This is a genomic window from Achromobacter sp. SD115, assembly GCF_017355315.1.
GTDB lineage: Bacteria > Pseudomonadota > Gammaproteobacteria > Burkholderiales > Burkholderiaceae_B > Achromobacter > Achromobacter xylosoxidans_B.
Genome location: NZ_JADIJM010000001.1, coordinates 1 through 115,343, shown reverse-complemented (window position 1 = coordinate 115,343; position 115,343 = coordinate 1). Strand labels below are relative to the sequence as shown.

Below are 115,343 nucleotides of genomic sequence, written 5' to 3'. Positions count from 1 at the left end.
TCATCTGGCGGAGTTCGAAACGCTGGTCCGACACCAGCTTCCCGTGGTGGTCATCGTCAACGACGATCGCGCGCTGGGCGCGGAAATGTCGTCGCACATGCAGCATGTCGGCCATGCCATCGAGGCCACGTTCAGCCCTGTCAGATACGATCAGATCGCGCGCGCCATGGGAGGGCATGGCGAGTACGTCCAGGAAGCGCAGGAGATCGTTCCGGCCGTCCAGCGCGCCTTCTCCGCCGGAAAGCCCGCGTTGGTGCAGGTCGTCACCGACCAGAAAGTCAGCTACATGGACGCTCCGCCCTACGCGGACGCCTTGGCCGGATGGCTGGGGAACGACGCCTTGTCGCCGTCCGGACTTTTCTGATCAAGGGCCCCGACCATGACCACAACCATGGAACACGAACTGTCCGAGGCGTTGGGCAGGCAGAGAAGGTCGTTCTTGAACGCGGGCTATCCGGCTCTCGATGTCCGGCTCGACCGTCTCAGGCGGCTGGCCAACGTGCTGGATCGGAACCGGAAGGAGATCGTGGAAGCGGAGGCGGCCGATTTTGGCGGACGCAGCCGTTTTCTCAGCCATTCCGCGGACATCCTGGGGGGACTGGAAATCATCCGCCACACGTCGGGCCAACTCGGCGATTGGATGAAAACGCAGCCACTGGACGTCGGCGACCCGGATGTCGACGTGCAGCTCAGCTTCGCACCGCTTGGGGTGGTGGGAGCCATGACCCCTTGGAATGGACCGGTCCTCATCAGCTATCTCGCCCTGGTGGGGATATTGGCAGCGGGCAACCGCGCAATGATCAAACTGCCGGAATTGGCTCCCGCGACCTCCAGTCTGCTTGCCAGGGAACTGGGCAGGGAGTTCGACGCCGCTGAAGTCCTGGCTGTACAGGGCGGGGCCGACGTCGCGGCGGCCTTCAGCCGTTTGCAGTTCGACCATCTGCTTTTCACGGGGTCGACTGAAACCGGCAGGAAAGTCATGATGGAAGCGGCGAGGAACCTGGTGCCGGTCACCCTGGAGCTGGGAGGAAAGTGCCCGGTCTTCGTCGGCAGGAGCGCGGACATCGACGTGACTGCCGCGCGCCTGGCGCACGGGAAATTGCTGTTTGCGGGGCAGGTATGCGTGACGCCGGACTATGTGCTGGCGCCGCGGCAGGTGGCGGAGCGCCTGGCCGAAGGGATACTCTCGCACGCGCAACAGCTATATCCCTCGATTGCCGGCAATGACGACTACTCCGCCATAATCAGCGACAGGCATTGCGTCCGCTTGCAGACCCTGGTGGACGATGCCGTGGCGAAAGGCGCGAGCGCGAGGATGCTGCATAGCGCACAAGCGCGCCTGGCGGGATCCCGCCAGTTCCCGTTGACGCTGCTCTTGGAGACGAGCGCCTCGATGGCGGTCATGCGCGAAGAAATCTTCGGCCCCATTCTGCCCGTCATCGGCTGCGACTCCTTCGAGGAGGCGGCCCGATATGCCCGGTCGCTGACGCGTCCTCTCGCGTCCTACTATTTTGGCGATGACCCGGAGGAAATACGCTGGCTGCGGGAGAACTTCCAGGCCGGGTCGCTCACCCTCAACGACGTCGTGTCCCAGCTTTTTCACGAGCAGATTCCGTTCGGCGGGGTCGGCGCCAGCGGCATGGGCCGATATCGTGGGGTTGCTGGATTCAGGACGTTCAGCAACCTGATGCCCGTCGTCACGCAGAATGCCGCGGAAGCCAAGCTTGAGAAGTTCAGGCCGCCGTATCCCGCCGGTTGATGGTCTGGGGCGGAAAGCGGCACCGGGGAATCCGGTGAGCCGCTGTGCACCTCTGGCCCGCGTGCGCCGCCTTGCCGCAACGGTCGCGCTCAAGAAGCGTTACCGGCCTGCCACCAACGTACGCTCCACGCGCGTTTTTCGCCCTAGATAAGGCAACAAACTGAGCAATCCCAGCATGGCCAATGCGGCTCCAACCCACAGCGGCGAACGCACCCCATAACCCGCCGCGATGCCCAGGCCGCCGATCCACGCGCCAACCCCCAGCCCGATATTGATCACCGAAGTATGGACGGTATTGACCAACGCGCCCGGATGCGCAGTCTGCATGACGCGCGCAATCATCGCGGGATTCATGGGTACGCCGACCAGGCCGATCACGATCAACGCACCCAGGCTGAGAATCTGGTTGCCAGCAAACACCGCGAACAACGCCAAGGTTGCGCCCAGCACGATCAAGCCGCCAGCCATGATGGGCATGGCGTGTTTGTCCGCATAGCGCCCGACGACCATATTTCCCAGCACGTTGGCCGCGCCGTAGACGCCCAGCAGCCAGGGAATTGAGGATGCGGCGAAGCCCGTCACCTCGGTCAGGATCGGGGCGAAGTAGCTGAAGGCTGCAAACGTCGCACCGATGATCAAGCCGCTGGTGGCGAAAGCCGCCCACAGGTGCCGGTTTTTGAACTCAGCCAGTTCCGCGGCCAGGCTGGCCGTTGCCGATGCCTTGGCAGACGGCACCAGGATCGTGATCACCCCTGCACACAGCACGGCAAGCGCAACCACCAGCCAAAAACTGGCGCGCCAACCCAGATGCTGGTCGATGACCGTGGCGATGGGAACACCCAGTACCGTTGCCAGCATCAAGCCTCCGATCACGATGGACGCCGCCCGGCCGCGCGACTGCATGGCCACGATCTCGGCGCAGATCGCCAGCGATACCCCAAAGCACGCGGAGCCTGCTACCCCCGTGGCGACCCGGGCGAACGCCATGACTTCGTAGCTGGTCGCGGATGCGGCGACCGACTGCGCGATTGCGTAGAAGCCCAGCAACCAGAGCAAGGCCTTCTTGTTGGGTACGCGCAGCTTGATCAGGCCTACCGTGAGCAAGGGGCCGCCGACGACCATGCCGATGGCATACAGCGAGATGAGGTAGCCAATCTGCGTCACCGAAACGCCGAAGGCCTGCGTCAGCGACGCCATCATGCCCGCCACCATGAACTCGGAGGTGGTCAGCGAGAAGATCGTTAATCCCAGGATGTAAACCGCTAAAGGCATGGGGAAACTCCTAAAAGTTTATTGATCAGTACATAATTGACCCAAAAGAACCGGCCAGGGGCCGGTGATTATTTTTGGGGTAGCCGGCGGCTCGTTGGGTTCAGCAGCGGGACGATGGGAACACGATCCCGCGTGCGTGCGCCGTCATCGGGTAGGGGACTCGGCGCCAATCGCGCGGTTGAGCGGTGCAAAGGCCACCGCCTTGATCTCTACCAGCCCGCCATCGGGGTTCAAATCAGCAACTTCCAGTTCCACTGCGGCAGGATACGGAGCGAAGAAGAACTCATCGCGGACCCGTCCGATGGCGGCCAACTGGCCAGCCTTGTCCAGTTCCAGGCGGCCGCTGCCGAATACATGGAACATCTGCAGCTCGATCACATCTTCCATCTGCGCGTCGCAAGCCAAGAGCAGGCGCTCGATCTGTCTGAACACGTCGCGCAGTTCATCGCAAAACGCAGTTGCGCTCATTGGCTCGGTTGTTCTATTGCAAGCCACAATGCCCGAGAGGTACACAAAGTCGCCTGCGCGGCGCGCGGGTGCATAGTGAAACTGCGCAACGTCTGACTCCAGGGAGGCGGGAATCACGACTGCTCCCGTTTTGGTTGCTACGAGCCGGACGTCTGTGCTTGCAGGGTGGTTCATATAGGCGATTCCAGGTTAATAGTGTACTGATCAGTAAACAAAAGAGGGAAAAAAATAGGCCTGAGCCTGTGGTTCGTGGTGATTCAAAGGAGGGGATCTATCGCGCTTTGGCGCTGTTGTTCACAGGCCTGCCAAGGTACCTTCCAGCACATCCTGCAGAAACGCCCGATCCGGCATCGATTGCCCCAGGATGCGCAGTCCGTAGTAGCTGGCAAGGAACGCGCGCGTCATTTCCAACGCGAGCCGGTCACCAGACAGTTCGCCATTACGTTGGCCGACGGCGATGACGTGGCAGATTGTCGCTTCCAGCTTGTTGACATAGCTTCGGTTGATCCGGTCGATGACCGGGTCTTTGCTGCTGCGCTCCATGACCGAAAAAAGCGCCATGCAACTACGGCGCTGGCTTGGGTCCAGATCGCCGTCAACGCCCCATTGCAGCAGCGCCCGCAATCTATCCTTGGCGCTGCCAGGGCCGTTGAGGATTTCCGTTTGCGCCTGGAGTCCCAGCTCCTGATAGCGGCGCAGGGCTTGTTCATAGAGGTTCTGTTTGCTGCCGAAGGCATGGTAGAGGCTGCCGCGCCCCAAGCCTGTGCGCTCGCATAACTCCTGCGTTGAGCTGGCCTCGTATCCATTGGTCCAGAAAACGTCCATGGCGGCGTCTATGACGGCAGTGTCGTCGTACTCCTTGGGCCTTCCACTCATGATCGTTGTCCTTCGCCGCTGTTCACGCGTCGGATTATAGGTATTATTTTACTGAATGGTAAACAACTATTTTTTTATCTCCGGACGACGAGCAGCAGGACGGCAAGTCCTTGGCCATCGCTTGGCGCCTGCAATTTCGTTCAAGACGGAGCGGTGCTGGACTCGGTAAAAAGCATCTCCGCCAGTGGCAAGGACATCCATCTGAAATGGCTCACTCCAATCGTTCCCGAACTGCCCGATCGCCTTTCGTTCATCTCCCGGTTGCCGAGCTGACAAACGCCTTTGTGGCGTTCCTGTTCGCTGCCTCGGCGCCGGTGACGATTATCATGAGCGCGGGCGCGAAAGGGGGGCTCAGTCAATCCGACATCGCGTCATGGATCTTCGCGGCCTTCTCCATCAACGGCATCTTGACCGTGGCCATGTCTGCGATCTACCGGCAGCCCCTGGCGTTTTTCTGGACGATCCCTGGCACCGTGCTGGTCGCCAGCGCGCTCCAGCACCTGACTTTCGCCGAGGTCATCGGCGCCTACCTCATTACGGCCATCCTGATCCTTGCCCTGGGGCTGACCGGATGGGTCAAGCTTGTGATGGATCGTCTGCCATTGCCTATCATCATGGGCATGGTCGCCGGCGTGTTCCTGAACTTCGGTCTGGACTGGATACGGTCGTTTGCCTCGGACCCGTGGCTTGCCGCGGCCATGACGGTGACTTTCTTCGTGCTTTCGGCTTTTCCTGCCGTTCAGAAGCGGTTCCCGCCCATGGTCGGGGTATTGATCGTTGGCATTGTGTCGCTGGCGATTGCGGGCGAGGCGCCGAGCATTGAAGGCGTGACGGTGGCCAATGCGCTGGCGCAGCCCAATCTCTATGTGCCCGCCTTCTCCTGGCCCGCGATTCTCGAATTGGTCGTGCCGCTTACGGTGACCGTGGTGGCGGTCTACACACCACAAGGCGTGTCCCTGCTGAGAAATGCGGGTCATAGCCCGCCCGTCAATGCGATTACCAATGCCTGCGGCATTTTCTCGGCCATCACCGCGCTTTTCGGTTGCGTATCGACATGCCTGACCGGGCCCTCGAGCGCCATCCTCGCATCGGGCGAATGCAGAAGCCGTCACTGGCTCGCGGGCATCTTCCTGGGGATCCTGGCGATTCTGTTCGGAGCGTTTTCCCCGATTGTGACCCAGGCCATGCTGGCTACGCCCACGACGTTTCTTGCTTCGCTTGCCGGCCTTGCGCTGTTGCGCATCTTGCAGGGGGCCTTCCAAACATCCTTTAGCCAGAAATTCTCGCTTGGGGCATTGGTCGCATTTCTGGTGACGCTGGGCAGCCCCGCACTGTTTGGTATCGGCGCGCCGTTCTGGGGGATCGTCTTTGGCGTCATCGCAAGCTTGATGCTGGAGCGCCCGGACTGGGCCCGCTCTTGAAACGGTTGCGCGGGCGTCGCGCGATCCTGTCCGATGGACAAGTACAACAATGGAGAAACTATGGGCGATATTGACGCAGCTTTGGCAGACGCGAGCACGCTTTATCCTGGCGCCGTTGTGGCGCGCTTCAGCGGGAAGTCGCCAAGCCGCATTGCCGTGGCCGGGCACGTCGATATGGAGCGTTCAGCTGCGCTGGCGCCTGATGCCATTTTCCGTATTTCGTCCATGACCAAGCCGATCACGGCGGTCGCGCTCATGATGTTGATCGAAAGACTCGATATCGAGCTGACCGAGCCCGTGGCCAAGTGGTTGCCCGAGCTCGGCAAGCCCAAGGTACTGGTCGATTTGCATGGCGACCTGGATCGAACGGTCCCGGCGAAGCGCGAGATCACCATCGAGGACATCCTGACGTCCCGGCTCGGTACCGGCATCGTGCCCGCCGCTCCGGGCAGCACGCCGATCCAGCGGGAAATCGCGCGCCAACAACTGGTGGGCTTTGATGCCCCCCGGCCTGCCTCGGCCATGGGGCCGGATGAGTGGCTTCGCAGGCTCGGCGCCTTGCCGCTATTGGCCCATCCCGGCGACCAGTGGTTTTACTCGGTCGCGTCCAATGTGCAGGGAGTGCTGATCGCCCGGCTCTCAGGCATGGCATTGTCTGAGTTCCTGAGTGCGCAGGTGTTCGAACCCTTGGATATGAAGGACACCGGCTTTTACGTCCAACCCGGGCAGTTGCCCCGCCTCACGCCCGCCTATTCCAGCGACCTCCGGCTTGCCGACGGACCGAGAGAGGGGAGCGCTTGGGCGCAGCCCCCCGCATTTGAAGGCGGCGAAGGCGGTTTGGTGTCAACGGCGGCCGACTACCTGGCCTTTGTACGCATGCTGCATGCCGAGGGGGAAACGCCCAAAGGCCGGCTGCTGGGCAAGACTTGGATCAGGCGTATGCTGACCGACCAGCTTACTGCCGGACAGCGCGCCGGCGCAGCCGGGTTTCTCGATGGCCGCGGCTGGGGTTACGGCGTTTCGGTCGACGCAGGGCGGTCCCTCACGGACGGCTTGCAAGGAACCGCGGGCTGGTCAGGCGGGCTCGGCACCTCGTGGCTCAGCGACCTTTCCCGCGATCGGGCGGTAGTGGTCATGTGCGCGAGGGCGCTTGATGCGCCTGCGGTCTATGCGGATCATCAGGCGCTTCAGCAGGCAGCGCTTCGCTAGGGTCCGCGATGCATTCCTACTGGCTCCAGCCCCGCCCGAGGGTTGGGCCGGGAAAATGCTTGCATCACTTCGATTCATGAGGCGTCGACCTCGTCAAAATCGATAGCAACAACGCAGCCGCTGCCAGGGCCGCGGCAATAAAGCCCAGATTGATCGCCCCGATCCATTCGATTCCAAGCCCGCCGATCGATCCGGACAGTGCAATGGCGAGATAGAGGATGGCCTGGTTGAGCGAGATGAGGACGGCCGCGGCATCGGGTTTGAGCGAGATCAAGCGATGCTGTTGCGGCGCCGTGATGGCAAAGGCTGCGATTCCATAGAACGCAATCATTGCGAACGCCGCGGGCAGGCTTTGCGTCGCCAGCGGCAAGACCAGCATGGCGGCAATCAACCAAAGCAGGGCAAGGGTTACCACTTTCGGGCCGCCTATGCGGTCCGCAAGCATCCCGGCGCCCAGGTTTCCGATCGTCCCTACAATGCCCAGGGTAGTCATGAGCCCCGCCAGGTAGAAGCTGTTCGCCTGGGTAGCCGATTCAAAGATGATGCCGATGTAGGTGTACGGCATGTAGATCGCGGTGAACGCCAAGAGCGTTACGCCGAGCACGGCAAGAATCTGGGGCTCCAACAGGAGCCGGAATTGCTGGCGCAGTCCATGGACGGCGGTAACGGCCAGCGTTGCCGGAATGGCGCGGAAGACGCCGATGACGCCGATCGCGGCCAGGCCCGTTGCCAGCCACATGGTCGATCGCCAGCCGAACACCCCGCCGAAGGCGGTACCCAAGGGCGCGCCCAATGCGGTCGCCGCGGTAAAGCCGCTGACCACCAGCGCGATGGCCTTGCCCCGATGCTCCGGCGAGACCATGGCGGCGGCGGTCACGGTGGCTGTGGGAACGAACATGCCCACGCCCAGCGCGGCCACGACCTGCCCAAGCAGGACTTGCAGGTAAGAGGGCGCCAGCGCCGTCCAGGCACTGCCCAGGAGATACACCGCCGATGCGGCAACCAGGACTGTCCTGCGTTGCCAGCGCACCGTCGCGGTCGTCAGGATCGGGCCTGCGATCGCGCAGGTCAGCGCGAAAATCGTGATGACCTGGCCGGCGACGGAGGGGGAGATTTCAAGCGAGCGACTGAGCAGCGGCAGCAGACCCGCCAGCACGAACTCGCCGGTTCCGACGACAAAAACGCCGAAGGCGAGCATGGAAACGGCGAGCCACTGGTTTCTTGCCGCCGAACCGCGAGTCCCGCCTGAGGACGGTAATGTGGAGTTGAGCATGACTAGTCCTTCTGGCGCTGCGACGTGGGCGCCGCGCCAAGTTTGTGATTTCTTGTGTGGGTTGTAGCGAAGCGCCGGGCTGGTAGCGGGGCGGCTCCGGTGGTCTTGTTCCCGTCTGTTGTCGGCGGTTTCCGCACCGACCCGCAGTTGAGTTCCGGCTTGCCTTAAATATATACGGTCGTACGTATATATGTCAAAGCCCGATGCACGGTACAGCTCCAGTGCTTTGGCTCACTCAAGGTTCTGACCACGGAGAAGGCGGAGGCCAAGGATCCAGCCTTGTGCTGCCCGCCTGGGCTGGCGCACGGCGCTGCGGCCACATCCCTGATGCCGGCAAGGATGCAACTCGGATGTAGTTCTGGTCCGCTAAATAGATAATGGTTATCATTACCGATTATTGTCCGAGTCAACATTGCGGGAGACGTCCATGTCCGGCGTAGCGGGGTTACGAGAGCGCACAGCGGTACTGTATGCCGAGCACCATTCGTGGCTCGCGCGCTGGCTGCGCTATCGCACCGCGAACGCCGACTGCGCCGCCGACCTGGCACACGATACGTTCATGCGGGTGCTGGCCGCCAAGGAAATCCCGCCGTTGGCCGAGCCGCGTGCCTTTCTTGCCACCATTGCCCGCCGGCTGCTGTCCAACCACCATCGGCGCGAAATCATCGAACGCGCCTATCTCGATGCCTTGGCCAATTTGCCCGAGCGCGTCGAACCCAGCCCTGAGTCGCGCCACATCGTCATTGAAACCCTGCTGGCCATCGATCGCGCGCTCGATACCTTGCCCGCGAAGGTGCGCGAGGCGTTCCTGCTGGCGCAGCTCGAGGGGCTCAGGCATGAGGATATTGCGGCGCGGCTGGGGGTGACGACCCGCACCGTGAGCAACTACATGGTGCGCGCGGTCCAGACCTGCTTCTTCGCCCAGGACGGTCTTGCGTGAAGCGGGCGAGCGCTACGCCCGTTGCCTACGCTGGGGGACTGCCGCTAGCGCCACACGTGGCCGAGCAGGCGTCGCGCTGGTACGTGCTGTTGACGAGCGGCGCCGAGACCGCGCAAGACAGGCAGGCCTGGGAACGCTGGCGCCAGGCCGATCCCGATCATGAGCGGGCCTGGGTGCATTTGATGCGCGCCGACGGCCGGATGCGCGAACTGGGGGGCAGTCCCGCCTATCAGGCGCTGACGGGCGACCGCCGCAAGGGCCGCCGCGCGCTCATCGCCATGCTGGGGCTGGTCACCTGTACCGGCGGCCTGGTCTGGACGGCCGACCGCAAGCGCTGGGTACGGATCTCGCCCGACTACGTGGCGGGAGTAGGGGAGCAGCGCACGGTCATGCTGGACGATGGCACCGAGGTCCTGCTCAATACCGACAGTGCGATCGACGTGCGGTATGACGGACGGACGCGCCGCCTGCGCCTGCGCCGTGGCGAAATCCAGATCCGCACCGGGCATGCGGCCGGCTATGCCGGCATGCCGTTCCGCGTCGACACGCCCGCTGGAGGCGTGCGCGCGCTGGGAACGCGCTTCATGGTGCGCCTGGATGGCGAGCAGACCCGCGTGGCGCTGCTCGAAGGGCACGTGGAGATCGAGCCGGCGGCGGGCGGCAGCCGGCTGCTGTTGCAACCGGGACAGGCCACCCGCTACGGCGCCAGCAGTATCGAGCCCGTCCGTCCGGTGGCGCTGGCCGACACGGCGTGGATCAATGCCGAACTGGCGGCCGATGACATGCCGCTGGACCGGTTCCTGGCCGAACTGAGCCGCTACCGGCACGGGTTGATTTCCTGTGATGCGCCGGCGGCGAAGTTGCGGATCTCTGGATTGTTTCCCTTGAACGACACCGACAGGGCGCTACAGGCGGTGGCCCGCCTGCTGCCTGTCACGGTGACCCGGCGTAGCCCTTATTGGGTGCGCGTTTCGGCTCGGTAACAGCTCAACTTCTCCATTTTCCCGGATCCCGGGAGAATTTTTTCGTCGATAACTTTCCGGTTTCCGGCTTTGGCGTGTCCTTTCAATCAAGAGGACTCAATTGCACGGGAAACAACTGGAATCCATGGTTATCGGAGCAGCCGATCGACGTCGCGTACGCGCGCCCCACGCCATGGCGGGGCGGCAGCTGTGCGCGCGGATGATGCTCCTGGGCGCGCTCATGGCCATGCCGTTGGCCGGGGCGCAGTCCGACCAGCAGGCGGCCGCCACGCGCAGCTTTCACGTTGCGCCGGGGCCGCTGACCCAGGTGCTCCAGCAGATTGCCAGCCAGGCGCGCGTGCTGGTCTATTTCGATCCCGCTGTCACGCGCGACCTGAGCAGCAACGGCCTGGATGGCACCTACGCGCCTGCGGTTGCCTTCGAGGCGGTATTGAGCGGCCACGGCCTGGAAGTCTACGAAGACCTGCCGGGAAGTTTCCGCGTCCGTCGGATCTGGATGCCCGCGGTGTCGATCCTGCCGGTCACACAGGTCGAGGGCACGGTCCGGAGCTTCACGCAGCTCGAGGATCGCGCCGCCACCAAGACGCTGGCGCCTCTGGTCTCGGTGCCGCAGTCGGTGTCGGTGGTGACTTCCGCCGAGATGCAGGCGCGAGGGGTCCGTTCGGTCACGCAGGCGCTGCAATACACGCCGGGCGTGCAGATCGACAACTACGGCGGTACCGAGGTCCGCAACGACTGGGTCGTGCTGCGCGGCTTCGATGCCAAGCTGACCGGGGATTATCGCGACGGCCTGAGCCAGATGCCCTACGACCAGATCCGGGCGCGGGTGCCGGCCTATGCGCTGGAACAGATCGAGGTCGTGCGCGGGCCGGTGTCGGCGCTGTATGGACAGACCGCTCCGGGCGGTATCGTCAACCGCGTCACCAAACGTCCTGCCGAGACGCCGTTGCGCGAAGCGGCGCTGCAGTTCGGGTCATTCGAGCACAAACAGGCCTACCTGGACCTGGGCGGCCCTTTCAACGAGGGCCGACAGGCCCGCTTCCGTCTGACCGCGACAGCCAGGGAATCAGGTACGCAGGACAAGTACGACAGCGGCCATCGTTACCGGGACAACCTCGCCTACGTGGCTCCTGCCTTTGGCTGGCGCGACGCGGACACCTCGTTCACCTTGCTGATGCACTACCAGCATGATCGCAACGACGGCGAATCGCGCGCCTACTACCCTACGCGGGTGTTGGTGGGCGACTACGGCTACGACCGCAACGACCGCGATTTCTTCAGTCTGGGATACCAGCTCGAGCATCGCCTCAACGCCCGTTGGCGGATACGCCAGAATGCGCGCTACCAGCGCGGTGACATGCTGCTGCGCAATCTATACGCCGGAGCGCTCGCCAGCGACGGCCGTACGCTGGCGCGCGCGCAACTCCAGGCACGGGAGCGCGCCGAAGGGCTGGCGTTGGACAGCCAGATCGAAGGCGACCTCGAAGGGGGCGGGCTGCGCCATACGGTGCTGGCCGGGCTGGATGTCAGGCGCTTGTCGGGCCGTCAGCATTATCAGCAGGCGGCCGCGCCCAGTCTGGACCTGCTGGACCCGCGCTATGGGCAGGACATCGCGCTGCCGCCCGGCGCGCGGTCGATCATCAAGGTGCGGCAGGTCAGCGAGCAGTGGGGACTCTATCTCCAGGACCTGATGCAGGCGGGGGACTGGACCGTACTGCTTGGCCTGCGGCGGGACGGCTATCGCGACGTGACCGATAACCGGCTTGCCGAGACTCGCACGCGTGGCAGCGGCGATGTCTACACATGGCGGGCGGGTGCGTCGTATGCGGCGGGGGCGGGTCTCGCACCCTACGTGGGGTATGCGACCTCGTTCGTGCCGCAGGCGGGCGCCTCCTACGACGGCAAGCCATTCGATCCGTCCCGCGCCGAGCAGTTCGAAGTGGGCGTGAAGTTCCAGCCGCCGCAATCGCAAAGCCTGTACACGCTGGCCTTGTTCGACCTGCGGCAGCGCAACGTGCTGAGCGCCGATCCCGATCCGGCGCATCCTGGCTTCAGCGTCACGACCGGCCGCGTGCGCGCGCGCGGCGTCGAATTCGAGGCCAAGGTCAATCTGGCGCGAGGCTGGGATGCGCTGGCCGCCTACACCTTCAACGATGTGAAGAATCTGCAGGCCGACGACGGCACGGCGGGAAGGATGCCTATCGTGACGCCGCGCCAGATGGCGTCCCTCTGGCTGAACCATTCGCTTGATGGATGGTGGGCGGGATGGAGCGCGGGCGTTGGAGTGCGCCATATCGGCTCTACCTACGTGGACGCCGCCAATACGATGAAGAACCACGCCGCCACCCTTGTGGACGCCGCGCTCGCGTACGACGCAGGCGCGTGGCGCCTGTCGCTGGATGCCAGCAATGTGTTCAACCGGCAGACCGTGGTCTGTCGGGGAGATCGCAGCAATTGCCGCTATGGCGTGGACCGCACGGTATTCGCCACAGTCACTTACCGATATTGATGCCGCTCCATCACGGGGCGGTGTCGGACTATGACCTGGGCGCCTGGCGCTCGAGGAGGTACACATGGTTACGGGCACTGCGCCGACGATGGAAAAGCTGACCGCACTGTATGTGGCGAACCGGCGCCAGCTGGTGCGCGCGGCGCTGCGTATTCTGGATTCGCAGGAACTGGCTGAGGACGTGGTGCAGGATGCCTATGTCAAGCTGCTCGAAGGCGCGGTGCCGCAAGGCGTGTGCGAGCCGGCGGCCTACCTGTACCAGACCGTGCGGCATCTGGCGATCGATTGCCATCGGCGCCGTGCGTTGGAGCAACGGCTTTTCGCGGACGAGGAAGCCGGTCGCCACGCGGTGTCGGCTTCGGTGGCCGAAGATGCCGCGGTGAGCGGCCAGGCGCTCAGGATGGCGAGCGTCGCGCTGACGCAGATGTCGGCACGTACCCGTCGTGCCTTCGAACTACACCGGTTCGAAGGCTGCACGCAGCGTGACGTGGCGCGTGAGCTGGGGGTCTCCACAGCGTTGGTCAATTTCATGATCCGCGACGCCCATCTGGCGCTGAGTTCCTGCCACGAATGCCTGCAGCCGGATTGACGGGGCGGCGTCGTAGCGGAGCGGGGGCGGTGCCGGCCCGCCCCGCGTATGAGCTGGCCGCCGCTGACGGCGGCCAGTTCCATGAGCCCGGCCAGACCGGGATCCACCTGGCCGTCTACCAGCGGTACGCCACGCTGGCGATGAAGGTCCGCTCCAGGCCGTACCGGCAGTTGGTCTGGTTGTTGCGGCACACGATGGTCTCGCGGTTGAAGAGGTTGGTGGCGTCGAGCGCGAAACGCCATTTGTCGAGCTGGTAATGCAGACCGGCGTCGACCATGAACGATGAGCCGTTCTCCATGGTGTTGGCGACGTTGACATAGGTCTTGCCGATATAGCGCACGCCGACGCCCATGCCCAATCCGCGCAGCGCGGTGTCGGACAAGGTGTAGTTGACCCAGGCCGAGGCCATGTGCCGCGGCGTCACGATGGGCGTGTTGTCCTTTTCGAGCGGGTTGTTGCTCTGGGTCACGGTGACATCGTTGAGAGTGTACGAGGCCAGCACGTCCAGGCTGCGGGTCAGGTTGGCCTTGCCTTCGAGTTCGATTCCGCGCGAGCGGATCTCGCCGGTCTGGACGCTGAAGTTGGTATTGCGGGGGTCGGGGGTGAGCGCGTTGCGTTGCGTCAGGTCGAAGAACGACGCGGCCACCATGCTCCTGGAACCCGGAGGCTGGTACTTGATTCCGAACTCGTATTGCTCGCCTTTGGTCGGCTTGAACGGGGTTGAGTCCATCGACACGCCCGATTGCGGGTTGAAAGAGGTCGAATAGCTGACATAAGGCGTGACGCCGGAATCGAACAGGTAGGCCAGCCCCAGGCGACCCGTCAGAGCGGTATCGTTCTGGCGGGTTGTCGTGCTGGTCATGCGGTTGCGGCTGTCGGACCTGGCCCAATCGTGGCGCAGACCGGCCGTCACCACCACGCGATCGATCTTGATCTGGTCCTGCAGGTACAGGCCATACTGCCGGTTGACGTCCTTCTGGTCGATGATGGTATTGGCGGCGCCGGGATACGGAATATTCTGGTCGTAGACCGGATTGTCCAGGTCCAGATCGGGGGCGAGGCCTTGCCGATACCATTGCTGGCCATCCTGGAAGCGATAGTCGAAGCCCACGAGCAGCGTATGGGCGGCGCGGCCGGCATTGAAGCGGAACTCTCCTTGCGTGTCCACGACCACGCCGTCGGCGCTTTCCTTGGATACCAGCGCGTAGCGGCGCAATGTGTGGCCGTCGGGCCGCAGCCCCAGGCTGTAGAGGTCGCGCTGGTCAAGCTTGCCGTGCTGGTAGCGGGCGTTCTGGCGCAGCATGATGCTGTCGTTGAAGCGGTGCTCGAATACATAGCCGATCGCATATTGCTTGCGGTCGTACCGGTTGAAACCATAGTCGCCCACGGGGACGTGGGTCGGGAAGACCGGGCGCGATTCGCCATCGGTCTCGTCGTGCTGGTAGTGGGTCAGCAGTGTGAACGAGGTATCCGAATTCGGGCGCCAGGTGAAGGCCGGCGCAATGTATCCGAGGTCATCCGGGTAGCGGTGGTCGCCGTCATATTCCACCTGGGTGCCGGCATCGCGCAGGACGCCGGTCAGGCGGTACAGGTATTTGCGGTCTTCATCTATCGGGCCGCCGATATCGAACGCGGCCTGGCGCCGGTCGAAATTGCCGGCTTGCAGCACGATCTCGCCGAAAGGATCCAGCGTCGGGCGCTTGGTGATGCGATTGACCAGGCCGCCGGGCGCCACCTGCCCGTACAGCACCGAGGAGGGGCCACGGATCACCTCGACGCGCTCGAGCGCGTAAGGGTCGGTGCGCGCCCGGATCTGGTCATACGGCAGTTGGTTCAGGCCATCGCGGTAGTCCCCGGTGATCTTGGCGTCGAAGCCGCGCAGCACGATCCAGTCGTTGCGCACTTCGGCGCCGCCGAAGTTGGTGACCTGCACGCCCGGCACATACTGAATCGCCTGCGACACGCTTTGCACGCCGCGATCGCGCATTTCCTCCGCGCCTACCACCGAGACGGATTGCGGAATCTCGCGCAACGGCGTGTCGGTCTTGCTGCCCGATGTGGTGTCTTCTGCCACGTAGCCCTGCACCGGACCAGTGCCGGTATCGGCCGTGCCGCTGACGGTGACGCTGGGTAATGTGCTGATGGTTTCCCCTGCAGTCTGCTGTGCAAGCACCGGCGCGGCGGCGACCAGACCCAATAGCGTCAATGCGTGTTGCGGGCGTAGCGTAAAGACTGTGCGTGATGTGTTTTTTTGGTCTTTCATGATGTCTTCAGAGTATCGGGCGCGCCTGGTTCCAGGCTGGCCTTTGAGGGAGCCTCAAGCTGCCTGAGCGGCCGCCGTCGACTACAACGGCGCGCGCGCATTCGGCGTGCTCCGGGCAATGGAGGCTGCGTCCAGTGAAGGAGAAAACCGGGCAGGCCCGGCGTACAAAGCGCTCTTCCTAAATAGACGAATGAGAATCGCCGTCGTTCAGCGTGCCGCCGTATCGACGTCGGCGCATGGCACGGGCGCGCTTCGTGTGGTGTGGCGCGGTTGGACGGTGCCATCGCGTCGTATCTGCCGGAACCTCATGCGCAAAACACGGGGATGATGGACGCGCTGCGCCGGACCGTGTCCTCGTATGCGGAAGGTGGCTATCTCGACGTTCTCGATGGCAGCATCGATCCATGGCTCCCGTCTGTGTTCGAGGAGTTGGCCGTTGCTGCCTGCCACGTCGTCTTGAGGCCCTCCGTGGACGTGGACATTGTGCGGTGTCCGCAACGCGGAGGGGGTGTGCTAGCCGATCCCGCTTGAGCGCCTGGTTGCGGCTGTCAACGCCGGCATCTGCGCCTTGCCTCGTTCGCTGAAGACGGGCCAATAGAAAGCCGGCGCATGCCTGAGCTGCGGGAGCATGCGGACCCTTTCGATCTTCAACTATCGTGAAGCGGCACAAGTCCGTTCAATCGCGCCGCGCGCGTGGACGATGAACGCCGCTGTTTCGGCCTGATGCCGTTGCGCCAGATTGTCTTCCTCTTGCCCCAGATAGATCGCCCGTGCCTTGCCGAGGACGGCCCGATAGGGCGGTTCCAGCCTTTCCAGCAACCACGTCGCCGCCAGTTCCTTGGAGGCGATGCCGCCGGATACGGCCGTGTACCAGATGCGGGCCAGCGCGAGGATGATGTGTTTTTCATCGCCGGCCCAGTCTTCGGGCGCGTTCCACTGCGCAACGGTGTCGAGCAGCGCCCGCCTCAGATCCTCCTGGGGCACGGCCTCGAAAATCTGGTCGGCCTGCGGGCCCATGATGGGGATGCTGTGGCCGCGGGCCTTGGTGAGCAGGATGGCCAGGTCGGGGTCCATCATGGGCGGCTCCACGACGCCTGCCTCCAGTTCGGCGCGCAACCATTCTCCGAACTGGAGTTCGCGCCTGGCCGGGTGGCGCCAGGGCACGAGGTGTGCACGCGCCAGCACGGTGACTTCCAGCGCGCGCAAACTGGGCGAGGAGCCCGGCGGGGCGGATACGGCCAGCAAGGCCATGGCCAGGGCGCGGAGCGCGGTTTCGCCGGGCGGCTGGGCCACGCTGACGAGCAGGTCGATATCGCTGTGGGGTTGCAGCCCGCCGTCCACGGCGGAGCCGAACAGATGGATGGCGACAAGTTCAGCGCCGAGATGCCGTTCGATCAGGCTTCTGGCTTGCGCGATCTGCGGGACGATGGAGGGAGGGACGAGTAGGGTCATGCGTCGATAGTAGCCAAGATTTCGCGCAGCCAGCGGACCGGTGGCTGTAGTGCTGAACAGCTCGTTCCCGGAGGCCACGACCGCGGGGCTGGCGCTGGTACTATGCCGACGCTGGGCCCCAGTCCCATGATCCCCATGAGCCCAAGACAGGCACCGAGATGATCCGTTTACTGTTCCGAGCAGGCGCCCTGGCCGCAGGCGTCCTGATGGCGATGGCCAGCCAGGCGCAATCGCCGGCGCAACCCGCCAATATCGGCGGCTGGCGCCAGGTGTCGGATAGCCAGTTCAACCGCCAATTCCATTTCTCGATGCTGCCCGGCGTGGCGGCCATCGGCAGCAATTGGGCGGTCTACGACTCCCGCGCGGGGAAGGTGGTGTGCTGCCTGGTCGTGGAGGGGCCGGAAGTTTCCGAGGAGCAGTTGAGTAGCGTCTACGACATTCCTGGCTCCTGGATCACCGATTTGACCAATGGTTGGAACCTGGACGCGGCGCCTTACCGGCCGCGCGTGCAGTTGCTGCGGGCCGATGGGGAGTTGCGCGATTACGAGTTCGCCGATGCAGGCGACGGGGTGGGCGGATTGCTGGTGCCCGACCATGCCGATGCCGTCGCCGCCCGTACGCTGGAGATCGATGGTCGGCGCTATGCCGTGGAGCGCAAGGATACGGCGCTTGCCGACGATGATGGCGGCGTTTACACGTATAGCCTGCGCCCAGCCAATGGCGACGCGCCGCTGAAGATCGAGGTTCCCATCGGAACCTATTGAGCAAGGGAGGCAGCGATCAGCGCATGAACCAGACCCTGCAAGTCGAGGACGCCCCGCTTACTGACGACGACATCCTGCTGCTGCGCAAATGCAGTCGCGGGAGACTGCTGATGGCCGGGTTCGGCGTCTTCGTGGTGCTGCTGCTGGCGCTTGCCGTGTTGACCTTTATCGCGCTTGGCCTGTCCGAGTGGCGCACGCTGGACTTCGGCGTGGGCGCGATATTGCTGGCGGCCATCACCGTGATGGGAGCGCTGGCGGTGTTTTTCGGGCGCAAGCTGCTGCGCATGCCGCGAGGCTGGCGCAGCCTCGACCGGGCGCTCAAGGGACGGCTGGCCAAGCAGATCGTTTCAGGCCGGCTGACCTCATTCGGTCCGGGCGGCTCGACGCCGGGCGTGTGCTACGGATTCGGCGAGCAGCGCGTGGAGGCAGCCTTGCCGTTCTGGAACGAGATCGCCAGCGACACCCGTAGCGGGCACGGGCCGGTGACGGCCGTGGGCTTGACGGATCTGCCCGTGCGCCTGCACCTGCTGACCCTGCAGCCAGACGCGCCTGCCGTGCTGTTGCGGGCGGAGTACCCCATGAGCGCGGAGTCGCTGGTCGCTGTCGAGGAAATCAGCGATGCCGACCGTGCGGCCGTGCGCAGGGAAGAGTTGGACGCGCGCAAGTTCATGCTGATCTTTGCCCTTGTGCCGCTGGTGGGAGGGCTGTTTTTGCCCCCACTGCTGTTCGTAGCGGCGATCTTTGCGATCCTGGGGATGCTGTTCGGCATGCGCAGTCGCAAACTGCAGCGGGGGCTATACAAACATGGTGTGCGGGGAGTGGTCGAAGAGGCCGTGGTCTATCGGTTGCGCAGCCCCAACTCCTCGATCGTCTCGTTGGTCCACAACTACCGTATCGGCGGCGTGATGTATCGGGTCGAATACCTGGGCGACGTAGTCGAACCGGGCAGGCGCGTCGAGTTCGAATTCCTGGATGGCGGCCTGAAGGGGCAGACTGCACTGTTCTTCCGCGTGGACGGCGAGCCTGCGTAGGCGTCAATGAATCGGCGGGATTGTCATCAGTGGATTCCGCCAAGCAAAAGGAGAGTAGTGTGTCCGTACCCATAGACGTGTCCGGCGAGCCCGCAGGCTCGGTGAGCGAGGCAGGGCATTATCAGGTGAGCCTGACCGCGGCGGGCAGCCATGTCTTCGCACGCGAAGCAGGGCGCGGCAATCTGATCATCGGCCCGGCCAGCATGGGCAAGAAGGCTGATCTGCACGTGGCTGGCGACGAGGCCATCAACTGGGCTGCATTTGAACCGTTCTCCACGCCTGCCGGCTCGCCGTGGCCGCGGCATATCGATTATTACGGCAGCGACAGCGGTTTCTTCGGTTGGTCGCAGGATCGTGAAATCGAGCAGTTCAGCTGGGCGCCGGCATACTCAGGCAGGCGCGTCATCGACGCAGGCGCAGCAAGAATCGAGACGCTGCGCATCCGGCTGGACCAGGTGTCGGGGCATCTTGAAGCCAGGTTGCCTCAGGTCCGTGACCTGGAACTGTTTGGCGACCTGACGCGCGTTGCCGTGGCGGGCGAACTGCCCGACATGTTGTTGCTGCGGCCGGCACTGGGGCGCCGGACTGGCGCGGAGCCTTACGCCTTGCCCGACCTCGGCCCGCTGCAGGAAGTGCGCGCGCTGGCGCTGCACGGCGCGCCGCTGGGGCAGCCCATTTCGCTGCAGGGAATCGATCGCTTTCCGGCGTTGGAGAGTCTGTCGCTCTGGGGCGGCTTCAGCGGCTGGGAGGCGCTTGCCCGCCTGCCGCGCCTGACGAGTCTGGAGATCCGGTTCACGCCCGATCTGGACGGCTTGCCGGAACTGGCCAGTTGGCCCGCGCTGGATAGGTTCATCGCCTACAACGTCGACGAAGCCGCGGGCAAGCGCTTGAAGGCGCAGATGAAGGCGCGGGAGAAGGTCCGCGCATGGGGCGGTTACAACTCCGTCTCCCAACTGCGCAAGCGGGAGTGGTGGCAAAGCGAATACGGCCGGCCTTTCTCGGGCTGGAACAGCCGCATGGCGAAATCGGCGAATACCGCCTACGACACGGCCCGGTCGGCGCTGGAAAGCGCAAGCAATGCCGCCGAGGTGCAAGCCGCAATCTCCGCCTTCGCCAGCCACTTCAACGGCATGAAGGGCATCGAGACCGCGGAGCGCGAAGACATAGGCGAGGCGGTGTGGCAGTTCAGCCAGCTTGCTCAGGTCGAACGGCTGGGCGTAAGCGATGCGCAGACGCAGCGCTGGTTCGACGAGGCGAGGGACTACTGAGGCTTTGCTTCCCGCCCCGCGCTGTGGCCGGCGGGCGTGGATTGCTTCGCACAGGCTATTTATGGAGGCTACGCGGGCTACTTCATGGATCCGGACGGACATTTGTGGGAAGTGGTCTACAACCCTCAGATGCTGCCTTAGGAATAGTTGCGTATCGCTCTGTTACGGTGGTGCGAGGCCGCTTCCTTTAAGCTGCGCCGGTCTCAATTCTGATGGAGCTGGCGCATGTTCAAGCCCTTGATTTCCGTGGCGTCGATGGTTGCATTGCTGGGGGCGGGCGGCATGGTCCGGGCCCAGGACCTGGTCCTGCCTTCCATTCCCGAAGCGACGGATGCGATCGTCGACATGCTGGCGGGCTCGGGCATGTCGCGGCCGTCCAAGGTCAAACTGGGCACCTGCATCCCGGCGGTGGAGGCCACGTATCCGGGCCAGGTCGCCTGCACGGTCGCGGTGACCCTTGGGGCCGCGGTCAGCGAGAACCAGATGGATTTCTACAAGCAGGACGGAAAGTGGAAAGTGCAGCCCAGCGTTTCCCAGGATAAGCTGCCGTTTCCTGATCCCAAGCTGGATTGAGAACGACCTCCGGCGTGGCGACGGGCACAGGCACTTCAACCAGGAGAAAGTCATGCCGTTCGTCAGTATCCGCATTACCCGCGATGGCGTTACCGCCGAGCAAAAGGCGCAGGTCATCCGCGAAGTCACCGAGACGCTAGAACGCGTGCTGCACAAGCCGCCGGAGTGGACGCATGTCGTGATCGAGGAAATCGATACGGACAACTGGGGCTTCGGGGGAGTGACGACCACCGAGATGCGGGCGGGCAGGGCGCCGACGCCGGGCGTCAAACCGCAAGGCAGGGGCTAGGAATGCCGGCCCGGGCTGCAAGGCTCTGCCATGCAGGAACCCGGGCACCGCAAGCGCGTCTGATTACCCTTGCCGGCTCATGATGCTCATGGCCACCGCCTCGGCGATCTTGATGCCATCCACGCCCGCCGACAGGATGCCGCCAGCGTAGCCCGCGCCTTCGCCCGCCGGGAACAGGCCCTCGGTGTTGATGCTCTGCAGGGTTTCGTTGTCGCGCTTGATGCGGATCGGCGAGGAAGTGCGGGTTTCGACACCCGTGAGCACGGCGTCGTGCATGCCGAAACCCTTGATGGTCTTGTCGAAGACCGGCAGCGCCTCGCGGATGGCAGTGATGGCGTATTCGGGCAAGGCGGTCGCCAGGTCGGTGAGATGCACGCCCGGCGTGTAAGACGGCTGCACGGAGCCGAATTCGGTCGAGGCCTTGCCCGCGATGAAATCGCCGACCAACTGACCAGGCGCGCTGTAGTCGCGGCCGCCCAGTTCGAACGCCTGGGATTCCCATTGGCGCTGGAAGTCCACGCCCGCCAGCACATGCTCGGGATAATCGACTTCGGGCGAGATGCCGACCACGATGCCCGCGTTGGCGTTGCGTTCGTTGCGCGAGTACTGGCTCATGCCATTGGTGACCACGCGGTTGGGTTCGGAGGTGGCGGCCACCACGGTGCCTCCCGGGCACATACAGAAGCTGTACACCGAGCGTCCGTTGTTGGCGTGGTGCACCAGCTTGTAATCCGCCGCGCCCAGGATCGGATGGCCGGCGTTGGGGCCAAAGCGGGCGCGGTCGATCAGCGATTGCGGATGCTCGATGCGGAAGCCGATGGAGAACGGCTTGGCTTCCATGAACACGCCCTGGTCATGCAGCATCTGGAAAGTGTCGCGCGCGCTGTGGCCGATGGCCAGCACGACGTGGTCGGCCTCGATATGTTCGCCGCCGGCCAGGGTTACGCCGGTGATCCGGCCGTTTTCCCGCTGCACGGTTTCGACCTTGCTGGAAAAGCGGACCTCGCCGCCCAGCTTGGTGATGGTGTCGCGCATGACTTCGACCATGCCGACCAGGCGGAACGTGCCGATGTGCGGCTTGCTCACGTAAAGGATTTCTTCCGGCGCGCCGGCCAGCACGAATTCCTTGAGTACTTTTTCGCCGTAATGCTTGGGGTCCTTGATCTGGCTGTACAGCTTGCCGTCGGAGAAAGTGCCGGCGCCGCCTTCGCCGAACTGCACGTTCGACTCCGGGTTCAGTACCCGCTTGCGCCACAGGCCCCAGGTGTCCTTGGTGCGTTCGCGCACGGCCTTGCCGCGTTCCAGGATGATGGGCTTGAAACCCATCTGCGCCAGGACCAGCCCCGCGAACAGGCCACAGGGCCCGGTGCCGATGACGATGGGGCGCTTGTCCAGGCTGGCAGGCGCCTGGGCGACGAACTTGTATTCGGTGTCGGGCGTGGGCTTGACGTTGCGGTCGTCGTGAAAACGCTGGAGCAGCGCCGCCTCGTTTTCGACGTCGATATCCAGCGTGTAGATCAGCAGGATATTGTGCTTCTTGCGCGCGTCGTAGCTGCGGGAGGCCACGGTGTGGGCGCGCAGGTCGCTGGCCGGAACGCCTAGTTTCTTGAGAATCGCGGCAGGCAATTCCTCGGGCGTGTGATTCAACGGCAGCTTGATTTCAGACAGTCGCAACATGCAGGGATCCAGACAAAACGGGCGAGCACAACGTCGCCAAACGCGGATTGTACTGGACGGCAGGCAGGCGGCGGCCGCCTGATTGGCGCCGGCTCAGGAGGCGGGCGGGCTGGTACGCGCGTCGCGCCGCAGGGCCTGGGGCGGCATGCCGAAGCCGCGCAGGAAAGCCTCGCGCAGGTGGCGCCGGTCGCGGAAACCGGTCTCCCTGGCCACCACTTCCAGCGGGTGGCGGCTGCTTTCTATCATGAGGCGCGCGGCCTCCAGCCGCAGTCCCTCGATGGCCTTGGCGGGCGACTGGCCAGTTTCGGCCGTGAACACGCGGCTGAACTGGCGCGGGCTCAGGCTGGCGGCCTGGGCCAGATCCTCCACGCTCAGGGGCTGGGCGAGGTTGCGGCGGGCATGCTCCAGCGCTTGCTGGATGCGGTCGGATTTGGGCGCAAGCCTGAGCATTTCCGAGTGCTGCGATTGGCCGCCCGAACGGCGCTGGTGCATGACCAGGCGGTGCGCCACCGAGCGTGCGACATCGGCGCCCAGGTCCTTTTCCACCAGCGCCAGCGCCAGGTCCATTTCCGCCGTCATGCCGGCGGAGGTCCAAGCCGGCCCGTCGGCGATATAGATGCGGTCGGCCTCGACCTGCACGCGCGGGTGGCGCTGCTGCAAGGCGTCGGCCCAATGCCAGTGCGTGGTGGCGCGCCGCCCGTCCAGCAGGCCGGCGTCGGCCAGCAGGAATGCGCCAGTGCATAGGCCGGCGACGCGGCGCGAGCGGGGCGCGAGTTTTTCGAGCAGCCGGGGGAGTTCGGGCGCCACGGGCCTGGAAAGGGGAGACAGCACGCCGGTCACCAGCCAGGTGTCGGCCTGGCTACGGGCGGTGAGCGGACGGGCCTGCACCGTCAGGCCCGCCGAAGCGCGCACCGCGCCGTCCAGGGCATAGCTGTCCAGGGCATAGAAGGGTTCGCGCGCCATCACATTGGCGAGCTCGAACACGGCCTGCGTGCCCAGGCCAATGATCTGGAAGCCTTCGGGAAGTATGTAACCGATGCGGTGCATGGGGCGTCCTTGCGGATTTATGTCCTGCGAATGTCCTTATTAATGACTATATACGTCATTTACGCCATTCCCGGCAAGCCCCAACATGGATCCCATCGCAATGACCTTCCCAGGAGTCTCACCATGACACAAACCCAACCCGGCACCGCTCTCGTCACGGGCGCTTCCAGCGGCATCGGCGCGCTATACGCGCACAAACTCGCGCAGCAGGGCTATGACCTGATACTGGCCGCCCGCAACCGGGAGCGCCTGAACGCCCTGGCCAGCGACATCAGCACGCGCACCGGCCGCGCCGTGGAGGTGCTGCCCGCGGACCTGGGCGACCGCGCTTCGCTGGCGCGGGTGGAAGCACAGCTGCGCCAGGACGCCAGCATCACCCTGCTGGTGAACAACGCGGGCATCGGCACGCATACGCCGCTGCTGCAAAGCGATGTGGAGCAGATGACGCGCATGGTGGAGCTGAACGTCACCGCGCCGATGCGGCTGACCTACGCGGCCGTCCCGGGCTTCGTGGCGCGCGGCCGGGGCGCCATCATCAATATCGCTTCCATCGTGGCCCTTGCGCCCGAGGTCCTGAACGGCGTCTATGGCGGCAGCAAGGCTTTCGTGCTGGCGTTCAGCCAGTCGCTGCAGCACGAGCTGGCCGGGACCGGCGTGCAGGTTCAGGCGGTGCTGCCCGGCGCCACGGCCACGGACTTCTGGGCCATCGGGGGCCTGCCGGTGGAAACGCTGGACCAGCGCATCGTGATGCGCGCCGAAGATCTGGTCGATGCCGCCTTGCTGGGCTTCGCGCGCGGCGAGAAGGTCACTATCCCCTCGCTGCATGCTAGCGAGGAATGGGACGCCTTCGAAGCCGCGCGCCTGACCATGGCGGGACACCTGTCCAGCAATACCGTTGCGCAGCGCTACGCGGCCGCGGTCTGACCATTCCTTGGGGCTGAAACCATGAAAGCAGTGATTGCCGCCTTCGCGCGCTCGCCTTTCCACTTTGCCCGCAAGGGCCGGCTGGCCGACGTGCGGCCCGATACATTGGCCGCGCAGGTGGTGCAGGGCCTGCTGCTGCGCACGGATCTGGATCCCGCGCTGCTGGAGGACGTGATCCTCGGCTGCGCCTATCCGGAGGCCGCCCAAGGCAACAACCTGGCGCGCATCGTCGGCCTGCTTGCCGGCCTGCCGCAGGAGGTGGGCGGCATGACCGTGAACCGCTTCTGCGGTTCGTCGATGCAGGCGGTGCACATCGCGGCGGCGCAGATCGAGGCGGGCATGGGCGAGGCTTTTCTCTGCGTGGGCGTGGAGTCGATGACGATGGTGCCGCAGGGCGGCTTCAATTTTTCGCCCAATCCCGAGCTGCAGGCGACGACCGATGCCTACCTCTCCATGGGCGAGACGGCGGAGAACGTGGCGCAGCGTTGGAACGTCAGCCGCGCCGACCAGGAACTGCTGGCGCTGCAATCCCACCGCAAGGCCGCCGCGGCGCGCGAGCAAGGACTGTTGGCCGCCGAGATCGTGCCTATCCGCTTGCCGGACGGCGAGCTGGTCGATGCTGACGGCTGCATCCGCCCGGGTACCTCGCTGGAGGCTTTGGCGGGGCTCAAGCCGGCGTTCCGCGCCGATGGCGCGGTCACGGCGGGCACTTCGTCGCCGCTGACCGACGGCGCGGCGGCGGTGCTGGTCGTCAGCGACAACTTTGCGGCGCGCCATGGCCTGGAGGCGCTGGCGCGCATCCGCAGCTTCGCGACCGTGGGCGTGGACCCGGCTGTCATGGGCATAGGCCCGATACCTGCCACGCGCAAGGCGCTGGCGCGTGCGGGACTTGCGGTGGCCGACCTGGACGTGGTGGAGATCAACGAAGCCTTCTCGTCGCAAGCGCTGGCCTGCATCCGTGAGTTGGGCCTGGACATGGCCAGTGTGAACATCGACGGCGGCGGGCTGGCCATCGGCCATCCCCTGGGCGCCACGGGCGCGCGCATCACCGGCAAGGCTGCGGCGCTGCTGGCTCGCAGCCAGGGGCGCTATGCGCTGGCCACGCAATGCATAGGCGGCGGGCAGGGCATTGCCACGGTGCTGGAACGGCCCTGAATCTCGATCGACAACCTGACTTCATCGAACCATGAACAACCCGACCTCCCTTGCCCTTGGCCGCGACGCTGCCGCTCCCGTCAGGCTGACCGGCCGCCTGTTGGCCGTGCTCGCCGGGCTGGCCGCTCTGGGGCCGCTGTCCACCAACATCATCCTGCCGGCCTTTCCGCGCATGGCGTCAGAACTCGGCGTGGACACGCGCGACATGGGCCTGGTGCTGTCGAGCTTTTTCCTGGCCTTCGCCATCGGGCAGTTGCTCGCCGGGCCGGTATCGGACCGCTGGGGGCGGCGTGCGCCGGTGCTGGGCGGATTGGCCTTGTTCATTGTCGGCTGCCTGGTCTGCGCCTGGGCGCCGACTCTGCCGCTGCTGGTGGCGGGCAGGGTGATACAAGCCCTGGGTGTATGCGCGGCCGCGGTGCTGTCGCGGGCGATTGCGCGGGACCTGTTCGAAGGCGAAGCGCTGTCGCGCACCCTGGCGCTGACGATGGTGGCCATGGCCGCCGCGCCGGGCTTCTCGCCGCTCTTGGGCAGCGCGATGGAGTATGGGCCGGGCTGGCGCGCCAGCTTCGCGCTGGTCGCGGCCCTGGGGCTGGCCCTGGCGCTGGCCTATGTGGCGGCGGTGGGGGAAACGCACCCGGCCGACCGGCGGGCGGCGGCGACGCCGGCTGCCGTGCTGCGCGGTTATGCGGACCTGGCGCGGGACCGGCGGTTCATTCGCCCGGCGTTGGCCGTGAGCGTGGTCATTGGCGGCCTGTACGCCATTTTCGCGGCCACGCCAGCCATGCTCATGGGGCGCATCGGCCTGAGCGCGCTGCAGCTGGGGTTGTTCTTCGCCTGCACGGTGTTCGTGGTGTTCGCCGCCGGCATGCTGGCGCCGCGCCTGGCCCACCGCTTTGGCGCGGCCGGTGTGGCCCGGGCCGGCTGCGCGGTGGCGCTGGCCGGCGCGCTGACCTTGCTGGCGGGCGGCGAGGATAGCGGCCTGCCGCAGTTCACGGCCGCCGTGGCGCTGTACCTGTTCGGCATGGGGCTGGTCAATCCATTGGGTACCGCCATGGCGCTGGGACCGTTCAGCCGCCAGGCAGGACTGGCGTCCTCCTTGCTGGGCGGCCTGCAGATGGCTTGCGCGGGCGGCATGACGGCGCTGGCCAGCCTGGCGGGCGGCAGTCCGGCGACGACCCTGGGCCTGGTACTGGCCGTGGCCTCGATGCTGGCGTTGGTGGCGCTGATGGCGCGCCGACGTCTGGGATAGTATTTTCCTTCTTCGCGACAACCCTCTGCATAGGAACATGCCATGCTGCGCTCCAGTGAAACCATAGATCGCCTCTTCCAACGCCAGCAAGGCACGCTGCCCGACACCTTCGGCGTACGGCCCTTGTCGATCGAAGAGGGGCGCATGTCCATGGAAATGACCGTGGCCCCGTGGATGATGGCGCCCAACGGATACCTGCATGCCGCCAGCCAGGTGATGCTGGCCGACACTTGCGCCGGCTACGCCACGTTGGCGCACCTGCCGGAAGGCGCAAAGGGCTTCACCACGCTGGAGCTGAAATCGAACTTCCTGGGCACTGCCAAGGAAGGCGTGCTGACCGTCGAAGCGGTGGCGGAACACATGGGGCGCACGACCCAGATCTGGTCGGCGACCGTGGTCGACGCAAACGGCCGCAAGCTGTCGCTGTTCCGTTGTTCGCAGATCATCCTCTGGTGAACGCGCGGCCTCGCGAGGGGCCGTAGCGGTAGAACCCGCAAGCCATTCCAGTCCTTTTGTCCGTTTTTCAGACGGATTCCGCCTTGGTTACCGCGAGTGCCCTCGATAAGCTGCAACGTCGGCTTTCAGGGCCAGCGGTCGTGGCCGCAACGGACGCTATTCGCGCCACTGGCATCCCTGAAGCTGTTTATGGTTGTCTATTGACAACCGAATTGAACATCTTCATACTGGATACCAATGATGGCTCGTCCGTCCCATCCCAAGAAAGAGGTAGAGGCAGCACTCCGCCACGCCGAAGGAAATGGCTGGCGCGTGGAAGTTGGCGGCAGCCACGCCTGGGGCCGGATCTATTGCCCCAGCAATGTTGCGGAATGCCGCTGCGGCGAATTCTGCATCACCAGCGTCTGGAGCACGCCAAAGAGTCCTGGCAATCATGCGCGCGCCTTGCGGCGCGTCGTGAACAACTGTACTGCGCGCCGTGACCTGCCCGAGGCAGGCGGCGGCATCTGGGAGTAGCGCGATGGAATACACCTTTACCTCGAAGTACCAGCTTGCCGACGCCGATCACGATATGGATGCGCTGGTCGAACGTCTGGGCGCGGCCGGTTGCGACGATGCCCTGGTCGGCACCGGGCTGCCGGGACGCCTGGCGCTCGAGTTCACCCGAGAAGCCAAAAGCGCGGAAGCCGCGGTGCGCTCGGCGCTTGCGGACGTCAGGCGCGCGGTGCCATCCGCGAAGCTGATCGAGGCCGCGCCCGATCTGGTGGGTTTGACCGACGTGGCCGAGATCGTGGGCGTCTCGCGTCAGAATATGCGCAAGCTCATGCTGGCTTATCCAGACAGCTTTCCGCTGCCGGTCCACGAGGGCAGCACCTCGATCTGGCACCTGGCGGACGTGCTGGCCTGGCTGCAGGCCAAGGGCGACTATCCGCAAGCAGAAAGTGTCATGGACGTGGCGCGCGTGGCCTTGCAGGTCAACGCGGCGAAGGAAGGGCAGCGGCTGACGGCGCCAGTTTTCCGCGAGCTGGACGCCTTGCTGGCCTGAGGACCGCCGCTCGCTCAGGGACCTGCCGGCCATGGTGCACGGCAGTCGCGCACGGGCAGATCGTCTTGCAGCCATGGTCGGGCGTTGTGCAGATCATCACACAGCGCGCCGGGGGGAGGCCGGAGCGCCGTGCGCGAACCGGCATGCTTGCGGCATTACATGCGCACGACAAGTTTGCCGGGTGCGCGGCCGCCTTCGATCAGTGCATGAGCCTGCCGCACCTCGTCGAATGCGAAGGTGCGCTCCAGTAGCGACGGCAGGCGTTTGCGGGCGATGTCGTCGGCAATCGAGCGCAACGGCGCCTTGTCCAGCGGCAAGGCGGGCGTACCGAACAATTGGCTCGGAAAAAAGCTGAGCCGCACGGCAGGGGGCAGGTCCGCCATCAGGTTGAATTTTTCAAGCAAGGGAGGCCCGCCCAGCAGTCCGACGACCGCGACGGCGCCGAATGGCCGCAAAGCGCTGGCGGTGTCGCGTAAGGTGGCCGCGCCGACGACCTCCAGCGCAGCATCGATGCCATCGGGGAAGTTACGCCGCGCGGTCCCGGCCACGGCGCCAGTGTCGACGATGACCTGGTGTGCGCCGGCGTGCAGCAGACGCTCTTCGTTCCCTGGGGAGCGGGTCGTCGCCACCACCCGCAAGCCGGCGGATTTCGCGTAGGACACGGCCGCAAGACCCACGGTCGAGGTCGCGCCGCGCACCAGCAGCGATTGTCCGGACTTGATCGCCAGACTCTTGTCCAGCGCGCCCCAGGCCGTCAAGTATGCCTGCGGCAGGGCGGCAAGCTCTTCCCACGATAGCGTGGTTCCGTCCAGGTCGATCACGTTGGCCAGCGCCACGGTGACCTCTTCGGCATAGCTGCCATGTCGGGTGAACTGCAGGCCGCCCATGGCCGTGGCCACGCGCTGTCCGATGCGGAAGGTGCCGGAAGCGTCTTCGGCGATTTCGCCGACCGCCTCGATACCGGGTACGCGCGGGGTGTCTATAGGCCCCATCTTGCCGGCGCGCAAGTAGGTTTCGGCGCGGTTCAGACCGAAGGCGCGCACGCGGATGCGCACTTCGCCGGCTTGCGGCGCGACTGGCGGGATGTCGCGGATCTGAAGCGTTTCCGGGCCGCCGGCTTGCTCGATGACATAGGCTTTCATGGCTTTTCCTTGTTCAGAATTAGGTGTGTGTGTGGATGGGTCAGGCGTAGGACAGGACGTCGGTAATGGCTTTGCGAGGCTTCTGCGGCCAGTTGCCGGGAGCGGCGTAGCCGACGGTCACGAGCATGACCGGCACCTCGTCGGCCTGCAGGCCAAAGGCCGCGGCGACGCCTTGCGGATCGAACCCGATCATGGGCCCGGAAGCCAGGCCGCGATCCTGCGCCGCCAGCATCAGCGTCATGGCGGCGAGCGATGCCGAGCGTATGGCTTCGTCGCGCTGTAGCGCCGGGTTGTCGCTGTACATGCTGTTCGCGGCGGCGACCCAGCCCGCGCGGGTCGCGTCGTCCAGAATGCCGCGCTCGACCGAGGGCTGGAGCGCGGCGGGCAGCGTGGCATGGGGGGCGAGCGTTCCGCAAACGATGAACGTGACGGCGGCGTCGGCGACCTTTGCCTGACCATAGGCGAGCGGCAGCAGCTTGGCTTTGCCGGCAGCGCTGCGTATCGCCACAAACTTCCAATTCTGGACATTGAAGGCAGAGGGGGCCATGGTCGCCAGCTGGATGAGCTTATCGATTTCCAGGTCTGATAAAGTGCGGCCAGAGTCATATTTATTGGTGGAAACTCTTGATTTCAATAGTGTTTCTACGGTTTGCATGGCGATCTCCAGTGATCGGGTTAGAGGGAACACGCCCTCACTATGCCGATAGTGAAGGTTTGCCGGAATCGCCAAAACCGATAAACTTCCTATCGAAATTGAGAGGAATGAATGGACCTCAACGCGGTCGAGATGTTCGTCGCCGTGGTGCACGCGGGCAGCTTGTCCGCTGCCGCGGCGCGCACCGGTGTGCCGTTGCCCACCTTGAGCCGCCGCATCCGCGAACTCGAGAAGCAACTCAGCGTGCAGCTGTTCGAGCGTTCAGTCAGGGGAACGAAGTTGACGGATGCCGGCGTCAGGCTGTACGAGTACGCCAGCCGCGGCATCGAGGCCTTGATGGACGCGAAAGAGGCGGTGCTCAATGCGCAGCGCCAACTGGAGGGACTGCTGCGCCTGTCGCTGCCGCCGTCGTTCGATATCTGGTGGGACCTGCTGGCTGCGTTCCAGCAGCGTTATCCGGGCATACGGCTCTTTGTCCACACGACGGAGCGGCGCGTCGACTTGATTGTCGACGGCATCGATGTGGCCTTGCGCGTGGGCGCGATCGAACATGAGTCCATGGTTGCGCGGAAAATCCTGCAGTACCGGCACCGGCTGGTCGCCAGTCCCTCCTTGCTCGAACGGCTGGGCTATCCCGCTGTGCCGGAAGACCTGCACCGGCTGCCCTGCGCGGCCTGGGCGCGCGCAGGCTACGAACCGCCGGTATGGCATCTGGGGGGAACGGCGTTCCATCCGCGCCCGATCCTGTCCACGAACGACTACGCCCACTTGCGCCATCGCGCGCTATCCGGCCAGGCCGTGACGGAATTGCCATTGTTCCTTGCCGCCGAAGACCTGCGCGCGGGGCGGCTCGTGGGCGTGCTCGATGGGTACCCCTTGCCGGAACAGGAACTGAACTTGCTGTATCCCTCGCACCGGCATCCTTCGTCCGTTGTGCGGGCGTATCTGGACTTTTGCCGCGAGTATTGGCAGGACGAAGCGCGGGCTCGGTCCTGCCTGCCCACTCAGTCGATGGAATAGGCCTCGCCCGTCAGGCCATAGCGGGTGAAGAACTGCCCGAAAGAGGGCATGGCGGCGATATCCATGGTGTGGCCGGCAGTGTCCATCACCAGGGTCGCCACCGTGGCCGAGCGCCCACCCGTCAAGGTGCCGCGCGGCGGACGGCAGACGGAATAGGGCGTGGCCCAGTCGTCGGCCAGGGCGCGCCGCACGTCAGCCACCGTGATCCGGGGGCCGCAGGCGTCCAGCAACTGGCGCACGCGCCAGGCTCGATAGTACGTGTCCACGGCATTCTTCAGGCCGGCCTCGCGCAGCTTACCCAGCGCCACTTCGCTCATGAAGTGGTTGGAGTGGGTCAAGAGGCCGTCCTGCGGCAGCAGCGTAAAGCTCTCGTCGGGCGCGCATTCGAAGTCGATCACCCAGCCGGCCTGGCTGACGATCATGTTGCTGGAGCAGGCCTTGGGCGTGGCGGCGATCAGTTGCATGGCGATGGCGACGTGCTGCTGGCTAAGGACCGCCCGCCGCACGCTGCTCAGCGGCACGCCGGACTGGGTGTAGTCGCGGTCGCTGCTGAGATAGTTGCCGGTCAGGCCGATGCCGGCCGAGTTGAAACCGTGCCGCGCCAGGCCGCCAGCCTCCACCAGCGTCAGGAAGGTGATGCCGGTTTCCAGGGTGGCGCGCAGCACGATGGTGCTGTCGCAGGCGTCAGGCTCCCAATCCCAGTTGTGGGCATGGATCAGATTGCCCGTGGCGCTGCGCCCGGGCATGACCAGGGCGGCGGTGCATTCGCCTTCGGCGGGATCCAGGTTGCCCATCTTGGCCTGCAGCCGCGCCTTGGCGATGACCTCGGTGCGGGCGTTGATCAGCGCCACATCGTCGAAGGCGCAGCCGGCGCCTTCCGCGATGCCGCGCATCTCTTCGGTATGCGCGGGGTCGAATTTCTGGATCTGGTCGGCGAACTCCTTGATCAGGGCGGCCTGGGTGGCAGGGGGAGTGCCGATCTTGTCGAGTTCGCCGCGATAGTGCCGGGCGCTGTGGGCGATGCGTTCGGGCACGGCGCGGCCGTATTGCACGCCGCGTTCAAAGGGGCTGCCGGAGATCGAGACGAGAGGAAACGGGGCGTATTTCATGGGAGCATCAATTCGGAGTAACGGAGGTTCAGGAGGCGGCGGGGCCGGCCAGGTCCAGTTGCAGGCCGTCGGCGCTGATATGCAGGTCGGCGCCCAGCGCGGCGGATGCGCGCATCAGCAGATCGCGTTCTTGCGCCACTTCGGACGCGGGCACGAACACGGTCTGGTTGGCGCTGTTGCGTTGCACGAAACGGAACTGCATGGCGGCGGGGCGCTTGTCGCGGATGTCGACGCGGACCGTCATGCCGGTCCATTCGGTATGCGCGTCCGCCTGGTGGGCGACCTGGAAGGAGAAGTTGCCGCTGCCATAGAGGATGGGCTTGCCGCGATGCAGTTCGATCGGCAGGATCATGTGCGGACCGTGCCCCAGCACGATGTCGGCGCCGGCTTCGACGGCCGCATGCGCATACTCGCGCTGGTACTGCAGCACTTCGCGCCGGTAGCCCCAGTGCAGCGAGGCGATGACGATGTCCGCCTGTTGCCGCAGCGCCGCCACGTCGGCGCGGAACTGCGCAAGGGATTCCGGGTCGGCCCAGGTCAGCACTTCGGGCGGCACGCCGGGGCGCGTGCGCGCCGCCTGCATCTCCAGCCGCGGCCGGTAGGCGGTATGCGCGCGGATGATGGCGACGCCGGCATGGTGGGCGCTGGCCTCATGATTGTCCGGCCAGTAAACGGCGGTGCGCTGCAGGAAGCCGTAGCGCACGCCGTCCCTGACTTCGATCAGCGGGGCGCGGGCCTCGCCGGCATTGGCGCCCGCGCCGACGCTGGGCAGTGACGCGCCCCGCAAGGCGGCCAGCGTGGACAGCACCGCCTCGTGGCCGATGTTGACGTTGTTGGCATTGCCGACCGCCTGCAGGCCGGCTTCGCGCAGGGACTGCGCGTGCCGCGGCGAGGTATAGAAGCCGCGCCGCTCCTGGGCGTGTTCGGGCAGGTCGTACAGGCAGCATTCCAGGTTGGCGAACACCAGGTCCGCTACACGCAGCGGTTGGCGGACGTGATCGAACAGGCCGCTGGCGTCTGGCACGCCCTTGAGGTTGATGTCGCCCAGCAGATACAGGGTTTGATTCATGGCGGCGTTCCTATTCGGTCTTCGAGACTTCCCAGAGCAGCGGCGCGCCGAAGATCGACGATTCGAAACCCTGGACGTTCTTGCGGTATGCGCCCGTGCTCAGCGTGTTGAACAAGGGGATGATCGGGACCTGCTCCAGCATCAGGCGGTGCAGCTGGTCCAGCAGGGCTTGGCGCTCGGCGGGCGCCGTGGCGTTGGTGGCTTTTTCCAGCAGCGCGCGGGCGCCGGGATCGTCCCACAGCTTGCGCGGCTGGCTGGCCTTGTCGCCAGTGACGGCTTCAAAGCTCAGAGCGGGATCCATGCGGCTGGAGTACGAGAACGACATCATCTGGTAGTTGCCCTTCTGCCACTTGTCCTGCTGGGCGCCCCATTCCAGCACTTCAATGTCGGCGTTGATGCCGGCCTGCTGCAGCATGGCCTGGGTGATCACCGCCGCGTCATAGTTCGGCAGATTGCGCTTGTTGGTCGAAATGACGATCTTCTCGCCCTTGTAGCCGGCCTTGGCGAGCAGCGCCTTGGCGCGCGCCAGATCGTAGACATAGCCTTTCTTTTCGGCTTCCCCATAGTAGGGCGACGCCACGGGTACGAGCGAGTTGTTGGGTTCGGCCAGGCCGTAGGTCACGCCTGCGACCAGTTCCTTGTAGTTCAGCGCCGCGGCGATGGCCTGGCGCAGATAGGGATTGGAGAGCAGCTTGTCGCGGGTCTGGATCGTCAGCGTGGAAGGCGCCAGCTGGGGCGAGACGTTGGTGCTGATGGCCTTGTTTTCCGCTAATTCCGCGACCTCGGAATACGGCACCTTGGACATTACGTCGATGGCGCCGCTGGCCAGGGCGGTTTTCGCCGTCGCCGGGTCGGAGATCACGACAAAGCGCACTTCGTCGACCAGCGGACGCTTGGAGCCCACGTAGCCGTCGGGCTTGCCCGGCCGGTTGGCGTAGTTCTCGAAGCGCGTCAGGCTGACGTATTCGCGGCGGCGCCACTCCGCGAAGCGGAAGGGGCCGGTGCCTATGGGCTTGTCCCAGGTGCCGTCGGGCTTGACCGAGTCGCGATGGGTGATGGCGGTCATGCCGCAGTCGCTGCGCGCCAGCGAATCGAGGAACAGCGGCGCGGCCCGGTCCAGCTTGAACACGACGGTGGCGGGATCGGTGGCGGCGGCGCCTTCCACCTTCAGGCCGATGCGGCCATCGAAGTCCGTCAGGCAGCGCCAGCCGGTCTTGGGATCCATGTAGCGGTTCCAGCTCCAGACCACGTCGTCGGCGGTCAGGGGCGCGCCATTGTGGAAGGTCACGCCCTGCCGCAGATGAAACGTGTAGGTCTTGCCGTCTTCGGAGACGTCGATTTTCTCCGCCAACAGGGGAGCGGGCTGACCCTTGGCGTCGTAGCCGACCAGGCCTTCGACGACATGCAGGATTACCCCATCGGTATTGGCATCGCGGTTGACGCCCGGATCGCTGCTGCGGATGTCCGCGTCCTGGTGGGCGCGCAGCACGGTGGCGCCCAGGGCAGGCGCGGCGGCCGTCAGGAGGGCGGCCAGGGCGGTGTACGCATACAGAGGTCGTTTCATGATGGATCCTTGTTGTGAGCGGTTTGCAGCTGGAAGACGTTCAATAGGAAGGGGACGATCCGCGTGCCACCGCGTAGCGGGCGTAGGCGGCGCCCTGCCAAGGCAGGCGCGCCACTTCCAGCACGCCGGCGGCGGGTTCCATGATCAGCGTGGCGGTGGTGCAGGACGCATAGCCCTGGGCGCTGACGCGCCCCGGCCGGCAGACGGAAAACGGGGTGGCGTGGGTGTCCGCGAAAGCGGCCTTGAGATCCTGCACGCCAAGCTTGCGCCCCGCGGCGGACAGGCTCTGGCGCACGCGCCGGTCGCGGTACAGGCTTTCCGGCGAACTGGCGATGCCTGTCTCCTTCAGCTTGCCGAGCGCGACGGCACTGGTCCAGTGGTTGGCGTGGACCAGCAGGCCGTCCTCGGGATAGACCAGGAAGGTCTCGTCGGGCGCGCATTCCAGGCTCAGCGCCAGGCCCAGTTGGGTGCCCAGGATCAGGTTGCATGAGCAGGCCTTGGGTGTGCCGGTGACGACCTGCAGGGCCAGGGCGTAGTGCTCCTGTTCCAGCGCCTTGCGGCGTACCAGCGGCAGAGGCACGCCGTCCTGCTGGTAGTCGCGGCTGGAGGACATGCCGTTGCCGTTCAGGGTCAGTCCAGCGGAGTTCATGCCATAGCGCGCCAGGCCGCCGGCTTCGACGAACGTCAGCACGTCGGGGCCGTCGTCGCGCAGCACGCGCAGGATGATGATGGTGTCGGCGCAATCCTGGCGGTTGTCCCAGTTCTGGCCCTGCAGGAAATTGCCGTTGGCGCTGCGTTCCGGCAGGATGGCGGCGCCCGTGCATTCATCGCTTTGCGGCGCGGCGCCGGCGGCCAGATGCGCGCGGCGGGCCTGGGCGACGATCTCGGTGCGCGCGTTGATCATCAGCACGTCCTCGAACGAAACGCCGGCGCCTTCGGCGATGCCGCGCATCTCTTCCAGGTAGTCGGGTTCGAAGTCCTCGACGGCGCGCGAGAAGCGCGCGATGAGCCGTTGCAGATCGGCGGGCGAGTACCGGAACTGCTGCAACGCACGGGCGTAGATGTCGGCGCTGCGCCGCACGCGCCCGCCTGCCTGGCGCCCATGCCGGAGTCCGCGCTCGTAGGGCGCGCCGGACACTTCAACCAGAGGGAAGAACGCTGCTGCCGTCATGTCTGTTCCTGTGCGTGGGGAGCCGTGGATATCATTGATCGAACCGCCACTTCAGGCGCACGCCGCCGGTGTCATTGGCTTCCAGGGCGGGAATGGCCGACAGCAGCTTGCGCGTGTAGGGATGCTGGGGCGCGTCGAAGATCTGGTCGCGCAGGCCTTGTTCGACGATCTGCCCGTCCTGCATCACGACCACGCGGTCCGCCACCTGCTCGACCACGCCCAGGTCGTGGCTGATGAACAGACAGGAAAAGCCGTGGCGCTGCTGCAACTCGGCAAACAGCTTGAGCACCTGTGCGCGCACCGTGACGTCCAGGGCCGAGACGGGTTCGTCGGCGATCACGAAGGCGGGGCGGCGCACGATGGCGCGGGCGATGGCTACGCGCTGGCGCTGTCCGCCAGACAGTTCGTGCGGGTAGCGCCGGGCGTACTCTGGCCCCAGTCCGACCTCGGTGAGCACGGACTGGACGCGCTCGGCCTTCTGCGCCGCCGTCATGCCGTCCACCTGGCGCAGGCCCTCGGCCGTGAGTTCACCGACCGTCATGCGGGGATTCAAGGAGGAGTAGGGATCCTGGAACACCATCTGGCAGTTCAGGCGGTAGTCGTTCCAGGCGGCGCCCGTTTGCGCTATCGGCTTGCCGCGGAAGTAGATGCCGCCGTCCGTGGGGGCCAGCAAGCCTGCGATGGCCCGGCCCAGCGTGGTCTTGCCGGAGCCGGATCCGCCGACCACCGCTACCACCTCGCGCGGCCGGATCTGCAGGTCTATGCCGTGCAGGGCGCGTTTGGCCTGGGTGCGGCCGAACAGCCGCTGACGGCCTGCGTAGTCCACCAGGAGTTGCCGCACGTCGACGATGGGCGCGTCGGGAGGGATGGCGCGGGCGGGGCCGCGCATGGGCATGGCGGCCAGCAATTGCCGGGTGTACGGATGCGCGGGGCGGTCCAGGATCTGCTGCGTGGTGCCGGTTTCCACGATTTCGCCGTGGCGCATCACGATCATGCGCTCGGTGTACTTGGCCACCATGGGCAGGTCGTGGCTGATCATCAGCACGGCCGTGTTGCGGGCGCGGGTCAGTTCCAGCATCAGTTCCAGCACGTCGCGCTGCACCACCGCGTCCAGCGCGGTGGTGGGTTCGTCCGCCACCAGCAGGGCTGGTTCCAGCAGCATCACGGCGGCCAGCATCATGCGCTGGCGCATGCCGCCTGAGAATTCATGGGGCCAGGCGTCCAGCGCGGCGGCGGGGTCGCGCAGGCCGACCCGCGCCAGCATGGCCAGTATCAGCTGTTTGCGCGCGGCGGCGGACAGGTCCTTGCGGTGCAGCGCCAGCCCTTCGTCGAGCTGGCGGCCGATCTTCATGGAGGGATTGAGCGAGGTCATCGGCTCCTGGAACACCATGCCGATGCGCGCCCCGCGCAGCTTGCGCAAGGCGGCGGGGCTGGCATCCGTCAGCGACTTGCCTTCGAACGTGATAGAGCCCGCCGCGCGCACCAGCGGCGGCGGCGTCAGGCCCAGCAAGGCGCGCGCCGCCTGGGTCTTGCCGCTGCCCGACTCGCCCACGATGCCGACCAGTTCCCCGGGCTTGATGGAGAAACTGACCCGCTTGACGATTTCCCTGCCGCCCGTGCCCACCGTCAGCGTCAGGCCGTTGACCTCTGCCAGCGTCGCGCCGGTGTCCATGTTCTTGTTCGTCATGTCATTCACCCGTGCGCATGCGGGGATCCAGGCGGTCGCGCACGGCGTCGCCCAGCAGGTTGATGCCCAGCAGCGTGAGCGAAATGCAGATGCCGGGGAAGATGCTCAGATACGTAGCCTGCGCCATGAACGGACGGGCCGAGGCCAGCATGTTGCCCCAGGTCGGCGCGGGCGGCGGCACGCCCAGGCCCAGGAAGGACAGGGCGCTTTCCGCCAGGATCACCCAGCCGAACATGGAGGTCGCCAGCACCGTCAGCGGCGCCACGCAATTCGGCAGCACGTGGCGGAACATGGTGTAGAGCTCGGAGTTGCCCAGCACGCGCGAGGATTCGATGAATTCCTTCTCGCGCAGCGACAGCACCGTGCCGCGCACGATCCGCGTCACCGAAGGCGTGTAAGCCAGGCCCAGCGCCAGGATGATGCCGTACTTGTTGGCGCCCACCACCGCCAGCAGGCCCAGTGCCAGCAGCAGGCCGGGAAAGGCCAGCAGGGCGTTGTTGAAGGCCATGATGATGCGGTCGGTCCAGCCCCGCACAAAACCGGTCAGCACGCCGATGGCGGTACCCAGCACGACGGAGAACGAGACGGTCAGCAGGCTGATCCAGACGCTGGTCGAGGCGCCGACCATCAGGCGGCTGAGCACGTCGCGGCCGAATTCGTCGGTGCCCAGCCAGAACTGGGCGCCAGGCGGCTTGAGCCGCGATGCGAAGCTGATGCCCAGCGGGTCGCGCGGGGTCCACACGGCGCCGAGCAGGGCGGCGCCCACGACGATCGCGATAATGACTCCGCCTATGGCCGCATTGGCGGGCAGGCGGCGGCGCCGGGGCTTGATGGGATTGATGGCGGTCAGTTGCATGGCGGTTTACTCGGCTCCAACGCGGGGATCGAAGGCGGGATAGAGCAGGTCGACGAAGAGGTTGACCAGCACGTAGATGACCGCGACGAACAGCAGGCAACCCTGGATCACCGGGTAGTCGCGGGCGAAGATGGAATCGACCAGGAGACGGCCCAGGCCGGGTATCGTGAACACGGTTTCCACCACGGCGATGCCGCCCAGCAGATTGCCGAGCACCAGGCCGATCAAGGTCCAGGTGGGGCCGAAGGAATTCTTGAATACGTGATGGGTCAGCACCGCGCGTTCGCTCAGGCCCTTGGCGCGGGCATGGGTCACGTAATCCAGGCGCAAGACTTCCAGGGCGCTGGCGCGCGCCATGCGCATCAGCACGCCGATCTCATGCAGGAACAGGGTCAGGATGGGCATGGCCAGGTACAGCAGGCCCGCGACTGCGTCCTCCGACACCGACACGTAGCCCACGACGGGCAGCCATTCCAGCTTCAGCCCCAGCAGCAGCAACAGCAGCAGGCCCAGCCAGAAGGTGGGAATGGACACCAGCAGCGTGGCCATGCCGACCAGCGCGATGTCGGCGGCGCGGTTCTGGCGCCAGGCGGCGATGATGCCCGCCGGCACCGCGACCAGGGCGGCGGCGGCCACGGCGGCCAGCACGATGGGCGCGCTGACCAGGAAGCGGTCCCACACCAGGGACAGCACCGCCTGGCCGGTGGTAATGGATTTCCCCAGGTCGCCATGCAGCAGATTGGCGAACCACAAGGCGAACTGGGCGGGCCAGGATTGGTCCAGGCCCATGCGCTGGCGCAGTTCTTCCAGGCTGGCGGGGTCGGCCAGGTCGCCCAGCAGCAATTGGGCCGGATCGCCCGGGATCATGCGGATCAGCACGAAAACGGCGACGGACACGATCAGCAGTGTCGGTATGGCCATTCCGATGCGCGAGAGTGCGAAGCGAAGCATAGGGGGCTCGTAGCTCACGTCCCGGCGCCGGCGGCGCGGCGCGATGGTGACGATACGGTTGACGGGACCGCGTATGCCGGCTTGGCTGCGGGATGGCGTAACTTTGACGTCCTGTCATAAAGAAGTAAAACTAAAATTACTTTGTGATATATAAAGTTCCTCTTACCGATAGGGCGCCCGTCACATGAGCTCGATCCGCTTCTTTCGCACCTTTGTTGCCGTGGCCCGCAGCGGCTCGTTCGCCGCCGCGTCGGAACGGGTGTCGCTGACGCCCGCGGCGGTCAGCCTGCAGATGCGCGCGCTGGAAGACGACCTGGGCGTCAGCCTGTTCGACCGTAGCGGCAAGATCGTGTCCCTGAGCGAAGGCGGACACCGCCTGCTGCCGCGCGCGGAGCAACTACTGGCGGTGTACGACGATCTGCGCGACGGCCCCGGCGGCGACGAGCTGGTGGGTTCCATCGATGTGGGATCGGTGGGCACGTCCATGGCGTTCCTGGCGCGCGCCGTATTGACCTTGCGGGACTCGCATCCCAATCTGAACGTACAGCCCGTGATCAGTTTTTCCGGTGACCTGTCGCTGCGGGTGCGGGCAGGGGAGCTGGATGCGGCGCTGGCGGTCAAGAATGCCCACAAACTGCCCTCCGGCACACAATGGACCCCGCTCTACACGGAACCCTTCGTGTTCATCGCCAACCGCCAGGCGGCGGGCAAGGCGGACATCGCCAGCCTGATGGCGCGGCGCCTGTTCCTGCGGCCTTCGCGCGATACGCATACGGGGGCGCTGATCGATGCCTTCATCCGCAGGAACCATCTCAAGTTCGGCGATTTCCTGGAAATCAATTCACTGCGGACCATGGTCGAACTGGTCCACCAGGATGTCGGCGTGACCATCGTGCCGCTCACGCGGGCGGCGCACTGGGAGGAAGATCCGCGCCTGCGCGTGACCTATTTCGATGATCCGTCCGCGCAACGGACCGTCGGACTGTTCGAGAACGAGGCGCGCAGCCACCTGACCAGCGCGCTCAGGCGCGTCCTGCTTGCCACGATCCAGCAGGACGCCCAGGTCAGGCGGTAATCACCACTACAATGTCGGATCAATCACCCCACCAGGAGTCATTCGCCATGCGCCATTGATGCCGCCGTCTGCACGACGGCCAGTCTCCACCCACCCCCAAAGAGCAGGGGGAGTTCTTGGCATCCTTGGAACCGCACATGACGAATCCCTATCTCGCGCTGGAAAGCGTGTCCTATGTTCTGCCGGACGGCAGGACACTTTTCTCCGGTCTCAACGAACAGTTCGACCTGCGGCCCACCGGACTGGTGGGCCGCAATGGCGTGGGCAAGAGCGTGCTGGCCGGCATTCTTGCCGGCCAGTTGCCGCCGGCCTCCGGCCGCTGCGTGCGTTCGGGCAGCGTGCATTATCTGGCCCAGCAGGCCGCCCCGCGCGTAGCCGGGACCGTCGCGGCGCTGGCGGGCGTGCAGGCCAGGCTCGATGCGCTGGGACGCATCGAAGCGGGCAGCGCCGCCGCCGAGGACTTCGACATTCTCGGCGATCGCTGGGACGTGCGCCTGGCATTGCAGCAGGAACTGGAGCGCTGCGGCCTGGGCCATCTCGACGCCGCGACGCCGGCCGCCACGCTCAGCGGCGGCGAAGCCATGCGCGTCGCCCTGATCGGCGCTTTGCTGTCGGGTGCCGACTTCCTGATCCTGGACGAACCCACCAACCATCTGGACAGGCCCAACCGGCTGGCGTTGATCGAACAGCTGCAACGCTGGCCGCGCGGCTTGCTGGCGATCAGCCACGACCGGCAACTGCTGGAGGCGATGCAGCGCATCGTGGAATTGTCGACGCTTGGGCTGCGCGGGTATGGAGGCGGCTACCGCTTTTACGCGCAGCGCAAGGAAGAGGAACGGTGCAACGCGTTGTCGCTGCTGGAGCAGCGCAAGCATGAACGCCAGCGCGAGGAGCAGTCCCTGCGCAACCAGCGCGAACGCCAGGAACGCCGTCAGGCGCGTGGCAACCGTCAGGCGCGCGACGCCAATCAGGCCAAGATCCTGCTGGGCCGGCAGAAGGCGCGCAGCGAAACGTCTGCGGGCAATCTGCGCCGCCAGCACGCGGCGGCAAGCGAGCAGCTTGCCTTGCGCGTGCGCGAGGCGGCCTGGCAGGTCGACGAGCAGGACGCCATCGTGCTGCATGCGCCGTCGGCCGCGATGCCGGCGCAGCGGCGGATCGCAGAGCTGGACGCGGTGGAACTGCCCTTTGTCCCGGCCGCCACGCGCCGCATCGACCTGATGCTGGGCGGACAGCAGCGGGTCGGCGTGGCGGGCCCGAACGGTTGCGGCAAGTCGACCTTGCTCAAGGTGCTGGCTGGGCAGCTTCAGGCAGCGGGCGGGACATGCCGGGTCGCGGTAGAGGCCGTGTATCTGGACCAGGGACTGGCCACGCTGGCGCCGCAGCGCCCGGTGCTGGAGCAGTTGCAGGCGGCCAATCGCGGCGCGTCGGAAGCTGACTTGCGCACGCGCCTTGCCCAGCTTGGCCTGGACGCGCGCAAGATTGCCGTACCCAGTGCCGCGCTCAGCGGAGGAGAACGGCTGAAGGCCGCACTGGCCTGCGCGCTGTATGCGGACCCGCCCGCGCAACTGCTGTTGTTGGACGAGCCCAGCAACCACCTGGATCTGCCGTCGATGCAGGCGTTGGAGGCAATGCTGCGCGCGTACCGGGGCGCCTTGGTCGTGGTGTCTCATGACGACGCGTTCATGGACAGCCTGGGCCTGACGCATCGCCTGCTTGCGGGCAGCGACGGATGGCGCCTGGAGATTATCTGATCGACAGTTCCAGTATGTCGTCGCCGGCCTCGTCGCGCTCCCCCGTGGGGGTCCAACCCAGGTGGCGGTAGAAGCCGTGGGAACGCACGGCGGGGTCGCTGGCGCATGCCAGGAACAGGCGTTTGTGCCCCAGGCTTGCCAGATGCTGAATCGTCAACTGCAGCAGCGTCTTGCCCGCGCCCTGGTTCTCGCTTTCGGGCAGCAGGGCCAGGACCACGATTTCGCCGCTGTCGCGGTCGCCGTAGCAGTAGCCCGTCACCCGGCCTTCCGCGCAGGCGACGAAGCCGGGGAGGTCTCCCGCAAGGACGCCGGCGGCCCAGCTATCCACGGTAATGCCCAGTGCGCGCAGTTGCTCGACGGAAAACGCGTTCTCTCTGGTTTGGCCGCGGATCGTCACGCAGGCGGGGACGTCGTCGGCGGTGGCGGGGCGGAATGTCAGTGTGCTCATGCCCGTATATTGACACCCTGTGCGCAATCGTGGCGAGCGGTAACACTCCGCGCGTCCCGACGGCATTAACATCGTCCGCTTCAATCCGCGCACTGCAGGGTGTAGGCATGCTCCAGTCCGTACTCGCGCCATGGGCGCTGACCGGCCGGCTGTGGCTGCGGTTCTGGCCGCAATTGATGGCGCTGGTGCTGGCAGGCACGCTGGCCCGCGATGTGCTGCTGTGGGTGGCGGCGCAGACGGGCTTTGCTAACCATCTGGCCGGCCTGGCCGTGCTTACGTTGGTTGCCTTGGCGCAACTGGTCACCACGGTGGCGATGTTCCTGGTGCTGCTGCCCGGCCTGCCGGCCCTGCGCGACGCGCAAGCGGCGGCGCGCGCGGGCGACACGGCGTCCGGCAACGCGGAAGGGCGGCTGGGGCGGGCGTTGACCGTGGCCTTGCTGCCGTTCTTCGCCTATTACGCGGCCTGGGGGTTCCTGGGCGACATCGTGCGGCAGTACTCGCGCCTGGCCTATGGGCTGGATCCGCTGGGCGAGCACGGCAATGTGCTGGACGCCCTGGATTCCCGCTGGCTGCTGGTCTCGGTGGCGATTTCCTGGCTGGTGCGCAAGGTGGCGGTGATGGCGCGCGAGCGCACGGGCAAGGGCCGCTGGCAATGGCTGGTGGTGCTGTGCGAGACCAATTGGATCCTGATTGGCCTGTACGTCATCAGCCGCTGGAAGGACCAGGCCTGGCAATGGCTGGCCGACCGGCGCGGGCTGGAGGCGCTGCTGCAGTCCCTGATGAATATGCTGACGCCCATTACGAATGCCTGGGCGGCAGGTATGACGCCGGTCGAGGCGCAAGGGCGCGGCGTGGGCGTGGCGCTGGTAAGCCTGTTTTTCTATGCCTTGCTGCCGGTGATATGGCTGGTGATGGCCGCGCTGGTCTATGGCTACGACGTGCGCGACGATGCCGACCTCCGGCGCTATGAACGGCTGCAGCGACTGGGCGAGCGCTACCGTGCCGTGCCGCGCTTTCTGCGCGATTTCGTCGAGCATTTCGTGGCCGGCTACCGCAAGCGCTATCTGCCCTTGGCCAGCGGCGTGCGCCTGGCGTTTCATAGCAGCGCGTTGCTGCTGGTGACGCTCATCGTGGGCTATCGCCTGATCGACTGGGGCGCGGCGTGGCTGTGGTACGGCGCGACGCGCCTGATCGGTCCGCATGACCTGGATACCTGGCAGGTGCTGGCGCACGGCGTTTCGCTGCTGTTCGGCAGCCCGTTCCGCGATTCGTCCACGGGTCTGCTGATCGAGCCGTTGCGCATCTGCTTTCTTGCCGCCGTGCTGGAATGCGCCTACGCGCCGTGGAAGATGCGCAGTCCGGCGCCTGCGCAGGCAGCCTGAATCAGCCGGGCGGGTCCGGCGGCGCGAAGCGCAGGTAAGCGGGCCTCTCGGCATCGATAGATACGGTGATAGACCAGGGCGCGGCCGCGTCGGCGGGCACCATGAAGGCTTCCATGATTTCCACCTTGGCGCCCGACGCGGCGCCGCTGTGGGCGGCGGCCACGCAGCCGCGCGCCGTACCGCGGGGCAGGCGCAGCGCCGGCGCGATGGCGGGCAGCCAGGTACGCCCCTGCGCATCGTGCAGCGCGATGCGGCAGCCGCGCCAGCGCGTGGGCAGATCGGTGGATTGCACCTGCACGGAGAAGGCTGCCAGCGCGGCGCGGGAACCGGGTTGCCAGCCGCGGCCGGCCGGCGGTTCCAGCACGGCGAATTGCTGCAATTGCCACTGTGCGCCGCCCAGTGGCGCTTGCGTGCCGGCAGCGACCTCGCGCGGCTGCAGTTCGCGGCCGTCGAGCCAGCGGGCCACGCTGTCGCGGCCGCTCCAGTACAAGGTCAGCAGCAGCAAGGGAGGCAGCAGCCACAGGCTGCGGCGGCGCCAGCGGCGTTCGTTCATGGCCGGGTCATTCATGGGACGGCCTCTTGTTCGAGGTCGTAGTTGGCGGCGGCGACGGGCCGGCCGGAGGCATCCAGCGGCACGTCGTCCAGCGCGATGCGCGCCTGCGAGTCCATGCGCGGGCCATAGCGCGCGGACAGCAGCAGCGTAGCGCCGCGCGCCTGGTCCGGGCGGATCTCGAACACCAGCTGCACGGTGCGCGGCAGGCCCGGTTCCACGGCATGGGGCGGTTGATTGCGCGCGAGCGCGAGGCGGTCCGTGTGGCGGTAGGCCAGGCCGTCGGGTCCGAGCCAGGCGGCTTCGCCGACGGTGGCCGAGGTGTTCCGGGCCGCCAGACGCAGCCAGACGATGGCCCATACACCGCCGGTCCCGCGCGTTTGCGGCGCGCTCAGGCTGCGGTAGTTCAATTGCTGCGCGAACTGCACGCGCTCCACGGTGACGTCGAACTGCCTGGTGCTCACCGTCTGCCCCATGGCGCCGCGGACAGTGATGGGACCGGTCAGCGCCATGTAGCGGGGCGTGCTGCGCTGCATGGCATACAAGGCCAGCGCCGCGGCCAGCACCAGCAACAGCGTGCCCAGGCGCGCGCTCATGGCGCGGCCTCGGGCTTGCCGTCGGGCGTTACGGGCAATTCGATCCGGCCGACGTTGGCGGGATTGAACCAACCGGGCGCGCCGTACAGATTGTCCACGGGCTTGTAGATCTTGCTCTGCACGGCAAGCGCGGTGCGCGCGGGAGCCGCGGTTGACGGCGGCAGTATCCAGACAAAGGCCATGCGCTCGGGCAGGCCGGGTTGCAGGTAAGGCATTTGCTGCGTGTCGCGCAGGCCCACCACCATGGGTTTTCCGGCAGCGGGTCCGAGCGGCGCATTCCAGCGCAACAGTCCCAGATAGTCGGCGCTCGATTCGGCGGTGCGATTGGTGAGATCGGCCTCGACTACCAGCGCCGTGGCGCCGGGCTTGACGGGCACGCCGTAGACCTTGGGGCTGGAGGCGGTCCAGGCCCGGCGCGGCACCACCTGCCATTGTCCGGTCTGGATCGGGGCATCGGCGCTGTACAAGGGCTCGGACGCGCGGTTGAGCTTGCCGTAGGCGCCGTACAGCGCGACGCTGGCGGCGGCAATCAGAGAGCCTATGCCTGCCAGGCTGGCGGCGACACGGGCTCTGAGCGAGTGCAGTACGCGCATCCGGACTCCTGGCGCGCGGGCGGCGCGCATCGGGAATTCCAGATCGTAGGCGCGTGGCTCCTGCCGGGCGTTGTCCTTATGTTTCCATGCGTGTCGCGCAGGGCAGTGCGGTGCGCTCGGGCCAAGTTTTGAAACAATTCACGGGCAACGCCTGGACGTGAACGCTTCAGAACAGGTTCAGCGCCCGCGCCACCCACCAGCCCAGGCCGATCGCAATGCCGATCAGCAGCGTTCTGCGCAGGCCGCCGCTCTTGGCCGGCACGGCGCCCGGCGGGAGGCCCGCGTTCACATGGGATGGAACGGCTTCGGCCGATGCGCGCGCCTGCGCCGGCGCGGGATCATCGGTTTCGATCACGAACTCCGGTTTGGCCCCGTGCTGCTTCATTCCCTGCGCCAGGTGTTCCACGTCGACGCCGGCATTGCGCAGCATGTCCCACAGGCCGCCGTCTCCCTGGCCGGCGCGCAGCGCTTCGATGCGCTCGCGTTCGGCACGGGGGACTTCGTCCAGGCTGTCGTACTTGCGGCCATTGACCGTGACCGCGCCGTCCTTGATCTCGACCTTGAAGGACTCGCCGTTTTCGATGCCGGCATAGCTCCAGGTTTGGCTCACCGAAGCGCCATCCATTCCGCCGTCTAGCAGCTCTTCGATGTTGGCGCGCTGTTCGGGCGTCAGGTCTTTCGTGGTGCTCCAGCTGCGCGTCGTCGTGGTGCTGCGCCAAGTCTTGGTTTTTTCGTTCATGGGTGAATCCGTTGTCATGCGGGTCTAGTGCAAAGCCTCTTACTTTGTCCTTAATGCAAAACTTATTTTCATGTCAAGAAAATCGATCTGATATGGTCATTTGAGCGTATCAGATGGCTCAAAGAGCGCATAATGTGCGCACCTTTTCCCAGGCTCCAGTTGTAGGGAAAGAGTCGGTTTTCGGTAAGCGAAGAGCGTGTTGTCACTAGCTCGGCGGTTCGTGTTTCCAGGTTCATGTTCGCTAGCGCGCTAGGACAACTTGGAGTATTCACGGAGATGTCTATGACAGAAGACGCAAAGCCGCGCAGGCGGTTCCTGCAGGCGTTGGCCATCGTGCCGGCGTCAACGTTGGCGGTGGGCGCAATGACCACCGGCTGTACCAACGAGGCGGATGGCGCCGCCGCGCGCGCCGCCAAGCCCTATGAACCCACCTATTTCACCAAGGCCGAATGGGCCTTTATCGTGGCCGCGGTGGATCATCTGATTCCCGCTGACGAGTACGGTCCCGGCGCCATCGAGGCCGGCGTGCCGGAATTCATCGACCGCCAGATGGAAACGCCATTCGGCCACGGCAAGCTCTGGTACATGCAAGGTCCGTTCCACACCGACCAGGTGCCCGAACTGGGGTACCAGCTGAGCCAGAATCCGCGCGAGGTCTACCGCCACGGCATCGAGGCCTGTGACGCCTGGTGCGTGAAGACGCATGGCAAGGCCTACGCCGGACTGGACAAGCCGCTGCAGGAACAGATCCTGAAAGATCTGCAGGGCGGCAAGATCAAGTTCGAAAGCGTGCCTGCCACGACGTTCTTCAGTTTCCTGCTTTCCAACACCAAGGAAGGATTCTTCGCCGACCCCATGTACGGCGGCAACAAGAACATGGTGGGTTGGAAGATGGTGGGTTTCCCGGGTGCGCGCGCGGACTTCATGGACTGGGCCGACCAGCCCAACGCGAAGTATCCCTACGGCCCCGTGTCGATCTCTGGGGAGAAGGGTTAAGCCATGGCGACCAAAAAAGACAAAGTCGATGCGGTGCTGGTCGGGTTCGGCTGGACCGGCGCGATCCTCGGCCAGGAGCTGACCGAGGCAGGGCTGCACGTGCTGGCGCTGGAGCGCGGCGCGATGCAGGACACGCCCAAGGATGCCGAGTATCCCAAGGTCGCCGACGAGTTGGCGTACTCCGTGCGCGGCAAGCTGTTCCAGGACCTGTCCAAGGAAACCGTGACCATACGCCACGGCGTGGATGACGTGGCCGTGCCGTACCGCCAGAACGGTTCGTTCCTGCTGGGCACGGGCGTGGGCGGGGCGGGCTTCCACTGGAACGGCATGCACTACCGCGTGCTGCCCGAAGAGCTGGAGCTGCGCACCCGCTACGAAACGCGCTACGGCAAGAGCTTCATCCCGGAAGGCATGACCATCCAGGATTTCGGCGTGACCTACGATGAGCTGGAACCGTACTTCAGCAAGTTCGAGTACGTGTGTGGCACGTCCGGCAAGGCCGGCAACCTTAATGGTCAGATCGTCGAAGGCGGCAATCCGCTGGAGGGCAAGCGCAGCAAGGAATTCCCGCTGCCGCCCCTGACCACCACCTACGGCGCGCAGCTGTTCGACAAGGCGGCGCGCGAAGTCGGCTTTCATCCGTATCCGGCGCCCGCGGCCAATGCCTCGGGGCCGTACACCAATCCGTACGGCGTGCGCCTGGGACCCTGTAATTTCTGCGGTTTCTGCGAGAACTACGGCTGTTATATGTATTCGAAGGCTTCGCCGCAGACCACCATCCTGCCGGTGCTGCTGAAGAAGCCCAACTTCGAGCTGCGCACGCAATCCCACGTGATCAAGGTCAACCTGGACTCGACCGGCAAGAAGGCCGTGGGCGTGACCTACATCGACGCGCAAGGCCGCGAGATCGAGCAGCCGGCCGACCTGGTGATCCTGTCGGCCTACCAGATGCACAACGTGCGCCTGCTGCTGTTGTCCGGCATTGGCAAGCCTTACGATCCCAAGACCAATGAAGGCGTGGTCGGCAAGAACTACGCCTACCAGATGAACGGCGGCGTCAACGTGCTGCTGCCCAAGGGCACCCAGCTCAATCCCTTCGTGGGCACGGGCGCGGGCGGCGTGGGCATGGACGACCTGAATGGCGACCAGTTCGACCATGGCCCGCTGGGCTTTCTGGGCGGCGCCAGCATCCGCCACGTGCGCTATGGCGGCCGTCCGATCAAGCAGACGCCCACCATGCCGGGCACGCCGAGCTGGGGCACGGGCTGGAAGGCGGGCGTGCAGGACGCGTACCAGCGCCACATGACCATAGGCATTTCCGGTTCGGTGATGTCGTATCGAGACGCCTACCTGTCGCTGGACCCGACCTACAAGGACAGCTTTGGCCAGCCTCTGTTGCGCATGACCTTCGATTGGCATGACAACGAGTTCGACATGCTGGGCTATATGGGCAAGCGCATGGAAGACGTAGCCAAGGCCATGAAGCCCGAAAAGTACGCCGTAGGGGTGCGCAAGAAGGGCGCGCGCTACGACACGCGGGTGTACCAGAGCACGCACAACACGGGCGGCGCCATCATGGGCACCAACCCCAAGGAAAGCGTGGTCAACAAGTACCTGCAAAGCTGGGACGTGCCCAACCTGTTCGTGATGGGGGCCTGCGCGTTCCCGCAGAACATGGGCTACAACCCCACGGGCCTGGTCGGGGCGCTGGCCTACTGGTCGGCGCAGGCCATCCGCGACCAGTACCTGAAGAACCCCGGCCCGCTGGTTCAGGCTTAAGGAGACGGCACAATGATTAAGCAGACCATTGTTGCGGCTCTTTCGGCCCTGGCGGCAAGCGCGGCGTTCGCCGCCGACGGCACGCCTGCCGCCGCCGACGCGCAGATGATCAAGCAAGGCGAGTACCTGTCGCGCGCCGGCGACTGCATCGCCTGCCACACGGCCAAGGACGGCAAGCCGTTCGCGGGCGGCCTGGGTATCGATTCGCCGCTGGGCATGATCTATTCCACCAACATCACGCCCGACAAGGACACCGGCATCGGCGGCTATACGTACGAGGACTTCGACCGGGCCGTGCGCCACGGCGTGGCCAAGGACGGACACTCGCTGTATCCGGCCATGCCGTACACCGCCTACGCCAAGGTCACGCCCGAGGATGTGCAGGCCTTGTACGCCTACTTCATGCACGGCGTGGAGCCGGTCAAGCAGGAGAACAAGGACACCGACATCATCTGGCCCTTGTCGATGCGTTGGCCGCTGGGCGTGTGGCGCTGGATGTTCGCGCCCGACGTGGCCACGGCGCCCGCGACCGCCGACACGCAAGGCGCCGACCGCGCCGCGCTGCTGCGCGGCCAGTACCTGGTCGAAGGCCTGGGCCATTGCAGCACCTGCCACACGCCGCGCGGCGTCGCCTTGCAGGAAAAGGCGCTGACCGAGGCGGACGGCTCGGCCTTCCTGTCGGGCGGCGTGGTCGAAGGCTGGCTGGCCAAGAACCTGCGCGGCGACACGACCGACGGCCTGGGCGGCTGGAGCCAGGCCGACATCGTGGCCTTCCTGAAGTCCGGCCGCAACGGCCACTCCGCCGCCTTCGGCGGCATGGCGCAGGTCGTCGGTGACAGCACCCAGCATCTGTCCGACGCCGACTTGAACGCCATCGCGGCCTACCTGAAGAGCCTGCCGCCGGTGAACAAGGATGCGACCAAGCCGCTGGCCTACGACGAGTCCGTGGCACAGGCGCTGCGTACGGGCAAGGACAAGGGCGACGGCGCCATGGCCTTCCTCAACAACTGCGCGGCTTGCCACCGCAGCACGGGCAAGGGCTACACGGAGACCTTCCCGCAGTTGGCGCTCAGCTCCACGGTGAACTCGGCGGATCCTGCCTCCCTGATCCACATCGTGCTCAAGGGCGCGCAGATGCCGGCCACCACGGCGGCGCCGACCGCCTATGCGATGCCGGGCTTCGACTGGCGCATGAGCGACAAGGAGGTCGCCGAGGTGGTGACGTTCGTGCGTTCCAGCTGGGGCAACCAGGCGGCGGCCGTCACGGCGGCCGACGTGGCCAAGGTGCGCAAGGACGTGGGGGCGGCACCGCAGCCGGCACGCTGATATCCCCGCTCCATCGCCTGGCGTGAAGGAAGGCGGCGCCGGCAGGCCACGCGGTTTGCCGGCGCCGTTTCAAATCCAAAGTCCAAGCGCGACGCCTATTCTTGCTGGCGCCTATACAAGATCATTCCGCCGTGGTGCAAGACGCCATCGATGAAATCCCCATCGGCGGTGAAGCCGGTGTCATCCCAATATTCAATGTGGTTGCCGCTTACCTCGTATCGGCCTTGATAGGCGCTTTCGATTTCTCCGCGCGCCTCGTCATAGCGGCCGCTCGGCAGGAGGTTGTGGCGTATCCGGCCATCCTTGGTCACCCACATGCCGACGTAGGGATGGTTTGCCACTTGTCGGGTGGCGGGAGCGGTGTTGTTAGTCATCTGGGCGGCGCTTTTCTGGAGAGGGGCGGAAATTGCGGCGACGATGGCGATGGCCGCGTAAAGCACGGAGGGGCGGATCATGGCTTCGTCCCCCGGAATTCCCGGGCCGTAGCCGCGCGCTGCTGGGCGAAGATTTCGGACAGGGCTTGCGACGCGGTAATCGCGCGTGGAAAGCCGGCAGGCACGGTCACCAGATATATGGCTTCCTTCAGTTCTTCCTCGGCGACTCCAATGTTCAGGGCGTATTGGGCATGGATCTTCATGAAAGCGAATTCACCCATTGCCGCGAACACCGCGACAGCCGCAATCTGGCGGATGCGGGGATCCAGGCCGTCCCGGGACCAGACATCGCCCAATGCATAGCCTTCGGTCGCCTGAGCCAGGAACGGAAACTCGGCGCGCATGCGCTCCAGATTTGGCTGCGTAGCGCCTTTGTTCAGACTGCGCAGGACCTCCGAGCCCCGCTGCATGCGGCGCTCGGTAGTGTCGGTGACGGCGGGGGGTTCGGTTGCCAAAGCGGATCCTGCCAGCGCCGACGTCGCCAGGATCATCCCGGCAATGGTTGGCATTCCACGAGCCATGACTGATCTCCTTTTCGAGAGGTTTTTTTGTGTACTCCATGGAGAGATGAACTCCATGAGCAGCACTGTAGGTACTCTTGATTGGCGTGATAAGCTGGCCGCTGCTTTATGGCTTGGGAAGGTTTGCTAACCAATGGACGCTGATTTCAATGCGCTGGCAACGTTTGTGTTCGTGGCTGAAGAGAAGAATTTCCGGGCGGCGGCGGATCGCATCGGCGTCTCGCGTTCGGCAGTAAGTCAAACGATCGCGCGATTGGAAAGCATGATGGGCGTTGCGCTGGTCCGGCGCACGACGCGCAGCGTCAGTCTGACGGAAGCGGGAGAGCGGTTGTTTGCCGAAGTGGCCCCGGCCTTGGCCGATATGCGAACAGCCTTCGAGGCCACGGTGAACCTCCAAGGACCTCCGCGAGGGCAGCTACGCCTGACGGTATCTTCGATTGCCGAGCGCTTTCTTTCGGGAGCGATGTTGAGCACGTTTTCGCAGGCGAATCCGGAAATCCAGCTCGACGTCACGGTGACTGACGAGGAGTTCGACATCGTGGCCGAAGGCTACGATGCCGGAGTTCGCCTGGGCGAAGTGATCGAGCAGGACATGATTGCGATTCCCATCGTTGGCGACGAACGGCAAATGGTGGTGTGCGCTCCGGCCTTCCGTGATCGGCATGGCATGCCCATGCATCCCCGGGATCTCCCGAGATATCGCTGCATCGGGTGGCGCCCGGCGCCGAAGGCGGTTCCCTATCGCTGGGAGTTTGCAGAGGATGGCAAAGATTTCAGCGTCCAGGTTGAGCCGGAAATCACCACCAACGACATGGCGCTGATGATCAAGCTTGCGGTTGCCGGAGCCGGAATCACCTTCGGCATGGAAGAGAGCTTTCGCCCAACCATTGCACGCGGAGAACTGATTTCTTTGCTCGACGAATTCTGTCCGACATTCCCCGGTTTCTATCTCTATTATCCCAGCCGGCGAAATATTCCTCCCAAGCTTCGAGCCTTGATTGAGCACGTGCAGGCGTTTCGCCAAGGTGGATGAACAGGCGTACCGCGTCGGGTCAGCAGCTGGCGAAGGACTCATGGCTGGGGCCGCGTTTTTCATGGGCGATTTGACAAGCCCCGATGCCGGGCGCACGCTACGCTACATGCATAGTTCCGCAACTTCCCTCGCGCTGATTATTACCACCATCAGGTCCATGGTGGGTTAGCGCGCGTCGGTATATCGCTACATAAACCCGCCAGAGGCGGGTTTTTTGTTGCCCGCCTCCTGCCTGCAGTTTTTCCCAGGAGAGCACTTCATGATGTCCACTGATCCTTCCCCCTCGGCCACGCCCATGCTGCACTTCCTGTGCGGCAAGATCGGCTCCGGCAAATCCACGCTGGCGCAGCAACTGGCGGCGCAGCCTGGCACCATCCTGCTCAGCGAGGACAGCTGGCTGGCGGCGCTTTATCCGGGAGAAATCGTGGACTTGGCCGACTACGCCCGCTGCGCCAGCCGTCTGCGCAATGCGATGGGCAGCCACGTGGCGGCGCTGGTGCGGGCGGGTTTGTCGGTGGTGCTGGACTTCCCGGCCAACACGCGACGCAGCCGCGAATGGCTGCGCCAAGTGGCGCAAGATGCCGGCTGCGCCCATCGGCTGCATTACCTGGATCTGCCCGACGAGGTCTGCAAGGCCAGGCTGCACGCCCGCAATGCGTCGGGCACGCATCCCTACACCACCACGGACGAGCAGTACGACGCGATCACCGCGTACTTCGTCGAGCCGGACGAAGACGAAGGGTTCCATCTGCTGCGCCACGGGCAGGGCTGAAGCGGCGCACGCCAGCCGGCCGCGCCTGCTATGATTGCTGGATAAATATCCAGTTATCCGGCCCGGCCGATGTTTCCCGCCTACCGCTACTACTATTTGCACAACTTCCAGCGCGCATTGACGTGGGTGGGCGACCGCTACGCCGACCTGCTGGATGACGCCGAGCGCCGTTTCATGACGGATTTCCCGGCCCTGCCGCAGGCCTCCCAGGCGCTGATGGTGCGCATGCTGATGCGGCGCGGCCCGTGGTTCCGCGCCGGCCGGCTGGTCTATGAAGAGATCGGTGCGGCCGAGGCCGTGGCCCAGCCGCTGCTGGCGCTGGGCTGGCTGGACCCGCGGGCGCCGATGACGCTGGACGAGCTGTTCGGGCTGCACACCAAGCCGGAATTGAACCGCATGTTTGCCGATCTGCCGGTTAAATCCGTCTTGCGCAAGGGTGATCTGCTGGAGGCCGCGCGCGCGGCCAACGCGGAGGCGCGGCCTTACGCGCAATGGAACCCGGGCGCGGACGAGCCGGTCTGGCGCGTGACCGTGACGGACATTTGCGAACGCTTCCGCCTGATGTTCTTCGGTAATCTGCATCAGGACTGGTCCGAGTTCGTGCTGGCCGATCTGGGCGTGTTCCAGTACGAGACGGTGCCGTTCGAGGCCTCGTCCCGCGCCTTTCAGACGCGGCAGGATGTGGATTGTTACCTGGCGCTGCACGCCTGCCGCGTGGCGTTGGACGAAGGGGCCGACACCGATGCGCTGATGCAGGCCGTGCAGGGCTGTGCCAGCGGCAATCCCTGGCTGGAAAAGCGCCGCGCCAAGGTCCTGCTGCGCCTCGGGCAGGCTTGCGAGCGGGCGCAGGACTGGGACGCCGCGCAACGCGTATACGAGGCCTGCTCGTATCCCGGCGCGCGCCACCGCCGCATCCGCGTGTATGAGCGCATGGCGCGGCCCGGCGATGCGCTGGCTCTGGCGCTGCAGGCGCAGGCGGCGCCCGAAAGCGAAGAGGAAAGCCAGCGCCTGGCGCGCATGTGGCCGCGCCTGTATCGGGGCGCGGGGCAGGGCGTCCCGGCGCGTGAGCCGGCTCCTGCCTTGCTGCGCACCGACCTGACGCTGGCTCGGCCGACCGAGCCCGCCCCGGTGGAGTTCGTCACGCGCGACCATCTGCACCGGGACGACGCGCCTGTGCACTACGTGGAAAACGCGCTGATCAATTCGCTGTTCGGGCTGCTGTGCTGGCCGGCCGTATTCGCGCCCCTGCCGGGCGCCTTCTTCCATCCATTCCAACGTGGTCCTGCCGACCTGGACGCGCCGGATTTCCACCAGCGCCGCGCGGCGCTGTTCGCGCAATGCCTGGCGCAACTGGACAGGCCGGACTACCGGGACTTGATCCTGCAACGCTACGCCGACAAGTCGGGCCTGCAATCGCCTTTCGTGTTCTGGGGTTCGCTGTCCGAGGACTTGCTGACGCAGGCGCTGGAATGCCTGCCGGCCGCGCATCTGAAGCTGTACTTCGAACGCCTGCTGCGGGACGTCAAGACCAACCGCTCCGGCCTGCCGGACCTGATCCGCTTCTGGCCGTCCGAGCGCCGCTACGAGCTGATCGAGGTCAAGGGTCCGGGCGACAAGCTGCAGGACAACCAGATCCGCTGGCTGCAGTACTGCGTGTCGCATGGCATGCCGGTGCGGGTGTGCCACGTCAGCTGGCGCGAGGACGCGGCATGAGCTACGCGGTGGCGGTGCGCGCGCTGTGCGAATTCACGGCGCGGACAGGGCACCTGGACCTGCGCTTCACGCCCGCGCCCACCGGCCTGGAGGGCATGGCGGGCCACGCGACCGTGACGGGCCGCCGCGGGCCGGCGTACGAGACCGAAGTGGCCCTGTCAGGGCAGCATGAAACCCTGCTGGTGCGCGGCCGCGCCGATGGCTACGACCCTGTGGCCAAGCAGCTCGAAGAGATCAAGACCTACCGCGGCCAGCTGGACAGCGTGCGCGACAATCACCGCGCCGTGCATTGGGCGCAGGTCAAGGTATACGGACATCTGCTGTGCCAGGCGCGCGGACTCGGCAGTCTGCGCGTGGCGCTGGTGTATTTCAACGTGGTCACCGAGGAAGAGACGATACTGGTGGAAACGCACGAGGCCGCCGCGCTGGAAGCGTTCTTTCGCGAGCAATGCGGACGTTTCCTGGCCTGGGCGGCGACCGAACTGGCGCACCGCCAATCACGCGATGCGGCGCTGGAGGCGCTGAAGTTTCCGCACGGCGAATTCCGCGCCGGGCAGCGCGAGCTCGCTGTGGCCGCGTACCGCTCGGCACGCGACGGCGGCTGTCTGATGGCCCAGGCGCCCACGGGCATAGGCAAGACGCTAGGCACGATCTTTCCGCTGCTCAAGGCCAGCCCGGGCGCGGGCCTGGACAAGATTTTCTTCCTGGCGGCCAAGAGCCCGGGACGCGGCCTGGCGCTGGAGGCGTTGGACACCGTCAACGCGCAGCCCGTCGCGCCTGGCCTGCGGGTGCTGGACCTGCAGGCGCGCGACAAGACCTGCGTGCATCCGGACCTGGCCTGCCACGGCGAATCCTGCCCGCTGGCCCAGGGCTTCTACGATCGCTTGCCGCAGGCGCGCGAGGCCGCGCTGGCGCACGCGCGCCTGGATGCCGCCACGGTGGCGGCCGCCGCGCGCGAGCACCAGGTCTGCCCGTACTACCTGTCGCAGGAACTGATCCGCTGGAGCGATGTGGTGGTGGGCGACTACAACTACTACTACGACGCCACGGCGATGCTGTACGCCATGACGCAGGTCTACCAATGGAAGGTGGCGGTGCTGGTGGACGAGGCCCACAACCTGGTCGACCGGGCGCGTCGCATGTACACGGGCGAGCTCGACCAGGCCTCGCTGGCGGCCGCGCGCTACGCCGCGCCCAAGGCGCTGAAGAAATCCCTGGACGGACTGCAACGCTCCTGGAATGCGCTCAACAAGAAGCAGGCTGAACGTTATCAGGCCTATGACGAGGTGGCGGCCGGGGTGCTGGCGGCGGTGCAGAAGGCGGTGGGCGCGATCATGGAATACATGGCCGAATCTCCGTTGTCGCAGGACGATCCGGTGCTGGCGTTCTATTTCGAGGCTTTGCAGTTCATGCGGCTGGCCGAGCAGTTCGGCTCGCATGCGCTGTTCGACGTGACCCGGTCTGATGCAAGCGCCGCCGGCGCCAAGACTCCGCCCTCCGTGCTGTGCGTGCGCAACGTGATCCCGGCGCCATATCTGGCGGCGCGCTACGCGGCGGCGCACGCCACGGTGCTGTTCTCCGGCACGTTGAGCCCGCAGCAGTTCTACCGCGACACGCTGGGCCTGCCCGCGGCCACACCCTGGCTCGACGTGGCCGCGCCATTCCAGGCCGAGCAACTGGCGGTGCGGGTGGTGGGCAACGTGTCCACGCGCTATCGCGACCGCGAGCGCTCGCTGGAACCCATCGTCGAACTGATTGCGCGGCAGTATGCGGAGCGGCCGGGAAACTACCTGGGCTTTCTCAGCAGCTTCGACTATCTGCGCCAGGTGTCGGACCTGATGCGCGAGCGCCACCCGGCGGTGCCGATCTGGCTGCAGACGCCTGGCATGGACGAGGCCGGGCGCGCCGCGTTCCTGGCGCGCTTTACCGAAACCGGGCAGGGCGTGGGCTTCGCGGTGCTGGGCGGCGCTTTCTCGGAAGGGGTGGACTTGCCCGGCAAGCGTTTGATCGGCGCCTTCATCGCCACGCTGGGACTGCCGCAGGTGAATGCCGTGAACGAAAACATGAAGCGCGCCATGGACCAGCGCTATGGCGTGGAGAACGGCTACGACTACACCTACCTGTATCCCGGCATGCAGAAAGTGGTGCAGGCAGCGGGCCGCGTCATCCGCACCGAACACGACGTGGGCACGGTGCACCTGATCGACGACCGCTATCGCCGCGCCAAGGTGCGCGGCCTGCTGCCCGGCTGGTGGCGGGTGGATTGATCAGGCGGGGCGCAGTTCCGTCAGTGGCTGGTGGTGTCTTGATCTGGCGCTAAGGACTGCGCCTGCCTCGCGTATCATCCGGCCTTCGCTTTTCTGACTCCGGATGCATCGATGACCCGTTCCCGTTTCCTGGCCGCTTGCGGCCTGCTTTGCGCCTTGGCGTCCAATCCCGCCTTGGCCCGCGAGCGCGACTTGCCTTACACGGACGCGGACCTGTGGTCCAAGAAAAAGGCGGGCGACCTGATCACGCTATGCAGGAAGGAAACTCCCGCGATCCTCAAGCAGATGGTCGCCGAAGACCAGAGCTCGCCGTTGTACCAGGCGACCGACCTGGACGTTCCCGACGTCTACGACGTGATGCAGGACGTCGGGCCGTTGGTATGGATGATCAGCACCGACTACACCTTCACGGACGCCAGCGGCAGGAAACGCGAGTTTGTCGCGTCCTGCCTGTTCGACAGGAAAGGAAAGTCGGGGTTCGATACGGTGTCCAACGAGCCCTCCTGATCCGCGGGCGTAATATTGTCTGCCTGCGCGGCCGGTGTCCGGCCAGCGCCGCCCAATATGACAAGGCGCCCCGTTTCGAGGTGCGCCATAAAGGAGACAAGCATGTCCATCGCCGCCCCGTTGAATGACATCGTGGCCATGCCCGGCCACGCGCTGTCCGAGGCGATCCGGCAGCGCCAGGTGTCCTGCCGCGAGGTCATGGCCGCCTATCTGGCGCACATCGACCGGGTCAACCCGAAGCTGAACGCCATCGTCGCCCGGCGCGACAGCGACGAACTGCTGCGCGAGGCCGACGAGCGCGATGCTCAGCTGGCCGCGGGCCAATGGCTCGGCTTTCTGCATGGCATGCCGCAAGCGCCCAAGGACCTGACCGCGGTGCGCGGCATGGTCACATCCATGGGCTCGCTGGTCTACAAGGATCAGGTCACGGCGCACGATTCCATCATCATCGAGCGCATGCGCGCGTCCGGCGCCATCTTCATCGGCCGCAGCAACGTGCCGGAGTTCGGCCTGGGCTCGCATACCTATAACCCGGTGTACGGCGTCACCGGCAATCCCTACGATCCGTCCAGGACCGCGGGTGGCAGCAGCGGCGGGGCGGCGGCGGCCCTGGCGGCGCGCATGCTGCCCGTGGCGGACGGCAGCGATTTCGGCGGCTCGCTGCGCAATCCCGCGGCGTTCTGCAACGTCTACGGCATGCGGCCCTCGGCCGGTCGGGTGCCCTATGGGCCGTCGACCGAGGTATTCCTCAAGCAGCTGGCCTACGAAGGGCCGATGGGCCGTTCGCCGCGCGACGTGGCCATGCTGCTGTCCGTGATGGCAGGGCCGGACAAGCGCGTGCCGCTGTCCCTGACCGGCGACCCGGCCCAGTTCGCCCAGCCGCTGGACGCCGACCTACGCGGCAAGCGCGTGGGCTGGCTGGGGGACTGGAACGGCTACCTGCCGATGGAGGCGGGCATCCTGGAATTGTGCGAACAGGCGCTGGCCGACCTGGCGCAGACCGGCTGCGAGGCGGTCGACTACCAGGTGCCGTTCGCCGGCGAACGCCTCTGGCGCATCTGGCTGGCCCACCGCCACCTGATGGTGGGCGGACAGCTCCATCCTCTGGTCCACAATCCCGAAACGCGCAAGCTGGTCAAGCCGGCGGTGATCTGGGAGGTCGAAGGGTTGGAAGGCATGACGGCGCGGCAGGTCTATCAAGCCACCGAAGAGCGCAGCGCCTGGTACCAAACCGTGCTGCGCATGTTCGAGGACGTGGATTTTCTGGCGGTGCCGTCGGCCCAGGTGTTTCCCTTCGATGCGGCGCTGGACTGGCCCAAGGAGATCGCCGGGCGCCCCATGGACACGTATCACCGCTGGATGGAGACCGTCACGCCCTGGACCCTGGCGGGCTGCCCGGTGATCAGCGTGCCGGTGGGATTCAATGCCACCGGGCTGCCCATGGGCATGCAACTGATTGGACCGCCCCAGGCCGACCTGGCCGTGCTGCAGCTGGCGCACGCCTACGCACAGGCGCGCGACTGGGTGGAATCCAGGCCACCCGCGGCGCTGTGGGGCGCAACTGCCTGAAAACGGGTCCGGTACGCATTGTTGCGGGAAAAGACAAGCCCTTGTAAGAGGGCTTTGCTTTTTCCCGACGTAAACCGCCATATTTGCCGCAAATTCAGCGTTTTCCGTGGCTGGGGGCCTTTGCCTTTGCAATAATTGTCATCCAACTCACAACATCCCGTAATAAATGGACAGCCTTGTGTCCCCTGTTCTGTTCCAGAATATTTCGGTCCAATCGACGAGTTGATTTTGCATAGAGGTTTCCCGGCATGAAGAATCTGACACTACGCCAGCGCATCCTGGCCAGCTTCCTGGCGATCCTGGCCATCATGGCGTTGATGGTGGTGATGGATTACCGGCGCCTGCTGGTCATCGAGTCGGAAGTCGAGTTGATCAACAACGACGCCGTGCCCGGCATCTACTACAGCACCTCGATCCGCGCCTCCTGGTTCGCCGGCTTCGTGGTGGTGCAGGACGCGTTGAACATGGATACGGAGCAGGAGCGCAACACCATCCTGGCCGGCTTGCCCGAGACGGATAAATTGCTGGCGGACCATACCGAACAGTACCGCCGCACCATCGCGCGCGAAGACGATCGCGGGATGTTCAGCGAGTTCGAGAAGGAACTACAGGACTACAAGCGCATCCGCGCCACGGTGCTTGCGCCCGCCACGCTGGCGGACCCGGCGCGGGCGCAAGCCCTGATCAAGGCGGAGCTGCGGCCCGCGTTCTACAAGGGCCGCGACATCCTGGCCAAGATGGTGCAGGAAAACAAGAGGCAGGCGGACGAAGCCGCTGTCGCCATCAAGCAATCGGTGGACAGCGCCGAAGTCCGCATGCTGGTGTCGCTGGGCTTGGCGATCGTCGCCGCCATCATCTGCGGCATCCTGCTGATGCGCGCCATCGCCAATCCGATGCGCGCCATCGTCAAGACCCTGGAAGCGACGGGCGGGGGCGATCTGACGCGGCGCCTGACGCTGGCGCGCAAGGACGAATTCAACGCCATTGAAACCGGCTTCAACGGCATGGTGGACGAGCTGACCGGACTGGTCGGCAAGACGCAGCGCTCGGCAGTGCAGGTGGCCACCTCGGTGACCGAAATCGCGGCCACCTCCAAGCAGCAGCAGGCCACGGCTTCCGAGGTCGCCGCCACCACCACGGAGATCGGCGTTACCTCGCGCGAAATCTCCGCCACCTCGCGCGAGCTGGTGCGCACCATGGCCGAAGTCTCGGGCGCGGCCGAGCAGACCGCGGCCCTGGCGGGCAGCGGCCAGGTGGGCCTGGCGCGCATGGAGGACACCATGCGCAACGTGGTGGGCGCGGCGGGCTCGGTCAACGCCAAGCTGGCGATCCTGAACGAGAAGGCCGGTAACATCACACAAGTAGTCACCACGATCACAAAGGTGGCTGATCAGACCAACCTGCTGTCGCTGAACGCGGCGATCGAGGCCGAGAAGGCGGGCGAGTACGGCCGCGGTTTCGTGGTGGTGGCCACCGAGATCCGCAGGCTGGCGGACCAGACCGCCGTCGCCACCTACGATATCGAGCAGATGGTGCGCGAGATCCAGTCGTCGGTGTCGGCCGGCGTCATGGGCATGGACAAGTTTTCGGAGGAAGTGCGGCGCGGCATGGCCGACATGCAGCAGGTGGGCGACCAGCTGTCGCAGATCATCCAGCAGGTGCAGACGCTGGCGCCGCGCGTGCAGATGGTCAACGAAGGCATGCAGGCGCAGGCCACCGGCGCCGAGCAGATCAACCAGGCCCTGCAGCAACTGAGCGACGCCGCGCAGCAGACCGTGGAATCGCTGCGCCAGTCCACGCTGGCGATCGAAGAACTGACGCTGGTGGCCAACGACCTGCGCAGCGGCGTGTCGCGCTTCAAGGTGTGATGGCTGCCATGGCGGAGCATGCTCCCTCTGCTGCGGCCGGACGCCGGCTGTACCTGCTGTTCCGCATCGGCGGCGACCGCTATGCGCTGGACGCGAGAGACATCGCCGAGGTACTGGGCCTGCGCGAGTTCAAGCAGGTGCCGGGCGCGCCGGCCTGGGTGGCCGGCGTCATGGAACGCCGCGGCGCGGCCATACCCGTCATCGACATGAGCGCGCTGGCGGGCGGGAGCGCTGCGGCCGCCGTGACCAGCACCCGGCTGGCCCTGGTGCGCTACCGGGCGGTCCCCGGCGCGCCGGAGCATCTGCTGGGACTGATTCTGGAGCAGGCGACCGAAACCGTGCACTACGATCCTGCCGCGTTCCAGTCCGGCGGCCTGGACAATCCGGGCGCGCGCTATCTGGGCGCGGTGCTTAGCGATGCCGGTGGCATGGTGCAGGCCGTGAATGTGGGCGACCTGCTGCCGGCGCCGGTGCGGGCGCTGCTGTTTCCCGCGGATGCCGCGGGCGAGGCGCGGCCATGATGCTGATCGACGATTTCAGCGCCTTGCTCAAGCGGCGCATGGGCCTGGACAGCGGCTCCATCGGCAAGGCCGCCGTGGAGCGCGCGGTGCGGCGCAGAATGGGCCTGGCCGGCGTCGCCGACGAACAGGATTATCTGTGGCAGGTGCAGGCGTCGCCCGCCGAGATGCAGCAGCTGATCGAAGCGGTCATCGTGCCGGAGACCTGGTTTTTCCGTTATCCCGAATCTCAGGCGGCCATGGCCGCGCTGGCGCGGGCGCGCCTGTATGCCACGGGCGCGGAGAGCCGCGTGCTGCGGGTGCTGAGCGTGCCTTGTTCCAGCGGCGAAGAGCCTTATTCCATCGCGATGGCGCTACTGGACGCGGGCGTGCCTGCCGAACGTTTCCAGATCGACGCCTTCGACATCAGTGTGCGCATGGTTGAGTTTGCGCAGCGCGCCCTGTATGGCCGCAATTCCTTCCGCGGCGATGACCTGGGCTATCGCGACCGCTATTTTTCCGAGACCGCCGACGGCCATCAACTGGCCGCCCAGGTGGCGGGACAGGTGCGGTTCCAGCCGGGCAATCTGTTCGATCCCGCTCTGCTGGCCGGCGTGGCGCCCTATGACTTCGTGTTCTGCCGCAACCTGCTCATCTACTTTGACTCGGCCACGCAGGAGCGCGCGGTGCAGGTGTTGCGCGGGTTCACGCGCGAAGACGGCGTGCTCTTCGTCGGCCCGGCCGAGACCACGCTGTTGACCGGGCGCAGGCTGCCGGCGGTGCCGATGGCGCGCTCGTTCGCCTTCCTGGCCAAGCCGCTGCCGCCGCCCGCCGCGCCCGCCGCAGCGCCGGTGGCGCGCCCCATTGTGCATAGCTGGGCGCCGCCCAGACGGCCGTTGACGCAGGCGCCGGAGCCCGGCCTGCCCCTGGCGCATGCCCCGATACCGGTAATCCCTGCGGCGCCGCCGGCAGGTCAGGGCGGCGCGCAGGCATCCTTGCGCCATATCGCGGCCCTGGCCGATCAGGGCCGGGTGCAGGACGCCATGGCGCAGTGCCGGGCGCACATCGACAGTCACGGCGCCAGCGCCGAGGCGCTGTATCTGCAAGGCCTGCTGCAGGACGCGGCGGGCGATGCGCGGCAGGCGCAAGCCGCCTATCGCAAGGCGCTCTACCTGGATCCGACCCATCGCGAAGCCTTGCTGCACCTGGCCGCGCTGGTGGCGTCGGACGGCGATCACGAAGCGGCCCGCCGCTTGCAGGCGCGCGCGGCGCGCGGGGAGCTGCGACGTGGATGAGACCTTGGGCGCGCTGTCCGACGTGGACGATTGCTGGAATCGCATCGGCATCCGCGGCGACAAGAGTTGCGGGCAGTTGGCGGACCACGTGCACTGCCGCAACTGTCCGGTGTATGCGGCGGCGGCCAAGCGCATCCTCGACCGCCTGCCGCCGCAGATGGAAGACGTGGCGGGCGACGCGAGGGCGGAGGAAGGCGCTCATTTGTCCTCGCTGCTGGTGTTCCGCGTGCACCGCGAATGGCTCGGACTGCCGACGCGGGCGCTGGACGAAGTGGCCGGCATCCGCCGCATCCTGAGCCTGCCGCACCGCCGCGATCCGGCGATGCTGGGCGTGGCGAACGTGCGCGGCTCCTTGACCGTATGCGTGTCGCTGGCGCGCCTGCTGGGCCTGGAGGCTCCGGCGGGGGACCCGCGCGAGCGGCCGGCCACGGCGCGCATGCTGTTGTTGGGCGGCGCGGGGCGGGCAGTGGTGGCGCCGGTGGACGAGGTCGAGGGCATCCATGCGGTGGACCTGGACCGGCTGGAACCCTTGCCGGCGACCGTGGAGGGCGCCAGCCTGAAATACTCGCGCGGCATGGCCCGCTGCGGCAGCCGCGCGGTCGGCGTATTGGACGAGACCTTGCTGATGCAAGCTTTGGAACGGAGCCTGGCGTGAATCCGGAACAGATGCGCGACGCCTCGCTCCTGGAATTGTTCCAGCTCGAGACCCGCACCCAGGTGCAGGTGCTGAATAACGGCCTGCTGGCGCTGGAGCACGACCCGACCTCGGCGCCGCAGCTGGAAGCCTGCATGCGCGCGGCGCATTCGCTCAAGGGCGCGGCCCGCATCGTCGACCTGCATCCGGCGGTGCGTATCGCGCATGCCATGGAGGATTGCCTGGTCGAGGCGCGCGAAGGGCGGCTGCGCCTGCAGGCGGCGGACATCGATGCCTTGCTGATGGGCGCGGACCTGTTGCAGCGCGTGGCCACGCCGGGGGTGGAGCTGGGTAGCGAGATCGACGAATTGGTGGAACGGCTGAGCAATGCGCCCAAGGCGTCTCATCTGCCGCCAGCGGCGCCGGCCGCGGCGTCTGTCCCCAAGCCCGTGGATTTCCTGCCGCCGATCCCGGCCGTGGAAGAGCCGCCGGCCGCTGCACCGGCCCGGCGCAGTTCGGACCTGGGGCTGGGTGAAGGCGAGCGCGTGCTGCGCGTGACCGCCGACACGCTCAACAAATTGTTGGGCCTGTCCAGCGAGACGCTGGTGGAGTCGCACTGGATCGGGCCTTTCGGCGCGTCCATGCTGCGCCTGAAGCGCATGCAGGCGGGCGCGGTCCAGGCGCTGGACGGCGTGCGCGCGGCGCTGGCCGGACAGGCGCTGGAGGCGCAGGCGCAAGCCGCGCTGGACGATGCCCTGCGTATCGTCGAGCAATGCCAGCAGGAGCTGTCGCAGCGCACCAGCGAGGTCGATGAATTCGGCTGGCGCATGGGCCACCTGGCCCAGCGCCTGTACGACACCGCGCTGGCCTGCCGCATGCGGCCGTTCGGCGACGGGGTGGGCGGCATGGCGCGCATGGTGCGCGACGTGGGCCGCGCGCTGGGCAAGCAGGTGCGCCTGGAACTCGAAGGCGAGTCCACCCAGGTGGACCGCGACATCCTGGAAAAGCTGGATGCGCCGCTGATGCATCTGCTGCGCAACGCGGTCGACCACGGCATCGAAATGCCGCAGGACCGGTTGGCGGCGGGCAAGCCGGCCGAAGGCCGGATCCGGCTGTCGGCGCGCCACGCGGCTGGCATGCTGCTGATCGAGTTGAGCGACGACGGCGCCGGCATATCGCTGGACCGGCTGCGCGTGGAAGTGGTGCAGCGCAAGCTGGCCAGCGCGGAAACCGCGGCCCGGCTGACCGAAGCCGAGCTGTTGGAATTCCTGTTCCTGTCGGGTTTCAGCACGCGCGGCGAGGTCACCGAGATATCCGGGCGCGGCGTGGGGCTGGACGTGGTGCAGACCATGGTGCGCCAGTTGCGCGGCGCGGTGCGCATCCAGCAGCAGACCGGACAGGGTACCCGCTTCATGCTGGAGATGCCCTTGTCGCTGTCGGTGGTGCGCAGCCTGCTGGTCGAGGTGCAGGACGAGATCTATGCCTTCCCGCTGGCCTACGTCAACCACGCGCTGCAAGTGCGCGCCGAGGACATCGAGCAGCTCGAAGGGCATCAGCATTTCCGCTTCATGGATCGCCAGATCGGGCTGGTCTCCGCGCGCCAGATCCTGCGCAAGAGCGGTTCGGCGCCGGCCGGGGAAACCGTGTGCGTGGTGCTGGTGGGCGACCACGACCGGCTCTATGGCATCGCCGTGGACCGCTACGTGGGCGAACGCACGCTGGTGGTGCAGCCGCTCGATCCGCGCCTGGGCAAGGTGCAGGACGTGATGGCGGGCGCCCTGATGGACGACGGCACGCCGCTGTTGATCCTGGACGTGGAAGACATGCTGGTGTCGGTGCAGAAACTCGTCGAAGGCGGACAACTGACCCGGGTGGACGGCGCGGGCGCGGCCGAACAGACGCGGCGGCGCAAGCGCGTGTTGGTGGTGGACGATTCGCTCACGGTGCGCGAGCTGGAGCGCAAGCTGCTCCTGAACCGCGGCTTCGACGTGGCCGTGGCGGTGGACGGCATGGACGGCTGGAACATGTTGCGCAGCGAGGCGTTCGACCTGGTGGTGACCGACGTCGACATGCCGCGCATGGACGGCATCGAGCTGGTGTCGCGCATCAAGGCGGATCCCAAGCTGCAGGGCCTGCCGGTGATGGTGGTGTCGTACAAGGATAGGGAAGAGGACAGGAGGCGCGGGCTGGACGCCGGCGCGGACTATTATCTGGCCAAGGGCAGCTTCCATGACGATGCGCTGCTCGACGCCGTGGAAGACCTGATCGGAAAGGCGCGCACGTGAGAGTCGGAATCGTCAACGATATGCCGATGGCGGTGGAAGTGCTGAGGCGCGCGATCGCGCTGGAGCCGGGGCTGGACCTCGCCTGGGTCGCGACCAACGGCCAGGAGGCCGTGGACCAGTGCGCCCGCGACCGGCCGGACGTGGTGCTGATGGACCTCATCATGCCCATCATGGATGGCGTCGAAGCCACGCGCCGCATCATGGCCGAAACGCCCTGCGCGATCGTGGTGGTCACCGCCGACGTGGCGCGCCATACCTCGCGCGTGTTCGACGCCATGGGCCATGGCGCGCTGGACGCGGCGGATACGCCGGTGATCGGCAGCGGCGACATGCGCACGGCGGCGGCGCCGCTGCTGCGCAAGATCCGCAACGTGGGTTGGCTGATCGGCCGCTACGGCAAGCGGCCTGCGCTTACGCCGGTGGCCCGGCCGATGCAGCAGGCGGACGCCAAGCGCCTGCTGGTCATCGGCGCCTCGGCCGGCGGCCCGCCGGCCCTGGCGCAGTTGCTGAAGGGAATTCCGCCGGGGTTCCCCGCCGGCATCGTGCTGGTGCAGCACGTCGACGCTTCGTTCGCCGCGGGCATGGCGGACTGGCTCAACGAGCAGGCGCCGCTGCCGGTAAGACTGGTGCGCGAGGGCGAGTGGCCCGAACCCGGCCAGATACTGCTGGCCGGCACCGGCGACCATCTGCACATGCTGGCGGATGGCACGCTGCGTTACACCGAAACCCCCAAGGAAAGCCTGTACCGGCCTTCCATCGATGTTTTTTTCCATAGCGTGGCGCAGCACTGGCGCGGCATGGCCGTCGGCGTGCTGCTGACGGGCATGGGCCAGGACGGCGCGCGCGGGCTGAAGGCGCTGCGCGAGCGCGGCTACCTGACGATTGCGCAGGACCAGGCCAGCAGCGCCGTCTACGGCATGCCCAAGGCCGCGGCGGCCATGCAGGCGGCCGTGGAAATCAGCCCATTGGACCAAATCGCTCCCCGCTTGATCCAGGCGTTTGCCTGAGCGGACGGACCTCGAAAGAATTCAAGGACTCACTATGCAACCTCCCATTGACAGCTCGGCTTCGGCGAACCTGAATTCGCATGCGGCCATGGTGTTGCTCGTCGACGACCAGGTGATGGTCGGCGAGGCCATCAGGCGCGCATTGGCCACGGAGGGCAATATCGACTTCCACTATTGCTCGGATCCCGAAAAGGCGCTGGCCGTGGCGATCCAGACCCGGCCCACCGTCATCCTGCAGGATCTGGTGCTGCCGGGCGTGGACGGACTGAGCCTGGTGCAGGAGTATCGGGGCCATCCCGTGACGCGCGACATCCCCATCATCGTGCTGTCCACCAAGGAAGACCCGGCAATCAAGAGCGCGGCCTTTGCCGCCGGCGCCAACGACTATCTGGTGAAGCTGCCCGACTCCATCGAGCTGGTGGCGCGCATCCGCTACCACTCGCGCTCCTACCTGGCGCTGGTGCAGCGTGACGAGGCCTACCAGGCCTTGCGCCAGAGCCAGCAGCAGTTGCTGGAAAGCAATATGGAACTGCGCCGGCTGACCAATTCCGACGGCCTGACCGGCCTGGGCAACCGCCGCTATTTCGACGAATACCTCAACGCCGAATGGCAGCGCGCGCGCCGCGACGGCCGCGAAATCAGCATGCTCATGATCGACGTGGACCACTTCAAGGCCTACAACGACACCTACGGCCACATCGCGGGCGACGAGGCGCTCAAGCGGGTGGCGAACACCATCTTCGCCAGCTGCGACCGGTCCACCGACCTGGCGGCGCGTTTCGGCGGCGAGGAATTCGCGCTGGTATTGCCCGGCACGCCCGCGGGCAGCGCGCGGCTGGCCGCCGAGAAGCTGCGGCGCGCCGTGGAAGCCTTGCAGATTCCGCAGAAGGACACCGGCGACGGCCCCTGGCTGACGGTCAGCATCGGCACGGCCACGGCGGTACCCCAGGGCGAACAGCCTTGCACCGACCTGATCCAGGTGGCCGACCGCGGCCTTTATCAGGCCAAGCGCCAGGGCCGCAATCGCGTGGTTCCCGGCGTGATGTAGCGAACGGGCCGGCGGCCCCATTACCTCCCCAGGCAAGCGGCAGCCGCCTTACAGGTGCAGCCTGGTCGAGGACTTCACCTCGTGCATCGACAGGGTGCTCAGCAGCTCCTTGACCCCGGGCAGGGTGCGCAGGCGGCTGCGCACGAACTCCGAATAGGCATCGAAGTCGCGCGCCACGATGTGCAGCAGATAGTCGTGCTGGCCGGTGGTGTTGTGGCAGGCCAGGACCTCGGGCATGGCAAGCACGCTGGCCTCGAAGGCCTGGCAGGTCTTCTCCGTGTGGTTCTCCAGCGAGATGCTGACGAAGGCCACCACCCCGATGCCCAGCGCGCGGCGGTCCAGCACGGCCTGGTAGCCGCGGATCGCGCCGGACGACTCCAGGCGCTTCAGGCGTTTCCAGCAAGGCGAAGCCGACAGCGAGACGCGCTCGGCCAGTTCGGCGTTGCTGAGCCGGCCATCTTCTTGAAGGATTTTCATGATTTTCCAATCGATCGCGTCAAGTTGATGTAACAAGGCAGTGTCTTTCATGAAATCCTGGAAGTAGGAAATATCGTTTCCCATTATCCCTGTCTGGCGACGCAAATGGAAAGAATCTTGCCTGTCCCTGCCGCCATACTTCCATGCATCCCGAGGCGGGGGGCGCTATCGTCTTCGCATGCGTGACGCGCCTGCCCGGCCGCCCGGAAACCAGACAGAGAGGCACACCATGAGTTACTCCAGCTATCACAAGAAGGACATCTTCGGCCGCCCGCTGCACGCGGAAACCCAGATGATGTCCTACGGTTTCGACCCCTTTCTATCGGAAGGCGCGGTCAAGCCGCCGGTGTTCCTGACCTCCACCTTCGCCTTCCGCTCGGCCGAGGACGGGGCGGCGTTCTTCGACCTGGTCTCGGGCCGCAAGCCCTTGCCGCAGGGCGAGTCGGCGGGACTGGTGTACAGCCGCTTCAATCATCCCAACCTGGAAATCGTCGAAGACCGCCTGGCGCTGCTGGACGGTTCGGAAGATGCGGCCGTGACCTCCAGCGGCATGTCGGCGATCAGCGCGGTGTTCCTGGCGTTCCTGCGGCCCGGCGACCAGCTGGTGCAATCGGTGCCGCTATACGGCGGCACCGAAACCCTGATTTCCAAGATCTTCCCGGAGTGGGGCATAGGCTCGCATCCCATCGGGGACGGCCTGTCGGCCCAGGGTATGCGCGCGGCGCTGGAGGCCGCGGCGGCCCAGGGGCCGGTGCGTCTTTTCTTTGTCGAAACGCCCGCCAACCCGACCAATGCGCTGGTCGATTTCGAGGCCATGAAGAACGAGCTGGACGCCTTTGAAACGCGGCACGGCTACCGGCCCGTGTCGGTGTGCGACAACACGCTGCTGGGGCCGATCTTCCAGAAGCCGGCCGAGCATGGCGTGGATATGTGCGTGTATTCGCTGACCAAGTACGTGGGCGGCCATAGCGATCTGGTCGCGGGCGCCGTCACCGGCAGCAAGGCGCTGGTCAAGAAGGTGCGCGCCATCCGCAGCGCCTTCGGCTCGCAGTTGGACCCGCATTCCTGCTGGATGATCACGCGCTCGATGGAGACGGTGGTGCTGCGCATGAAGCAGGCCGCGCGCACGGCGACCAAGGTGGCCCAATGGCTGTCGGGCAATCCGCATGAAAAAGTGCGGATCTTCCATCCCGAGATGATCACCGACCGGGCCTATCAGGAAGTCTACAAGCGCCAGTGCAGCGGGCCGGGCTCGACCTTCGCCTTCGTGCTGGATGGCGGGCGCGCCAAGGCGTTCCGCTTCATTAACGCCTTGCACCTGTTCAAGTCGGCCGTCAGCCTGGGCGGCACCGAATCGCTGATCTGCCATCCGGCGTCCACCACGCATTCCGGCGTGCCGGCGGCCGAACGCGATGCGGCTGGCGTGTCCGAAGGGCTGGTCCGTGTCTCCATCGGGCTGGAGCACGAGGAAGACCTGATCGCCGACATGGACCACGCCTTCCGCACCTGCTGAGCCGCGGCCGGCACGGCGCCCTGACTCAGGTCGCCATGCGCCTGCGGTTGAACAGCACGAAGCCCGCCGTGACCAGCAGCATCGCCGCGGCGGTGGCGATGACCGCGGCGTAGCCGGTGTCGAAGGCGGTCTTGGCCAGGCGGGTCAGCGCCATGCCCAGGTCCGACGACAGCCCGTCCGCCACGATCAGCGCCTGATCCAGGCTGTCGCGCGCCAGGTCGGACTGCGGCAGGCCTGCCGGCACCGCGAGCGTGTGCGCGTACACGCCGGACAGGATGGATCCCATCAGGGTGACGCCCAGGGCGCCGCCCAGCTCATACGAGACCTCTTCGATCGAGGCCGCCATGCCGGCGCGCTCGGGCGTGGCGCTTTGCATGATGGTGCTGGACGCCGCCGTCATGGTGGCGCCTATGCCCGCGCCCAACACGCACAGGCTGACCATCTGCGGCAGCAGCGCCGCGTCGTAGCTCAACAGATAGCCGGTCATGCCCAGGCCCGAGACCAGCAGCGAGACGAACAGCATGGTGGAGCTGTTGACGCGGCCCAGCAGCCAACCCGCCAGCGGACCGGCGATGAAGGCGGCCAGCGACAGCGGCAGGATGAAGAGCGCGGCTTCCAGCGGCGACATGCCCATGACCAGTTGCAGCCGCTGGCTGAACACCAGTTCCATGCCCAGCAGCGCCGCGGCGGCGAACAGGGCGGCGGCCACGGCCGAACTGAAGCTGAGGTTGCGGAAGATGGCGAAGTCGATCAGCGGGTAGGGCCGCGCGCGCTGGCGCCGCACGAACACGGCGAGCATGGCCGCGCCCGCCGCGCAGGCCAGAGCAGCATGCAGCCAGGAGGGATCGGTCTTGCCCAGTTCCTTCAGCGCGTAGGCGCACAGGATCAGGCCGGCCATCACCTGCAGCGAGCCCAGCAGGTCCCAGGGGCGCGAAGCGTCCGGGCGGCTGGCGGGGATATAGCGCCAGGCCAGCGGCAGGGCCAGCAGCACGATGGGCACGTTGATGAGGAATACGGACCCCCACCAGAAATGCTCCAGCAGCACGCCGCCCACGACCGGGCCGACCGCGGCGCCGCCGGAGGCCACCGAGGCCCACACGCCGATGGCGATGGCGCGCTCGCGTTCATCGGCGAAGGTCAGGCGCAGGATGGACAGCGTGGCCGGCATCATCATGGCGGCGCCCACGGCCAGCAGCGCGCGCGCCGCGATCAGCGTGGCGGCGCCAGGCGAATAAGCCGCCGCCAGCGAGGCGATGCCGAACACGACCAGCCCCGCCATGAACAGGCGCTTGTGGCCCAGGCGGTCGCCCAGCGTGCCCATGCCCAGCAGCAGGCCGGACACGACCAGCGCATAGATGTTCACGATCCACAGCTTTTCCGACGCGTTGACGTGCAATTCATGCGTCAGCCGGGGCAGGGCGGTATAGAGGACGGTCATGTCGACCACGATCAACAGCAAGGCGCTGGACACGATGGCCAGCACCAGCCAGCGGCCGGGCGCGGCCGTGGCGACAGCGTTCGGTTCAGTCCGCTGCATGGTTCTACTCCTGAAACTGAAACGCCTGCCGCGCCGCGTGCGCGGGCGGGGCCGGGATTGGCCGGGTTTCAGAGATCGCCATTATCCATCTTATAATTTGCATGAAAAAATTAATAATCATCTATAAAATAGATGGATAAAAGAGGGGTTGAAACATGCAGTGGACACTGGAGCAACTCCGCCATTTCGTGACCGCAGCAGAATCTGGATCGTTTTCGGCGGCCGCGCGGCGCCTGGGCCGGGCGCAGTCGGCGGTCAGTACCTCGGTCGGCCTGCTGGAAGCGGACCTGAGCGTGGAACTGTTCGACCGTTCGCGGCGCAACGCCACCCTGACCCCAGCCGGCGAAGTCATGCTGCAGGAGGCGCGGGAACTGCTGCGGCAGGCCGGCGCGCTGGAGCAGCGCGCCCTGTCTTTCGCGGCCGGGCGCGAGGCGCGGCTGTCCATCGCGCTGGATGAGGGCTTCCCCTATCTGGTGGCGGACCAGCTACTCAAGGAGCTGGCCGAACGTTATCCGGCGCTGGAGCTGACACTGCTCAACGGCACCGCGACGCAGGTGGCGGACTACGTGGAGCGGGGCCGTGCCAGCCTGGCCTTCCATTTCGACCGCGGCGACCCCGGCAGCGCCTTCGCGCACCGCCATCTGGGCAATGTGGCGCAAGGCATCTTCGTGGTCCAGGGCCATCCGCTGGCCGCGTTGCCCGAGGTCGGGCGCAATGACCTGGCGCGGCACCGCCAGTTGCTGATGCAGATGGATGGTGTGGATCAGGTGATGCTGAGCCCTTCGGTCTGGCGCGCCGACAGCAGCTACAACATCGCCGCCATGGCGGCCAATGGCGTGGGCTGGGCCATCCTGCCGCTGAACGTCGGTGAATACGAAGGTTTCAGCAACGCGCTCGTCAGTGTGCGCTGCGCCGACCTGTTCCTGCCCATGCTGTCCGTGCGCACGCTGTGGCTGCAGGGCGGCAGCTTGAGTGAAACGGAACTATGGCTGCAGCAGCGCATGGGCCAGTTGCTGCGGGCAGGGGCGTAGGCATAGCGTCGGTGTTCTGTCCCGTGGATGCGTCCGCATGACAGGACATCAGGCGCAGGCCTCCCAGATTTCAGCTGAGCAGCGCGCTGACCAGGTCGCCGCCGGTCCGGCCACCGTCCTTGAAGTTCAGCGCCGTCTGCACGTGTTCCAGATGGGCGTCCATCAGCGCGCAGGCGCGCTCCGCGTCGCCGGCGCGGGCGGCCTCGATGAAGGCGTGATGCTCTTGCGACGAGCAGCTGGCGTCGTGCGAACTCTGGTACAGCACGGTGATGACGGCGCTGCGCGCGGACAGCTCGCGCAGCATCCCCGTCAGCACGGAATTGCCCACGGTCTCGGCCAGCAGGATGTGGAAGTGCCCGAGCAGCCGGTTGCGCTCCTGCACGTCGCCGCCTGCCAGCGCCTGGCGTTCCGCGGCCAGGTGCGCGTCGATGCGGCGATAGTCGGCGGCCGTGGCCCGCGCCACGAATTCGCGCGCGAGCGCCGCTTCCAGGATGCGCCGCACCGCATAGACTTCGCGCGCCTCGTTCGCGTCCGGCTTGCTCACGAACGCGCCCTTGTCCGGCACGATATGGATCAGCTTGTCCTTGGACAGCATCAGCAGCGCGGCGCGGATCTTGGTCCGGCTGACCTGGTACACCCCGGCCAGCGCTTCCTCGCGCAGCCGCGTGCCCGGCGGCAGCTTGTGCGCGACGATGGCCGCCGAGATTTCCTTGGCGATATCGTCGGCGCTGGGGTCGGGGCGGGCTTCCTGGGACATGGTGGGGTAAGGGGGCGAGGCCAAGCTCGGGCCGGTCAGTCTAGCAAAAGGGCAGGCCCGCCGGGGAACGACGGCCTGCCCATATGGCCTGGAGGACGGTGCCGCCTAGCGCTGCGCCGCCAGCGCGCCCATGGCCTGCCGCATGAACGACAGGGTGGCGTCGTCGGTCCAGGTGCCGGCGGTGAGCTCGGGTTCGCTCATCAGCGCATGGCGGAACTTGGCCTGGGTGGCGGGGTCATCGCCGGCATAGCTGCGGAACAGGTCCAGCCAGCGCCGGGCGAGCTCGAGCGCGGTGGCGGAGTCCGGCGCCGCGCCCGCGTCGAGCGCGTCGCGCACGTCGGCCATCAGCCCGGGCCATTCGCCGATGCGGTCGTCATAGTGCTGCCGCATGTACCGGGCCTCGTCCGGCGCAAGATACTTTTCATAGATCCGCAGCTTGCTTTCCGAGAAGGCGCGCAGCACGTAGTCGCGCATGGCCGGCGAGATGCCGATGTGCGCCTGCATCGCTGGCTCCCGTTCGTGCATCCGGTTCAGCTTGACCAGCAGGCGCGGATCGCGATTGGTGTCGCGCAGCAGTTGGGTCATCCAGCGCAAGGCCAGCGCTCGCGGCTGCGCTTCCTCGGGCGGGACGCCGCCGTCCATCTGCGCCCGCACTTCCTGGATCAGGGCGAGCCAGCCGGGGTCGGCATTCTGGTTGCTGCGGTACATGGGCAGGCGGGCCAGTTCGTCGGGGGAGAAATACTTGTCGTACATGGTCATGAGTTCCAGAGTGGTTAGCCAATCGGCCAGTTCCGGTTCCCTGCCTTGCGCCAACTGGCCCCGTAGCTGGGCGAGACGCTCGCGCAGCCGGGAGGCTTGTTGGATCTGGCGATCGAGCATCGCGATCTGTCTGGCGATGATCTCGTCCATGGGAGTGTCGGGCTGGTCCAGATAAGCGCCGATTTCGGCCAACGGCAATCCGAAGCGGCGCAGCGCCTGGATTTGATGCAGCCGGGCGATGTCGTCGCGGCCATACAGCCGATAGCCGTTGTCGGCGCGCGCCGAAGGCGTGAGCAAGCCGATCGCGTGATAGTGGTGCAGCGTGCGGACCGTCAGTCCGCTCCGCCTGGCCAGTTCTCCTACTTTCAGTTGCACGACATTCCTCCTGTTGATGGCGCGTAACGGACTCTGGGACATGACGTTACGTGAGGGTCAAGCCTGTTGTCGAACCTTCGCGGCGCCGGCCAGCAGCGCGATCGCGGCGATCGCCAGCGGGATGAACGACACCCACAGCACGGTCGCCCAATCGTAGGCCGCCAGAAGTCCGCCGGACGCGAAGGAGCCGACCGCCATGGTGCCGAAGACGATGAAGTCGTTGAGCGATTGCACCTTGGTTTTCTCCTCGGGCCGATGGCATTCCAGCACCAGCGCCGACGCGCCCACGAAACCGAAATTCCAGCCCAGGCCCAGCAGGATCAAGGTCACCCAGAAATGGGCCACGTCGATGCCGGTGAGACCGATGGCCGCGGACAGGCCGGTAAGCACCAGGCCCGCCGTGACGATGCGTCCGGCGCCAAAGCGCGTGATGAGCCGGCCGGTGAAGAAGCTGGGGCCGTACATGGCGATGACGTGCCATTGCAGGCCCAGGTTGGCGCTTTCCTGCGTATGGCCGCAGATGTGCATGGCCAGCGGCGCGGCCGTCATCAGGAAGTTCATCAGCATGTAGGTGACCGCGCCGCAGATCACCGCCGTGATGAAGCGCGGCTGGCGCGCGATCAGCGCCAATGGGCGTCCGCCCGCGACTTCGGCCGCGCTGGGCATGGGCAGGCTTACGCCCAGCAGGACCAGGGCCGAGATCGCCGCGACCGCGGCCTGCACGAGATAGGTCGCCGCGAACATATGGACGGGCCACAGGTACATGGTGTACGTGACCAGCTGCGGGCCGACCACGCCGGCCAGCACGCCGCCGCCCATCACGAAGGACAGGGCGCGGGCGCGCCGCGCGGGGGTCACGCCGTCGGCCGCGGCGAAGCGGAACGACAGCACCACCGCGGCGTAGGCGCCGCCGAAGAAGGTGCCCAGGCAGAACAGCCAGAACGAACTGAGCACGATGGCCGCGGCGGCCAGCAGGCCCACCAGCACGCCGCAGGCCGTGCCGGTAAGAAAGGCCGCCCGCCGGCCGTAGCGGCGGGCGATGGCGCCCATGGGGAGGATGCAGGCGGCCATGCCGACCACGAAGATGGAAATGGGCAGGGTCGCCAGCGCCTTGTCCGGCGCCAGCATGTCGCCAACGATCGCGCCGGTGGCGTAGACCACCACGGCGTTGGCGCCGGCCAGCGCCTGGGCGATGGTCAGCCGGGCGATGTTGCCGCGCTGCGCCTCTGGCGTGAGTTCAGCGCTGGGCGCGGCCGATGGCGCCGGTGTTGATGCGGACAAGTGGGTCTCCTCGAGGGTTGCGGTTTTAGTTGGTATCGGTAGTGACTTGCTGTGCGGCGTCCATGGTCAGGACTACCCGGAACTTCGCATCGCCGGACTTCAGGCGCTGCAAGGCATCGGGCGCGCGTTCCAGGGCTAGAGTCTCGACCATGGGCAGCGCCTCTGCAAGTACGCTGAAATTCAGCGCTTTTTCAGTTTCCCAGGGCGTGCCGGTCATGGACCCGGCAATGACGCGTTCGCCGCCCACCAGAAAGCCCGGCGCGACCTCGAGCGGAGCGCGGCCCACGCCCAGCAGCATCGTCCGGCCTTGCGGCGCCAGCCCGCGCATGGCCTCGGAGATGGCTTGCGTGTCGGTGACGGTGGCGATCAGCGCCTGCGCGCCGCCCATGGCTTGGAGCCGCTGCGCGGCGTCTTCTTCGTGGGTGTCGATGTAGACGTGCGCGCCCAGGCGCAAGGCGTCAGCGGCTATGTCGCGGCCTCGCCCGATGGCGGCGACCTTCAAGCCCATGCGGCGCGCGTATTGCAGCGCCATGTGGCCCAGGCCGCCGATGCCCAGCACGGCGACGAGATCGCCGGCTTGCGCGCTGCATTTCCTCAGCGCGTTGAAGGTGGCGATGCCGGCGCAGAGTATCGGGGCGGCGTGCACGGAGTCCAGTTCGTCGGGTATGGAGACCAGCCCGGTCGCCAGGGCCAGCATCATCTCCGCGTAGCCGCCGTCCCGGGTCGCGCCTATCACGGGCTGATTCGAGCATAAATTGAACAGGCCCTTGCGGCATGACGGGCAGACATTGCAATGGCCGCCCAGGCGGCCCACGCCGACGCGCTGGCCTATCGTCCAGTGGGCGTCGGCGCCAGGACCGAGGGCGGCGATGCGACCGACGACTTCATGTCCGGGAACGCGGGGCCGCTGCAAGGCGGGATTGTCGATGTCGGCGGCGTCGGCGCCGCAGACGCCGCAAGCTTCGACGCGCAGCAGGACTTCTCCGGGCCCGGGTTGAGGCGTGGGCCGTTGCACCAGTTCAAGCTGGCCGGGGGCGGGACTCTGGATCACGCGATAGGTGGCAGCGGGAGTTTTCATCAGGCGGAGTCTCCGGGGAGAGTGGAGGGGGATGCGTTTGCGGATCCGTGCAGCAACCAGCAGACGCCGCGGGCGGCAGCGTCAACCGCGCCAGCCAGATAGCCGGGGAACGCGGCGGACCATTCGCTGGCGATGCCGGCCAGACGGTCCTGCCATGGACCGGCGTCCACCGTCATGCCGGGCGCTGCCGCGTGCGCGCTGTTGTCGATGCCATCGGCGGGCGTGGCGGTAAGAGGATCCTGCGCCCAGTCCTTGAAATACTCCTGGACCGGCGTCAGCGCTTGCGGGCCGAACAGCCGCGCGAGCTGCGCGCGGCAATGGGCCATCAGCACGTCCTGGCCCGCCGAGCGGCGCGTCGCGGCGGGCACGCCCAGGAATCCGAACAGGGCCGGTCCTTGACCCGTGCTGGCATCGTGGACTTCGGCGAGCGGTCCCCGGGCGCTGCGCGCTGCGCCGGACAGGCCCTGCTCGCGCCAGAAGGGCGCGCCGTAGACGGCCAGGTACTTGGCGTGCGGCGCCATCCAGGTCGGCGTGTCGCGCCATTGCGCCGCCCATGCGGCCGGCAGCGGCGGATCGAAGGCGATACGGGCGTGTGCCAGCCGCGGCGGGACGGCCAGCAGCACGCGCGAGGCGCGAACGACATGGGTCCGCCCCTCGCGATCATGCGCATGCATGTCGATGGCTTGGCCGGTGGCATGCAGCCGGGTCACGGTCTGGCCCAGCTTGATGCGCGCCGGATCCAGGCGCGCGCGCAGGGCCTCGGCCAAACTGTTCATGCCTGCTGCCAGCCGCATGGAAGCCGGGTAGCTGGGGTAGCCCGGCATGCGCGCGGGCGGCCCCGAACGTTCGACCATCATGGCGCCCGCCTCGTACTGCGGGACGACGGGCAGGCCGAGATCGCGGACGATGGCGCCCAGCTCGGGCTGGATCGCGGGCCAGAACCAGGTGGGGCCCAGATCGTAGGAACCGATGCCCAGTATGCGGCCGCCGGGCCTGTCGCGTCCCTCCAGTAGCAGGTAGTCGGCGCCATGCCGTTCCAACAGAAAGGCGGCGTACAGACCGCTCAGGCCTGCGCCGATGATGACGGTGTCGGCTTGTATTGTCATGACAGGCTCCGGCCATTTGGATCCGGCAGATGGCCGGTCTTCAGATAGATGGTCGCGCCCGCAGTGCCGGCCGAGAGCGCGACATGCGTGCCGCGGGCAAGGCGCAGCCAACTGCCTTGCGGGTACGAGCGGTGCGTATCGGCAATCGACCCGGCCAGCACCAGCGCTTCCGCGCCGGCGGGCGCGGCCTCAAGCAGCGGCGCATTGGCGGGCAGGCGCAGCAGGCGGACCTGCTCGACGGACGAGGAGTAGAGCGGGCAAACCGCGCTGTCGTTCTCGCGCTGCCAGGCGGCGGGATCGCGCGTGTCGACGCGCACGGCGGACTGCTCGTCCGGCGGCATTTGCCGCAACTTGACGAAGAGGGTGGCGCCGCTTCTGCTGGACGGCTCATGGCCGGAGCCGGGCGGGTTGCGCAGATACCAGCCTTCCGGAAAGTCGCCGCTGGCATCGGAGAAGACGCCCGACAGCACCAATATCTCTTCGCCGCCGGGATGCCCGTGCCAAGGAAAATGGCTGCCCGGCGCATAGCGCACGATGCTGGTGGCGCGCGCCTGCTCGCCGCCGATGCGGTCCAGCAGCACGCGTTCGACGCCGCTTTGCGGCGATGGCACCCAGGGTTGCTGGTCAGGCGTCACGATGACGTTGAGCGAGAAATCGGCATTGATAAGCATGATGTTGGTAGAAAAGCTGTTTCTGAGGTGACGCGCAGGTTTGCTTGCTCCAGCACCTTTTTCGATAGCAGAACTATGGGCGCCAGGGCATATTCTTGGTCAGTCCGCATTTGCCGGCAAACCAGATAAACTACTTCTTATTAAAAGAAAATCTTTATCGCCATGAAGTCGATCGCACACCTGAACGCGTTGCGCGCCTTCGAAGCCAGCGCGCGCCACCAGAGTTTTTCCGCCGCCGCGGCCGAGCTGCACGTCACGCCCGCCGCAGTGGGCCAGCTGGTGCGCACGCTCGAGCAATGGCTGGGCGCGCCCTTGTTCCATCGCGGCGCCAGCGGCAAGGCGCGGCTGGTTCCGACGGCGGCGGCGGAACGCGCGCTGCCGGAGATACAGGCGGGGCTGGGCAAACTGGCCCTGGGCCTGGAGCGCCTGAAGGAAGGTTCCCTGAGCGGCATGCTGACCGTGGCGGTAAGTCCGGCGTTCGCCGCCAAGTGGCTGCTGCCCCGGATAGAACGCTTCCAGCTGGCCTGGCCCGATACCGATGTGCGCCTGGACACGAACCTCAAACCCGTCGATTTCGTGGCCCAGCAGATCGATATCGGCGTGCGCTACGGTGCCGGTTCATGGCCCGGCCTGGCGGCCGAGAAGCTGATGGACGAGGAGGTCTACCCGGTGTGTTCCCCGGAACTGCTGCGGCGCCGGAAATCGCTGAAGCGGCCGGAGGATCTGGCGGGCGAGACCCTGATCCACGATCTGTCGATGGACGGGCAGCTGGGATTTCCGACCTGGGCCATGTGGCTGGAAAAAGCCGGCGTGGAGGGGGTGTCCACCGCGCGCGGCATGAAGATCAACAATTCCGCCGCGGTGCTGCAAGCCGCCATCGATGGTCACGGCGTCGCGCTGGCCCGCAGCGTGATGGCGCACGACGATCTGGCCGCAGGCCGTCTGGTGGGCTTGTTTCCGCGGATGAAGGTCGCGTCGGCGCTTGCCTATTACGTCATCTATCGGCCGCAGGACCGCGAGTTGCCGAGGCTTGCGGCATTCCGCGACTGGTTGTTCTGGGAGGCTGGCGCCTGCCGGCAACCGGCGCCACAAGCCTGACAGAAGCTAGCCGGGCGCTGATGCGCGCGCCTGCTTCGCCGGCCGGGTGAACCGCTGCACCATGAATTCCACGAAGGTGGTGAGCTTGGGCAGGGCCTTGCGGTCCTTGGGATACAGCAGCGTGATCGGCCTGGCGGCGGGCCAGGCGGACTCAAGGATCGGGACCAGCCGCCCCGCGCGCACGTCCTCGGCTAGCAGCAGTTCCGGCTGCAGCACGATGCCGAATCCCGCCAGCGCCGCCTGCCGCAGCGCCTGGCCGTTGTTCGACACGAAGCGGCCGGCGGGGTAGGCCGCGCCGCCGCCTTCGTCCGCGTTCAGGCGCCAGCCGGTGCGCCGGTTCCAGTAGGAAAAATCCAGGCACTGATGACGCGCCAGGTCGGGGGCGCTCTGCGGCGTGCCATGGCGCTCCAGATAGGCCGGCGCCGCGCAGATGATCATCTGATAGCGGCCGATCTTGCGCGCGACCAAGCCGGAGTCGGCAGGTTCGCCGATGCGCACCGCCAGGTCGTAGCGCGAGGCCACCACGTCCTCGACGGCATCGCTCAGCGCCAGGTCGACGCTGACGTCGGGGTACTCGGACAGGTACTCGGCGATGGCGGGCGCCAGCGCGAACGAGCCGAAGGTCACGGTGGAGGTGATGCGCAGATGGCCGCGCGGCGCCGAGCGCATGGCCTCGGCGCCTTGTTCCGCGTCGCGGATGTCCGACAGGATCACCTTGCAGCGGGCGAAATAGGCCTGGCCGGCTTCGGTCAGGCTCTGGCGGCGCGTGGTGCGGTTCATCAGCCTCAGGCCCAGCCGGGCTTCCAAACCCTTGATGTGCTTGGCCGCCATGGCGGGCGACATCTCGTGGCGGGCCGCCGCCGCGGTCAGGCTGCCCAGTTCGACGACCGCCACGAAGACTTCCATGCTGAGCAAGCGGTCCATGGATTACGCACCCTGAGTGTGAAGTGAACCCACCATTCTAGGATTTTTCCTGGATATGCCCTCGGCCAGAATGCATGCAGGCGCTGGCGGTGTCGCGGGCGCATCCAACAACACATACGAATCGGAGTCTTCCATGAAAATCATCCTGATCGGCGCCACCGGCACCATCGGCCGCGCGGTCGCCCAAGAGCTGGGCCAGCGCCATGACATCATCGCCGTGGGCAAATCGCGTGGTGAGCATCAGGTGGATGTGACCCAGAGCGACAGCATCCGCGCCCTGTTCGAGCGGGTGGGCAAGGTGGACGCCATCGTCTCCACCACGGGCAGCCTGCATTTCGGCCCGCTGGCGGAAATGACGGCCGAGCAGTTCAAGATTGGCCTGCACGATAAGCTGCTGGGGCAGGTGGACCTGGCGCTGATCGGCCAGCACTACGTCAACGAGGGCGGCTCCATCACGCTCACCAGCGGCATCCTGACCGATGAACCCATCCGCTACGGCGCCAACGCGTCCGCGGTGAACTCGGCCATCGACGGCTTTGTGCGCGGGGCCGCCGTGGAATTGCGGGGCGTGCGCATCAATTCCGTCAGCCCCACGGTCCTGACGGAATCGCTGGATGCCTACGGCCCGTACTTCCAGGGCTTCGAATCCGCGCCCGCCAGCCGCGTCGCGCTGGCCTACAGCCGCAGCGTGGAAGGCGCGCAGACGGGGCAGGTGTTCCGGGTGTGGTGAGTCCCCGGACGTTCCCGATGCGGCAGGGGGCGGGTAGCAAGCCCGGGGCCTTGCCAAAAGAAAGCCCGCAGCGGATCTACCGCTGCGGGCTTGGTCAGGCTAGCTGCCGGTTACCCGGCCCATGCCACGAGGCTTACCAGAGCACCTTCAAACCGATGGAGCCCTGCGCGCCGGTCTTGACGCGGCTGTCGCCGCTGTTGGCCCAGAGCTTGCCAATGTCGCCGTAGAGGCTGGTGTTCTTGGTCAGCTGCACCATGGCGCCCACCGCGAACTCGGTCGACGTGTAGCCGCCCTTGGCGCGGATGTCGGTGGTGCCGGCCGGGGCGCTGAAGCTGGCCACGTCGGTGGTGTTGCTGGCCTTGTACAGATTGACGCGCGCAAAGGGCTGCAGCACGGTGCCGCCGATGCTGTAGCTGCCCTTGACGCGGGCGCCCAGGCGCAGGGTCCAGTCGTCGTCCGCGTCGTTCTTCACCTTGGCCAGGCTCAGCGTGGTGTCGTCCAGGTTGAGCTTGCGGTAGATGATCTGCGCCTGCGGTTCCAGCTGCCAGCTGTTGCCCAGGGCGATGGGCTTGCCCACTTCCAGCGAGGCCAGCCAGCCATGGCCCTTGGTGGTGGCGCCGGCGCCGGTGTCGGCCGTGCGCAGGCTGCTGCGGTAGTCGGCGCCCTGGATCACGGCGTCGGCGTACAGGCCGGAGTCGTGCTGCCAGGTGCCGTACAGGCCCACGTAGCGGCCGCGCAGGTTGTTGTAGCCCGCGTACTTGCGCTCCATGCCGCTGGAGAAGCCGCGCACGCCCATGTCGCCGTCCAGCTGGCCGACGTACAGGCCGGCCCTGAGGTTGCGGCTGGCGTACACGTCCACGCCGGCCTGGAAGCCGTTCAGGTGGCCGCTGCTCTCGGGGTTGACCGTGCCTTGCTGGGTGATGGTGGGAGCCGTGCGCAACACGCGGGCCCAGGCGCGGTGGCTGGGGTCCAGGTCGATGGCGCCTTGTGCGGCTTCGTCGCCCATGCGCTTGCGCATGTCGCCCAGCATCGCCATGTCGGCCTGGCGCAGTTGCGCGGGCAGGGCAGACAGCAGCGGCACTTCCTCGCGGTACGCGGGGCCGGGTTGGGTGTTGGTGGAATGTAGGGCGGCGCCTTGCGCCGTTTGGGCCAGGCGGTACTCGTAGGCGCCGGCGTCGATATGGCCGCCCGCCAGGGTGAAGCTGCCGGGCTGCAGGCTGGCGCCGTTTTCGGTGGCGATGACTTGGATGCCCTGGCTGCCGGTCTGCGCGCCCAGGCCGCCGGCATTGGTGATTTGCACGCTGGTGCTGCCGCTGGCGATGGCGCCAGCGCCGCTCAACAGCAGCTTGTCGGTGGCGCTGCCGTCGGCGCCCAGCACGGTGGACACGCCCAGCTTGCCGTTGTTGCCGACGTAAGGCCCGGTGACCTTGAGCACCGCGCCCGGCGTGCTGCCAGCGAGATTGACCGCGCCGCTGTTGTTCAGGCTGGCCACGGTCTGGCTGTAGCCCGCCAGGTCCAGTACGGCGCCGCTGGCCACGCTGTGGGCCGAGGCGCTGCTGAACGTGTTCGCGGCGCCGGCCTTGAGCGTACCTTGCGCGACATTGGTCGCGCCGGTGTAGTTGTTGCCCGCGCTGGTCAGGGTCAGGGCGCCGGTTCCCTGCTTGGTGAGGAAGCCGCCGCCCGTGATGGCGCCAGCCCAGGTGGCCGTGTTGGCGCCGGTGTCGATCACCGGGTCGTTGGTGCCCGTCATGTGCAGGTTGTTGACGATGGTCAGGCCGTTGGCAATCAGGTTGATGACAGTGCCGTCGTCCATGGACAGCATGCCCGTGCCCAGACCCAGGGAATGGCCCAGGCCGATGCTGCCCTGCTTGAGCTGCACGCCGCCCGAGAAGGCGCTGCCTCCGGTCAACGTCAGCGCGCCGGCGCCGGTCTTGACCAGGCCGCCGCTGCCCACGACGATGCCCGAGTAGTAGGACGTACTGCCAGCCGCGGAATTGACGGTCAGGGTTCCAGCGCCCAGCGCCACGGTGCCGGCGCCGCTCAGGCTGCTGGCTTGGAGCGCGTTGCCGTTGAGGTCCAGCGTGGCGCCCGATTGCACCTGATAGCCGGTGCCTTGGACCAGTGCCGTGGTGGAGCCCGCGCGCAGCGTGCCGTTCGCGACCAGCGTGCCGCCGGTATAGCTGTTGGCGCCGGTCAGGGTCTGCGTGCCCGTGCCTTGCTTGACCAGGGTGCCCGTGCCGCTGACCGAGCCGCTGAAGATGCCGTCGGCCGAACCGCCTGCCAACAGGGAGTTGCTGCCCATCTTGATGTTGCCGGCGCCCGCCAGGGTGCCGAACACCTGGGCGCCTTGGCCTGCCGACAGGTCGAAGGTGGCGCCGCCGGCGACGTTGACGATGCCGGTTGCCGCGAGGCTGCCGGCAGCACCTAGCGCCAGCGTACCGCTGTTGATGTATGTGCCGCCGGTATAGGTGTTGGCGCCGTTGAGCGTCAGTGTGCTGGCGCCGTTCTTGGTCAGGCTGCCCGAACCCGAAATAGTGCCATTGAGCGTCAGGTCCTGGCTGCCCTGCACGGCTAGGCCGGCATTGAGGACCACATTGTTCGCCAATGCCACCGGCAGGATGGCATCCAATGCGGCGGTGCCGTCCACGGTCAACTCGCCGGTGCCCAGCCCGGCGTTCTTGCTGACAATCAGGCTGCCTGCGTTGAGCAAGGTGCCGCCGCTGTAGGTGTTGAGGCCGTTGAGGTACAGACTGGCCGCGCCAGCCTTGACCAGGCCGCCGCTGCCGCTGACCGTGCCGTCGAGGGCCATGGTATTGGAGCCTGCAATGCTCAGCGCGCCGTCGAGCACGACGTTGTTGCGCAACATGACAGTCTGGTTGCTGTCCAGCGTAGTGCCACCGGCAGCGGTCAAGGTACCGGTGCCCAGGGCAGAGTTGCTGCCCAGCACCAGCGTGCCGCCATTGAGCGTTGTGCCGCCGGTGTAGCCGTTGGATGCATTGAGCACCAAGGTCCCGGCATCGTACTTGCCCAGGGCACCGCTGCCGATGATCGGGATGTTGAGGGTCGCGGTCACGCCGGGGTCAACCCGGATCGAGGCATTGCCCTGGGCGCCATTGACCAGGTTGAGTGCCCCCCGCGTAAAGCGCGTAAGCTTGTAGCCGTCGGTAAGGAACTGCATGCCTGTGATGTTCTGCGTGTCGGCGAGTTCAACCGTACCCGCTGCGCCCTGGAACACGGCGAAGCCACCGGCCCAGCGTCGATTCGATGTGCCGTCGACATTGGTCCAATTGTTGGAACTGTCGCCGATGCTGGGACCGCCCCAGATGCCGTTGCCTCCTTCGATCACCCCATTGGCGATGGTATTGGCACCATCCCAGAACTGCACGCTGGTATCCTGCGCCGTGTACAGCAGGTTGACCTGATTGCTCACGGACGTCTGCACTTGCAGATCAGATTCCTTCACGACGCCCGGCAGTCTGCCCAGCTTCAGGCCATTGTCGGTCAGGCTGCCGCCATAGTTCATGAGCCGGTACACACCTGTGCCGAAGCCACCCACGTCTTTGATATTGAGCGTGCCGTCCAGGGTGAGGTTGCCGCCGACATTGAGCAGGGCATTGCCGCCACCTGCCGTGGGCGCGCCGAGCGCCACTTCGAGCAGGGAACTGGCGTCGAGCGCCAACGCGCCAACCGACAGGGTCCTGCCGCTGGCCAGGTCCAGACGACCACCGTTCTCCACCGTCACCGCGCCGGCAACGCTGCCGCTGCCGCTCAACACGCCCACGTTGTTGACCACAACACTTGCGCTGTCCAGGGATCCGTCGACCTGCAAGGTGCCGGCCTTGACCGTAGTCTGCCCTGTCACATCGTTAACGCCGGACAAGGTCACGATTCCGGTGCCGACCATGGTCAACATTCCGGCGCCGGTCAGGCGGCCGCCGAAGGTGTTGCCCAACAAGCCGTCGGTGTCGGTGAGTGTCAGCGTTTGGCCGGCCCCGATGGATACGGTGCCCTTGCCGGATATGCTGCGCAGCGAGGCAGAGGAGGCCAACTGAAGGTCGGCTCCAGCCGCGATGTTGGTCCGGGCGCCGTGGCCTAGCGCATCAGTGCCCAAGACGACCAAGCTGCCGCCCAACAGATCAAAGGTGCCGCCGAACGTGCTGCCGCCGCTGAGCGCCAGGCTGCCGGAGCCGCTTTTGGTCAGAGTGCCGTTGCCGCTGAGCCTGCCGGCCAGGCCCAGTTGATTGTTGCCCGCAACCGCCAGCGTGCCGTTGACAAGGATGTCATTGGTCAGCCTCATCGAGCCGTTGGTATTCAGCTGCGACGCGCCATTGACGACCACCACGCCGGAACTCAGCGCCGACGCATTGCCCAGTGTCAGGTCGCCGCCGTTGAGCCAGGTGCCGGCGCCATAGCTGTTGACGCCATTGAGGGTCAGCGTACCGGCGCCATTCTTGATCAGGCGGCCGTAGCCACTTATCACTCCATCGAGAGTAAGGTCGCTGCCGCCGTTCAGAGTGAGGGCGTTATTCAGCTGCACGTTGTTGGCCAGGGTCAGCGCGCTGCTTGTGTCCAATGAGGCGGCAGCGTCCACGGTCAGCGTGCCGATGCCCAGCCCAGCGGCGTTGCCCAGGCTAAGATTGCCGCCCATCAGGTTGACGCCGCCCGCGAAGGCATTGGCGCCATTCAGGGTCAGCGTGCCGCTGCCCACCTTGGTCAGGCTGCCTGCGCCGTTGATCTGGCCGTTCAGGGTCAGCGCCTTGTCGCCCCGCAGAGTCAGATTGCCTGCCAAGTTGATCTGGTTGCCCAAGCTCAGATCGAGGCTGTTGTTCAGTTGCGTGCCGTGGGCGGTGTCGAGGGCGCCGCTGCCCAGCGGATTGACGGAGGCCAGCATGAGTGTGCCTGCGTTAAGCACCGTCGAGCCGTGGAAGCTGTTGGTTCCGGCCAGAGTCAGAACGTCGGCGCCGATCTTGTTGAGCCCGCCGCTACCGCTGATGGCGCCATTCAACGTCAGGTCGTTGCCGGTGGCCAGGGTCAATTGGCCATTGGCAATGATGTCGTTGCTCAGTGTGACAGCCGCCTCATTGGCCAACGTGGTGCCTGCGGCGGCGGTCAAGGCGCCGGTGCCCAGCGCGTTGTTGTGGCCTACTACCAGCGTGCCGCCGTCCAGCAGTGTGCCTCCGACGTAGCCGTTATTGCCGTTGAGGACCAGTTTGCCATGGTCCAGTTTCTGCAAGGTGCCGTTGCCGTTGATGTCCACGCCGATCGTCGCGGTGACGTTCGGATCGACCCGGACGGCGAAATTGCCGCCATCGCGGTTGACTGCATTGAGCGAGCCGTTGGCGCCGCTCACCAGCTGATAGCCATCGGTCATGAACTGCATGCCGTCGCTGGTTTGTACGCCGTCCACCGTCACGGTGCCGGCCGCGCCTTGAAAAACGGCGAACTGGCCAAGCCAGGTCCGATTGCCATTCCCGTCGGAAGCCGTCCAATTGGTGTTTGTGGCGTTCCACACGCCGCTGCCGCCCTCGATGGCGCCGTTCATCACCGTGTTGCCGCCATCCCAGAATTGCACCGCCCGGTTTGGCGAGGCGAGTATCAGGTTGACCTCGTGTGGGATCGCGGTCTGCAATGTCAGGTCTGACGTGAGCATCGAGCCCGGCAAGGTGCCGTAGTCGAGGATGTTGTTGGTAAGACCGCCGGCGTAGTCGAACAGGCGGTAGACGCCATTGCCGAAACCGCCGGCATCGGTGATGTTCAACACGCCATTCAGGGTCAGGTCGCTGGTGGACCTGAAGAGGGCGGTGTTGCCGGTGGTAGGAGAACCCAGCGCGGCATCGATGTTGGCATTCTGCGTGAAGACCATCCTGCCGGCGGTCAGCGTGCGGCCGCTGACGCCGCCCAGATGGCCGCCGTCGTCGACGCTCAGCAGGCCGCCGATCGAGCCACTTCCGCTCACCGTTCCGCCAGTATGAACCGCCACGCCGCCGTTCACGGAGCCGCTTACTTTCAAGGTGCCGCCGTTGACGTCTATCGCGTCGCCCAACGTGCTGCTGCCTGCCAACTCCAGTGTGCCGGTGCCGGTCTTGCGCATCATGCCGTTGCCGGTCAGTGTCCCTGCATACATGCTGTCGGTGTTGCTGCCGCCTACTGCCAACGCAGTCAGCGACCCAATGTTGACGGTGCCGCCACCGTTCAGGGAACCTATTGCGGTGTCGCCGTTGAGGTTCAGCGTGGTGCCCGCAGCCAGTTTGACGGCGGTGGGGTTGCCCAGGGCCGAGCCGCCCAGGGTGGTGACTACGCCTCCAGTGATATTGAGGTTGCCGTTATAGGTGTTGTTGCCGATCAGCACCAATTCGTCGACGCCAGCCTTGGTCAGGTTGCCGCTCCCGCTCAGGAGGCCGGTCGCGCTCAACATCGCGGAGGTCTCCAGGGTGAGGTCGCCATTGACGCTGATCGCGTTCCCCAGCGCCATGGGCTGAGCGTTCTTCAGCGTGGCGGTGCCGGACGCGATCAGTGCGCCAGCGCCCAGCGCGTTATTGTTGTTGAGCAACAAGGTGCCACCGCTCAGGGCGATACCGCCGGTGTAGCTGTTGTTGCCGCCCAGGCTGAGCGTGCCGGTTCCGGATTTGACCAGTTGGCCCGTGCCGCTGATCTGGCCGTTCAGGTTCAGGTCGTTGGCGCCGTTGACGGCCAGATTGGCATTGAGGGCAATGGGGTTGGCCAGGGCCGTGGCGCGAATGGCGGTCAGGGTCGAGTTGCCCCCGACCGTCAGGCCGCCGGCGCCCAGCGCCTGATCGTGGCCCACGGCCAGGGCGCCGCCGTTCAGCGTGGTGCCGCCCTGATAGAGGTTGGCGCCAGTCAGGGTGAGGGTGGCCGGGCCGTTCTTGATCAGCGAGCCGATGCCGGCGATGCTGCCGTTCAAGGTCAGGTCGGCGCTGCCGCCTATCCCCATGGCGCCCAGCAGTTGCACGTTGTTGGCCAGGGTGACGGTGCGGTTGGCGTCGAGCACGGTGTTGTTCATCGCGGTCAGGTCGCCGCTGCCCAGTGCCGTATTGCTGCCTGCCACCAGCCGGCCCGCGCTGAGCCGCGTGCCGCCGGTATAGCTATTGTTCCCGTTGACCGCCAGGGTGCCGCTGCCGAGCTTTTCCAGGGTGCCGATGCCGCCTAGGGTCACGCCCATGGTCGCGGTCACATTGGGGGCGACTCGCAAGGCCACCGTTCCACCCAGGCCGTTGATCGCGTTCAAGCGGCTGGTTGTTCCACCCACCAGGTTGTAGCCGTCCGTGAGGAACTCCAAACCTGTGAAGTTCTGCTGTCCACTTATCGATACCGTACCCGCAGCGCCCGAAAATACCGCGTCGCCGCCATTCCAGGCCCGGTTGGGCTGCGCGCCGGCGGAAGCCCAATTGGTATTGGCGGCATCCCAGATTCCGGCGCCGCCGTCCACCGAGCCGTTCGCGACGGAATGGCTGCCGTCCCAGAGCAGTTGCGCATGAACGCCCGCAGGAATCGCCAGGGCTGCGCCGAACGCCAGCGCGGTTTGCGCCGCCTTGCGGCGCGCACGCCGCGCGGGGCAGCTGCTCTTTCCCGGCCCGCGGGCGATTTCACTGACGGCTTGCCACACACCGGAGGTGGCGTTGAACACAACTCGATAGACGTGATTCATTGATGCCTTCAAATGATTGAGCGAATGCTAGCTAGGCAAAAATCCGGATTCGGCCTTGCCTGAACAGCAATGAAAATCATGGGGAGGGGCGGACGATTGCCATCAGGGCACACAGTCGCCCGCACTAACCTGAGCGGCGTGTTTGTGCGCTTAACATCCAATTACAGAGTGTAAATGTAAGACAAAATCTCGGTTTGGGTAATCACTGATTTTGGTGAGGCGCAATGTCGGGCCGGGTTCGATGGCCGCGGATGGCAGACAGGACTACCACCAGTACGCAGCGGGAGCAGGCGTGACGTGCGCCTGGCAGAAGAAAAAAAGCCCGCCGCGGATCTACCGCTGCGGGCTTGGTCAGGCTAGCTGCCGGTTACCCGGCCCATGCCACGAGGCTTACCAGAGCACTTTCAAACCGATGGAGCCCTGCGCGCCGGTCTTGACGCGGCTGTCACCGCTGTTGGCCCAGAGCTTGCCCACGTCGCCGTAGAGGCTGGTGTTCTTGGTCAACTGCACCATGGCGCCGACCGCCAGTTCGGTCGAGGTATAGCCGCCCTTGGCGCGGATGTCGGTGGTGCCGGCCGGCGCGCTGAAACTGGCCACGTCGGTGGTGTTGCTGGCCTTGTACAGATTGACGCGCGCAAAGGGCTGCAGCACGGTGCCGCCGATGCTGTAGCTGCCCTTGACCCGGGCGCCCAGGCGCAGGGTCCAGTCGTCGTCCGCATCGTTCTTGACCTTGGCCAGGCTAATCGTGGTGTCGTCCAGGTCGAGCTTGCGGTAGATGATCTGCGCTTGCGGCTCGAGCTGCCAGCTGCTGCCCAGGTCGATCGGCTTGCCCACTTCGAGCGAGGCCAGCCAGCCGTGGCCCTTGGTGGTGGCGCCGGCGCCGGTGTCGGCCGTGCGCAGGCTGCTGCGGTAGTCGGCGCCCTGGATCACGGCGTCGGCGTACAGGCCCGAGTCGTGCTGCCAGGTGCCGTACAGGCCCACGTAGCGGCCGCGCAGGTTGTTGTAGCCCGCGTACTTGCGCTCCATGCCGCTGGAGAAGCCGCGCACGCCCATGTCGCCGTCCAGTTGGCCGACGTACAGGCCGGCCCTGAGGTTGCGGCTGGCGTACACGTCCACGCCGGCTTGGAAGCCGGTCAGGTGGCCGCTGCTCTCGGGGTTGACCGTGCCTTGCTGCGTGATGGTCGGAGCCGTGCGCAGCACCCGGGCCCAAGCGCGGTGGTTCGGGTCCTGGTCGATGGCGCCTTGAGCGACGTCGTCGCCCATGCGCTTGCGCATGTCGCCGAGCATCGCCATGTCCGCCTGGCGCAGTTGAGCGGGCAGGGAGGACAGCAGCGGCACTTCTTCGCGGTAGGCAGGCGCGGGGGTGCCAGGATCGGTGCCGGGGCCGGGGTTGACCTGCGTGTTGGTCGAGTGCAGCGCGGCGCCCTGTGCCGTCTGGGTCAGACGGTACTCGTAGGCGCCGGCATCGACATGGCCGCCCGCCAGCGTGAAGCTGCCGGGTTGCAGGCTGGCGCCGTTCTCGGTGGAGATGACCTGGATGCCCTGGCTGCCCGTCTGCGCGCCCAGGCCGCCGGCATTGGCGATCTGCACCGTGGTGCTGCCGCTGGCGATGGCGCTGGAGCCGCTCAACAGCAGCTTGTCGGTGGCGCTGCCATCCGCGCCCAGCACGGTGGACACGCCCAGCTTGCCGTTGTTGCCCACGTAGGGGCCGGTGACCTTGAGCACGGCGCCCGGCGTGGCGCCGCTGAGATTGACCGTGCCGCTGTTGTTCAGGCTGGCCACGGTCTGGCTGTAGCCCGCCAGGTCCAGCACCGCGCCGCTGGCCACGGTGTGGGCCGAGGCGCTGCTGAATGTGTTGGCCGCGCCGGCCTTGAGCGTGCCTTGCGCGACGTCGGTCGCGCCGGTGTAGGTGTTGCCTGCGCTGGTCAGCGTCAGCACGCCGGTTCCCTGCTTGGTGAGGAAGCCGCCGCCCGTGATGGCGCCGGCCCAGGTGGCCGTGTTGGCGCCGGTGTCGATGACCGGGTCATTCGTGCCCGTCATGGCCAGGTTGTTGGCGATGGTCATGCCGTTGGCGATCAGGCTGATGACGGTGCCGTCGTCCATGGCCAGCGTGCCCGTACCCAGGCCTTGCGCATGGCCCAGGGCGATGCTGCCTTGCTTGAGCTGCACGCCGCCCGTGAAGGCGCTGCCGCCGGTCAGTGCGAGTGCGCCAGCGCCGGTTTTGACCAGGTCGCCGCTGCCCACGACGATGCCCATGTAGGTGGACGCACTGCCCGCCGCGATGTCCGCGGTCAAGCGTCCGCCGCCTAGCGCCACGGTGCCGCCGCCGCTCAGGCTGCTGGCCAGCAGCGCGTTGCCGTTGAGGTCCAGCACGGCGCCCGTCAGCACTTGATAGCCGGTGCCTTGGACCAATGCCGTGGTGGAGCCCGCGCGCAGCGTGCCGTCCGCGACCAGCGTGCCGCCGGTATAGCTGTTGGCGCCGGTCAGGGTCTGCGTGCCCGAGCCCTGCTTGACCAGGGTGCCCGTGCCGCTGACCGAGCCGGCGAAGATGCCGTCGCCCGATCCGCCTGCCAGCAGGGAATTGGCTCCCATCTTGATATTGCCGGCGCCCGCGAGGGTGCCGAACACCTGGGCGCCTTGGCCTGCCGACAGGTCGAAGGTGGCGCCGTTGGCCACGGTCACGGTGCCGGTGGCGGCGAGGCTGCTGCCCGCGCCCAACGCTACCGTGCCGCTGTTGACGTAGGTGCCGCCGGTGTAGCTGTTGGTGCCGTTGAGCGTCAGCGTGCTGGCGCCGTTCTTGGTCAGGCTGCCCGCGCCCGAGATGTTGCCGTTGAGCGTCAGGTCGTGGCTGCCTTGGACGGCGAGGCCGGCGTTCAGGGCAATGTTGTTCGCCAGCGCCAGCGCCTGGGTGTTGTCCAGCGTGGCTGCGCTGCCTACCGTCAGCGTGCCGGAACCGAGCGCAGCGCCGTTGCCGACGATCAGGCCGCCCGCGTTCAGGAGGGTGCCGCCGACGTAGCTGTTGACGCCGCTGAGGGTCAGGTTGGCCGCGCCGTTCTTGATCAGGCCGCCGGCGCCGCCGACGGTGCCGTTCAGTTCCATGGCGTTGGAACCGGCGATCGTCAGCGCGCCGTTCAGCGCGACCTTGTTGCGCACGGTGACTGCCGTGTTGCTGTCCAGCGTGGTGCCGTTGGCTGCGGTCAGCAGACCGTTGCCCATCGCCTTGTCGTTGCCCAGCACCAGCGTGCCACCGTTGAGCGCCGTGCCGCCGGTGTAGCCGTTGGACGCGTTGAGCACCAGGGTGCCGGCGTCGAGCTTGGCCAGCGTGCCGCTGCCAACGAGCGGGGCGTTGATGGTCGCGGTCACGCCGGGATCGACGCGCACCGCGGCATAGCCCTGACCGCCGTTGACCAGGTTGAGCGATCCCAGCGAACCGCGCTCCAGGGTATAGCCGTCGGTCAAGAACTGCATGCCGGTGATGCTTTGCGCGCCGGCGACGGTGACCGTTCCCGCGGCGCCCAGGAACACCGCGAAGTTGCCAGCCCAGGCGCGGTTCCCGTTGCCGTCGACGCCGGTCCAGTTGGCGTTGGCGCCGTCCCAGGTGCCGCTGCCGCCTTCGATCGCGCCGTTGCCGACGGTTTGCGAGCCGTCCCAGAACTGCACGGTGACGTTGGGCGCGGCGACCAGCAGATTGACCTGCTTGGCGATGGCGGTCTGCAACGTCAGGTCGGCCGCTTGCACGCTGCCGGGAATATTGCCGAAGCGCATGCCGTTGTCGTACAGGTCGCCGCCATAGTTCATGAGCCGGTACACGCCGGTGCCGAAGCCGCCGATGTCGCTGACATTGAGCGTGCCGCCCAGGGTCAGGTCGCCGGCTACGTTCACCAAGGCAGCGCCGCCGCCGAGGGCGGGGGCGCCCAGGCTGGCATTCACGATCGACTGGGTGCCGAGCCCCATGCTGCCGACCGACAGCGTGTGGCCGTCCGTCAAGTTCAGGGTGGCGCCGCCCATCAGCGTCACGTCGCCGGCGATGCTGCCGGTTCCACCCAGCGCAGCGCCGCTGTACACCATCACATTGGTGCTGGCGAGCGAGCCGTCTACCCACAGGCTGCCGGCGCTGACCGAGGTCTGGCCGGTAAGCGTGTTGTTGCCGGAAAGAACCAGCGATCCCGTGCCGCTCTTGGTCAACCAACCCTTGCCGTCGAGCTGGCCGCCGAAGTTGCTGTTGGCCCCGTTGGCGCCGATGGTCAGGTTGTTCCCATTCGAGACCGTCACGGTGCCATTGCCGTTCAGGCTGGCCAGACGAGCCAGATTGGTGATGAACAGATTGGCGCCGGCTGCCACGTTCGCGGTGGCATTCTGGCCCAGCGCGTTGTTGCCCGCGGTGGTCAGGCTACCGTCTTGCAGATCGATCATGCCGCTGAAGGTGTTGGCGCTGCTGGTAAGCGAGAGGTCGTCCGTGCCGAACTTGCGCAGCGTGCCGTTGCCGTTGAGCTGTCCATCCAGGATCAGGCTGTTGTTGCCCGCCACCGTGAGCGCGCCATCGACGTTGACGGTATTGCCCAGGCGCATCGGGCCGGCGGTATCCAGTTGCGTGTTGCCCGTGACAGTCAGCATGCCGGTGCCCAGCGCCGCGGCATTGCCCAGGCTCAAGTTGCCGTCATTGACCGTGGTGCCGCCGCTATGGCGGTTATCGCCATTGAGGGTGAGTCGGCCGGCGCCGTTCTTGACCAGCTCGGTGGAACCGTTGATCACCCCGTTCAGGGTGAAATCATTGCTGCCGTCCAGCGCCAGGGAGGCGCTCAGTTGCACGTTGTTGGCCAGGGTCACCGCGCGGCTGGCTTCCAGGGTTCCCGCGTTGCGCACGGTCAGCGTGCCCTCGCCGAGCGCGGCATCGTGGCCCACGGCCAGGTTGCCGCCGGTCAGGTCGACACCGCCCTGGAAAGAGTTGGCGCCGTTCAAGGTCAGCTTGCCCGTGCCGCGCTTGGTCAGGCCGCCTATGCCGTTGACCAGGCCGCTCAAAGTGAGGTCCTGGTTGCCGACGAGGTTCAGGTCGCCAGCCAGGTTGACCGTGTTGTTCAGGCTCAATGCCACGCTGTTGTCCAGCTGCGTGCCGGAGAAGGTGTTCAAGATGCTGTTACCCAGCGGATTGCCGGAGGCCAGCACCAGCCTGCCGGCGCTCAGCGCCATCGTGCCGCCAAAGGCGTTGTTGCCGCCCAGGGTCAGGGTGCCGCTGCCGTTCTTGTTCAGGCCGCCGCTGTTGCCGGCGATGTCGCCGTTCAGGGTCAGGTCATGGATGCCGCCCAGGTTCAACTGGCCTTCGACAACGATCCCGTTGGTCAGCGTAAGCACCTTGTTGTTGCCCAGCGTGGTGCCGCCTGTAGCGGTCAGGGTCGCCGTGCCCAGCGCGTTGTTGCTGCCGGCCACGAGCGTGCCGCCTGCCAGCAAGGTGCCGCCCTGATAGCCATTGTTGCCATTGAGCACCAGCGTGCCCTGGTCCAGCTTCTGCAGGGTGCCGGTGCCATTGATGTCCACGTTGATCGCCGCAGTGACGCCCGGATCGACCCGCACGGCGAACTTGCCGCCATCGCGGTTGACCGCATTGAGCCTGCCGCCGGCGCCTGTCACCAGGTTGTAGCCATCGGTCATGAACTGCATGCCGTTGACGGTATGTTCGCCCTGCACCAGCACGACGCCGGTGTTGCCTTGGAAGACGGCGAACTGGCTGGTCCAGTTGCTATTGATCGTGCCGTCGAAATTGGTCCAATTGGTGGCGCCGGCGCTCCATACGCCGGTGCCGCCTTCGACAACACCGTTGGGCACCACCATGTTGCCGTCCCAGAACAGGGTGCGCTGGTTCGGCGAGCTGACCAGCAGATTGACCTCATTGCCTGTCGCGGTCTGCAGATTCAGTTCGCCTACGGTCCATGTGCCCGGCAAGGTGCCGTAGGCGAGGACGTTGTTGGTCAGGGTGCCGCCGTACGTGAACAGGCGGTACACGCCATCCCCGAGGCCGCCGGCGTCGGTGATGTTCAGGGTGCCGTCCAGGGTCAGAGAACCGCCGACGTTGAAGAGCGACGTACCTCCCGTGATGGGAGTACCCAGCGCCACATCGATGTTGGAGGTCTGCGACAGGACGAGACTGCCGAGGTTCAGCGTGCTGCCGCTGGCGCCCGCCAGGTGACCGCCGTTGGCGATGTTCGCCTGGCCGCTGACTGTGCCGCTGCCGGTCAGGGTCGCGCCGTTGCCCACCGCCACGCCGGCGCCATTGAATACACCGGTGACCTGCAGGGTCCCGCCGCTGACCTGGCTGAAGCCGACCATGTCGCTGCTGCCGGCAAGTTCCAGCGTGCCGGCGCCGACCTTATTCAGCGTGCCTAGGCCGACGAATTGACCGGCGTACACGCTGTCGAGGTTGTTGCCGCCTAGGTTTAGCCTGCCCGGGCCGACGTTCGTGATGCCTGCACCGGTCAGGGAGCCTATGCTGGTGTTGCCGGGCAGGTTCAGGGTGGTGCCCGTGGCCAGGTTGACGGAGGAAGGGGACCCCAAAGAGGTGTTGGTGTTGAAAGTGACGACACCTTGGGCGATATCGAAACTGCCGCCGTAGGAACTATTGGCATGAAATATCAATGCATCCGCACCGGTCTTGGTCAGCTTGCCGGTGCCGCTCAAAGGGCCGGCCAGCAGCAGCGATTGCGGCGTGTCCACGGTCAGGTCGCCATGGACGCTGATGGGGATCGTCAGGGCGGCGCCCTGTAGGGAATTCTTGAGGGTGGCGGTGCCGCTGGTGACCAGCATCCCAGTTCCCAGCCCGCTACCGTGTTTGAGCTCCAAGGTGCCGCCGCTGAGGGCGACACCACCGGAGGAGGTGTTGACGCCGCCCAGGCTGAGCGTGCCGTTGCCGGATTTCACCAATTGGCCGGGGCCAGAAATCGAGCCATTCAGGCTCAGGTCATTGTCGCCGGTCACCGCCAGGTTGGCGTTCAGTGCGATGGGGTTGACCAGGGAGGTAGCCTGGTTGGCCGTCAGGGTCGAGTTGCCGCCAACGGTCAGGGCGCCGCCGCCCAAGGCTTGATTGTTGCCCACCGTCAAGGTGCCGGCGTTCAGCGTGACGCCTCCCAGGTAGCTATTGGTTCCGTTCAGGGTAAGGTTGGCCGCGCCGTTCTTGATCAGCCAGCCTGGGCCGCCAACCGTACCGTTCAAGGTGAGGTCGGCGCTTCCGCCTATCTCCAAACTTCCCAGCAATTGCACGCTGTTGTTCAGGGCCACCTGCCTGTTGGCATCAAGCACGGTGCTGGGGAGCGCGAACAAGGCGCCGGTACCCAGGGCCGTGTTGCTGCCTACCACCAGACGGCCCCCGCTGAGCTGTGTCACGCCGCTGTAGCTGTTGTCGCCGTTGAGCACCAGCGTGCCTGCACCGAACTTGCTCAACGCACCGCTGCCGCCGATCGCCACGCCCAAGGTGGCGGTCACGGCCGGGTGGACCACGATGTCCATATTGCCGCTGGTGGTCAGTTGGCCATTGGCTCCGCCCACGAGCTTGTAGCCATCGGTGCTGAATGTCATGCCGCTGACGTTGTGCCGGCCGCCGACCGCCACGGTCCCAGTCGTGCCTTCGAACACCGCGTCGCCGCCAGTCCAGGCCTGGTTGGACAAGCCGTCGGAAGAGGTCCAGTTGGTATTGGCGTAATCCCAGATCCCCGAGGCGCCATCCACCGTGCCGTTCGCGATGGAATGACTGCCATCCCAGTACTGCGGATTCCCACCCGCGGCTTGCGCGCCCGTGGCGACCAGTGCAATGCCCACTGCGCCCGTCAGTTGCGCGGCGCTACGGCGCAGGCGCCGGGCAGGGCTGCTGCTTTTTGCCGGCCCGCGGGCGATTTCACTGACGGCCTGCCACACGCCGGCGGCGGCGTTGAAGACTACTCGATAGACGTGATTCATTGATCTCTTCTATGCCGGCGGCGATGCAGCCCGGCAAAATTGGACGTTGTATTGATGTAAATGAAACTAAATGCGTCTTTGTGGTAGGTCGCTCAGCGGGGGGATTGCAGGAACAGGCGAGGCAACCGTTACAGAATTCGAAATATTTTTGCTGAAAAATAACATTTATTTACGCCGCGTAATGTACGGCAAAAATGCGGATTCCCACACCGTCAATGGGGAAAAATTTGAGTTCAGTTCACATTTGCTGCGTTGACGCCACGCCCAGGCGGCGATGGCCGAGCGGCGTGTTCCTGCGTACACTCCCGGCCATGCTACGAATCGACAATCTCGGCAAGCGCTACGGCGACCATCTCGTCTTCCAGGGGCTGACCCATACCTTCAGGCCCGGATGCGTGGCGCTGTGCGAAGAAGACAGCACCGGCAAGTCCACGCTGCTGGGCATCATCGCGGGCGCGATCGCGCCGGACTCGGGGGATGTCTGGATCGACGGGCATTCCCTGGCCCAGGCGCCGGCGCAAGCGCGGGCCCGCTTGGCCTACGTGCCAGACAATTGCATGGCGCAGCCCGCGCAGACGGGGCGCGGATTGCTGGAACAGGTCGCGGCAGAGAAGAACGTGCCGCTGGCCGACAGCGTGCTGGACCTGGCCTTCCGGCTGGGGCTGGAGCCGCATCTGGACAAGCGCTTCGAGCAGATGTCGACAGGCACGCGGCGCAAGGTCTATCTGACAGCCGCGGCCCTGGGCGACCCGGCCGTCATCATCGCCGACGGCGCCAGCAACGGCTTGGACGCGCAGGCGCGCGGCGTGCTGGCCGAGCAGTTCAAGACTTGGGGAAGGGATCGGGTCGTGCTGTTTGCCAGCCACGATCCCGAGTTGGTGCAGGCTTGCGGCGCAAGCTCAGTCGAGGTCGCGGCGCTGCGCTGAAGGCGGCGCCGGAGGTTTCTTCCTTACTTCGCCATCAATCCCAGGTACTCGATCAGACCTTTTTCCTTGACGTAGGTGGCCTGCGCCCATTCCTTGTAGTCCTGACTGTCGCGATAGGCGGGCTCCTGGTTCAGCTGCTTCATGACGTCCATGCTGGCGGGATCGAACAGCGCCTTCTTGAAGGCGTCGTGCAGTGTCTTTACCACTGCGGGGTCCATGCCCTTGGGGCCGGCCAGGCCGTAGGGCGAGGTGGAGACTACCTTGTAGCCCAGCTCCTGGGCGGTGGGCACGTCGGGCCAGCGCGTGGTGCGCTTTTCGCCGAAGGTGACCAGCAGGCGCATCTTGCCCGAGTCCACGAACTGGTCCCATCCGGTCGCATCGCTTTGCGCCATGACGTGGCCGCCCAGCAGGGCCTGCTGCATGTCGGCATTGCCCTTGAACGGTACGTGGTTCAGTTTCACCTTGGCGTTGATGGCGACTTCCTCGATCAGCAGGTGCGGCGAGGAACCGATGCCGGTGGAGCCGTAGTCGATGGTGCCAGGCGCCTTGCGCGCCGCCTCGATGTATTCGTTGAAGGTCTTGTACGGGGAATCGGAGCGGACGGTGAAGCCGAAGGTATAGCCCGACAGGCCCAGGATGAAACTGAAGTCGTTGATGGGATCCCAGCTGCTCTTCTGCATATAGGGCATGCGCAGCATGGCCAGGGTGTACAGAGTGACGGTGTAGCCGTCGGGCTTGGCGGTCTTGGCCATGGTGGCGGGGCCCAGGGTGCCGCCGGCGCCGGGCCGGTTTTCCACGATGACGGGCTGCCCCAGGTATTTGGCGGCGTCCTGCGCCACGATGCGCAGGTGGCGGTCGGTGGAACCGCCGGCCGGGAAGGGCACGATCAGCGTGATCGGCTTGGACGGGTAGGCGCCTTGCGCGGCGGCGGCGAAAGGCAGGGCGGCGCCGGCCATAGCGAGCAGCGTGGCGCCGAGGCAGGCGCGCCGCAGGGGCTGGTGGGTCATGGGTTTGTCTCCTGGGTGTTGTTTTGTGTGGGGGGACTGCTCAGTCGCGCAGGGCGACCTTGACTGGCAGCCGGGCCAGCGCGTCGCGCAGGCTGGCTTTCAGGGGTTCAGGCGTGCGGGTGTCCGCAACGACGGCGACCTCGGGCTGGGCGTTGGCCTCTACGCGGAACAGCGTGCCGTCGTCGATCAGGCCAGCGTCCTGCAGGGTGTGCGCCACCACGGCCTGGGCCGATACGGCGGTGGCCAGGCGGCGCAGATCGGGCTTGTAGATCTTGCCGACATTGGTCATGGGCATGCTGTCCAGCACGATGACGCGCTTGGGCCGCGCCGGACTCTCGTCCACGTGGGCGGCGGCATGGGCCAGCAGTTCGGCTTCTTGTACCTGCGCGCCCTCGGCCAGCGTGACGAAGGCGATGGGCAGTTCGCCGGCATAGGCGTCGGGAGCGCCGACCGCGGCGCAGAGCTGCACAGCGGGGTGCGAGGCGAGTGCGTCCTCGATGGTCTTGGGATCGATGTTGTGGCCGCTGCGGATGATCAGGTCCTTGGCGCGGCCTTGCAGGTGCAGGCGGCCAGCGTCGTCCAGGTAACCCACGTCGCCGCTGATCAGCCAGCCGTCCTCGGTAAAGGCGCGCGCCGTGTCTTCGGGGTCGAGAAAGCCGGGGATGACGTTGGGCGCCTTGAACAGCACCATGCCGGCAGTGCCTGCGGGCAGGTCGCGCGCGGGCGTGCCGGCCGGCATGTCCAGGCCGACGATGCGGACCTGCACATAGGGCAGCGGGAAGCCGACGCAGCCCACTGGAAATTCGCAGCCCGGCGGCGAGATGGTGGAGATTCCCGCCATTTCCGTCATGCCCAGGCTTTCGTTGACGTGCAGTCCGAACAGGCGCTTGAAGCGGGCCGCCAGCTCGGCGGGCAGGGGCGCGGCGCCCGTGCGGCAATAGCGCAGCGAGGAGATGTCGGCGCCGGCCAGCGGCACTTCGGCCAGCGCCGCGAGGATGGTGGGCACGCCTTGCAACGAGGTGGCGCGGTGGTGTTCGACCAGGCGCCAGTAGTTGCGCAGCACGTCGCGGTTGCGCAGCAGCAGGGTGGTGGGGATGACGGTTTCCACGCCCGCCGACAGGGCGGCCAGCGATGCCGGCAGCACGCCCGCCACATGGAACAGCGGATAGCCGTTGATGACCACGTCGTCCGGTCCGGCGTTCTGCAATTGCACCGCGGCCCAGGCGCTGAAGACCTGGTTGGCATGCGTGTGGATGGCCAGCTTGGGTGCGCCGGTGGTGCCGCCGGTATGGAAGTACGCGGCTACGTCGCCCGCCTGGATCGCGCGGCCGCTGACCAGGCGGTCGGCCGGCTGCGCGGCGCGCGCGGCGTTGAAATCCAGCGCATGGTCGGGCAGCGCGGGGCGGGCCGGGGACGGCTCGTCCAGCGGCGCCACGCGCAGCAGCGTGTGCAGCGTGGGCACGCGTTCTCGCAGGCGCAGCGCCTTGGACCAGGAACCGCATTCCACGTCGGACCCGTAGGCGATCAGGACCTTGGCGCGCGCCGTGGTCATGAGGGAAACGAGCTTGTCTTCGGCCAGCAAGGGATTCAAGGGCTGGACGATGCCGGCAGCCTCGCCGCCCCACAGCGCCAGGTGGTACTCGAGGCAACCGGGCAGCAGGATGCCGACGGCGTCGTCCGGACCCACGCCCAGCTCATGCAGCAGGTTGGCGGTCTGGTGGATGCCGGCCAGCAGTTCGCGGTAGCTCCAGCGCAGCGGCGCGTCGCCAGGGTCGGCGCTGCGCAGAAAGGTCAGCGCGGTCTTGTCGCCGAAGGCCGCGGCCGAGTTGCGGAAGATCTCGTAGGTGCTTTGCACCGTGAGCGTCTCGGCCAGCGGCCGGGCTTGCAGACGCTGCACGTCCGCGGCGCTGCGCACGGCGAAGGGCGCGGCGAAGGGTGGCGAGAGGGGCGGGGCGGCATGGACCTGAGTCATTGCAAGAGCCTCCTCTCAAGCCTGCCCCAGCGCGATGTAGCGCCGCAGGTGATGGTCTTCGTCGCCCAACTGGTGGTCGATCATGACCAGGCGCTTGGCGTAGTGCGCCAGCGGCAACTCCCAGGTCATGCCGATGCCGCCGTGCAACTGGATGCTCTCTTCGGCCACCAGGGTGCCGATGCGGCCGATGGTGTATTTGGCGGCGGACAGCGCGCGCTCGCGGGTGGCGCGGTCGGGGTGGTCGAGCGCGGCCGCGGCGTTGATCACGGCCGAGCGCGCCTGTTCTATCTCCAGCAACACGTCGGCCATGCGGTGCTGCAAGGCCTGGAAGCTGCCGAGGGGGGCGCCGAACTGGCGGCGCGTGCGCAGGTATTCCAGGGTGGCGTCGCGGGCGCAGTCCATCGCGCCCACGGCTTCGGCGCACAGGGCCAGGATGCCGTGGCCGGCGGCGCGTTCCAGCAGCGGATAGCCCGCGCCGGCTTCGCCCAGAAGGGCCTCTGGCGCCAGCTGCACGCCGTCGAGCACGAGTTCCGCCGCGCGCCCGCCGTCGATCAGGCCATAGCCGCGCGCCGTCAGGCCGGGCGTGCCGGCGCTGACCAGGAACAGGCTGATGCCGGCCTCGTCGTCCGGGCCGCCCGCGCTGCGGGCGGGGACCAGGAACAGGTCGGCATGTTCGCCCGCCGCGACCACCGCTTTCGCGCCGTTGAGCACCCAGCCGTCCTGGCTGCGTTCGGCGCGGGTTTCGACATGCGCCAGTTCGTAGCCGGAGTCGGGTTCGGCGTGGGCCAGCGCGGCGGTGAGGGTGCCCGCGATCAGGCCTTCCAGCGCCTCGCGCTGCGCCGGCGTGCCGGCGGCGGCGATGGCGCTGCCGACCATCAACGCGTCGAGCAGGGGTTCGACGGCCAGGCCGCGGCCCAGGGCCTCGAACACCACGGAGATGTCGAAGCCGGTTCCGCCCAGCCCGCCATCCGCTTCGGCAAACAGCGCGCCGACGGCGCCCAGTTCGGCATAGCGCTGCCACAGTTCCAGGCTGTAGCCGCGTTCCGAGCGGGCATTGCGGTCGCGCGTGGCGAAGTCGCTCTGTTCGGCGACAAAGCGGCGCAGCATGTCGGAGAGCATGCGCCGGTCTTCGGTGTGTTCAAAGTTCATGGCGGGCCCTTACAGTCCAAGGATCATCTTGGAGATGATGTTCTTCTGGATTTCATTGGAGCCGCCGAAGATCGACAGCTTGCGGTTGTTGAAGTACTGCGCGGCGGCGCTCTCGGCGCCCTCGGGGCCGATGGGCAGCGAGTCGTAGCCGTCGTGCAGGGCCTCGGGCACGAAGGGGCGGGCATAGGGGCCCATGGCGCGGCGGTTCAGCGCGCTGATTTCCTGGCGGATCTGGGTGCCGCGTATCTTCAGCATGGAGCTTTCGGCGCCGGGCGCGCCGCCGCCGGCCACGGCCGCGACCACGCGCAGGTTGGTGGTGCGCATATTGGCCAGTTCGATCTCGACGCGCGCCAGGCGCGCGGCGAAGTCCGGATCCTCGGCCAGCGGCCGGCCGTTCTTGCGTTGGCGCTGGGCCACGGTCTTCAGGCGCGCCAGCGCCGCGGTCGATTGGCCGACGCCGGCGATGTTGGTGCGTTCATAGGTCAGCAGGTATTTGGCGCAGGTCCAGCCGCGGTTTTCTTCGCCCACCAGGTTGGCGGCCGGCACCCGCACGTCGGACAAGAACACCTCGTTGACTTCGTGTTCGCCGTCCAGCGTGATGATGGGGCGCACTTCCACACCGGGGCTCGCCATGTCGATCAGCAGGAAGCTGATGCCTTCCTGGCGCCGGCCTTCCTGCGACGTCCGCACCAGGCAGAAGATCATGTTGGCGTACTGGCCCAGCGTGGTCCAGGTCTTCTGGCCGTTGACGATGTAGCTGTCGACGTCGCGCACCGCCGTGGTCTTGACCGAGGCCAGGTCGGAGCCCGCGCCGGGTTCGGAGTAGCCCTGGCACCACCAGTCGCTGCCGTCGAGGATGCGCGGCAGCCAGTGGCGCCGCTGCGCCTCGGTGCCGTACTTGATCAGCACCGGGCCCAGCATGCTGAGGCCGAAGGGCACGATGCGCGGCGCGCCGGCCAGCGCGCATTCGTTTTCGAAGATGTACTTCTGCACGGTGCTCCAGCCGGTGCCGCCGTACTCAACTGGCCAATGGCTGGCGAGCCAACCCTGCCGGTTGAGGATGGCGTGCCATTCGACCATGTCGGCGCGCGTCAGCAGCTTGCCCTGCACGACCTTGGCGGACAGGCGTTCAGGCAGGTGGCTGGCAAGAAAGGTCCGCACTTCATCGCGGAAGGCGTTTTCTTCGGGGGTGAATTCCAGGTCCATGGGGGATCCTCAGTAGATTTCGAACAGGCCGGCCGCGCCCATGCCGCCGCCCACGCACATGGTGACGATGGCATAGCGGGCGCCGCGGCGGCGGCCTTCGATGAGCACGTGGCCGGCCAGGCGGGCGCCGGTGACGCCGAAGGGGTGGCCCAGGGCAATGGCGCCGCCGTCCACGTTCAGGCGGTCCATCGGGATGCCGAGCTTTTCCTGGCAATACAAGGCTTGCGAGGCGAAGGCTTCGTTCAATTCCCAGAGATCGATGTCCTGCACCTTGAGGCCGTGGCGCGCCAACAACTTGGGCACGGCGTAGACTGGGCCTATGCCCATCTCGTCGGGTTCGCAGCCGGCGATCGCCAGTCCGCGGAACGCGCCCAGCGGTTTGATGCCGGCGCGTTGGGCTTCGGCGGCTTCCATCAGCACGCAGGCAGCGGCGCCGTCCGACAACTGCGAGGCATTGCCTGCCGTGACAAACTGGCCGGCGCCGCGCACGGGCGCCAGCGAGGCCAGGGCTTCATAGGTGGTGCCGGGGCGGTTGCAGGTGTCGCGGTCCACGGTCACTTCGCGTTCGCTGACGGCGCCGGTGGCGCGGTCGGTGACGGACATGATGGTGGTGACGGGGATGATCTCTTCCACATACCGGCCCGCGGCCTGCGCGGCCTCGGTGCGCGCCTGGCTTTGCGCGGCGAAATGGTCCTGGGCTTCGCGGCTGATGCCGTAGCGGGCCGCCACGATGTCGGCGGTTTCTATCATGGGCAGGTAGAGTTCGGGCTTGTGGTCCACGATCCACGGGTCCATGCCGCTGACGCCGTCGTCGCGGCTGCGGATTTGCGACACCAGCTCCACGCCGCCCGCGATCATGGCGGGGGCGCCGTCCATGACGATACGGCTGGCGGCCGAAGCGATGGCCTGCAGGCCCGAGGCGCAATAGCGGTTGACGGTGGCGCCGCCCACGCTGACCGGCAGGCCGGCGCGGATCACGGCCTGGCGGCCGATGTTGCGGCCGGTGGCGCCTTCCGGATAGCCGCAGCCAATGAAGGCGTCCTCGATCAGGGCGGGATCGATGCCGGCGCGGTCGACAGCGGCGCGCACGGCATGCGCGGCCAGGGTGGGACCGGCGATCAGGTTGAATTCGCCGCGCCCCGCCTTGGTGATGGGGGTGCGGGCGGTGGAGACGATGACGGCTTCGCGCATGGCGTGTTCCTGTCTGGTATCGGGGTCAGGCGGATGGATTCAGGGTGGCGAAATTGCGGCCGGATTCGGCCAGTTGCACCAGCAGCGGCGAGGGTTTCCAGAAGGCGGGATCCTCCTGCGCATAGCCGCGGATATCGGCCAGTACACGGTTCAGCCCGACGCTGTCGGCGTAGTGCATCGGGCCGCCGCGATAGCGCGGAAAGCCGTAGCCGGACAGGAACACCACGTCGATGTCGGACGGGCGCTGGGCGATGCCCTGATGCAGCACATTGGCCGCTTCGTTGATCATGGCGGCCAGGTAGCGGCGCTGGATGTCTTCTTGCGTGTAGGCGCGCGGCGTGACGCCGGCGCGCGCGCGTTCGGCGTCGATGAGGGCGAGCACTTCGGGATCTTGTTCGCCCTGGCGCGCGCCGTCGGGGTAGAGGTAAAAGCCGCGGCCCGTCTTCTGGCCGAACCAGCCGCGTTCGCACAGCCGGTCGGGAATCTGCACATAGCGCAGGGCGGGATCGCGGGTGGGGGCGCGGCGCTTGCGCGTGGCCCAACCGATATCGCCGCCCGCCAAGTCCGCCATCTGGTACGGCCCCATGGGGTAGCCGAAGGCGCGCACGGCGGCGTCGATCTCGTAGGGCGAGGCGCCGTCCTCCATCATCATGTCGGCCGCCTGGCGGTGCACGGCCAGGACGCGGTTGCCGATGAAGCCATCGCAGACGCCGGCGCGCACCGGGATCTTGCGCAGGCGCCGCGCCAGTTCGAAGCCGGTGGCCACGGTGTCGGGCGCGGTGTGGTCGCCCACCACGACTTCCAGCAGCTTCATGATGTTGGCCGGCGAAAAGAAGTGCAGGCCCAGCACGTCGGCGGGTCCGCGCGTGGCGGCGGCAATGCGGTTGATGTCCAGATAGGAGGTATTGGTGGCCAGCACCGCGCCGGGCTTGGCCACGCGGTCCAGCTGCGCGAACACGGTCTGCTTGACCGCCATGTCCTCGAACACGGCCTCGATGATGAGGTCGGCGTCATCCAGCGCCTCGTAGCGGGTCGAACCCGTGTAGCGCGCCATGCGGGCGTCGCGCTCGTCGGCGCCGATCCGGCCTTTCTTGACCAGCAGCTCGTAGACCTGCGCGACGCGACCGCGGCCGCGTTCCAGTGCGGCCTCGTCCTGCTCGACCATGGTCACGGGAAAGCCGGCGTCCAACGCCGACACGGCAATGCCCGCGCCCATGGTGCCGCCGCCGACGATGCCGATGCGTTCCAGCCGCCGCGGCCGGGCGGGCTCTTGCCCCGGCATCTTGGCCGTGTCGCGTTCCGCGAAGAAGGCATGCACCAGGCCCGCGCGCTGCGGGCTGTCCAGGCATTGCAGGAACAGGGCGCGTTCGGTGCGCAGGCCTTCCTCGAAAGGCTGCTCGATGGCGGCGCGCACGGCCTCGACGATCTTGGCGGGCGAGTACAGCCCGCGGGTGGTTCGGGCGATGCGTTCGGCGGCGGCGTCGACCTGGGCCAGCGCGGCGGCGCGGTCTTCGAGCGCCCCGGCATCGCGGGTGCGGCGCGGGCCGGCGCCCACGGCCAGCAGTTGCCGGGTGTAGGCCAGGCCCGCGTCGAGCGGATCGGCTTCGTCGGACAACGCGTCCACCAAGCCCGCTTCCAGGGCCGATCCGGCGGTCAGGTGCTTGCCGCTCAGCATCAAGTCCAGCGCCGCCTGCGCGCCCATCAGGCGCGGGGCGCGCTGGGTGCCGCCGGCGCCGGGCAGGAGGCCCAGGTTCACCTCGGGCAGGCCCAGCTTGGCGCCCGCCAGCGCGACGCGGTAGTGCGCGGCCAGTGCCACTTCCAGTCCGCCGCCCAGCGCCGCGCCATGCAGCGCGGCCACCACCGGTTTGGCGCTGGCTTCGATCTGGTTGCAGACCTCGGGCAGGATGGGCGGTTGCGGCGGCTTGCCGAATTCGCGGATGTCGGCGCCGGCGATGAAGTTCTTGCCTGCGCCCATGAGCAGGATGGCGCGCACCTGCGGGTCGGCCTGGGCGTCGCGGATGGCCGCGGCCAGGTCGGCGCGCACGGCGGCGCTCAGGGCATTGACGGGGGGATGGTCGATGGTGACGACCAGGATGTCGTCATAGCGGCGCGTGCTGGCTGCGCCGGTGCTTGCGCTGTCTGTCATGGACAGTGTCTCCGATGAGGTCTGCCGTGGCGGCGGCGCCAGGGGCGGCCGCCAGGACTCAGCCTGGTGGGCCAGGAACGGCCCGTCTTTTCTGGCCTCATTCTTTCGCAGTAAAGAAGTCTTGACAATGGCATCGATAATTGACATTGAAGTCAAAAAAATTTGACAATTGGCGGGTGCATCACCCTGGCGAGGAGGCCCTGGATGGACACCAAATCCCTGACATTGCTGGTGGAAATACTGGACGCGGGCAATCTCAGCGAGGCCGCGCGCCGCCTGAAGATGACGCGCGCCAATGTCAGCTACCACCTGAATCAGCTGGAGCGCTCGGTGGGCATGCAGTTGGTGCGCCGCACCACCCGGCATGTGGAGCCCACGGAAATCGGACTGAAGCTGTATCAGCATGGCCGCAGCATCCAGGACGAACTCGCGGCGGCGCGCGAATCCGTCGAGACCCTGGGCAAGACGCCGCAGGGCAAGGTCAGGCTGAGCGTGCCCAGCGGCTACGGACAGTTCGTGATGACGCCCTGGCTGCTGGAGTTCAAGCGGGCCTATCCGGACATCGTGCTGGACGTGCTGTTCGAGAACAGCGTGGACGATCTGCTGCGCGACGAGGTCGACATCGCGATACGCATCATGTCCGAACCGCCGCAGAACCTGGTGGCGCGCGAGCTGGGCCAGGTCCGCTACGTGGCCTGCGCGTCCCGGGCCTATGCCGCCGCCCGGGGCCTGCCGCAGCATCCGGAAGAGCTGGCGCGCACGCCCACCATCAGCGCCGCGGTCATTGGCCGGCCCTTGCGGCTTTCCGCCTACTACGGCGGCCAGCCGCGGCAGCACGTGATACTGGAGCCGACCGTGATCTCGCGTAACTACGCTTTCCTGCGCGATGCGACCTTGGCGGGGTTGGGCGTGGGCGTGGTGCCGGACTACGTGGTCCATGACGACATTGCGCGCGGCGATCTGGTGGCCGCGCTGCCGCAATGGCGGCTGAGCATTTTCGGACGCGGCATGTACATGCTGTACATGCCCAACCGGCACCATCCGCGGGCGATCTCGATGATCATCGAATTCATCCTGGAACGGGCCCAGGCCGCGCACGAAGGCCGGCCGGGACTGCTGGGCGCGGCGGGTTGAGGCCCGCTTCGTCGCGGTGTGAACAGGCCCCGGGGCTTGCGGCTTTCCTGACTGGGCGTTCAGCTTGGCGGGAATAAAATCCGAGTTTCTTTCGGCGTATGGCCTGCAAGCGGCCTGCAAACGGCCGCAGGGCCGCGCCCATTTTTCCCAGGCCCGTCCATGTCCTCCTCCGACATCCAATTGCTTCTTACCGCGCTGGCCAGCGTGCTGGTGCTGGTTGCGCTGATCGTCTCGCGCATCCGCATGCATCCGTTGCTGGCGCTGCTGATCGTCTCCATCGGCGTGGGGTTCGCCACCGGCATGGAGCCGGTGGCCATCGTCAAGAATCTGAGCAACGGCGCGGGCAAGACCTTGGGCGCGGTGGGCGTGGTGATCGCGCTGGGCGCGATGCTGGGCAAGATCCTGGCGGATTCGGGCACGACCGAACGGCTGGCCAACGCCATCCTGCGCCATACCTCTGCCCGCATGATTCCCTGGGCCATGACCCTGGTGGCCTTCGTCATCGGCATTCCGATGTTCTTCGAGGTGGGTCTGGTGGTGATGCTGCCGCTGATCTTCAGCGTGGCCCGCAAGCTGGAAAGCCAGGAGCGCTTCAAGGGCTCGGCCTATGTGTACGTGGGCGTGCCGGTGATAGCGGCCCTGGCGGCGATGCATGGCATGGTGCCGCCGCACCCGGGGCCGCTGACGGCGATCGCCACGCTCAAGACCACGGTGGGGCCGACCATGATCTATGGCTTCATCGCGGCGCTGCCGGCCATGGTGTTCGGCGGTCCCTTGTATGGCGCCTTCATTGCGCCGCGGATGACGACGCGCCCGGACGAGGCGCTGCTTGAACAGTTCACCACGGCCCGTCAGGAAACCGCCGGCCGCGGCGCGCCCAGCGTGGGCCTGGGTGTGCTGGCGGCCTTGCTGCCCGCCTTGCTGATGCTGGTGCACGCGGGCGCCGAGATGCTGCTGCCCAAGGACTCCGGCGCCATGCATGTGGCGGCTTTCCTGGGCGACCCGCTGGTCGCGATGCTGCTGGGCGTGCTGTTCGCCGCTGTCACCCTGGTGCTGATGCGGGGCGGCGATGCGGAAAAGCTGCGTGATGGATTGGGCAAGAGCCTCAAGCCGATCGCCGGCATCATGCTGATCATCGCGGGCGGCGGGGCGTTTCAGCAGGTGCTCACCAGCGCCCACGTGGGCGATGCCATCGTGCACCTGACCCATCAGTTCTCGCTGCCGCCGCTGGTGCTGGGCTGGCTGATTGCCATGCTGCTGTCGGTGTCCACGGGTTCGGCGACGGTCGGCATCGTGGGCGCGGCGGGCCTGCTGGCGCCGCTGGCGGGCGCCGATCCCAGCCTGAACCTGCCGCTGCTGGCGCTGGCCATCGGCTGCGGTTCGCTGTTCTTCAATTACGCCAATCACGCGGGCTTCTGGATGGTGAAGGAGTCCTTCGGCATGACCATGGGCGAAGCCACCAAGACGATTTCGGTGGTGCAGTCCATCGTGTCGGTGGTGGGGTTGGTCATGGTCCTGCTGTTCAACCTGTTGCCGCCTCTGGGCTGACGTCCGGGGGCTGCGGGGGCCGCTACGTTATGCTGGGTCTGTCCAAGCCGGAGACCCCATGACAGAGACGCCCCGTTCCGCCGCCACGCATTCCGCGCTGGCTTCCGAGGCGCGCCGCGCGCAGTTGCGGCGCATGAAGATCGCCGCATTGGCCTTGCTGGTGGCGATGGTCTGCGGCTTCATCACCAGCCACGTGATGGGCGGGCAGGGCGCATGGGCCTGGGTGCGGGCGTTCTGCGAGGCGGCCACGGTGGGCGCGCTGGCCGACTGGTTCGCGGTGGTGGCGCTGTTCCGCCGGCCGATGGGCCTGCCGATTCCGCACACTGCCATCATTCCCAGCAATAAGGACCGCATCGGCGACAACCTGGCGGTGTTCGTGCGCGACCACTTCCTGGATCCGGACACCTTGATGGAGAAGTTGCGGGTGTTCGATCCGGCCGCGCGCCTGAGCCGCTGGCTGGGGCGTCCGCGGCAGGCGCGCGCTTTGAGCGAAGGGGCGCGCAATGTGGCCTTGCAGACGCTGGATCTGCTGGATGACCGGGCGGTGCGGGGGGTGATCCAGGAGTTCGTGGTGAAGAATCTGCGGCGTTGGGATGCGGCGGATACGGCGGGCGAGGTGCTGGGTCTGCTGACGCGCGACGGGCGGCATCAGGAGCTGCTGGACGCGGCGCTGGAGCGGCTGGGCGGCTATCTGGGCGATGAAGAAGTGAAGGCGCGGGCTTCGAATCTGCTGGTGAAGTTCGCCAAGAAGGAGTGGCCGCGCATCATTGCGGCGGTGGACGTGGTCAAGTCGGTGGACGGGATTGCGGACAATCTGGCGGACCGGCTGGCGCGGGCGCTGGTGGAGGAGTTGCGGGACGTGCTGTCCGAGCCGGGGCATCCGGTGCGGCGGGACTATGAGGCCTGGGTGCAGGATTACATCCGGCGGTTGAAGGATGATCCGGCCTTGGCGGCGCAGGTGGAGGCGCTGAAGCAGCGGGCGATCGATCATCCGAAGGTGCAGGAATATGTGCAGGGACTTTGGGACGATATCCATGCGGCGCTGCGGCGGGATCTGTCGTCCGAGGATTCGGCGCTGGCGCGGCATCTGGAGAGCGCTTTGCTGGCCTTGGGGCGCAAGCTGGGGGAGGACCCGGGGTTGCGGGAGGCGATCAACAATCACGTGCTGGGCGGGGCGCGGCGGTTGACGGGGCGCTTGCGCAGCGGGGTCACGGAGCATATTTCCCGCACGGTGAAGAATTGGGACGAGCGGCATCTGGTGGATGAGCTTGAACTTAGCGTGGGGCGGGATCTGCAGTACATACGGTTCAATGGAACGCTGGTGGGCGGGTTGATAGGCGTGGTGCTGCATGCGGTGGTGTTGCTGGTTCGAGGGTGATGCGGGCGCTTGATGCTTCGTAGGTCATCCGTCGGCGCGGGCGCTTGATGCTTCGTAGGTCATCCGTCGGCGCGGGCGCTAGATGCTTCGTAGGCCGCCCGTCGGTGCCGGCGCCATGGCGGCGAGCGCCCACGATTGCGGTCCGGAGCGTTCGCTCCGGACTGCCCCTTCGTCATCGTCGTCACCGCCTTCGGCGGTTCCTTCCGATTCCCTCGGGCGCATCGAGGTTGCTCGCCGCCATGGCGCCGGCACCGACGGGCTACACGCGTCTTGGCGTGATGCGCTGCTGGAGTTGTGGGTGGTGGAGAGGTTTGCGGGGCCCGCCTCTGACGGCCGCGCGGGCGGCCGTCAGAGGCTTACGCGTTCGCGTGCGTCGCGGCGGTCTACCTTCGGTATTGCCGTGATCTTGTGGGATGGGTGAAGCCGAGCAAGGCTCCCGCAACAAACTGGTGTCGCGCGTAACTCATCACACGCTGCCCCGTTGTCACATCGTCTGTTTGTATCAGGAACGAAGATTGCTGGCAGACGCCGTGACCCGAATGCTATTGTTTTTTGCGGCATGGGCGGCAACGGGTCGTCCATGCACTATCGGGCGTCCGCGGCCTGCGGGCGCGTATCTTGGAGGCACCCCATGAAGAAAATCTCGATGCTGGTCGCGGCGCTTGCGTTCGCAGGCGCGTCCGGTGCGGCGCTGGCCGAAGACGTGTCGATGTCGTTCCTGAGCGTGGACGGCGTGGGCAAGAGCGCGGGCACGATCTCGCTTAAGGACACCAAAGGCGGGCTGCAGCTTACGCCGCATTTGAAGGGCTTGCCGCCCGGCGAACACGGCTTCCATGTGCACGAGAAGGGCTCTTGCGAACCCGGCATGCTGAACAACCAGATGGCGGCTGGCGGCGCTGCGGGCGGGCACTTCGATCCCAAGGGCACCAAGGCGCACAAGGGACCGATGGCGACCGATGGGCATCAGGGCGATCTGCCTTTCATCGTGGTTGCCGCGGACGGCACGGCCACGAAGGCGGTGGTGGCGCCGCATCTGAAGCTGGCCGACGTGAAGGGCCGGGCGGTGATGGTGCACGTGGGCGGCGACAACTACAGCGATACGCCGGCGCCGCTGGGCGGCGGAGGCGGCCGGCTGGTTTGCGGGGTGGTGAAGTAGCCGCCAGCTCGCGTCAGGCGGTGCCGTTGCGGCCGTGCAGCCGGTAGCCTGCGCGTTCGGCGAGCCGGTCGTAGTAGGCGGCGACGGCCGGTAGTTGCGGTTTGTCGAAGGGCGTGCGGAACCAGCGGTTGACCGACAGGCCGACGGGGATGTCGGCCAGCGAGAACCCGGGGCCGGCGACGTAGCCGCCGGCCTGTTCCAGGCGCCGCTCCAATATCTCCATGAATCGTGCCCATTCGCGGCAGGATGCCTCGATCGCGGCGCGGTCGCGGTGGGCGGCTGATTCGCGCGCCAGGGCCATGAAGGCGTAGCTCCAGGAACGGTTCAGGTCGGTCGCCTGCCAGTCCATCCATTGGTCGACGCGGGCGCGCAGCCTGGGCTCGATGGGGTACAGGTGCTGGCCGCCGTATTGCGAGGCCAGGTAGCGGATGATGCTGTTGGACTCCCACAGCACGAAGTCGCCGTCCTGGACGACGGGCACCATCGCGTTCGGATTCAGCGCCAGGAACGTGGGATCGCTGGTGGACTGGAAACCGGAACCCCAATCCTCGCGTTCGAATGGCAGGTCCAGTTCGGCGCAGGTCCATAGGACCTTGCGCACGTTGATGGATGAGGCCTTACCCAGGATTTTCAGCATCTTGCCGGCATCGTTTCGATTGACCGTGACAGTCTAGCGGGCCGCGGCGGGCGCCGGCAGACACAGATTGCCGGTTTCCCGTGCGCAACAGCGTTCAACAGGCGCCGGCTTCAGGCTGGCTGCGCAGCCGCAATACCGGTGAGGTGTACAGCACCACGAATTGCACGGCGAAGCCGGCGGTCGACACCCATAGGCAGGCTTCGACGCCGACCCGCGCGGCCAGCGTGGCGCCGATCAGCGCGCCGAGGGGGCGGGCGCCGAAGGTGGCGGTGAGGATCACGGCGGATACCCGGCCCAGCAGGGCATTGGGCGTGATGGCTTGGCGCAACGTGGTGGTGGTGATGGTCCAGAGTATGGGGCCGGCGCCGAACAGGAAGAAACCCGTCGCGGCCCAGGCGCCGGACGGATAGGCCAAGGTGGACAGCAGGATGGCGCTTGCGATCAGCGCGGCCAGGGGGCCGACGGCGATCATGCCGCCGAAGCTCAGTCGCTGGGCCAGCCAGGGCGCCAGCAGGGCGCCGGCCACCATGCCGCCGCCGTACACCCCCAGCGTGAGGCCGACGGCCGCGGCCGACAGACCCAGCCGTTCGATGGCGTAGGCGACGTAGACGGCTTGCAGCACGAACCAGGCAGTGTTGAAGAACACGGCGGTCACCAGCACCGGGCGCAGCAGCGGGTGCGTGAGGACAAAGGCCGCGCCTTCGCGCAGTTCTTCCAGCAGGCGGCGGCGCGGCGCCGGTCCGGGCCTGTCGTGGGGCAGGCCGGCCAGCAGCAGGGCTGCCAGCAGTGACAGCACGGTGGCCAGGACATAGGCCGAGGGCGCGCCCATCCAGCCGACCAGCGCGCCGCCGGCGGCCGGCCCGGCGGAGAAGGCGGTGCTGCGGGCGAGCTCGAGCCAGCGGTTGGCGCTGGCCAGTTCGGCGGGCGCGACCAGCCTGGGCACCAGCGCCGGTGCGGCGACGTTATAGGCGACCGTGCCGACCGCGCCCAGGAAGCCCAGCGCGGCCAGCCAGCCCAGGCTCAGTCCCCCCGTTGCCAGCAGCGCCAGCAGGCCCAGCAGGCTGGCGGCGCGCACGCACTCGGCGGCGGTCATCAACGCGCGCCGCGACATCCGGTCGGCCAATACGCCGGCGGGCAGGGACAGCAGCAGGAAGGGCAGGGTCTGGGCGGTTTGCAGATAGCCGGTCTGCGCCGCGCTGGCGCCCAGCGCCAGGACCGCGACCAGCGGCGCGGCCGCGAGCGCCATCTGTTCGGAGAATTGGGCGGCCAGGTTGGAGGCGGCCAGACGGCGGAACGCGGAGGGCAGGGCGGGCATGGGGCGTGGACGGCGGAAACGGCAAGGGCACGATCATGATCGTGCCCTTGTCTGTCTGCACTCCGTTCCTTGCCATGGGCCGGGCCGGCGCGCCGCGTCAGGATATCAGGGGATGGGCGGATAGTCGCCGAAGCCGTCCGGCCAGGGCGTCAGCACCTCGTAGCCGGTGTCGGTCACGACCACCATGTGTTCCCACTGCGCCGACAGCGAACGGTCCTTGGTGACCACGGTCCAGCCGTCGGGCAGCTGCTTGGTCTGGGGCTTGCCGGCGTTGATCATGGGTTCGATGGTGAACATCATGCCGGGCTGCAGCACCATGCCTTCGCCCGGGCGGCCATAGTGCAGCACCTGCGGATCGTCGTGGTAGATCTGGCCGATGCCGTGGCCGCAATATTCGCGCACGATGCTGAAGTGCTCGCGGTGCGCCACGGTCTGGATGGCGTGGCCGATGTCGCCCAGCGTGGCGCCGGGCTTGACGGCCATGATGCCGGCGCGCATGGCTTCGTAGGTGGTGTTGACCAGGCGGCGCGCCAGCGGGCTGGGCTGGCCCACGTAGTACATGCGGCTGGTGTCGCCGAACCAGCCGTCCTTGATGACGGCCACGTCGATGTTGAGGATGTCGCCGTTCTTCAGCACCTTGGCCGACGGGATGCCGTGGCAGATCACGTGGTTGGCCGAGGCGCAGATGGTCTTGGGAAAGCCGTGGTAGCCGACGTTGGCGGGAATCGCCTTCTGCACATTGACGATGTAGTCGTGGCAGATGCGGTCCAGTTCATCGGTGGTGATGCCCGGGCGGACGTGTTCGGCAATCATGTGCAGCACTTCCGCCGCCATGGCGCCAGCCTTGCGGGCCATTTCGATGTCGGCGGCGGACTTGATGGATACCTTCTTCGCCATTTATGCGGCCTCCTGCTGGGCGGCCTGCGGCAGCCCCTGGGACAACGAGGCGATGGCGAAGCCCTCCGCCTGTTCGATGCGGATCAGAAGTTGGCAGATGTCGGCATGGCGCAGCTCGGGGTAGAGCTCGGACAGCATGCCGATGCGCATCCAGTGTTCGGCCTGGGAATTGATGGAGCGGCTGAGCGCGCCGCTGGCGACGCGGAGGTTCTCATGCATTTGCTCGGAAATCTTGACGATGCCCATGGAGTTAGCGATCCATATATGGTTTGTATATGGAACGTATCTTACTGCCGCTGGGAGGGAGGGCGCAAATCGGGGGCGACGCGCTCTTGC

General features: G+C 66.6%; 93 protein-coding genes and 1 pseudogene (1 of these 94 running past the window's edge). 49 read left to right on the top strand and 45 right to left on the bottom strand.

Going from position 1 to position 115,343, the window contains the following annotated elements; genetic code table 11:
* Together IPU70_RS00465 and IPU70_RS00460 are read left to right on the top strand one after the other, a co-directional pair.
* Positions 1–364, top strand: partial view of a thiamine pyrophosphate-binding protein gene (locus tag IPU70_RS00465; protein ID WP_207464164.1) — the end only. It extends 1,343 nt beyond the left edge of the window; only the last 364 of its 1,707 coding nucleotides appear in the window; its start codon lies off the left edge, out of view; it ends in the stop codon at positions 362–364.
* A 27-nt stretch (positions 365–391) separates the two neighbouring features.
* The gene (locus tag IPU70_RS00460) at positions 392–1,759 is read left to right on the top strand and encodes an aldehyde dehydrogenase family protein (RefSeq protein ID WP_207464163.1); all 1,368 of its coding nucleotides are present in this window, start codon (positions 392–394) and stop codon (positions 1,757–1,759) included.
* Positions 1,760–1,858: 99 nt separating this feature from the next.
* On the opposite strand, the gene IPU70_RS00455 is transcribed toward IPU70_RS00460, so the two are convergent.
* The 3 genes from IPU70_RS00455 to IPU70_RS00445 form a co-directional block, all read right to left on the bottom strand.
* Positions 1,859–3,031, bottom strand: coding sequence for an MFS transporter (locus IPU70_RS00455; RefSeq protein ID WP_207464162.1), 1,173 nt, complete (start codon positions 3,029–3,031; stop codon positions 1,859–1,861).
* Between the two features lie 144 nt (positions 3,032–3,175).
* A complete protein-coding gene (locus IPU70_RS00450) occupies positions 3,176–3,673 on the bottom strand; it encodes a Rid family hydrolase (protein ID WP_207464161.1) in 498 nt (165 codons plus the stop codon).
* 120 nt (positions 3,674–3,793) lie between these two features.
* A complete protein-coding gene (locus tag IPU70_RS00445; protein ID WP_207464160.1) occupies positions 3,794–4,375 on the bottom strand; it encodes a TetR/AcrR family transcriptional regulator in 582 nt (193 codons plus the stop codon).
* Between the two features lie 206 nt (positions 4,376–4,581).
* Between IPU70_RS00445 and IPU70_RS00440 the strand changes: the two genes are divergently transcribed.
* Positions 4,582–5,796 (top strand): benzoate/H(+) symporter BenE family transporter, encoded by a 1,215-nt coding sequence (locus tag IPU70_RS00440; RefSeq protein WP_207464159.1) that lies wholly within the window; start codon positions 4,582–4,584, stop codon positions 5,794–5,796.
* Positions 5,797–5,829: 33 nt separating this feature from the next.
* Positions 5,830–7,005 carry a serine hydrolase gene (locus IPU70_RS00435; protein WP_207464158.1) on the top strand — a complete coding sequence of 392 codons (1,176 nt, stop codon included), beginning with the start codon at positions 5,830–5,832 and terminating at the stop codon, positions 7,003–7,005.
* Between the two features lie 64 nt (positions 7,006–7,069).
* On the opposite strand, the gene IPU70_RS00430 is transcribed toward IPU70_RS00435, so the two are convergent.
* Positions 7,070–8,278: an MFS transporter gene (locus IPU70_RS00430; RefSeq protein ID WP_207464157.1), complete on the bottom strand. Its 1,209-nt coding sequence runs from the start codon at positions 8,276–8,278 to the stop codon at positions 7,070–7,072.
* Between the two features lie 427 nt (positions 8,279–8,705).
* On the opposite strand from IPU70_RS00430, the gene IPU70_RS00425 reads away from it, so the two are divergent.
* The 4 genes from IPU70_RS00425 (at position 8,706) to IPU70_RS00410 (ending at position 13,299) form a co-directional block, all read left to right on the top strand.
* Positions 8,706–9,218: a sigma-70 family RNA polymerase sigma factor gene (locus IPU70_RS00425; RefSeq protein WP_207464156.1), complete on the top strand. Its 513-nt coding sequence runs from the start codon at positions 8,706–8,708 to the stop codon at positions 9,216–9,218.
* A complete protein-coding gene (locus IPU70_RS00420) occupies positions 9,215–10,201 on the top strand; it encodes a FecR family protein (protein WP_207464155.1) in 987 nt (328 codons plus the stop codon). The genes IPU70_RS00425 and IPU70_RS00420 overlap by 4 nt, the downstream gene beginning before the upstream one ends.
* 124 nt (positions 10,202–10,325) lie before the next feature.
* On the top strand, positions 10,326–12,710 hold the full coding sequence (locus IPU70_RS00415; protein ID WP_242702239.1) for a TonB-dependent siderophore receptor: 2,385 nt from the start codon (positions 10,326–10,328) through the stop codon (positions 12,708–12,710).
* 64 nt (positions 12,711–12,774) lie between these two features.
* The gene (locus tag IPU70_RS00410) at positions 12,775–13,299 is read left to right on the top strand and encodes a sigma-70 family RNA polymerase sigma factor (RefSeq protein WP_207464154.1); all 525 of its coding nucleotides are present in this window, start codon (positions 12,775–12,777) and stop codon (positions 13,297–13,299) included.
* Positions 13,300–13,414: 115 nt separating this feature from the next.
* Here the strand turns inward: IPU70_RS00410 and IPU70_RS00405 are convergent, their stop codons facing one another.
* Both IPU70_RS00405 and IPU70_RS00400 read right to left on the bottom strand, forming a co-directional pair.
* The gene (locus IPU70_RS00405) at positions 13,415–15,562 is read right to left on the bottom strand and encodes a TonB-dependent siderophore receptor (RefSeq protein ID WP_207464153.1); all 2,148 of its coding nucleotides are present in this window, start codon (positions 15,560–15,562) and stop codon (positions 13,415–13,417) included.
* 651 nt (positions 15,563–16,213) lie between these two features.
* The gene (locus tag IPU70_RS00400; RefSeq protein WP_207464152.1) at positions 16,214–17,014 is read right to left on the bottom strand and encodes an aminoglycoside adenylyltransferase family protein; all 801 of its coding nucleotides are present in this window, start codon (positions 17,012–17,014) and stop codon (positions 16,214–16,216) included.
* A gap of 158 nt (positions 17,015–17,172) precedes the next feature.
* Here IPU70_RS00400 and IPU70_RS00395 point away from each other — a divergent pair, with 158 nt between their 5' ends.
* From IPU70_RS00395 to IPU70_RS00375, 6 genes and pseudogenes are all read left to right on the top strand, one after another.
* Entirely contained in the window at positions 17,173–17,778 is a 606-nt protein-coding gene (locus IPU70_RS00395; RefSeq protein ID WP_207464151.1) for a hypothetical protein, read from the top strand.
* A gap of 23 nt (positions 17,779–17,801) precedes the next feature.
* The gene (locus IPU70_RS00390) at positions 17,802–18,809 is read left to right on the top strand and encodes a hypothetical protein (RefSeq protein ID WP_207464150.1); all 1,008 of its coding nucleotides are present in this window, start codon (positions 17,802–17,804) and stop codon (positions 18,807–18,809) included.
* 59 nt (positions 18,810–18,868) lie between these two features.
* Positions 18,869–20,077, top strand: a complete 1,209-nt coding sequence (locus tag IPU70_RS00385) for a hypothetical protein (RefSeq protein ID WP_207464149.1) — start codon at positions 18,869–18,871, stop codon at positions 20,075–20,077.
* 60 nt (positions 20,078–20,137) lie between these two features.
* Positions 20,138–20,218: pseudogene (locus IPU70_RS32710) on the top strand (VOC family protein); the annotation flags it as partial.
* A gap of 84 nt (positions 20,219–20,302) precedes the next feature.
* Positions 20,303–20,650, top strand: coding sequence for a hypothetical protein (locus tag IPU70_RS00380; protein ID WP_207464148.1), 348 nt, complete (start codon positions 20,303–20,305; stop codon positions 20,648–20,650).
* A 52-nt stretch (positions 20,651–20,702) separates the two neighbouring features.
* Entirely contained in the window at positions 20,703–20,939 is a 237-nt protein-coding gene (locus tag IPU70_RS00375; RefSeq protein ID WP_207464147.1) for a 4-oxalocrotonate tautomerase family protein, read from the top strand.
* 63 nt (positions 20,940–21,002) lie between these two features.
* Here IPU70_RS00375 and IPU70_RS00370 read toward each other — a convergent pair whose 3' ends face one another.
* Together IPU70_RS00370 and IPU70_RS00365 are read right to left on the bottom strand one after the other, a co-directional pair.
* Complete coding sequence (locus IPU70_RS00370) at positions 21,003–22,616, bottom strand: NAD(P)/FAD-dependent oxidoreductase (protein WP_207464146.1); 1,614 nt, start codon at positions 22,614–22,616, stop codon at positions 21,003–21,005.
* 93 nt (positions 22,617–22,709) lie between these two features.
* A complete protein-coding gene (locus tag IPU70_RS00365; protein ID WP_207464145.1) occupies positions 22,710–23,663 on the bottom strand; it encodes a GlxA family transcriptional regulator in 954 nt (317 codons plus the stop codon).
* 123 nt (positions 23,664–23,786) lie between these two features.
* On the opposite strand from IPU70_RS00365, the gene IPU70_RS00360 reads away from it, so the two are divergent.
* The 6 genes from IPU70_RS00360 (at position 23,787) to IPU70_RS00335 (ending at position 28,492) form a co-directional block, all read left to right on the top strand.
* On the top strand, positions 23,787–24,587 hold the full coding sequence (locus tag IPU70_RS00360) for an SDR family oxidoreductase (RefSeq protein ID WP_207464144.1): 801 nt from the start codon (positions 23,787–23,789) through the stop codon (positions 24,585–24,587).
* Positions 24,588–24,608: 21 nt separating this feature from the next.
* Entirely contained in the window at positions 24,609–25,742 is a 1,134-nt protein-coding gene (locus tag IPU70_RS00355) for a thiolase family protein (RefSeq protein ID WP_207464143.1), read from the top strand.
* A gap of 31 nt (positions 25,743–25,773) precedes the next feature.
* Entirely contained in the window at positions 25,774–26,991 is a 1,218-nt protein-coding gene (locus IPU70_RS00350) for a multidrug effflux MFS transporter (RefSeq protein WP_207464142.1), read from the top strand.
* A 42-nt stretch (positions 26,992–27,033) separates the two neighbouring features.
* Positions 27,034–27,447: a PaaI family thioesterase gene (locus tag IPU70_RS00345; RefSeq protein WP_207464141.1), complete on the top strand. Its 414-nt coding sequence runs from the start codon at positions 27,034–27,036 to the stop codon at positions 27,445–27,447.
* A gap of 240 nt (positions 27,448–27,687) precedes the next feature.
* Positions 27,688–27,963 carry a hypothetical protein gene (locus IPU70_RS00340; RefSeq protein WP_207464140.1) on the top strand — a complete coding sequence of 92 codons (276 nt, stop codon included), beginning with the start codon at positions 27,688–27,690 and terminating at the stop codon, positions 27,961–27,963.
* A 4-nt stretch (positions 27,964–27,967) separates the two neighbouring features.
* The gene (locus IPU70_RS00335; protein ID WP_207464139.1) at positions 27,968–28,492 is read left to right on the top strand and encodes an AlpA family transcriptional regulator; all 525 of its coding nucleotides are present in this window, start codon (positions 27,968–27,970) and stop codon (positions 28,490–28,492) included.
* A 155-nt stretch (positions 28,493–28,647) separates the two neighbouring features.
* Here the strand turns inward: IPU70_RS00335 and IPU70_RS00330 are convergent, their stop codons facing one another.
* A complete protein-coding gene (locus IPU70_RS00330; protein ID WP_207464138.1) occupies positions 28,648–29,634 on the bottom strand; it encodes a zinc-binding dehydrogenase in 987 nt (328 codons plus the stop codon).
* 40 nt (positions 29,635–29,674) lie between these two features.
* Complete coding sequence (locus IPU70_RS00325; protein WP_207464137.1) at positions 29,675–30,289, bottom strand: nitroreductase family protein; 615 nt, start codon at positions 30,287–30,289, stop codon at positions 29,675–29,677.
* Between the two features lie 111 nt (positions 30,290–30,400).
* On the opposite strand from IPU70_RS00325, the gene IPU70_RS00320 reads away from it, so the two are divergent.
* Entirely contained in the window at positions 30,401–31,309 is a 909-nt protein-coding gene (locus IPU70_RS00320) for a LysR family transcriptional regulator (RefSeq protein WP_207464136.1), read from the top strand.
* Here the strand turns inward: IPU70_RS00320 and IPU70_RS00315 are convergent.
* The 7 genes from IPU70_RS00315 to IPU70_RS00285 are packed head-to-tail and all read right to left on the bottom strand — an operon-like array spanning position 31,294 to position 39,716.
* A complete protein-coding gene (locus IPU70_RS00315) occupies positions 31,294–32,418 on the bottom strand; it encodes a C45 family peptidase (RefSeq protein WP_013394338.1) in 1,125 nt (374 codons plus the stop codon). The genes IPU70_RS00320 and IPU70_RS00315 overlap by 16 nt on opposite strands.
* A gap of 28 nt (positions 32,419–32,446) precedes the next feature.
* Positions 32,447–33,487 carry a CapA family protein gene (locus tag IPU70_RS00310; protein ID WP_207464135.1) on the bottom strand — a complete coding sequence of 347 codons (1,041 nt, stop codon included), beginning with the start codon at positions 33,485–33,487 and terminating at the stop codon, positions 32,447–32,449.
* 10 nt (positions 33,488–33,497) lie between these two features.
* A complete protein-coding gene (locus IPU70_RS00305) occupies positions 33,498–35,051 on the bottom strand; it encodes an ABC transporter substrate-binding protein (RefSeq protein ID WP_207464134.1) in 1,554 nt (517 codons plus the stop codon).
* A gap of 40 nt (positions 35,052–35,091) precedes the next feature.
* Positions 35,092–36,222, bottom strand: coding sequence for a C45 family peptidase (locus IPU70_RS00300; protein WP_207464133.1), 1,131 nt, complete (start codon positions 36,220–36,222; stop codon positions 35,092–35,094).
* 31 nt (positions 36,223–36,253) lie between these two features.
* Positions 36,254–37,909 carry an ABC transporter ATP-binding protein gene (locus tag IPU70_RS00295; protein ID WP_207464132.1) on the bottom strand — a complete coding sequence of 552 codons (1,656 nt, stop codon included), beginning with the start codon at positions 37,907–37,909 and terminating at the stop codon, positions 36,254–36,256.
* Position 37,910: 1 nt separating this feature from the next.
* Positions 37,911–38,765, bottom strand: a complete 855-nt coding sequence (locus IPU70_RS00290; RefSeq protein WP_013394333.1) for an ABC transporter permease — start codon at positions 38,763–38,765, stop codon at positions 37,911–37,913.
* Positions 38,766–38,771: 6 nt separating this feature from the next.
* A complete protein-coding gene (locus tag IPU70_RS00285; RefSeq protein ID WP_207464131.1) occupies positions 38,772–39,716 on the bottom strand; it encodes an ABC transporter permease in 945 nt (314 codons plus the stop codon).
* A 184-nt stretch (positions 39,717–39,900) separates the two neighbouring features.
* On the opposite strand from IPU70_RS00285, the gene IPU70_RS00280 reads away from it, so the two are divergent.
* Complete coding sequence (locus IPU70_RS00280; RefSeq protein ID WP_207464130.1) at positions 39,901–40,791, top strand: LysR substrate-binding domain-containing protein; 891 nt, start codon at positions 39,901–39,903, stop codon at positions 40,789–40,791.
* Between the two features lie 137 nt (positions 40,792–40,928).
* Positions 40,929–42,542 (top strand): ATP-binding cassette domain-containing protein, encoded by a 1,614-nt coding sequence (locus IPU70_RS00275; RefSeq protein WP_207464129.1) that lies wholly within the window; start codon positions 40,929–40,931, stop codon positions 42,540–42,542.
* On the opposite strand, the gene IPU70_RS00270 is transcribed toward IPU70_RS00275, so the two are convergent.
* Entirely contained in the window at positions 42,535–42,990 is a 456-nt protein-coding gene (locus IPU70_RS00270) for a GNAT family N-acetyltransferase (protein WP_207464128.1), read from the bottom strand. The genes IPU70_RS00275 and IPU70_RS00270 overlap by 8 nt on opposite strands.
* A 107-nt stretch (positions 42,991–43,097) precedes the next feature.
* Between IPU70_RS00270 and IPU70_RS00265 the strand changes: the two genes are divergently transcribed.
* Positions 43,098–44,372 (top strand): hypothetical protein, encoded by a 1,275-nt coding sequence (locus IPU70_RS00265; RefSeq protein ID WP_207464127.1) that lies wholly within the window; start codon positions 43,098–43,100, stop codon positions 44,370–44,372.
* Position 44,373: 1 nt separating this feature from the next.
* Here IPU70_RS00265 and IPU70_RS00260 read toward each other — a convergent pair whose 3' ends face one another.
* The 4 genes from IPU70_RS00260 to IPU70_RS00245 form a co-directional block, all read right to left on the bottom strand.
* A complete protein-coding gene (locus tag IPU70_RS00260) occupies positions 44,374–44,940 on the bottom strand; it encodes a hypothetical protein (RefSeq protein WP_207464126.1) in 567 nt (188 codons plus the stop codon).
* Positions 44,937–45,518 (bottom strand): hypothetical protein, encoded by a 582-nt coding sequence (locus IPU70_RS00255; RefSeq protein WP_207464125.1) that lies wholly within the window; start codon positions 45,516–45,518, stop codon positions 44,937–44,939. Before IPU70_RS00255 ends, IPU70_RS00260 begins: the two co-directional genes overlap by 4 nt.
* A complete protein-coding gene (locus tag IPU70_RS00250) occupies positions 45,515–46,111 on the bottom strand; it encodes a hypothetical protein (protein WP_207464124.1) in 597 nt (198 codons plus the stop codon). Before IPU70_RS00250 ends, IPU70_RS00255 begins: the two co-directional genes overlap by 4 nt.
* Positions 46,112–46,277: 166 nt before the next feature.
* Positions 46,278–46,850 (bottom strand): hypothetical protein, encoded by a 573-nt coding sequence (locus IPU70_RS00245; RefSeq protein ID WP_207464123.1) that lies wholly within the window; start codon positions 46,848–46,850, stop codon positions 46,278–46,280.
* A 282-nt stretch (positions 46,851–47,132) separates the two neighbouring features.
* Between IPU70_RS00245 and IPU70_RS00240 the strand changes: the two genes are divergently transcribed.
* Genes IPU70_RS00240 through IPU70_RS00230 form a run of 3 tightly spaced genes read left to right on the top strand, consistent with a single transcriptional unit; the run spans position 47,133 to position 50,951 of the window.
* Positions 47,133–47,846 carry a gluconate 2-dehydrogenase subunit 3 family protein gene (locus IPU70_RS00240; RefSeq protein ID WP_207464122.1) on the top strand — a complete coding sequence of 238 codons (714 nt, stop codon included), beginning with the start codon at positions 47,133–47,135 and terminating at the stop codon, positions 47,844–47,846.
* A gap of 3 nt (positions 47,847–47,849) precedes the next feature.
* Entirely contained in the window at positions 47,850–49,625 is a 1,776-nt protein-coding gene (locus tag IPU70_RS00235; protein ID WP_207464121.1) for a GMC family oxidoreductase, read from the top strand.
* Positions 49,626–49,637: 12 nt separating this feature from the next.
* Positions 49,638–50,951 (top strand): cytochrome c, encoded by a 1,314-nt coding sequence (locus tag IPU70_RS00230; protein ID WP_207464120.1) that lies wholly within the window; start codon positions 49,638–49,640, stop codon positions 50,949–50,951.
* Positions 50,952–51,046: 95 nt separating this feature from the next.
* Here IPU70_RS00230 and IPU70_RS00225 read toward each other — a convergent pair whose 3' ends face one another.
* Positions 51,047–51,406 carry an Atu4866 domain-containing protein gene (locus tag IPU70_RS00225; RefSeq protein ID WP_207464119.1) on the bottom strand — a complete coding sequence of 120 codons (360 nt, stop codon included), beginning with the start codon at positions 51,404–51,406 and terminating at the stop codon, positions 51,047–51,049.
* On the bottom strand, positions 51,403–51,894 hold the full coding sequence (locus tag IPU70_RS00220; RefSeq protein ID WP_242702238.1) for a carboxymuconolactone decarboxylase family protein: 492 nt from the start codon (positions 51,892–51,894) through the stop codon (positions 51,403–51,405). Before IPU70_RS00220 ends, IPU70_RS00225 begins: the two co-directional genes overlap by 4 nt.
* 145 nt (positions 51,895–52,039) lie before the next feature.
* Here IPU70_RS00220 and IPU70_RS00215 point away from each other — a divergent pair, with 145 nt between their 5' ends.
* The 13 genes from IPU70_RS00215 to IPU70_RS00155 all read left to right on the top strand — a co-directional run bounded on the left by IPU70_RS00215 (position 52,040) and on the right by IPU70_RS00155 (position 68,401).
* Positions 52,040–52,939, top strand: coding sequence for a LysR family transcriptional regulator (locus IPU70_RS00215; RefSeq protein WP_207464118.1), 900 nt, complete (start codon positions 52,040–52,042; stop codon positions 52,937–52,939).
* Between the two features lie 259 nt (positions 52,940–53,198).
* Positions 53,199–53,711, top strand: a complete 513-nt coding sequence (locus IPU70_RS00210) for an ATP-binding protein (protein ID WP_207464117.1) — start codon at positions 53,199–53,201, stop codon at positions 53,709–53,711.
* 69 nt (positions 53,712–53,780) lie between these two features.
* Entirely contained in the window at positions 53,781–55,424 is a 1,644-nt protein-coding gene (locus IPU70_RS00205) for a VRR-NUC domain-containing protein (RefSeq protein WP_207464116.1), read from the top strand.
* Positions 55,421–57,691: an ATP-dependent DNA helicase gene (locus tag IPU70_RS00200; RefSeq protein ID WP_207464115.1), complete on the top strand. Its 2,271-nt coding sequence runs from the start codon at positions 55,421–55,423 to the stop codon at positions 57,689–57,691. The genes IPU70_RS00205 and IPU70_RS00200 overlap by 4 nt, the downstream gene beginning before the upstream one ends.
* Positions 57,692–57,802: 111 nt before the next feature.
* Positions 57,803–58,198 carry a hypothetical protein gene (locus tag IPU70_RS00195; RefSeq protein WP_207464114.1) on the top strand — a complete coding sequence of 132 codons (396 nt, stop codon included), beginning with the start codon at positions 57,803–57,805 and terminating at the stop codon, positions 58,196–58,198.
* A 102-nt stretch (positions 58,199–58,300) separates the two neighbouring features.
* Positions 58,301–59,767 carry an amidase gene (locus tag IPU70_RS00190; protein WP_207464113.1) on the top strand — a complete coding sequence of 489 codons (1,467 nt, stop codon included), beginning with the start codon at positions 58,301–58,303 and terminating at the stop codon, positions 59,765–59,767.
* 248 nt (positions 59,768–60,015) lie between these two features.
* The gene (locus IPU70_RS00185) at positions 60,016–61,635 is read left to right on the top strand and encodes a methyl-accepting chemotaxis protein (RefSeq protein WP_207464112.1); all 1,620 of its coding nucleotides are present in this window, start codon (positions 60,016–60,018) and stop codon (positions 61,633–61,635) included.
* A complete protein-coding gene (locus IPU70_RS00180) occupies positions 61,635–62,156 on the top strand; it encodes a chemotaxis protein CheW (protein ID WP_207464111.1) in 522 nt (173 codons plus the stop codon). Before IPU70_RS00185 ends, IPU70_RS00180 begins: the two co-directional genes overlap by 1 nt.
* Positions 62,153–63,427, top strand: a complete 1,275-nt coding sequence (locus tag IPU70_RS00175; protein ID WP_207464110.1) for a protein-glutamate O-methyltransferase CheR — start codon at positions 62,153–62,155, stop codon at positions 63,425–63,427. The genes IPU70_RS00180 and IPU70_RS00175 overlap by 4 nt, the downstream gene beginning before the upstream one ends.
* The gene (locus IPU70_RS00170) at positions 63,420–64,082 is read left to right on the top strand and encodes a chemotaxis protein CheW (RefSeq protein WP_207464109.1); all 663 of its coding nucleotides are present in this window, start codon (positions 63,420–63,422) and stop codon (positions 64,080–64,082) included. Before IPU70_RS00175 ends, IPU70_RS00170 begins: the two co-directional genes overlap by 8 nt.
* Positions 64,079–66,346: a hybrid sensor histidine kinase/response regulator gene (locus IPU70_RS00165; protein WP_207464108.1), complete on the top strand. Its 2,268-nt coding sequence runs from the start codon at positions 64,079–64,081 to the stop codon at positions 66,344–66,346. Before IPU70_RS00170 ends, IPU70_RS00165 begins: the two co-directional genes overlap by 4 nt.
* Positions 66,343–67,353 carry a chemotaxis response regulator protein-glutamate methylesterase gene (locus IPU70_RS00160; protein WP_207464107.1) on the top strand — a complete coding sequence of 337 codons (1,011 nt, stop codon included), beginning with the start codon at positions 66,343–66,345 and terminating at the stop codon, positions 67,351–67,353. Before IPU70_RS00165 ends, IPU70_RS00160 begins: the two co-directional genes overlap by 4 nt.
* A gap of 34 nt (positions 67,354–67,387) precedes the next feature.
* Positions 67,388–68,401, top strand: a complete 1,014-nt coding sequence (locus IPU70_RS00155) for a PleD family two-component system response regulator (RefSeq protein ID WP_013394306.1) — start codon at positions 67,388–67,390, stop codon at positions 68,399–68,401.
* A 48-nt stretch (positions 68,402–68,449) separates the two neighbouring features.
* Here the strand turns inward: IPU70_RS00155 and IPU70_RS00150 are convergent, their stop codons facing one another.
* Complete coding sequence (locus IPU70_RS00150) at positions 68,450–68,929, bottom strand: Lrp/AsnC family transcriptional regulator (RefSeq protein WP_080551142.1); 480 nt, start codon at positions 68,927–68,929, stop codon at positions 68,450–68,452.
* A gap of 178 nt (positions 68,930–69,107) precedes the next feature.
* Here IPU70_RS00150 and IPU70_RS00145 point away from each other — a divergent pair, with 178 nt between their 5' ends.
* A complete protein-coding gene (locus tag IPU70_RS00145; RefSeq protein ID WP_207464106.1) occupies positions 69,108–70,391 on the top strand; it encodes a cystathionine gamma-synthase family protein in 1,284 nt (427 codons plus the stop codon).
* Positions 70,392–70,416: 25 nt separating this feature from the next.
* Here the strand turns inward: IPU70_RS00145 and IPU70_RS00140 are convergent, their stop codons facing one another.
* Positions 70,417–71,928 (bottom strand): MFS transporter, encoded by a 1,512-nt coding sequence (locus IPU70_RS00140; protein ID WP_207464105.1) that lies wholly within the window; start codon positions 71,926–71,928, stop codon positions 70,417–70,419.
* 155 nt (positions 71,929–72,083) lie between these two features.
* On the opposite strand from IPU70_RS00140, the gene IPU70_RS00135 reads away from it, so the two are divergent.
* Positions 72,084–72,959: a LysR family transcriptional regulator gene (locus IPU70_RS00135; protein ID WP_207464104.1), complete on the top strand. Its 876-nt coding sequence runs from the start codon at positions 72,084–72,086 to the stop codon at positions 72,957–72,959.
* Positions 72,960–73,029: 70 nt separating this feature from the next.
* On the opposite strand, the gene IPU70_RS00130 is transcribed toward IPU70_RS00135, so the two are convergent.
* From IPU70_RS00130 to IPU70_RS00105, 6 genes are all read right to left on the bottom strand, one after another.
* Entirely contained in the window at positions 73,030–73,716 is a 687-nt protein-coding gene (locus tag IPU70_RS00130; RefSeq protein ID WP_207464592.1) for a GntR family transcriptional regulator, read from the bottom strand.
* Between the two features lie 105 nt (positions 73,717–73,821).
* Positions 73,822–74,850 carry a MerR family transcriptional regulator gene (locus tag IPU70_RS00125; protein ID WP_207464103.1) on the bottom strand — a complete coding sequence of 343 codons (1,029 nt, stop codon included), beginning with the start codon at positions 74,848–74,850 and terminating at the stop codon, positions 73,822–73,824.
* A gap of 57 nt (positions 74,851–74,907) precedes the next feature.
* A complete protein-coding gene (locus tag IPU70_RS00120; protein WP_013394299.1) occupies positions 74,908–76,131 on the bottom strand; it encodes an MFS transporter in 1,224 nt (407 codons plus the stop codon).
* 25 nt (positions 76,132–76,156) lie between these two features.
* The gene (locus IPU70_RS00115; protein WP_207464102.1) at positions 76,157–77,209 is read right to left on the bottom strand and encodes an alcohol dehydrogenase catalytic domain-containing protein; all 1,053 of its coding nucleotides are present in this window, start codon (positions 77,207–77,209) and stop codon (positions 76,157–76,159) included.
* Complete coding sequence (locus tag IPU70_RS00110; protein ID WP_207464101.1) at positions 77,209–78,315, bottom strand: FAD-dependent oxidoreductase; 1,107 nt, start codon at positions 78,313–78,315, stop codon at positions 77,209–77,211. The genes IPU70_RS00115 and IPU70_RS00110 overlap by 1 nt, the downstream gene beginning before the upstream one ends.
* On the bottom strand, positions 78,312–78,986 hold the full coding sequence (locus IPU70_RS00105; RefSeq protein ID WP_207464100.1) for a cupin domain-containing protein: 675 nt from the start codon (positions 78,984–78,986) through the stop codon (positions 78,312–78,314). Before IPU70_RS00105 ends, IPU70_RS00110 begins: the two co-directional genes overlap by 4 nt.
* Before the next feature lie 162 nt (positions 78,987–79,148).
* On the opposite strand from IPU70_RS00105, the gene gcvA reads away from it, so the two are divergent.
* Entirely contained in the window at positions 79,149–80,084 is a 936-nt protein-coding gene (gcvA, locus tag IPU70_RS00100; protein ID WP_207464099.1) for a transcriptional regulator GcvA, read from the top strand.
* 6 nt (positions 80,085–80,090) lie between these two features.
* Here gcvA and IPU70_RS00095 read toward each other — a convergent pair whose 3' ends face one another.
* Positions 80,091–81,008, bottom strand: coding sequence for a LysR family transcriptional regulator (locus tag IPU70_RS00095; protein ID WP_207464098.1), 918 nt, complete (start codon positions 81,006–81,008; stop codon positions 80,091–80,093).
* A gap of 133 nt (positions 81,009–81,141) precedes the next feature.
* On the opposite strand from IPU70_RS00095, the gene IPU70_RS00090 reads away from it, so the two are divergent.
* Entirely contained in the window at positions 81,142–81,738 is a 597-nt protein-coding gene (locus tag IPU70_RS00090) for a short chain dehydrogenase (RefSeq protein WP_207464097.1), read from the top strand.
* A 133-nt stretch (positions 81,739–81,871) separates the two neighbouring features.
* Here the strand turns inward: IPU70_RS00090 and IPU70_RS00085 are convergent, their stop codons facing one another.
* Both IPU70_RS00085 and IPU70_RS00080 read right to left on the bottom strand, forming a co-directional pair.
* Entirely contained in the window at positions 81,872–89,404 is a 7,533-nt protein-coding gene (locus tag IPU70_RS00085; RefSeq protein ID WP_207464096.1) for an autotransporter-associated beta strand repeat-containing protein, read from the bottom strand.
* Positions 89,405–89,794: 390 nt separating this feature from the next.
* On the bottom strand, positions 89,795–97,345 hold the full coding sequence (locus tag IPU70_RS00080; RefSeq protein WP_207464095.1) for an autotransporter-associated beta strand repeat-containing protein: 7,551 nt from the start codon (positions 97,343–97,345) through the stop codon (positions 89,795–89,797).
* A gap of 311 nt (positions 97,346–97,656) precedes the next feature.
* Here IPU70_RS00080 and IPU70_RS00075 point away from each other — a divergent pair, with 311 nt between their 5' ends.
* Entirely contained in the window at positions 97,657–98,271 is a 615-nt protein-coding gene (locus tag IPU70_RS00075; protein ID WP_207464094.1) for an ATP-binding cassette domain-containing protein, read from the top strand.
* Between the two features lie 23 nt (positions 98,272–98,294).
* Here the strand turns inward: IPU70_RS00075 and IPU70_RS00070 are convergent, their stop codons facing one another.
* From IPU70_RS00070 to IPU70_RS00045, 6 genes are read right to left on the bottom strand one after another with little or no spacing between them, the layout of a single operon-like run.
* A complete protein-coding gene (locus IPU70_RS00070) occupies positions 98,295–99,278 on the bottom strand; it encodes a tripartite tricarboxylate transporter substrate binding protein (protein ID WP_207464093.1) in 984 nt (327 codons plus the stop codon).
* A gap of 40 nt (positions 99,279–99,318) precedes the next feature.
* Positions 99,319–101,250, bottom strand: a complete 1,932-nt coding sequence (locus tag IPU70_RS00065; RefSeq protein ID WP_207464092.1) for an acyl-CoA synthetase — start codon at positions 101,248–101,250, stop codon at positions 99,319–99,321.
* A gap of 15 nt (positions 101,251–101,265) precedes the next feature.
* A complete protein-coding gene (locus IPU70_RS00060; RefSeq protein WP_207464091.1) occupies positions 101,266–102,399 on the bottom strand; it encodes an acyl-CoA dehydrogenase family protein in 1,134 nt (377 codons plus the stop codon).
* 9 nt (positions 102,400–102,408) lie between these two features.
* Positions 102,409–103,605 (bottom strand): acyl-CoA dehydrogenase family protein, encoded by a 1,197-nt coding sequence (locus tag IPU70_RS00055; RefSeq protein WP_207464090.1) that lies wholly within the window; start codon positions 103,603–103,605, stop codon positions 102,409–102,411.
* A 9-nt stretch (positions 103,606–103,614) separates the two neighbouring features.
* Positions 103,615–104,796, bottom strand: a complete 1,182-nt coding sequence (locus IPU70_RS00050; RefSeq protein ID WP_207464089.1) for an acetyl-CoA C-acyltransferase — start codon at positions 104,794–104,796, stop codon at positions 103,615–103,617.
* A 25-nt stretch (positions 104,797–104,821) separates the two neighbouring features.
* Entirely contained in the window at positions 104,822–106,942 is a 2,121-nt protein-coding gene (locus tag IPU70_RS00045) for a 3-hydroxyacyl-CoA dehydrogenase NAD-binding domain-containing protein (protein ID WP_207464088.1), read from the bottom strand.
* 204 nt (positions 106,943–107,146) lie between these two features.
* Between IPU70_RS00045 and IPU70_RS00040 the strand changes: the two genes are divergently transcribed.
* From IPU70_RS00040 to sodC, 4 genes are all read left to right on the top strand, one after another.
* Entirely contained in the window at positions 107,147–108,076 is a 930-nt protein-coding gene (locus tag IPU70_RS00040) for a LysR family transcriptional regulator (RefSeq protein ID WP_207464087.1), read from the top strand.
* A 159-nt stretch (positions 108,077–108,235) separates the two neighbouring features.
* Entirely contained in the window at positions 108,236–109,624 is a 1,389-nt protein-coding gene (locus IPU70_RS00035) for a GntP family permease (RefSeq protein WP_207464086.1), read from the top strand.
* Between the two features lie 58 nt (positions 109,625–109,682).
* Positions 109,683–111,002: a DUF445 domain-containing protein gene (locus IPU70_RS00030; protein ID WP_207464085.1), complete on the top strand. Its 1,320-nt coding sequence runs from the start codon at positions 109,683–109,685 to the stop codon at positions 111,000–111,002.
* Positions 111,003–111,633: 631 nt separating this feature from the next.
* On the top strand, positions 111,634–112,158 hold the full coding sequence (gene sodC / locus IPU70_RS00025; protein ID WP_207464084.1) for a superoxide dismutase family protein: 525 nt from the start codon (positions 111,634–111,636) through the stop codon (positions 112,156–112,158).
* A 13-nt stretch (positions 112,159–112,171) separates the two neighbouring features.
* On the opposite strand, the gene IPU70_RS00020 is transcribed toward sodC, so the two are convergent.
* From IPU70_RS00020 to IPU70_RS00005, 4 genes are all read right to left on the bottom strand, one after another.
* Positions 112,172–112,795: a glutathione S-transferase family protein gene (locus IPU70_RS00020; RefSeq protein WP_207464083.1), complete on the bottom strand. Its 624-nt coding sequence runs from the start codon at positions 112,793–112,795 to the stop codon at positions 112,172–112,174.
* A 94-nt stretch (positions 112,796–112,889) separates the two neighbouring features.
* Positions 112,890–114,110 (bottom strand): MFS transporter, encoded by a 1,221-nt coding sequence (locus IPU70_RS00015; protein ID WP_207464082.1) that lies wholly within the window; start codon positions 114,108–114,110, stop codon positions 112,890–112,892.
* Positions 114,111–114,215: 105 nt separating this feature from the next.
* Positions 114,216–115,007, bottom strand: a complete 792-nt coding sequence (gene map, locus IPU70_RS00010) for a type I methionyl aminopeptidase (RefSeq protein WP_207464081.1) — start codon at positions 115,005–115,007, stop codon at positions 114,216–114,218.
* Positions 115,008–115,253, bottom strand: a complete 246-nt coding sequence (locus IPU70_RS00005; RefSeq protein ID WP_013394276.1) for a ParD-like family protein — start codon at positions 115,251–115,253, stop codon at positions 115,008–115,010.
* Positions 115,254–115,343: the final 90 nt, after the last annotated feature.

Coding starts and splice junctions, on each gene's coding strand:
- IPU70_RS00460 (WP_207464163.1), top strand. CDS start 392: ATGGAACACGAACTGTCCGAGGCGTTGGGCAGGCAGAGAAGGTCGTTC.
- IPU70_RS00455 (WP_207464162.1), bottom strand. CDS start 3,031: ATGCCTTTAGCGGTTTACATCCTGGGATTAACGATCTTCTCGCTGACC.
- IPU70_RS00450 (WP_207464161.1), bottom strand. CDS start 3,673: ATGAACCACCCTGCAAGCACAGACGTCCGGCTCGTAGCAACCAAAACG.
- IPU70_RS00445 (WP_207464160.1), bottom strand. CDS start 4,375: ATGAGTGGAAGGCCCAAGGAGTACGACGACACTGCCGTCATAGACGCC.
- IPU70_RS00440 (WP_207464159.1), top strand. CDS start 4,582: ATGGCTCACTCCAATCGTTCCCGAACTGCCCGATCGCCTTTCGTTCAT.
- IPU70_RS00435 (WP_207464158.1), top strand. CDS start 5,830: ATGGACAAGTACAACAATGGAGAAACTATGGGCGATATTGACGCAGCT.
- IPU70_RS00430 (WP_207464157.1), bottom strand. CDS start 8,278: ATGCTCAACTCCACATTACCGTCCTCAGGCGGGACTCGCGGTTCGGCG.
- IPU70_RS00425 (WP_207464156.1), top strand. CDS start 8,706: ATGTCCGGCGTAGCGGGGTTACGAGAGCGCACAGCGGTACTGTATGCC.
- IPU70_RS00415 (WP_242702239.1), top strand. CDS start 10,326: ATGGTTATCGGAGCAGCCGATCGACGTCGCGTACGCGCGCCCCACGCC.
- IPU70_RS00410 (WP_207464154.1), top strand. CDS start 12,775: ATGGTTACGGGCACTGCGCCGACGATGGAAAAGCTGACCGCACTGTAT.
- IPU70_RS00405 (WP_207464153.1), bottom strand. CDS start 15,562: ATGAAAGACCAAAAAAACACATCACGCACAGTCTTTACGCTACGCCCG.
- IPU70_RS00400 (WP_207464152.1), bottom strand. CDS start 17,014: ATGACCCTACTCGTCCCTCCCTCCATCGTCCCGCAGATCGCGCAAGCC.
- IPU70_RS00395 (WP_207464151.1), top strand. CDS start 17,173: ATGATCCGTTTACTGTTCCGAGCAGGCGCCCTGGCCGCAGGCGTCCTG.
- IPU70_RS00390 (WP_207464150.1), top strand. CDS start 17,802: ATGAACCAGACCCTGCAAGTCGAGGACGCCCCGCTTACTGACGACGAC.
- IPU70_RS00380 (WP_207464148.1), top strand. CDS start 20,303: ATGTTCAAGCCCTTGATTTCCGTGGCGTCGATGGTTGCATTGCTGGGG.
- IPU70_RS00375 (WP_207464147.1), top strand. CDS start 20,703: ATGCCGTTCGTCAGTATCCGCATTACCCGCGATGGCGTTACCGCCGAG.
- IPU70_RS00370 (WP_207464146.1), bottom strand. CDS start 22,616: ATGTTGCGACTGTCTGAAATCAAGCTGCCGTTGAATCACACGCCCGAG.
- IPU70_RS00365 (WP_207464145.1), bottom strand. CDS start 23,663: ATGCACCGCATCGGTTACATACTTCCCGAAGGCTTCCAGATCATTGGC.
- IPU70_RS00360 (WP_207464144.1), top strand. CDS start 23,787: ATGACACAAACCCAACCCGGCACCGCTCTCGTCACGGGCGCTTCCAGC.
- IPU70_RS00355 (WP_207464143.1), top strand. CDS start 24,609: ATGAAAGCAGTGATTGCCGCCTTCGCGCGCTCGCCTTTCCACTTTGCC.
- IPU70_RS00350 (WP_207464142.1), top strand. CDS start 25,774: ATGAACAACCCGACCTCCCTTGCCCTTGGCCGCGACGCTGCCGCTCCC.
- IPU70_RS00345 (WP_207464141.1), top strand. CDS start 27,034: ATGCTGCGCTCCAGTGAAACCATAGATCGCCTCTTCCAACGCCAGCAA.
- IPU70_RS00340 (WP_207464140.1), top strand. CDS start 27,688: ATGGCTCGTCCGTCCCATCCCAAGAAAGAGGTAGAGGCAGCACTCCGC.
- IPU70_RS00335 (WP_207464139.1), top strand. CDS start 27,968: ATGGAATACACCTTTACCTCGAAGTACCAGCTTGCCGACGCCGATCAC.
- IPU70_RS00330 (WP_207464138.1), bottom strand. CDS start 29,634: ATGAAAGCCTATGTCATCGAGCAAGCCGGCGGCCCGGAAACGCTTCAG.
- IPU70_RS00325 (WP_207464137.1), bottom strand. CDS start 30,289: ATGCAAACCGTAGAAACACTATTGAAATCAAGAGTTTCCACCAATAAA.
- IPU70_RS00320 (WP_207464136.1), top strand. CDS start 30,401: ATGGACCTCAACGCGGTCGAGATGTTCGTCGCCGTGGTGCACGCGGGC.
- IPU70_RS00315 (WP_013394338.1), bottom strand. CDS start 32,418: ATGAAATACGCCCCGTTTCCTCTCGTCTCGATCTCCGGCAGCCCCTTT.
- IPU70_RS00310 (WP_207464135.1), bottom strand. CDS start 33,487: ATGAATCAAACCCTGTATCTGCTGGGCGACATCAACCTCAAGGGCGTG.
- IPU70_RS00305 (WP_207464134.1), bottom strand. CDS start 35,051: ATGAAACGACCTCTGTATGCGTACACCGCCCTGGCCGCCCTCCTGACG.
- IPU70_RS00300 (WP_207464133.1), bottom strand. CDS start 36,222: ATGACGGCAGCAGCGTTCTTCCCTCTGGTTGAAGTGTCCGGCGCGCCC.
- IPU70_RS00295 (WP_207464132.1), bottom strand. CDS start 37,909: ATGACGAACAAGAACATGGACACCGGCGCGACGCTGGCAGAGGTCAAC.
- IPU70_RS00290 (WP_013394333.1), bottom strand. CDS start 38,765: ATGCAACTGACCGCCATCAATCCCATCAAGCCCCGGCGCCGCCGCCTG.
- IPU70_RS00285 (WP_207464131.1), bottom strand. CDS start 39,716: ATGCTTCGCTTCGCACTCTCGCGCATCGGAATGGCCATACCGACACTG.
- IPU70_RS00280 (WP_207464130.1), top strand. CDS start 39,901: ATGAGCTCGATCCGCTTCTTTCGCACCTTTGTTGCCGTGGCCCGCAGC.
- IPU70_RS00275 (WP_207464129.1), top strand. CDS start 40,929: ATGACGAATCCCTATCTCGCGCTGGAAAGCGTGTCCTATGTTCTGCCG.
- IPU70_RS00270 (WP_207464128.1), bottom strand. CDS start 42,990: ATGAGCACACTGACATTCCGCCCCGCCACCGCCGACGACGTCCCCGCC.
- IPU70_RS00265 (WP_207464127.1), top strand. CDS start 43,098: ATGCTCCAGTCCGTACTCGCGCCATGGGCGCTGACCGGCCGGCTGTGG.
- IPU70_RS00260 (WP_207464126.1), bottom strand. CDS start 44,940: ATGAATGACCCGGCCATGAACGAACGCCGCTGGCGCCGCCGCAGCCTG.
- IPU70_RS00255 (WP_207464125.1), bottom strand. CDS start 45,518: ATGAGCGCGCGCCTGGGCACGCTGTTGCTGGTGCTGGCCGCGGCGCTG.
- IPU70_RS00250 (WP_207464124.1), bottom strand. CDS start 46,111: ATGCGCGTACTGCACTCGCTCAGAGCCCGTGTCGCCGCCAGCCTGGCA.
- IPU70_RS00245 (WP_207464123.1), bottom strand. CDS start 46,850: ATGAACGAAAAAACCAAGACTTGGCGCAGCACCACGACGACGCGCAGC.
- IPU70_RS00240 (WP_207464122.1), top strand. CDS start 47,133: ATGACAGAAGACGCAAAGCCGCGCAGGCGGTTCCTGCAGGCGTTGGCC.
- IPU70_RS00235 (WP_207464121.1), top strand. CDS start 47,850: ATGGCGACCAAAAAAGACAAAGTCGATGCGGTGCTGGTCGGGTTCGGC.
- IPU70_RS00230 (WP_207464120.1), top strand. CDS start 49,638: ATGATTAAGCAGACCATTGTTGCGGCTCTTTCGGCCCTGGCGGCAAGC.
- IPU70_RS00225 (WP_207464119.1), bottom strand. CDS start 51,406: ATGATCCGCCCCTCCGTGCTTTACGCGGCCATCGCCATCGTCGCCGCA.
- IPU70_RS00220 (WP_242702238.1), bottom strand. CDS start 51,894: ATGCCAACCATTGCCGGGATGATCCTGGCGACGTCGGCGCTGGCAGGA.
- IPU70_RS00215 (WP_207464118.1), top strand. CDS start 52,040: ATGGACGCTGATTTCAATGCGCTGGCAACGTTTGTGTTCGTGGCTGAA.
- IPU70_RS00210 (WP_207464117.1), top strand. CDS start 53,199: ATGATGTCCACTGATCCTTCCCCCTCGGCCACGCCCATGCTGCACTTC.
- IPU70_RS00205 (WP_207464116.1), top strand. CDS start 53,781: ATGTTTCCCGCCTACCGCTACTACTATTTGCACAACTTCCAGCGCGCA.
- IPU70_RS00200 (WP_207464115.1), top strand. CDS start 55,421: ATGAGCTACGCGGTGGCGGTGCGCGCGCTGTGCGAATTCACGGCGCGG.
- IPU70_RS00195 (WP_207464114.1), top strand. CDS start 57,803: ATGACCCGTTCCCGTTTCCTGGCCGCTTGCGGCCTGCTTTGCGCCTTG.
- IPU70_RS00190 (WP_207464113.1), top strand. CDS start 58,301: ATGTCCATCGCCGCCCCGTTGAATGACATCGTGGCCATGCCCGGCCAC.
- IPU70_RS00185 (WP_207464112.1), top strand. CDS start 60,016: ATGAAGAATCTGACACTACGCCAGCGCATCCTGGCCAGCTTCCTGGCG.
- IPU70_RS00180 (WP_207464111.1), top strand. CDS start 61,635: ATGGCTGCCATGGCGGAGCATGCTCCCTCTGCTGCGGCCGGACGCCGG.
- IPU70_RS00175 (WP_207464110.1), top strand. CDS start 62,153: ATGATGCTGATCGACGATTTCAGCGCCTTGCTCAAGCGGCGCATGGGC.
- IPU70_RS00155 (WP_013394306.1), top strand. CDS start 67,388: ATGCAACCTCCCATTGACAGCTCGGCTTCGGCGAACCTGAATTCGCAT.
- IPU70_RS00150 (WP_080551142.1), bottom strand. CDS start 68,929: ATGAAAGACACTGCCTTGTTACATCAACTTGACGCGATCGATTGGAAA.
- IPU70_RS00145 (WP_207464106.1), top strand. CDS start 69,108: ATGAGTTACTCCAGCTATCACAAGAAGGACATCTTCGGCCGCCCGCTG.
- IPU70_RS00140 (WP_207464105.1), bottom strand. CDS start 71,928: ATGCAGCGGACTGAACCGAACGCTGTCGCCACGGCCGCGCCCGGCCGC.
- IPU70_RS00135 (WP_207464104.1), top strand. CDS start 72,084: ATGCAGTGGACACTGGAGCAACTCCGCCATTTCGTGACCGCAGCAGAA.
- IPU70_RS00130 (WP_207464592.1), bottom strand. CDS start 73,716: ATGTCCCAGGAAGCCCGCCCCGACCCCAGCGCCGACGATATCGCCAAG.
- IPU70_RS00115 (WP_207464102.1), bottom strand. CDS start 77,209: ATGAAAACTCCCGCTGCCACCTATCGCGTGATCCAGAGTCCCGCCCCC.
- IPU70_RS00110 (WP_207464101.1), bottom strand. CDS start 78,315: ATGACAATACAAGCCGACACCGTCATCATCGGCGCAGGCCTGAGCGGT.
- IPU70_RS00105 (WP_207464100.1), bottom strand. CDS start 78,986: ATGCTTATCAATGCCGATTTCTCGCTCAACGTCATCGTGACGCCTGAC.
- gcvA (WP_207464099.1), top strand. CDS start 79,149: ATGAAGTCGATCGCACACCTGAACGCGTTGCGCGCCTTCGAAGCCAGC.
- IPU70_RS00095 (WP_207464098.1), bottom strand. CDS start 81,008: ATGGACCGCTTGCTCAGCATGGAAGTCTTCGTGGCGGTCGTCGAACTG.
- IPU70_RS00090 (WP_207464097.1), top strand. CDS start 81,142: ATGAAAATCATCCTGATCGGCGCCACCGGCACCATCGGCCGCGCGGTC.
- IPU70_RS00085 (WP_207464096.1), bottom strand. CDS start 89,404: ATGAATCACGTCTATCGAGTTGTGTTCAACGCCACCTCCGGTGTGTGG.
- IPU70_RS00080 (WP_207464095.1), bottom strand. CDS start 97,345: ATGAATCACGTCTATCGAGTAGTCTTCAACGCCGCCGCCGGCGTGTGG.
- IPU70_RS00075 (WP_207464094.1), top strand. CDS start 97,657: ATGCTACGAATCGACAATCTCGGCAAGCGCTACGGCGACCATCTCGTC.
- IPU70_RS00070 (WP_207464093.1), bottom strand. CDS start 99,278: ATGACCCACCAGCCCCTGCGGCGCGCCTGCCTCGGCGCCACGCTGCTC.
- IPU70_RS00065 (WP_207464092.1), bottom strand. CDS start 101,250: ATGACTCAGGTCCATGCCGCCCCGCCCCTCTCGCCACCCTTCGCCGCG.
- IPU70_RS00060 (WP_207464091.1), bottom strand. CDS start 102,399: ATGAACTTTGAACACACCGAAGACCGGCGCATGCTCTCCGACATGCTG.
- IPU70_RS00055 (WP_207464090.1), bottom strand. CDS start 103,605: ATGGACCTGGAATTCACCCCCGAAGAAAACGCCTTCCGCGATGAAGTG.
- IPU70_RS00050 (WP_207464089.1), bottom strand. CDS start 104,796: ATGCGCGAAGCCGTCATCGTCTCCACCGCCCGCACCCCCATCACCAAG.
- IPU70_RS00045 (WP_207464088.1), bottom strand. CDS start 106,942: ATGACAGACAGCGCAAGCACCGGCGCAGCCAGCACGCGCCGCTATGAC.
- IPU70_RS00040 (WP_207464087.1), top strand. CDS start 107,147: ATGGACACCAAATCCCTGACATTGCTGGTGGAAATACTGGACGCGGGC.
- IPU70_RS00035 (WP_207464086.1), top strand. CDS start 108,236: ATGTCCTCCTCCGACATCCAATTGCTTCTTACCGCGCTGGCCAGCGTG.
- IPU70_RS00030 (WP_207464085.1), top strand. CDS start 109,683: ATGACAGAGACGCCCCGTTCCGCCGCCACGCATTCCGCGCTGGCTTCC.
- sodC (WP_207464084.1), top strand. CDS start 111,634: ATGAAGAAAATCTCGATGCTGGTCGCGGCGCTTGCGTTCGCAGGCGCG.
- IPU70_RS00020 (WP_207464083.1), bottom strand. CDS start 112,795: ATGCTGAAAATCCTGGGTAAGGCCTCATCCATCAACGTGCGCAAGGTC.
- IPU70_RS00015 (WP_207464082.1), bottom strand. CDS start 114,110: ATGCCCGCCCTGCCCTCCGCGTTCCGCCGTCTGGCCGCCTCCAACCTG.
- map (WP_207464081.1), bottom strand. CDS start 115,007: ATGGCGAAGAAGGTATCCATCAAGTCCGCCGCCGACATCGAAATGGCC.
- IPU70_RS00005 (WP_013394276.1), bottom strand. CDS start 115,253: ATGGGCATCGTCAAGATTTCCGAGCAAATGCATGAGAACCTCCGCGTC.